The following is a 94,678-nucleotide window of genomic DNA, read 5'->3' on the forward strand; positions in this document are numbered from 1 at the left end:
GAGCAATGGCACGATGAGATGGCGCCGCTGTCTCTCGCCCGGTTGCAATGCACGGAGCTCAGGGCGCGCCTGGTCGAGCGCGTTGCGGACTACATCGCATTTCGCGTGCGCAGCTTTCCCGCACCGGAAGAGAACGGCGCGTCGCTGCGGGTGCTGTGTGAAATGGGGCGGCACAACAGCACCCAGGCGCTTGGCAATGGACTGGCGACCGCATGGGATCGATTCCAAGGCCAGGCCGAGCGACTGGAGGGCCGGGTGCACCGGGTGAAGACGGACAACCGCATGCACGCATGGGAATGGCTGGCGGACGACAACCGCATCCTCAAGACCGACGCGGTGGACCACCACGCGGGCCACGACCTGATCGGCTGCCAGGACGCGGCTTGGGATGTTGCCGGTGCGTGTACCGAGCTCGGGCTGACCGCCGAAGAGCTGGACCGGCTGGTCGACGGCCTCTTGCGGCGCGGCTGCCGGATCGAGGCGGAACTTCTGAGCTTCTACGCGCCGGCTTACCTTGCCTTCCAGCTGGGCCACTACCGCCTGGCGGCACAGGACGCTCGCAGCCACGATGAGCAAAGGCGCCTCGAGTCGCAATGCGAGCGCTACACCCAGGCGCTGCGCGACCAACTCGCAGGCAGCTGAGAAGCTACTCCAGAGCGCTTGCGAACATAAGTCCTCAGGGCATCAGCCTGGGAGGCCCCATATGTAGTCCGCGCTGCCACCCACACGAGAAACGTTCCTACGCGAGGCACCCGAGCCCGCCCCGAATCTGCAACCGGGTGAACACACCGGCTCGACAACCATTTTTCCCGTGGGTGCGAGTTTGGCGGCGGCCATGGTGGTCGCCGCCTTTTTTGCGGGCGTATCGCTTGTTCGAAGATGACCACTCTTGATCTGCTGTTTGCCCGAGGCCCCAGGATGCGACCCGTGCGTCGAGTGCTTGGTTTCTGCATCGTTGCACTGGGCCTGGGCCTCTTGGCCTTCGAGGCGGCCGAGGCGATCTGGCGCGGCGATGCGCGCGTGCGCGGGGCACTTCTGGGCGGGAGCCTGGCGGCGTTGGCTACGGCGCTCGGCACGCTGCCCGTGGCGCTGTCGCAGCAGTTCTCGCAGCGCAGCTGCGACACCATGCTGGGCTTTGGGGCCGGCGTGATGCTCGCCGCCACTTCGTTCTCGCTCGTGATCCCGGGCCTGGAGGCCGCGCGAGCCCAGGGCGCCGGCGCGTGGGCCGCCGGAGGCATTGTGGGCGGGGGCGTGCTGCTCGGCGCGGCGCTGCTGCTGGCCATCGACCGCATGGTTCCCCATGAGCATTTCGTGAAGGGCCTCGAGGGGCCCAAGGCCATGAAGCTGAAGCGGGTGTGGCTCTTCGTGCTGGCCATTGCGCTGCACAACCTGCCCGAGGGCCTGGCGATCGGCGTCGCTTTCGCGGGCTCCGACCCCGTGGCGGCCACCGCGCTGGCCACGGGAATCTCCATCCAGGACGTGCCCGAAGGCATGGTGGTGGCGCTTGCGCTGCGCGGCGTGGGCTACGGGCGTTTCATGTCGGTGGGCCTTGGCGTGGCTTCGGGCCTGGTAGAGCCGGCCATGGCGGTGCTGGGCGCCACGGTGGTCACGCTGACCGCCAGCCTGCTGCCCTGGGGCCTGGCACTGGCGGCGGGCGCCATGCTGTTCGTCATCAGCCACGAGATCATTCCGGAGTCGCACCGCCAGGGACACGAGGCCTTTGCAACGGGAGGCCTGATGGTCGGCTTCGTGCTGATGATGGTGCTGGATACCGCGCTGGGGTAAAGAAAGGGCACGCCATATGACTGCACTCGACCTTTTGAACCTGGACGTGCTCCTTGCGCGCAGCGTGCTTCTGCGCGCCGACTACCTGCAGGCGCAAAGCCGGATCACCGAGTCGCTTGCCAGGTGGAACGGCGATCCGGCCCAGGGGCCGGCCGACAGGGACTTCGAGGAGCTGGCTCTTGCGATGAGCCGCTCGCTCTCGGCCGACGCCCGCTACCTTTGCACCCTTTCGTTCACGGTGCGCGGCATCATCGAACGCGCGAAGGCCATGGCCTGATCAGGCTCCGCCGAACGCGAGCGCGGGCTTGGCGATCATGAGCCAGAAAAGCGCAAGAAAGAGAAAGAACGCCGGCACGCCCAGCGCCACCCACCACTTGAAGAGCAGCCAGTAGCGCGGCGGCAGCGGCGTATTGCCTGCGGCCGCCTGCGCCGCCAGGTCGCGCAACCGCATCTGCAGCCAGACGACCGGCAGCCAGCACGCAATGGCCAATGCATAGCAGACCAGGGAAGCAGCAAGCCATGGCGTGGAAAGCGGCATGCCCATGCGGTGCACCAGCCACAGGCCCGTGACCGGCTGCAGCACGGCCGTGGTCGCGGTAAAGAGCCAGTCGGCACGCACCACCATGCGCGATACGACCGCTATCGCCCGCACGTCGCCGGACAGGGTGGTGGCCAGCAGGTAGAAGGCCGACCCGATGCCGGTACCGAACAGCAGGGTCGACGAGATCACGTGCACGTATTTCAAGACAAGGTATTCCATGGTGCGGCTTTCAAGGCGGCTTGGGTGCTGCGGCATGCATGCGGCAGCGCGAGGGCGGCTCCATGGCCCACAGCAGGCCGATGGCCGCGCACATCGGCAGGTTCTTGGAGAGCGGGCCGAAGGGATGCAGCCAGAACTCCGGCATGGCCCATGTGATGGCCGCGGTGTAGAAGGCAATCAAGGCAAGCTGCAGCGGCCACAGCACGCGGCTGCGCCATGCGGCGGGCAGCGCGAGCGTGCCGATGCCCAGTGCTAGGTCGAACACCGCGGCGCCGTCGAGCAGCAGCTCGGCCCACAGGCCGCTCGCGCCGACGCGGGCCAGCAGCGCAAGGCTCTGGTCGCGCGGGTAGAGCCCGATGGAGACGATAAAGGTCCAGATCCACACCAGCGCGACGGACCAGCGCAGCAGCGGCAGCATCCATTGCAGCCATGCGGCGCGGCGCAGCGCCGGCACGCCGTGGGCCGGAATGAAGGCCCGGTGCGAGCGCGGCGCCCGCCCGAGCCAGCCTTCCAGGTCGGCCGCGGGCGCGGCATTGCCCTGCAGCAGCATGCCCGCGGTTTCGGCGTCCAGGAAGCTGCCCTTCCACCGGCCCGCCAGCATCGCGCCCCACCTGAACAGGCGCTCGGGCAGCGGCAGCACCCACGCCTGGTGCGCATAGCCGAGCTGCCGGCGCAGATCGGCCAGGTAGGTGCGCAAACTCACCGGCTCGGGGCCCACGAAGGCGATGGTGCGGCTGCCCACGGGCCGCGCCTCGGCCAGCGCCAGCACGCCGGCGACCACGTCATGCAGGTGGACGGGTTGCAGCCATTGGCCACCGCCGCCGGGCAGCAGCAGCATCGGCATGACGGCAAGTGAGGCGAACAGGTTCGCGCTCGCGCCCTCGTCGCCCCACACCAGCGAAGGCTGCACGACGGCCGACGCCACCCGGCAGCGCCGCAGGTGCCTGTCTGCGGCTCCCTTGCTGCGGTAATAGCCGCTGGCCGCGGCGGGCGTGGCGCCCAGTGCGGAGATCTGGATCACCAGCGCGACGCCCACCGCGGCGCAGGCGTCGAAGAGCTGCACCGGCCCCAGGTGGTGAATGGCATCGAACTCGCCCGCGCGGCGCTCGCGCAGCACGCCGGCCGCGTTGATGACCACGTCTCCAGGGCGCAGGTGTTCCGTCCAGAAGGAAGCGGGCGGGACCTCGGCCAGGTCTGCCGAAATCCATTGCGCATGGGTTTGCGGCCAGAGGGCCTCTGCGCGTGCCTTGTCCGCGTCGCGCGCGGTGCACAGCAGGTCGGCCCCGCGGTGCGCGAAGGCTTCGGCAAATGCGCGCCCCAGAAAGCCGGATGCGCCAACGATCACTACCCTCACTGCTCGCCTTTCCCCATGCCGCGGCCAGCCGGGCCTCACCGCGTGCGCTCGCGGTTGGCCACCGCGCAGCCCAGCGCCAGGCCGACGGCAAAACTGGCGTACACCGCGGCCATGGCGCCCTTGGACAGGTGATGCTCGAACCCGGGAGTCAGCCGCCGGGGTGTGGCCAGGTAGTCGACCGCGCATGCGGTGGCCGCGGCAATGCCGGCGCCTCCCAGCGCGGCCGGCACCGACCGGGCGGGGCGCCGGTTGGCGTGAAGCCATGCATAGAGAACCGCCCAGAAGGTGGCCGAGCCATGGTGAATGGCATAGCCGAGCACCGTATGCCGCAATGACGGCGACCTGCGGAACAGGGCCTCGCGGTCCCATACCCAGTGGCTGGTGGCGTTGGTGGTCGCCGTGGAACTGCCAGTTTCGAAGCGCCCGCAGATCGCCAGCGCGACGCTCGATGCCACGCTGGCGAACGCGCCCGCGATCAGGCCGGTCTTGAGGGCCGACGCCGCGCGGCTCGCGGGCGGCGCGTCCATGGCGGAAGATTTTTCACTTTCACAGCTTTGCATGCCCGAATCTTTGACGCCTGCGTGCTTTGCGCGAGTGCGGCGCGGAGCATGAACACGTAGGTCGGCGCCGCATTGCTGCGGCGGTACGTGCGTCCAAGCGCTTCCAGGCGCTTGGGGGCGCTTCGGGCGTTTCGCGACAGGGGTGCGCGCCGCTGTCCGACACCCTTGGCCCGCGAGGCGATGCAGCGTTGGCTCACTGCACTGAAAGGTGATCGAGATGAAGGCTCAACAAGCAAGAAGTGACGAGCGCGACAACAAGCGGGTTTTTCGGTGGGGTGTGGGCGCGGCCATCGTCGTGTTCCTGCTGGCGCTGCTCTACAACCTGCTGACGCAGACGCGGGAAGAAGGTCCGGTGAAGCCGGACACCCCGACGCAGAGCGCGCCGCAGACGACGGCGCCGTCGACTGCTGCGCCGGCAGCGCCAGCGGCCCCAACGGCACCATCGAAATAGGCGCGCAGCGGTTGCGCGCCGCGGCCTGCGTCAGGAAGACGCATTCCAGCTGAGAAGCCCCTTCTGCGTGGCCTCGCAGACCGCTTGCGTGCGCGTCTTGACGGCCAGCTTGTAATAGATGCTCTTGAGCTGGGCGCCGATGGTGTGGGCCGAACGCTGGCTTTCCTCGGCAATCTGCCGGTTGGTCTTGCCCTGCGCGATCAACCGCAGCACGTTCAGCTCCCGGGGCGTCAGCAGCCCCTTCGGCGCGATGCCCTCCGCGCGCAGCAATTTGTCAGCGCGCTGCGCGTCGGCAGTAGTCAGCTTGGCCCCAGGTTGCGCGGCAATGCCGTCAAGGATGCGGCGGGCGATCTGCGACGCCGACAGGGAGTCGCCGAGTTCGATCGAATGCATCAGAAAGGCCAGGTCTGTTGCGTTTGCCTGCGCGAAGAGATGCCGCACAACCCCCGCCGCTGCCGTGGCGGCGCTCATCGGCGGGCCGCCGAAAACCGTCGGCTCGAGCGGCTCGTGCAAGCCGGGTTCGGGAACATGGATCTGAAGACCTTCACGTTGCAAGCTCCGCGCGCGTTGATGAAACCCGATGCTATGGAAAACGCCACTTGCGCGCACGCGCTTTTGTAGTGCCGCTGTGTCTCTGTTCACATCTGGCAGAGGGAAACCGGCAACGTATCCGCTGCGGATGGGCTCCAGGCTTCAATCGGCGGGGGATTCAGGGCCCGATGCAGCGGCCGGATTCCCGCTGCCGCTGTGCTCGTCAGGCAGCGGTTCGAAGTCTGTGGCGGCAAAGTCGGAAGACACGTGCAACCCGTGCTCGTCGCGGCGAACGAGCCCGCGGTCTTCCATGTTGCGCATGGCCTTGTTGACCACCTCGCGCGAAAGCCCCGCATACGAGGCGATCACCGCCTGCGTGATGCGCTTGTCGTAGCCGCCGGTGGTGGAAGGCGCCAGCTGGCTCAGCTGATGCAGCACGCGGCCCACCAGGTCTTCGGAGGGCAACGATGAAATCCGCCGGAGCTGGCCGCGCATTGCGCTCAGGCGCTTCATGGCAAGCTCGAGCAGCTTCAATGAAATTTCCGGATGCAACGCGCACAGCCTGCGCATTTCGGAAACCGGAATCAGGTACACCGACGAAGGAAGCGCCGCGACCAGCGACTGCGCGACCTGGTAGCGGTCTTCGCTGAAAGAAGAACCGAAGAAGAAATCGTCCTGCCGTATGAATTCGGTGGTGACATCGTCGCTGCTGCTGCCATGCGCCACCACGCGCAGCAGCCCGCCCGCCACGCAATAGATGCAGTCGGTCCACTCGTCGGCGGCAAGGACGGTTTCATTGCGCCGGTAGGAGCGAAGTTCGGTGGCCTGGACCAATGCCGCGCGCTCCGCCTGCGGCAGACCGGCGACCAGCGTGTGCAGATACATGCCCGGATGGTGCCCGAGAGCGCAACCCGCGCGGTACCCATAAATTGGGGATGCCGGGCGCCTACCGCTCCGGCCTTGCCTTGGCCGCGCGCCGCAGGCATTCGATGAGCTGCTGCGTGCTGGGCGTGCGCCTGCGGGCGCGCATGGTGATGAGGCCGACCGGCGGCAGCTCGATGGGCACCTTGAGCGACAGAACCTGCAGCATGCCCTGCTGCTGGAAATGCCGCGCCACCGAGCGGGCCATGAATGCCACGGCGTCGCGTTTCTGCAGGAAGCTGATCTGCGCCAGGAAAGAAGCGGACTCGATGATGTCGGCTGGCGGATGCACGCCGTCGCGAAAGAACATCTGGTCGAGCTTGACGCGCAGCGACGCCCAGGGTGGAGGCATCACGCACCGCTCCTTCGCCAGGTCGGCCCAGGTCAGCCGGCGCTTCGCGGCCAGCGGATGCCCGGGCCGCACCACCGCGGTCATCGGCTCCGCCAGCAGCGCCTCGGTTTCGAGGTCGGGTGCTGCATAGCCGGGCTCCAGGCGCCCCACGAACAGGTCGAGCTCGCCCAGGCGCAGCTTGGGCAGCAGCCGCGTGAGGTCGCCCTCCTCCACCAGCACCGTGGTTTGCGACGAATGCGTCTTGAGCATTTCGACCGCGCGGGCCACCAGAACCGGCATGGCCACCACCATGGCACCCACGCTGGTGCGGCCCGCGGCGCCGCTGGCCACGGCCGCTATCTCGTCGCGCGTGCGGTCGTAGTCGGCCAGCACCGAGCGTGCAAAGCGCACCACGCTCTCGCCATAAGGCGTGGGCTCGGTGCCGCGCGTGGAGCGCTCGAACAACGCCAGGCCGAACATGCGCTCGATTTCGACCAGCGACTTGGAGACCGCCGGCTGCGTGACCGAAAGGAACTCGGCTGCACGCCCGAGGTGGCGGAACTGGTCGAGCGCCACCAGCATTTGCAGGTGGCGCAGCTTGAGGTTGGAACGCAGGACGCGGTCGATCTGGCTCATCGTGGGTGGTGGCGGGGCTTTTCTTCTACATAACCTCCAGGCTATGAAGAGAGTCCGCTATTTCATTGGATTGCAATGATTGTCTACTGAAGAATGCGCTCTGCTTTCATCGAACTACAAATCGTCGGAGACACACATGACCTTCAATCGCTCCCCACGGCGACGTCAATTGATGCTGGGCGGCCTAGGTGCCGCCGCTCTGGCCGCGGTGCCCGCCCGCGCATTCGCAGCCGACTATCCCGAGCGCCCCATCACCTTCATCTGCCCCTGGCCGGCCGGCGGTACGGCCGACCGCTCGATGCGCGCCATCTGCCAGATTGCGGCGCGAGAACTCGGCCAGCCCATTGCGCTGGAAAACCGCGCCGGCGCTTCGGGAATGATCGGCACCAAGGCCCTGGCCTCCGCCAAGCCTGATGGCTACACCGTCGGACAGATCCCGATCTCGGTCACGCGCTTTGCGCAGATCGGCACTGTGCAAGTCGACCCGCTGAAAGACCTGAGCTACCTGGCCCGCACCTCGGGCCAGACATTCGGCATTGCGGTGCCGGCGAGTTCGCCTTTCAAGTCGCTGCGGGACATGCTGGCGCAGGCCAAGGCCAAGCCGGGCGTGATCAGCTATGCCCACGCCGGCGTAGGCGGCGCCACCCACGTGGGCATGGAGCAGTTCGCGCAGGCGGCGGGTGTCAAGTTCAACGCCATCGCCTACAAGGGCGGCTCCGCGGCGCTGCAGGACGTACTGGGCGAACAGGTCGACATGCTGGCGGACAGCAGCTCCTGGGCGCCGCATGTGGAAAGCGGCAAGCTGCGCCTGCTTGCCACCTGGGGCGAGGCGCGCACGCCGCGCTTCAAGGACACGCCCACGCTCAAGGAGCTGGGCTTCGACGTGGTGGTGGAGGCGCCCAACGGCATTGGCGCGCCGCGCGGGTTGCCCCCGGCCGTGGAAAAGAAGCTGCGCGACGCGTTCCGCGTGGCCGTCAACAGCGAAGAGTTCAAGAAGGTGGCCGACAGCATCGACGCGCCGGTGATGTACCAGGACGGACCCGACTACAAGAAATACGTCGAAGCCGTCTATCGCCAGGAGACCGACCTGATCCGCAAGCTCAATCTCAAGGAACTGATGGAGAAGGGTTGATGAACGACAGCCCCCTGCTCCGCCTGCACCCGAACGACAACGTACTGGTTGCCAAGACACCCATCGCCCTGGGCGAGACGATTGCCGAGTTCGGCGTGCGCGCGCGCGCGCAAATTCCCGCGGGGCACAAGATCGCGTCGCGCGGCATTGCGGCCGGCGAGCAGGTGAAGAAGTACGACACCGTCATCGGCGTGGCGTCGCGCGACCTCGAGGCGGGTGACTACGTGCACAGCCATAACATCACGCTGGTCGATTCGTACCGCGACCCGGGCTTTTGCCAGGACGTGCGGCCGGTGGACTATGTGCCCGAGGCCGAGCGCGCCACGTTCATGGGCTTCGTGCGCGCCGACGGCCGCGTGGGCACGCGCAACTTCATCGGCATCCTGTCGTCAGTCAACTGTTCGGCCACGGTCATCAAGCGCATTGCGGCGCATTTCACGCCCGAGCGGCTGGCGGCGTTTCCCAACGTGGACGGCGTGGCCGCCTTTGCGCAGACCAGCGGCTGCGGCATGTCTTCGCCGAGCGAGCATTTCGACGTGCTGCGCCGCACCCTGGCCGGCTACGCGCGCCACCCCAACCTGGCCGGCGTGCTGATCGTGGGCCTGGGCTGCGAACGCAACCAGGTCGATGCGCTGGTCGACTCGCAGGGGCTCCAGCAGGGCCGGCTGATGCGCACGATGGTGATGCAGGAAGTGGGCGGCACCCGGCAGACCATCGAGGCGGGCATTCGAGCCATCGAGGAAATGCTGCCCGAGGCCGATGCCGCGCGGCGCACCCGTGTGGGCGCCAACCACCTGAAGATCGGGCTGGAGTGCGGCGGGTCTGACGGCTTCTCGGGTATCACCGCCAACCCGGCGTTGGGCGCGGCCATGGACGTGCTGGTGCGCCACGGCGGCACCGCCATCCTTTCTGAAACGCCCGAAATCCACGGTGTGGAGTTCATGCTCACGCGGCGCGCCGCAACGCCTGAGGTCGGACAGAAGCTGCTCGACCGGCTGGCCTGGTGGGAGCGCTACGCGGCCGGCCAGAACGCGCAGTTCAACGGTGTGGTCGGGCATGGCAACCAGGCCGGCGGGCTGGCCAACATCTTCGAAAAATCCCTTGGCTCGGCCATGAAGGGCGGGACCACGCCGCTGCAGGCGGTGTACGAATATGCGGAGCCCATCGACAAGACCGGCTTCGTCTTCATGGATTCGCCGGGCTACGACCCGGTGGCCGTGACCGGGCAGATTGCCAGCGGTGCGCAGCTGATCTGCTTCACCACCGGACGCGGTTCGATGTTCGGCAGCAAGCCGGCACCGACCATCAAGCTGGCCAGCAACACGCCGATGTTCAAGCGCCTGGAAGAAGACATGGACATCAACTGCGGCGTGGTGATCGACGGCGAGCTCTCGGTGCCCGAACTGGGACAACAAATCTTCGAGCAGATATTGCGCCATGCCTCCGGCGAACGCACGCGCAGCGAAGCGCTGGGCCTGGGCGACCACGAGTTTGTGCCGTGGCACCTGGGCATCGTGAGCTGAACTTCTATTCTTCAAATGCCACTTACCCTCTCCCGCCCCCAACTGCAACGCACGGCCAACTTCATCGCGGGCGAATGGTGCGACGCCGCCGGGCGCACGCTCGACGTGACCGACCCCGCCACCGGTGATCTGATTGCGCGCGTGCCCGATTCCGGCGCCGACGCGGCGCGCGCCGCGGTCGATGCCGCGCACGCAGCCTTCCCCGCATGGCGCCGCACGCCGGCCAAGCAGCGCGCGCAAATACTCAAGCGCTGGAACGACCTGGTGCTTGCGCATCAGGACGACCTGGGCCGGCTGATCTCGCGCGAACAAGGCAAGCCGTTGGCCGAAGGCATCGGCGAGGTTGCCTATGCGGCGAGCTACATCGAGTGGTTTGCCGAAGAGGCCACGCGCGCCAACGGCGACGTGATTCCCGCGCCGGTGCCCGGCCGGCGCATGTTCGCCATGAAAGAGCCGGTGGGCGTGGTCGCAGCCATCACACCGTGGAATTTTCCGGCCGCGATGATCGCGCGCAAGATTGCGCCGGCCCTGGCCGCGGGCTGCACCGTGGTGTGCAAGCCGGCGGAGGACACACCGCTCACCTCGCTCGCGCTGGTAGCACTTGCCGCGGAGGCCGGCGTGCCCGCGGGCGTGCTCAACATCGTGACGGCCTCGCGCGAGCGCACACCCGAGGTGGTCGACGTGTGGCTGGACGATGCCCGGGTGCGCAAGATCACCTTCACCGGATCGACGCCCGTCGGCAAGCACCTGGCGCGCCGCTCGGCCGACACGCTGAAGAAGCTGTCTCTTGAACTGGGCGGCAATGCGCCGTTCATCGTGTTCGAAGATGCCGATATCGGCGCCGCGGTCGATGGCCTCATGACGGCCAAGTTCCGCAATGGCGGCCAGACTTGCGTCTGCCCGAACCGCGTATTCGTGCATGAGGCCGTGCATGACAGCTTCGCCGAATTGCTGGCGGCACGTGTCTCGGCCTTGCGGGTGGGTCCGGCCAGCGACCCGGGCTCGCAGATCGGCCCGATGATCAATGCGCGCGCCATCGAGAAGATCGAGCGGCACGTGCAGGACGCCCTCGCCCGCGGTGCGCGCCTGCTCACCGGCGGCACGCGGCTGCCGGCATTGGGACCGAACTACTTTGCGCCCACCGTGCTGGTGAACGCCGACGCAACGATGGCCTGCGCCTGCGAAGAAACCTTTGGCCCGGTCGTTCCCCTGACGCGCTTCACCGACGAAGCCGATGTGGTGGCCCAGGCCAACGACACGCCTTTCGGATTGGCGGCGTACTTCTATTCGCGCGACGTGCGGCGCATCTGGCGGGTGGCCGACGCACTGGAGGCCGGCATCGTCGGCATCAACGAAGGCGCATTGGCCGCGGAGGCGGCGCCCTTCGGCGGCGTGAAGGATTCCGGCTACGGACGCGAAGGCTCCGTGCATGGGCTGGACGACTACATGCACACTAAGTACGTATGCCAGGGCCAGCTGGACTGACCTCCGCTTCACACAGCAATACCTACAAGAGAGACATCACCCATGCCCGCCCACAACTCCTTCAAGACAGCATTGGCCGCACGCCGGCCGCAAACCGGCCTCTGGCTTTCGATGGCCGACCCGTACATGGCGGAGGTGAGTGCCACCGCCGGGTTCGACTGGCTGCTGATCGACGGCGAACACGCGCCGAACGACCTGCGCTCGACCCTTGCAGCACTGCAGGCCGTGGCGCCGCACCCCGCCCAGCCCGTGGTGCGGGCGGTTCAGGGCGACACGGCGCTAATCAAGCAGCTGCTCGACATCGGCGCGAAGAACCTGCTGGTGCCGATGGTCGACACGGCGGAGCAGGCCCGGGCACTGGTGTCGGCCACGCGCTATCCACCGCTGGGTATTCGCGGCGTCGGCAGCGCCGTGGGGCGCGCGTCGCACTGGAGCGGGCGCACCGACTACCTGGACATCGCCGATGAGGAGGTCTGCCTGCTGGTGCAGGCGGAAACCGTGACGGCGCTCTCCAACCTGGCGGAAATCTGCGACGTGGACGGCATCGACGGCGTCTTCATCGGCCCCGCCGATCTGGCCGCGTCGATGGGGCATCGGGGACGGCCCGGGCACCCGGAAGTGCAGGCCGCGATCGAAGCCGCCATGCACACCATCGTGGCGTCGGGCAAAGCTGCGGGCACGCTGACCTCAGACCCGAAGCTGGCGCGCCGCTACCTCGAGCTCGGCTGCACCTTCGTTGCGGTGGGTGTCGACCTGCTGCTGTATGCCGGCGCTGCACGAAAGCTGGCGGCCGACTTCAGCGGCGCGCCAACCGCCACCGAGCCAGCGTCTCGCGCGGCCTACTGAAGCCCATACGTGCTCCACCACGGCGGCATGTCGGATCAGCCTTCCTGAGTCCAGTAGCCGCCGTTCATCAGGCTTTCCCGCACCATCGCGCGGGCGCGATGCAACCGGCTTTTCACGGCCTCGACGCTCACGCCCAGGCGTGCCGCGACTTCGGGGGCGGTCAGCTCTTCGACATCACGCAAGACCAGCGCAACGCGGTAGGCCTCGGGAAGCGCGGCAATGGCCTTCGTCAGGTCGAGCCGCAGGTCGGTGGGAATTTGCGGCGCTGCGGCTTCTGCAGCGGGGGGCTCCGAAAGAGCGCCGCCTGAAGAGCTGCGCCTGAAGATGCGGTAGCACTCACGCTCGACGATGCGGAACAGCCAGGTGGCAAAGGCGGCCACCGTGCCGAGCGCGCCGATCTTTCTGTGCAGCTGCCACAGCGCCACCTGCACGGCATCTTCGGCGTCTTCGCTGTTTGCGCATGTCCGGCGCGCGAATCGCTTCAGATCGGGCTGGCAGACGGAGAGCAACTGGGACAGCGCCCGCTCGTCTCCCGCGCACGCAGCCTCGATGAGCGGTGCGGACGCACGGATCATTTCGCCTCGCCCGGCGCTTTTCGGCCAAGCATCGCGCAGGCCGGGCAGAAGCCGACGATGGCCGTGGCCGCAAGCACCCCGGCCGTGGCAAACCCCAGGAGGCGAAGCGTTCCGGCCGGCAGAAAGTAGAACGCGCCCGCGGCGGCGAAGACCCCCAGGCACAGGCGAATGACTCGCTCCCAGGCGGGCAGATTGCGTTTGAGATGGAACACGTTGAACACTCCGGTTGATGTTGACCCTTGCATAGAGGGCGCATCATGGCCAGAAGGATTCAGGAACTTTAAAAGAAAAAATTCCGGCCCGGGCCGCAAAGCCCCGGGCCTGTTCCACGACGCCGCGGTTTCAGTCGGCGGTGGCGCCCGACTTCTTCACCAGTTCGGCCCAGCGCGGGATCTCGCGGGCCATGTGGTCGCGCAGTTCCTCGGGCGTGCTGGCCGCAATGTCCATGGCCAGCTGGCCCGAGAGCTTGGCCTGCACGTCGGGCTGCTTGAGCGCCTTCACGATCTCGGCGTTCAGGCGCTGGATGATGGGCTTGGGCGTGCCCTTGGGCGCGTACACGGCCTGCCACGACGACATCTCGAAACCCGCCACGCCCGATTCGATCATGGTCGGCAGCTCGGGCACCAGCGCAATGCGCTTGCCGGTGGTCACGGCCAGCAGCTTGAGCTTGCCGCTCTTCACCAGGGGCAGCGCAGCGGTCACCTGGTCGAACATGAAGGGCACCAGGCCCGATGCAACGTCGGTCATGGCGGGCGGCGTGCCTTTGTACGGCACATGCGTGAGCTTCACGCCGATCATGTCCGCGAACATCTCGCCGGCCAGGTGCGTCGATGTTCCCGCGCCCGACGAAGCGAAGGTGCGCTTCGATTCGTCTTTCTTGAGCAGCGCGATCAGCTCGGCCACCGAGTTCACGCCGAGCTGGCTGTTGACGATCAGCACGTTGGGCAGCCGGCCGACCAGCGACACGGGCTCGAAGTCCTTCATCGGGTCATAGGGCAGCTTCTTGTAGAGGCTGGCGTTGATGGCGTGCGTGCTGATGGTGCCGCCGAACAGCGTGTAGCCGTCGGGCGCGGCCTTGGCCACATAGGCGGCGCCGATGCCGCCGGCCTGCCCCGGCTTGTTGTCGACCACCACCGACTGGTGCAGGCTCTCCTGCAGCTTGTTGGCCAGGATGCGGCCCACGATGTCGGTCGAACCGCCGGCCGTGAAGGGCACGACGTAGGTGATGGTCTTGGCGGCGGGCCATTCGGCCTGCGCGAGCGCGAGGGTGGGTGCCAGTGCGAATGCGGATGCAGCGAGCAGCAGCCGCGCGGCGCGATGAATGAAGGGCATGGTCTTGTCTCTCTTTGTTGTCTGACGAATGAAGGTTGGACGGTCAGCGGCCGCGGGCCTGCCGCCACGCGGCGAACTCGGTGCGGCTTTGCTCCTCGGTCGGCGGATAGAGGCCGAGGATCGAGCGCCCTTCGAGCACCTTCTCTTGCACGAAGTCTTCGAAGACGGTCATCTCGGTGGCCTCGGCCGCAACTTCGTCGGCAATGTCCGCCGGAATCACGATGACGCCTTCGGCATCGCCCACCACCACGTCGCCGGGCCACACGGCCACGTCGCCGCAGCCGATGGGCACGTTGATGTCGATGGCCTGGTGCAGCGTGAGATTGGTCGGCGCGCTCGGGCGCTGGTGGTATGCGGGGAAGCCCAGCTTCGCGATGTCGGGGCTGTCGCGAAAGCCGCCGTCGGTGACCACGCCGGCCACGCCGCGCTTCATGAGCCGGCTCACCAGAATGCCGCCGGCCGATGCGGCGCGCGCGTCCTTGCGGCTGTCCATCAGCAGCACCGCGCCTTCGGGGCATTGCTCGACGGCCTGGCGCTGCGGATGGCTGCGGTCGTTGAACACGGTGATGGGGTTCAGGTCTTCGCGCGCGGGCATGTAGCGCAGCGTGAAGGCCTCGCCCACCATGTTGGGCAGCGACGGGTTGAGCGGATGCACGTTCTGGATGAACTGGTTGCGCAGGCCGCGCTTGAACAGGGCCGTGCACAGGGTGGCGGTGCTGACCTGCATCAGCTTCTCGCGGGTTTGGGGATTCACGTCGGGGTCTCCGTTTGCTTGGGCGTTGGGTCGAAAAAGGTCGTCAGAAAATGTCGGGCTCGGGCACCGGCTTGCCGAACGCGGTCTCGAGAAAGTCGAAGTCGCAGCCCTCGTTGGCCTGCAGGATGTGGCGGCCGAACATCCATCCGTAGCCGCGCTCGTATCTCGGCGGCGGCGGTGTCCATTCGGCTTTGCGGCGGGCCAGTTCTTCGTCGCTCACTTCCAGGTGAATGCGCCGCGCGGGCACATCGACGGAGATGCGGTCACCCGTCTTGACCAGCGCCAGCGGTCCGCCGACGGCCGCCTCCGGCGAGCAATGCAGCAGGCAGCCGCCGTAGCTGGTGCCGCTCATGCGCGCGTCCGACAGGCGCAGCATGTCTTTCACCCCCTGCTTCAGCAGCTTGGTCGGTATCGGCAGCATGCCCCACTCTGGCATGCCGGCGCCGCGCGGGCCTGCATTGCGCAGCACGAGGATGTCGTCGCCGGTCACGTCCAGCTCGGGATCGTCCACCGCCTTCTTGAGCGCGGGGTAGTCGTCGAACACCAGCGCGCGGCCGGTGTGCTGCAGCAAGTGCGGCGCGCATGCGCTCGGCTTGATGACCACGCCATCGGGGGCGATGTTGCCGCGCAGCACGGCGAGGGCGCCTTCGGCATAAATGGGGTTGTCGAGCGGTCGGATCACGTCATCGTTGAACACCTCGGCACCTTCGATGTTCTGGCCGATGGTGCGCCCGTTGACCGTGCGCGCCTCGGTGTTCAAGTGGCCGCGAATGCGCTCCAGCATCGCGGGCAGGCCACCGGCATAGAAGAAGTCTTCCATCAGGTAGGTGTCGCCGCTCGGCCGGATGTTGGCGACCACCGGCACCCGGCGGCTTGCGGCATCGAAGTCGTCCAGCGTGACCGGATGGCCGGCGCGTCGCGACATGGCAATCAGGTGCACGATGGCGTTGGTGCTGCACCCCATGGCCATGGCGCAGGCAATGCCATTCTCGAAGTTGGCGCGCGTGAGCATCCTGGCGGGCGTCAGGTCTTCCCACACCATCTCGACGATGCGGCGGCCGCATTCGGCGCTCATGCGCACATGGTTGGCATCGGCCGCCGGAATGCTCGAGGCGCCCGGCAGCGAAAAGCCCACGGCCTCGGCAATGCCCATCATGGTGGCGGCGGTGCCCATGGTCATGCAGGTGCCGTGGCTGCGCGCAATGCCGGCTTCCATCTCTTGCCAGGCCTGGTCGCTCAACTGTCCGGCGCGGCGCTGGTCCCAATACTTGAAGGCGTCCGAGCCCGAGCCCAGCACCTGCCCCCGCCAGTTGCCGCGCAGCATGGGGCCGGCCGGCAGGTAGATGAACGGCAGGCCCATGCTGAGCGCGCCCATCGTGAGACCCGGCGTGGTCTTGTCGCAGCCGCCCATCAGCACGGCGCCGTCGATGGGATGGCTGCGCAGCAGCTCTTCGGTTTCCATCGCCAGGAAGTTGCGGTAGAGCATGGTGGTCGGCTTGACCATGCTCTCGGAAAGCGAGATGGCAGGCAGCTCCAGCGGAAAGCCGCCCGCCTGGAAGATGCCGCGCTTGACGTCGTCCACGCGCTGCTTGAAGTGCGAATGGCACTGGTTGGCATCGCTCCACGTGTTGACGATGGCGATGATCGGTTTGCCGACCCAGTCGGTGGGCGCGTAGCCCATCTGCATCACGCGCGAGCGGTGGCCGAAGGAGCGGAAGTCGTCGGGTGCGAACCAGCGGGCGCTGCGCAGGGTGTCGTAGGAGCGTTGCATCGGAGGGACTGAAGCGGAGGAACTGAACCGGATGGCTGAACCAGTGGCCTTTGTGGAATCAACTACATTAAAACACTAATATATCAGTTCAGCAAAGCGAGAATTCCAGCGAATGACCGCCCTCACCCGGATCCGACTCGACCGCACGCGTCTCGCAGCACCACAGGTACTCGAGAAGCTGCGCGATGCCATTCTTTCGCTTGAACTCGTGCCCGGCACGGTGCTGGTTCGGCAAGAGCTGGCCGACAGGTTCGGCGTGAGCCAGACGCCCGTGCGCGAGGCCTTGCTGCGGCTGGCCGAGGAAGGGCTGGTGGATGTGTTTCCGCAGCACGCAACGCTGGTCAGCCGCATCGACATCGACGCGGCCCGGCAGGCGCACTTTCTGCGCCGCTCGATCGAGCTCGAGATCGTGCATCAGCTGGCCGAACAGGCCACGCCCGAGCTTGTCGCGCAGCTGAAAACGCAAATCGCGCTGCAGGCAACGTTGGCGGCGGAACGGCAATACAGCGACTTCGTCGGCGCCGACCGCAAGTTTCATCACCTGATGTACGAGGCCGCCGGTGTGCCGAGCCTGTGGGACATGGTGAGCCGCGTTTCAGGCCACGTCGACCGGCTGCGGCGCCTGCACCTGCCCACCGCGGGCAAGACCGAGGCAATTCTTCGCGACCACCGCGCCATCGTGCGCGCCATTGCGCAAGGCGACAGTGCCGGCGCGCAGAAGGCGCTGCGCGAGCACCTCTCAGGCACGCTGAGCTCGCTGCCGGAAATCTGCGCGCGGCATCCCAGCTTTATCGTGCCGGAGAGCTGAAGCCGAACTCCGCGGTTCGCCTGCAAAGGCGCGCCGGGCCGGGGCCACTAAGCCGCGCCGGACTCCGGCCACCGGTGCCGCGTGCCGCCCGAGCGGCGGTTGGCCTTTTCCACCACCGCGCCTTGTGCGCTCAGCGCATTCGCGCGCTCTTCGAGGTGCCGCAGGCACTGCAAGAAGATGTCGAGGTGCGCGGGCTCGATGCCCTCGAGCAGATCGGTGTTGAGCCCCGCGATGCGCGGAAACACCTTTTCGTAAAGCTCCCGGCCCGAGGCGCTCAGCCGCACATGTACTTCGCGCCGGTCGTCGGCGTCCTGCCGGCGCGCCACCAGCTTCTTTTCGACCAGGCCTCGCAGGCCGCGCGAGGTGCGCACGCGGTCCAGGTGCAGATGCGCGGCCAGCGCCGAAGACCGCATTTCGCCCTGCTGCGCGAGCGTGGCGATCATTCCCCATTCGCGTCGCGTGATGCCGAAGCCGCCTTCCACCAGGCGCGTGGCCATGCCGCTGCTGGTGCGCACCGCGCGCGAGAGCCGATACAGCAGCAGGTCGTCCAGGGAACTGGGCGCGCGCAAGGCGCCTGCATCGGGAAAAGCTTGCATACCTTGCGTGCCGTGCATGGAAAGGTTCTAACGGGTGTGATGAGGCGACGGCGCAGTGTGACTCGGACGCCTCAGTTGGCAATTGATGGATTAGATCAACTGATTGTTGCCTGCGTATAACCCAGTAACAAATTACACGGGTTGAAACGAAGCGGGCCGGCGATTGTCGCCGTGAAAACCTGCGCGCACCCGTTCGCCAATAACGCAGCAGGAGGACCCATGTCTGTTTTTCTTTCCCGCCGAAAGCTCACGGCATGGTGCCTCGCACTCGGCGCCTGTGCCGCTCCCCTCGCCCATGCCCAGGCACCCGCTCTCGATGGCCCGCTCACGCTCGTGGTCGGCTACACCGCCGGCGGCAGCACCGACCGTGTCGCGCGCCTGGTGGCCGAGCGGCTGGGGCCCAAGCTCGGCGTGGCAGCCACGGTGGAAAACCGCCCTGGCGAAGGCGGCCGGCTGGCGGCCAAGGAGGTCAAGCGCGCACCGGCCGGGCAGAACGTGCTGATGCTAGGCAACCCCGCGGTGATGGTGGTGGCGCCGCTCGTGTTCAAGGACGCCGGCTACGACCCCGACAAGGACTTTGTGCCGGTGTCGCAGGTCAGCAGCTACGACTTTGCGCTGGCCGTGGGCAACAAGCTGCAGCTCGACCGCGCGATGTTCCTGGTGGGGCGGCTCTGGGCGCACCCGGAAGAGGCCGTGTTCGGCGTGCCGGCGACCGGCAGCCTGCCCCACTTCTTCGGCCTGATGGTGGGCGATGCGCTCAGCGTGCAGCCGCAGATCAAGGGCTACGGTGGATCGGCGCCGCTGTCGGCCGACCTGAGCGGCGGCAGCCTGCCGATTGCCATCGACACGCTCGACTCGCTCTATGCCCAGCACCTGGCCGGCAAGATCCGCATCCTGGCCGTGTCGGGCAAGAAGCGCGTGAGCTTCGCGCCGGCCATTCCCACCTTCCGCGAGGCCGGCATGAAGATCGATGCCGACGGATGGAACACCTTCTTCGCGCCCTCCACGATGCCGCCCGCCAAGGTGCAATTGCTGGCTGCGGCAATTCGCGAAGTGATGCAAGACCCGGCGTTGCAGAAGGCCGCCAACGCCGCGTACATCACGCCCGTCGTCAGCACGCAGGCCGAGACCGTGCAAATGCTCAAGGCCTTTCGGCAGCAATGGGAGCCGGTGGTGCGCCGGTCCGGCTTCCAGCCCTGAGCCGCAACGGGCGTGTAAACCTCAGGGCGCCACGGGATCGCCGGGCTGGCCGCCGCCATAGGCGGGCGCCGCCGGCAACGCGTAGGCCAGCGGCGGTTGCGGGTCGTGCAGCACAACGCTGCGGCCGACCCCGACGCCCACCGGTCCCGCGCCCATACCCACGCCCGCACTGCCGACCAGTTGGCCGCGAGGATTCACGCTGATGCCCGCGCCGAGCGGCCCCCAGCCGGTGCTCAGGCCCAGGCTGGGTCCGCCGGGCCCGACGCCGACGCTGAGCGACACCCCCGGCGCAAGCGGAATGCCGAAGCCGACGCCCACTGCGCAGCCCGCCAGCACCGCGGAGGCGCCCAATACAGCCAGGCGACTTGCCAGCCGCCCGCTTCTCCGCGCGATGTGGTGTGTTGATTGTTTCGGCATAGGCCATCCCTGTGGGCGGGCTCCGCGCCCGCGTTGTTCGAAGAGATGCAACACGTTTCCGCGCCGCATGCACGTGCGGCCGGATCATCGGGCAGGTCTTCTTCGGAAAGCACGGCCGGCCGAACAGGTTCCGGGCGAGATTGCCGAAATGTGCCGGATCCCCGGGGTTTCCTGCCGCGCGGCGCTCCGCATCCGATCGGAGCCACGCGTCGTGAAGTCCTACACGGAGAAACCCCTGGCGACCGTTGGAAGGCAGGGCAAGACAGCTAAGCTCGAACTCCAAAAATTCGAAAGGCTCCCCATGAAGAAACTACTCGCTGCACTCTTCGCAACCGCAGTGCTCGGCGGCTGCGCTGTCTACACCGACGGCCCGGGACACGGTGGTGGCGGCTACGGAAAGCAATGCCCGCCAGGACAGGCCAAAAAGGGCAACTGCTGATCCGCTGATTTGGAAAGCGCCGGACGCACGCGCGTCCGGCATTCGGTGGGGGCCGGAGCGCCCTATCGTGTAAAGCGCGTGTCGGACAGTGTCCTGTGATGTATGCCGATGAGTCGAGCAGGCCTGAAAATGTGCGCCATGAGCGCCCATCTTCTCCCTGCCAGCGACACCGGCGCATCTTGCGCCCACCAGGTGCAGTTCTACGACGACGAAAAGATCCTGATCGCGTCGGCAGCCGACTTTCTGGCCGAAGCCCTGGCTGAAGGCGGTTGCGCCCTGATTCTTGCCACCGAGGCGCATCGCCGCAATTTCCGCATGCGCCTGTCCGGGGTTGGCCCCGACGACAACATCGTTTTCGTGGACGCCGCGGAAGCGCTGGGGCAAATCGTGTTGAACGACAAGCCCGACGAACGCCTGTTCAACCAGTTGGTCGGAGGCCTGCTCGATACCCTGCAAGGCCGCGGAAAGCTCCGCATCTACGGCGAGCTGGTCGCTCTGCTTTGCGCCGACGGCAAGCATGAAGATGCGCTCTTGCTGGAGGGCTACTGGAACCGACTTGCCACCCGGCGCGAGTTCGAGCTTTTTTGCGGCTATCCGCTCTCCGTATTCCCGGGCACGGCGCACGCCGCGGTATTCCGCCATGTGTGCCAGGCGCATTCCCGGGTGATTCCCATCGGCGGCACGGCCATCATGGCGCCCGCCGAGATCGCGGTGCTCCAGCAAAAGGTGCTGTCGCTGGACGACGAAGTGCTGCGCCGGCGCCAGGCGGAAGAATCCACGCGTGCGCGCGAGCGCGACCTGGCCGACTTCGCCGAGAACGCCGCGGAAGGCCTGCACCAGGTGGCGGCCGACGGCACGATCCTCTGGGCCAACCGGGCGGAGCTCGAGCTGCTGGGCTACAGCGCCGACGAATACATCGGCCAGCACATTACGCGTTTTCATCTCGACCAGCCGGTGATCCAGGACATTCTCAAGCGGCTCAGCGCGGGGGAAACGCTGCGCAACTATCCGGCCCGCCTCGTCTGCAAGGACGGCGCCATCAAGCACGTTCTCATCCAGTCGAACGGCCGTTTCGAAAACGGGGTGCTGCGCTACACGCGCTGCTTTTCGCGCGACGTTACGGAGCGCGTGGCGCGCGAAGAAGCCGAGAGCGAACGAAACGACCTGCTTCGCCAGGCGCCAGTTGCCGCGGCCTTGCTGGTGGGCGCCGAGCACCGGTTCGAACTGGCCAACGATGTCTACAAGGCGATGGTGGGCAAGTTCGACCTTGAAGGAAAAACCTACGCGCAGGCACTGCCCGAGCTTTGCGCGCGTGACGACACGCTGCGCATCCTGGACGAGGCCTTCGAATCGGGCCGCCCCTACGTGGCCGAAGAGCACCTGACCCTGGTCGAGCGCGCCGGCAGCGGGCGCCTCGATGAACGCTATTTCAAGCTCAGTGTGCAGCCGCTGAAGCGGGTCGACCGCCTGTACGGCCTGATGCTGATTGCCGTGGACGTGACCGACCTCGTCGCCTCACGGCGGGGGCAGGAGCGGGCGAGCGCCGAGCGCGAAGCGCTGCTGCGCGATCTCGAACGCGCCAGCCGCGCGAAGGACGAATTTCTTGCGGTGCTCGGGCACGAACTTCGCAATCCGCTGGCGCCGATCGTCACTGCGCTCGAGTTGATGAAGCGGCGCGGAGACCTCAAGACCTCGAAGGAGCAGGACGCCATCCACCGCCAGGTTCAGCACCTGATCCGGCTGGTCGACGACCTGATGGACGTGTCGCGCGTGACCCGGGGCAAGTTGACGCTGCGCGAAGAAACGGTTCAGCTGGCATCGGTGCTTGCAAAGGCCGTCGAAATGGTGAGCGTGCTGATGGAGCAGCGCCAGCACACGCTGAATGCCGTCTATCCGGACAGCGCGATGCTCTGGCATGGAGACCCGACGCGACTGGCGCAGGTGATCAGCAATCTGCTGACCAATGCCGCGCGCTACACCCCGTTGGGCGGCGTCATTCATCTGGAAACACGGCAGGAAGAAGGAGACGTGGTCATCTCCGTGACCGACAACGGGCGGGGCATCGAAGAAGACGCGCTGCCCAAGGTCTTCGACCTGTTCTACCAGGGGGCGCAAACCATCGAGCGCGCTGCGGGCGGGCTCGGCGTTGGCCTGGCGCTGGTCAAGAGCCTGGTTGCCGCGCACAACGGCACCGTAGAAGCCCACAGTGCCGGGCCGGGGCAAGGCAGCAAATTCACGGTTCGCCTGCCGCTGCCTTCCAGCGACCAGTTGAAGGCCATCGCACCCGAGGCGCTTGCGCTTTCGAGAGGCGCCGTGCTTCGCCGCAAGGTGTTGATCGTCGACGACAACCAGGATGCCGCGGACCTGCTCGGCGCGATATTCCGGGAACACGGGCACGACGCGCGGGTGGCCTACGACCCGGCCGCGGCCTTGGCGCTTGCCTCGTCGTTCAAGCCGGAGGTCGTCTTTCTGGACATCGGCTTGCCCGTGATGGACGGCTACGAGCTGGCCGCGCTGTTGCGAAAAGAACTGGGGGATGCAGCGCCTCTCAAGATTTTTTCGCTGACCGGGTTCGGCCAGCCGGCAGACCGCGAAAAGAGCAGGCGTGCCGGCATGGACGGCCACTTCGTGAAACCGGTGGAAGAGGCCCAGGTGCTGCAAGCCGTGCTGTCGGCCGATATGGCCGAGCGAACCCCGGCTTGATGCCTTTACTTGCCGGCCACCACATGCCGCTTGTTCAGCGAGCTGGGAGCGTTCAAGCTCGCGTCTTCATCGACGCCTATGCCCAGCCGGTCCACCAGCTCGCCGCCTAGCCAGGCGGTGACCATTGCAATGGCCGCACCCGCAAAGGACCACACCATTTGCGCCAGGCCCGGCGCGTAGTCCCTGTCGCGCAGGAAAAAGCTCAGCGCGAACAGCAGCAGCACAAGCACGTTGCCGCCGCCGTGCATCGCGCCGATGCGCTTGGCCCGCGTGCCTGCCGGAATGCCCAGCCAGTCGATGGTTCCGAAAGGCGCGGCAAGAAGCCCGCCGAGAAGGCCTGCCGCGATCATCCAGTAGGACACCGCGGCCATGACCGGGCTGTTTCCGATCAGATAGATGATGTCGAACACCACCGCCGTGGCGAGCAGCCCGAGCGGAAACACCACCAGCATCTGGTGTACCGGATGGCCGAGTAGACGAGCTCTTGCGTGCATGGGTCACCTCCATTGGCTGAAAGCCGCTATGTGAGCCCGTTATGTGAGCCACAACCACCTTCCGCCCGCGCCAGCAACCGCCGCCAGCGCGGGTCGGTACTTTCCTACTGCAACACGCGGGACGCGCCCGCGCAGCACTCCCCGCAAATGGCTGGCCGCTCACATGCTCAAGCGGAATTTTCAACCCCGTTTTATGGGCGATGGATGACGCCCTGCCGCTGCCGATGCAGCACCCTTTGCGCATGGACAAGTTCTTTGCAACCTTTGCGAATGCCACGGCGCGCGCAGCCGGCAGTCCATTCGCCTTTCTGCTTTGCATCGCGCTGGTCGTTGCCTGGGCGGTTTCGGGTCCCTTCTTCCAATTTTCGGAAAACTGGCAGCTGACCATCAATACGGGCACCACCATCATCACGTTCCTCATGGTGTTCCTGATCCAGAACACGCAAAACCGCGATGGCGTCGCGCTTCAGACCAAGCTGGACGAACTGATTCGCTCCTCCGCCGCGGGTGACGAGTTCATCGGCATCGAGAAGCTCACCGACAAGGAACTGGCCGTGCTGCACGAAAAGTGCGAGGCCGCTGCGAAGAAGAGCCATGCGGCCCTGGACAAGACGCGAGGTGAACGTGCGCGGCGCGCCCACAAGGACGCCTCTGAAAAAGCAACCCGAGCGGAAAGCACTACATGAAGAAATCCATCTGGAAACTGTACGGCTATGGGTGGGTCACCCTCGGCTTCTTTCTCTTGTCGCTGATCGGCCACTGGGTCTTCGGCTGGTTTGCCTATGTGGACGAGCAGAAGAATTTCGGTGCGCCGCCGGAGATGTCGGGCTACCTGATCCAGATGTCGAGAGACACGCTGGAAAACTGGCAGTCAGAGTTCCTGCAGCTCATCTGGCAGATCGGCGGGCTGGCGTTTCTTCTGTATGTCGGCTCTCCGCAATCGAAGGAAGGCGACGACCGGATGGAGGCCAAGATCGATGCGATCCTGGCGGCGGTGGACCCGAAGAACGCCGATGCCCTGATCGACGAGATCGACAACGAATACGCGGGCAGGCACACCGACCAGCGCTGGACGCGGATGGCCAAGCAGGGCTCGTCGAAGTAGCGCGGAGAACGGCGAGCCCTTCAAGCCGCGTCAAGGCTTGGCGCGCGCACTCTGCTCCCGGAACGCCGCCTCGCCGGCAGCCGACACCTCGGCCCATTTCTTGTCGGACGCGGCATCGGCGGCATAGCTGTCGTGCCAGTTCCACCACTTGTAGGTGGGCGTCTGCGGATAGCCTGCGGGCGAGTCTTCCCACACCTCCTGCCGGCCCAGCGGCGTGATGTCGAGATAGTTCCAGGTGTTGCCCATCTGCTCGTCGCCGCGGTTGTTGAGGAAGTAGGTTCGGAACACGCGGCCGCCGTCGCGATAGAACACGTTCGTGCCGTGCCATTCGTCCACGCCGAAGTCGGCGTCGAAGCTGTCGGTGAGCGTGAACCACGGTATCTCCCAGCCCATGCGCGCCTGGAGCCGCGCGATTTCTTGCTGGGGCGCGCGCGAGACGAACACGAGCGTGGTGTCGCGCGCGTTCAGGTGGGCCACATGCGCCACCTGGTCGGCCACCATCGAGCAGCCCCGGCAGGCGTGCTCCGGCCAGCCGAACACGCCGGGCTCGAAGAAGGCGCGGTAGACAATCAACTGGCGCCGCCCGTCGAACAGGTCTGCCAGGCTGGCCTTGCCCGCCGGCCCTTCGAAGGCATACGTCTTCTCCACGGCCATCCATGGCATTCGCCGGCGCTCGGCGGCCAGGGCGTCGCGCGCACGGGTGTTCGCCTTTTCCTTGACCAGCAGTTGCTCGTAGGCCGCTTGCCACGCCTTGGGCGACACGACCGGAGGCGTGTTCATGGCGGAACGCGCGTCTTTCTGTCCGTTCTCGGTGGATGCAGTCATTGCTCGAATCTCCTGGGTTGGCGGACTCCCCTGCCCCGTGGCCGAAGCGCGATTCGTCCGCTGTTTGCTCACCGCTCGTCGGCGGCCAGGAGTCAGTTTGGCGCCGTCGGCCGAAGGGCGGGAGTAACAAGATTGGCGGGATTGCGGTTTGCCCGCTCGAACCGCACCGGCACCTCGCCCACGCGCGCCCTCAGCTGGCCGCAGCCGCCGTCGACGTCTTGCCCGGCCGAGTTGCGCAGCTTGGTCAGGATGCCGCGCTGGTGCAGCGTGCGTGCCATCTCCTTGCAGCGCTCCCACGACGGGCGGCTGAAGGCCACGCCGTCCACTGCGTTGAAGGGAATGATGTTCAGCACACCGAACTTGCCGGACAGCAGCCTGACGATGCCTTCGACCTCATCCGGTCCGTCGTTCACGCCTTCGAGCAGCGTCCATTGGTACTGAATCGGATAGCCGGTGGCCCTGGCGTAGCGCTCGCCTGCGTCGACCAGTTCTTCGGGCGTGATGCCGGGTGCACGCGGCAGGAGCTTCTTGCGCAGCCCGGCCTTGGTGGTGTGCAGCGAGAGCGCCAGCGCGGGGCGCACGCGTTCTTGCGGCAGCCGTTCGAACACGCGCGCATCGCCCACGGTGGAGAACACCAGGTTCTTGTGGCCGATGTTGCCCACCGTGCCGAGCAGCTCGATCGCCTCCAGCACGTTGTCCAGGTTGTGGGCCGGTTCGCCCATGCCCATGAACACCACCTTGCGCACCGGCCGGCGCATGCGCGCGAGCGCAACCTGGGCAATGATCTCGGCGCTCCCCACTTGGCGCAGCAAGCCGTCCCGGCCCGTCATGCAGAACTGGCACCCCACGGCGCAGCCGACCTGCGAAGACACGCACAGGCCTTCGCGAGGCAGGAGCACGCTCTCCACGGTCTGGCCATCCGCCAGGGTGACCAGCAGCCGCTCGGAACCGTCCGCGCCGGCGTGCACGGTGTGAATGCGCGCCAGCCCCGCAAGCTCGGCTTCAATGGACGGCAGGGCTTCGAGCAGCGACGACGGAAAGAAGCTCCCAGGCAGGCGCCTGCCGCTGTTGCGCGGCAGCGCGTGCGACCACAGCCGCAAGATGCGCTGCTCGTGGCTGGGGCCCGCGCCGGCTTCCCGCAGCCGTTGTTTCAATTCGTGGATTCGCATTCAGTGAGAGCGGGTCGATATGCGGCCGATTGTGCACGGAGGTCACTCCGGGTGCGGTGTGCGGCTGTATGCGATCAGCACCGCGCCCGCAAGGCAAAGCACCGCCAGCAGGAACAGCGCGCTGCTGGCACCCCGCGTAAAGGCGGCCACGTCCGCAGTCGAAAGCGTCGCGCCGCCGTTGCCCAGGATCGTGCGCTGCGAACCCGGGGAGAGCCCCGCCAGCGCCATGCTCAGCGCGAGCGCGGTTCCCACCATGATGCCGGTGTTCTGCAAGGTCGACCGCACACCGTTTGCGATTCCGCGCCGCACCGGAGCCACGCTCTGGAGGATCGACGCGTTATTCGGCGTGACGAAGCTGCCGATGCCCAGGCCGAGCGCCCACAGGCCGATGGACAACTGCATGCCCCCCATTTCTGGGCGCAGCAGCGCGCCCAGGAACGCCAATGCGCATCCGGCGAGCAGCATGGCGCCCACGCAAAGAGTTTCCGCCCGAAAGCGCCGCAGCAAAATGCCCGCCACCGGCGCGGCCATCAACATGCCCACGGCCACCGGTGCGATGCGCAGACCCGCCTCCGAGGCCGCCAGGCCTGCGCAAGCCTGCAGATACAGCGCCACCAGTAGCAAGGGCGCAGCTTGCGTCATCGAAAGAAGCAGGATGCCCGCGTAGGCCGTCCGCCGGCCCCGGTCGGCGAACAGCGAGGGGGCGACCAACGGGCTGGCCACGCGCACCTGCACGCCGCAGAAAAGCACGACGGCCACAGCGCCTGCGAGCATGAAGGCCCACACCGGCGTGCTCGTCCATCCGTGGGGTCCCGCCATCGAGAGCGCATAGATCACGCAGCCGATGCCGGCGAAGGAAAGCGCCGCGCCCGCGAGGTCGAAACGCTCCGCCTGAACCACCGGGCTTGCCGGCAGCACCTTCCAGGACCACGCCAGCACGCAAAGCCCCAGAGGCACGTTGAGCATGAAAAGAACGCGCCACCCCCACCACGACACCACGAAGCCCCCGGCCAACGGGCCCACGACCTGCGCCAGGGCCGCAACCATGGCAAGCACGCCAAGCGCCAAGCCCATCTTGCGGCGGCCGAACGCATCGCTCACCAATGCGCTGGCATTGGCCATGACGCCGGCCGCTCCCACGGCCTGGCCGATGCGGCTTGCCAGCATGAATCCGGCCGTAGGTGCCAAGGCGCATGCCGCGCAGGCGGCCACGAAAAGCGCGAGGCCGGCAAGAAAGAGCCGGCGGCGCCCCCACAGGTCGGCCAGCCGCCCGAAGCTCAGGATGCAGACCGTGCTGACCAGCATGTAGGACAGCAGGATCCAGCTCGCCTGCGTGGGCGATGCATGAAGGCTGCGTGCCACGGCGGGCAACGCGACATTGAGCGCGCTGAGATTGAGAAAGCACAGCAGCGCGCCCGCACTGGCGGCGGCGAGCACCGGCCAGCCCGCCTTGTCCGCATCGTCGGCCACCACCCCTCAGTCTTCGCTCTTGAACCCCGACGCCTTGACGATGGGACGCCAGTACACGCGGTCCTCGTCCATGATCCGCTTCGTTTCCGCGCCGGAAAGCCCCGTGGGCTCCAGGCCCATGCGATCGACCTGCGCACGCACCTGCGGCTTGCGCATGGCGGCGACGAAGGCGGCCTCCAGCTTTACGACCATCTCCTTGGGCGTGCCGGCCGGCACGAATGCGGCGTAAGAGGCGTTGGCGCGGTCGAACGCGTCGTAGCCCGCTTCCTTGATGGTCGGAACATCGGGCAGCCAGCTCACGCGCTTGGTTCCCGCAACGCCCAGTATCCGCAGCTTGCCCGCGCGGTGGAGCTCGAGCTGGCTGGCCAGCGCATCGGTGCCCACCGGCACGTGAGCGCCGACGATGTCGGTTGCAAGCGGCGCGCCGCCCCTGTAGGTAACCGGTGCGAGCGGCACGCCGATGGCCTTGGACAACTGCAGCACGCTGAAATGCAGCCCGCCTCCGAGGTTCGTCAACCCCACGCTGCCGCCGCCCGGATTCTTCTTGAGCCACGCAACGTATTCGGGAACGGTCTTGAACGGCTGGTTCGCGCCCGCGGAAATGACGCTGGGCACGTACGCCAGGTGCGCAATGGGGATGAAGTCCTTCTCGGCGTCGTAGTTCAGCCGCGAATAGGTCATCGGAAAAAGCACGAAGGGCGGCGTGCTGCCGAGCAGGATGGTGCGGCCGTCGGGCCGCGAGGCCTTGACGGCTTCGATGGAAATCCGGCTCGAGGCGCCGGGCCGGTTCTCCACCAGAATGGACTCACCCAAGGCCGTGCGCAAGTCCTCGGCCAGCGAGCGCGCCAGATTATCGAGCGCGCCGCCCGGCGGAAAGCCGATGACCAGCCGCACGGGCGTGTTGTCGGCATGCGCGCCGGCGCCGGTCAAGGCGATCGACGCACCGAGAAGAAGTGTCTTGAGTAACGAGGCCATGGTGGGAGTACCTGCAGAATTGAAAGACGAACGGAGGGGACGGAGAACTCAGAAGGCCAGCGTGGGCAGCGGGTTTGCCGGCCGGTGCCTGGCCTCGAAGGAAGCGGCGGCTTGCAGCAGCTGCAAGTCCTCGCGAAACCGGCCGACGAGCTGCATGCCGATGGGCAGGCCGTCGCGGCCCGCGCCGCATGGCAGGCTGATGGCGGGATGGCCCGTGAGGTTGAAAGGCATCGTCCAGGGAAACCAGTTCGGCCGCACCTCGGCATAGGCCTTGCCGTCGATCTCGATGGGGTCGAACAGGTCCTGGTCGATCGGCAGGGCCGTTCGCGAGAGGGTCGGCGTGAAGATGAAGTCGTTCGCCTCCAGCTGCGCCTGCACCTTGCGAAAGAGCGCGGTCCTGGCAAACATGGCCTGCTGGAACGCAACCCCGTCGACATGCTCCGCGAGCGCGAGCTGCCGCAGCAGCGACGGACTCAGCTCGCCGGCGTGCGCCTCGGCCAACGGAGCGAAGCGGCCGCGCCAGCTGGTGTGGTTGATCACCCGCCAGACCGGCTCCACGTCGTACCCCTCGCCCGGCATCTCCACGAGTTCGGCGCCCATCGAACGCAGTGTTGAAAGAGCCCCCTCGAATGCGGCCGCGACGTCGGCGGAGATCGGCCGCCCCTCGGGTGCCGCGCAGTAGAGAACCCGCTTGCCGCGAAGATCGCCGCCGGGCTGCAGCGCATCGAAGTAAGGCTGCGCCGGTACGCCCAGCGACCACGGGTCGGAGCCATGGGGGCCCGTCATGGCCTGCAGCATGAGCGCGGTGTCGGCCACATTGCGTGTGGTGGGCGTCACGTAGGTGTAGTTGCCGAATGCGTCCTGTACCTGGCTGTGGGGCACCACGCCCAGGCTCTGCTTGAGGCCCACCACGCCGTTGCACGCCGCGGGAATGCGGGTCGAGCCGCCGCCGTCGGTGGCAATGGCCAGCGGCGCCACACCCGCCGCCATGGATGCGGCGGCGCCCCCGCTGGAGCCGCCGCTCGTGCGCGAGGCATCCCATGCGTTGCGGGTGCTTCCGAAAAGAGGCGCATCGGTCAGGCACTTGGCACCGAACTCCGACGTGGTCGTCTTGCCGATGAGAATGCCGCCCGCCTGGTGCATGCGCGCGACGGCGAGCGCGTCCTGGGTGGGAACATGGTCGCGGTGCAGCAGGGAGCCGTAGGTGGTCCTCACGCCCGCGGTGTCGACGATGTCCTTCACCGTGAACGGCAGACCGTGGAGCAGGCCCGACGCCTCGCCCCGCATCAATGCGCTTTCCGCCTCCCTGGCTTGCGCCATCGCCTGCTCATGGCACAGCGTGATGAAGCAGTTCAGGTGCGGCTGCACCGCATCGGCGCGGCGCAATACCTCTTCGACGATCTCCACCGGCGAGAGCTTTCGCTGCGCGACGAGGGTGCGCAATGCCACGGCGGACATTCCGCAGATTTCGGACTTCGGAAGGTGCGGAAACTCTTTCATGCGCAGATGATTGACGCACCGCACCATCCCGGTCCAATACTGTTTTCTGCAAAACACATACGATCGGCGTATGGCTGCACCAGACTTCAGAACGCTCCGCTACTTCGTGGCCGTTGCCGAGGAGCGCAGCGTCGGCAAGGCGGCGCGCCGGCTCAACATGGCCCAGCCGCCGCTGTCGGTTCACATCAAGAACCTGGAAGCGGCGGTGGGCACGCCCCTGTTTCGCAGGGCCGCGCGCGGCATGGAAATTACCGACGCCGGCAACGCCCTCTTCCAACGGGCGAAAGAGGCGCTGCTCCTTGCCAACGAAGGCTTCGACGCGGCGCGCGCCATCGGCTCGGGCAGCAGGGGCCGGCTCACCGTGGGGACCATGGTCGTGCTTTCCTACCTGGTGCTGCCCCGGCTCGAAAACATGCTGCGGGCAAAGCTGCCGGACGTGGAAATCCAGTACGTGGAGCTGAACGCGGTCAACAACGTCTCGGCCGTCACCGAGTCGGAGGTGTCCGTGGCCATCTGCATTCCGCCCATCGCCCAGCCGGGAATTGCGGTCGAGCGCATCGGCACCCAGCCTTTGATGCTGGCCGTGCGCGCGGATTCCCCCCTGGCCCGCATGTCCAGCATTCCACTGGAGCGGCTCTCGGCGCTGCCCCTCATCGGGCTGCCCCTTCCCCCGGGCGGCATCGACAAGTCCGTTGTCGCATCGATGCTCCGGCGGCACGACATCAGCATGCCGATCGCGCAGCGCGTCGAAACCATGGTGTCTGCCCTGGCGCTTGTGCTTGCCGGCAAGGGGGTGGCGATCCTGCCCGCATGCGCCCGCATCGGGCGGCCGCCCGGCGTGGTGTTCAGGCCTTTGCGCAACGCCGATGCAAAGATGGACATTGCCGCCTGTTGGCGCAGCGATTGGCAGAGCCCGCTGATCGAGCCCTTCCTGGCGTGCGCGCGCGCATCCCTGCGGCAAGCGGCCTAGCCCCGCAATTCCTCGCTGCCCGACAGGTCGGCGTACGCATCTTTGTCAAACAATGTATGATGAACATCATGCGAAATGCAAAGCACGGAACCAGAACCTCTGCCAAGGAAGCCTCGCACGAGCGCATCGTGTCCGCGGCCGCACGCGCCATCCGCCGCAGCGGCTACGGCGGAACCGGCGTCGCGGACATCATGAAGGAAGCCGGGCTGACCCACGGCGCCTTCTATGCCCATTTCGAATCCCGCGAGGCCATGCTGGCTGAAGCGGCAAGCCGTGCGTGTGCCGAGTCGGCCGCGGTGGCCGTCAACGTGGCAGCCAGTGCGCCGCCCGAGCAGGCGCTGGCCGTGATGCTTCGCACCTATCTTTCCCCAGAGCACGTGGCGCAGGTCGAACTCGGCTGTCCCCTTGCCGCGCTGGGTTCTGAAACGCCGCGCCAGGCGCCGGAGGTGCGCCGCGCCACCACTCGCCACGTCAAGGAGATGATCGATCTTGTCGCCCGGCAGTCGCCCGACTGGGGGCAGCCCGGTGCCCATGAGCGGGCCCTTGTGACGGTCGCCACCATGGTGGGCACGCTGCTCCTGGCGCGCGCGGTCGACGAGCCGGCACTGTCGGCCAGCCTGCGCGAAGCCGCACTGAAGCACCTCGGCGCTGCTTGAATCCACCGCCAAACGATGCCTGTTTTTTCGCCTGAAAATATGATGAACATAATGCGAAATGAAGTTGAATATCCCGGCATCGACGCCGTTCGCCAAACCTGGGTCCGCCAGGAAACAAGGAAGACCATGAAAGCTTTTGTTTTTGACCGGTACGGCAAGAAGCGGCCGCTGCGAGCGGCGGAGATGCCAACGCCGGAGCTGCGCGACGACGAGGTCCTGGTCGAGGTTCATGCCGCCGGCGTGAACCTGCTGGACGCCAAGATCCGAAACGGCGAGTTCAAGCTCATCCTGCCCTACCGAGTGCCCTTGGTGCTGGGCCATGACGTGGCGGGCGTGGTCGTGAAGGCCGGTGCGCTCGTGCGGCAGTTCAAGCCGGGCGACGAGGTGTATGCGAGGGTGGATGACTTCCGCATTGGCACCTTCGCCGAGTTCGTTCCGGTCAAGGAGGCATCGCTCGCGCGCAAGCCCAACAACCTGACGATGGAGGAAGCAGCCTCCATTCCGCTGGTGGCGTTGACGGCGTGGCAGGCACTGCTCGAGAAAGCCTCGCTCATGAAGGGTCAGAAGGTCTTCATCCAGGCAGGCTCGGGCGGTGTGGGCACCTTTGCCATCCAGCTGGCCAAGCACCTGGGCGCGACAGTCGCCACGACGACGAGCGCGGCCAATGCGGCCCTCGTCAAGAGCCTGGGCGCGGATGTCGTCGTCGACTACCGGTCGCAAGACTTCGAGGATGTCTTGCGGGACTACGACGTGGTGCTGAACAGCCAGGACGGCAAGACGCTGGAAAAATCGCTCCACGTGCTCAAGCGCGGCGGAAAGCTCATCACCATTTCCGGCCCGCCCGACCCCGAGTTCGGCAAGCAAAGCGGAGCGCCCGGCTTCGTGAAGCTCGTCATGCGGCTCCTGAGCGCGGGCATCCGGCGCAGGGCCAAGGGCCGCGGCGTCGGTTTCTCGTTTCTTTTCATGAGGGCGAACGGGAGCCAGCTGCGCGAGATCACCGGCCTGATCGAGGCTGGCGCCATCCGCCCTGTGATGGACCGCGTGTTCCCGTTCGACTCCACCAATGAAGCCCTGGCCTATGTCGAAGCAGGCCGTGCCAAGGGCAAGGTCGTCATCAAGGTCAAGTGAGCTTCGTTCGTCCCCCCACCCCACCCTGGAGATTCCCATGAAGATCGAAAATTCCGTCGCCCTTGTCACCGGCGCCAATCGCGGCATCGGCCTGGTGTTTGCACGCGAGCTGCTCGCCCGCGGCGCGCGCAAGGTGTATGCCGGCGCACGCGACCCCGTGGCTGTGACCCAGTCGGGCGTTCAGGCGCTGCGGCTGGACGTCAATAACCCGCAAGACGTGGCGGCCGCCGCAGCGCTGGCGTCCGACGTGACGCTGGTGATCAACAACGCGGGCATTGCCCAGGTGGGCGGCTTTCTCGCAGCCGACAGCGAAGAGGTTGCGCGGCGCATCTTCGAGACCAACTTCTTCGCGGTGCTGCGCATGAGCAAGGCCTTCGCGCCGGTTCTCAAGGCCAACGGCGGCGGTGCGCTGCTCAATGTGCTGTCGGTTGCATCGTGGGTGAACGGCGGCGAGCTGGCGGCGTATTCGGCCAGCAAGTCGGCGGCCTGGTCGCTCACCAATGCCTTGCGCAGCGAACTGTCGGCGCAGCAGACCCAGGTGTTGGGGCTGCACATGGCCTATGTCGATACCGGCATGACACAAGGGTTCGACGTTCCCAAGTCCAGCCCTGAAGAAATCGTCAGGCGTGCGCTCGACGGGCTCGAAGCGGGCGACGACGAAGTGCTGGCCGACGAGCTCACCCAGCAGGTCAAGCGCGGCATGACGGCGCCGCGGCCCAGCTACCTTCCGCAGGCCGCCTGAGCCAGGCCGGCCCTAAAGATCGAGCCGCAGCCCTGCGAGCTTGCAGTTCTCGATCTCGATCACGAAGCGCATCTGCGCGCCTTCGATCAGGAGCTGCAGCTTGAGCCGCGCGGTAATCCTCTCGCAGCCCAGCTGAACGCCACGCCACTTCGCGGCCGCATCTCGCGCTGAGAGCGAAGCCAACTCGACGGTCAGGCCCTGGCCGAGCGCATCGGAGCGCATGCCGACGGCGTTGCGCCCCTCGCCGCGGCCCTCCATGTGCGCCTGCGCACCCGGCACGGCAAGAACCCCATCGCCGAGCTGCACCTCGCCCGAAATCGCCGTTCGGCCGAGCAGCAAGCGCGCCTGCTCGGTCAATCCCTGGCCCTGGCCGCCCATGCACTGGCGCAGCATGGCCTCGGCAAACGCCTGCAAGTGCAGCTTGCCGCGCTCGGAAACCCATGGGCTCAGCAAGGCACCACGACGCTCGAACTCCACGCCGGCAAGCGGCGCCGAAGCGAACTGGTACAGGTAGCTGCGCCCGTTCGGCGCATCGACATAGAGCCCGAGCCGGCTCACGCCCATGCGCGAATCCGGGCCCACGTGCTCGACTGTCGCGTCGTTGAAGTCGATCTGGCCATGCTCTATGGGCACCGTCACATCAGCATCGAACAGCAGGTGCGCATCGGTGATCCGCCCGCGAATCGTGCCCTCGGCCTGCCCGAGCGGGCCTAAGCGCCAGGCTTCGGCCGCCGCCTGGGGCGTGGTGGCACCACCGGCAGTGGGCGCCGCGCCGCCGGCGCCCTGCAGGGCATGCAACGCCGTCTGGATTTGCGGCGGCATGACCAAGGGCCCCTGCAACCTGACCCCCGAGAGCTCGGCCTCGGTTGCCTCGACGGCGGAGAGGCTCAGCACGCCGGCCTCGGTGGTGCGCACCTCGCCTGTGATTGCATGCGCGGCGATGCGGCCGATATCGAGCACAAAGGGCCCCGACGCAAACTGCAGCGCGGTCGCTTCCAGTTCCTGGATAGCGACCTCGAGCACGCCTTCCTCGCTGGACTTTTTCCAGGCGAGGCCTTCGAGCGAGCAGCGGTTGCGAGCTGCCCCGCCGGAGGGCCCGAGCGCCAGTCCGAAGAGGAGATCGACGAGGGAAACCGCGAGTGGAACGGTCATCGGCCTTTTGTACCAGACATCGCGGCGGAACAATTCGCAGCGATATATGCAGTAAGTCTTTCTACTACCGCCAGACCGTAGCCATTTGGCGCATAGGTGATAACCCGGGCAGATGCTACAACCAGTAGACCGCGACCGGGGGGCGCGGCTGGGCACATGGTTTGCCCCCGAGGTGTTCCCCCCGAAAGGGTCAACACCTGCATCGGAGAATCGAATGCCGCTTTCGTTCTTGAACAGGCTGCAGCATGTGCAGCTACCGGTTCGTGTCGCCAATCCGGAAGAGATCCGGCACGTCTCGGTGCTCTTGGCCACAGGCTTGATAGAGGCCGAGATCACGACGCTCAAGCCGACCTCGCCCTACGTATCGTCGCGCATGGCCACTGTGATCCGCATCACCGAAGATGGCCGTGCCGAGATCGCGAAGATGGGCAATGTGCCGGCGCCGCTCAAGACCTTGATGCAGTTCAACCGGGGATTGCGATTGATGTGATTGCGCGAACACCCATGCGAATCGGCCCTCTGTATGAACAGGCCGTGGAGTTGACACCAAGGGCCGCACGCATCGCCGCTCTTCTTCTCGTCGAAGACGAGGACATCCCCGCGACCCTGCGGCGTTCCCTTGGCATCGCCCTTTCGTCCTCGCGCGGCGCCGCAGGGGAGCTGCCGGCGCTCGACGGCCCCGACGCCGCTGCTGCGCAGCGCTTTGTGCAAGCCTGCCGCGAAGTGGCTCGCCGCCTGCCCACCGGCGAGCGACGCTGAGCCGGAACGAAGGCGGCGGTCACTGCAGCATGGCGGGTGCCGGCGCAAGGCAGCGCTGCACGAAGGCAGACAAGGCGCCCACATCGGGAATCTGCACGTCGCGGCGGCCTTTTTCAACGAACTCGATCACCTTGTCGCGCGCCAGCCGCGAGAGCGCGCGGCTCACGCTTTCCAGCGTCATGCCCAGGTAGTTGCCGATTTCGGCGCGCGTCATGCGCAGCGTGATCTGGTCGGCGCGCATGCCGCGCTCGGCCAGCGACTCCGCCCAGTAGCGCAGGAAGTCCGCCACGCGCGCATCGGCGGGCAGCGTGCACACGGACATCAGCGAATCGCGGTCATGCGCGATCTCGCGGCTCATTGCCGTGTGGAACACCTGCAGCAAGGCGGGTTCGGCAAGGGCGGCGGCCAGCAGCGACTCGTACGACACCACCCAGACCTCGCCGGTGTCCATGGCGACCGCGTCGCACGAGTAGCAGCCCCCGGCAATGCCGTCGAAGCCCAGCCAGTCGCCGCGAAACTTCAAGCCCACCACCTGCTCGCGGCCGTCGGCCGACAGGTTCACGATCTTGAAGAAACCCGAGTTCAGGATGTAGAGGTTGCCGAAGCGCTCGCCGGCCTGGTAGACCACGTCGCCGGCATGCACCACGCGGCGTTGCGGGTCCAGGCGCTCCTTCAGCAGCTTTTGCGTCTCCATCAACTTGTGGCTGGCCCGCTCGTGGACCGCCACGCCGGTCTTCGGCAATGCGCCTGCGGCAAGAAAGCCGCTCATTGCGGGTACGGCGGCCTGAGTCTGGGACGGGTTGAACATGTGAGCGCTCCTGTTTATTGTGTGCATCGCGGGTCGATGGATGGATGCTATGAAGCGCCCGGCAACACAGTGACAACAGCAGGAGTCGGTGGGTAACGCTCCGTGAATGGTTTGTGTCCGGCGTGTATCAGCGCACCAGCAGCACAGGCACCGTGCAGCGGGCCAGCACCTTCATGGCGACGGAACCCAGCACGAGGTTGGTCAACGCCCCCTCCCCGCGCGAACCCATGACCAGGAGGTCGAACTTGCCGTGCTCCGCAAAAGCGGCGATCTCGTCCGCCGGATGGCCGACCTTGTGTGCGAACGCGGCCTCGATGCCGCGCGCGGCCAGCGCGGCGCGCACCGGCTGCAGCACGACGCGGGCTTCGTCCTCGTAGTAGGTGTGCACGAGGTCGGGCCCCGCGAATGCCGCGGCCCGGTGCGGCACCGGAACCACGGCGTTGAAGACGGTGAACGCATGGCCTGCGTTCGCCCATTCCTTGTGCGCGCCGATGTAGTCGAGCATGCGGGCGGTGTATTCGCTGCCGTCCACGGCGAGAAGAATTTTCATGATGTTCCTTGGTTGGTTTTTCTTGAAGAGGAGCGGATGTCTGCTGCCGCGCTATGCAGACCCCAGGCCGATGGGCGCGGGCACGATGTTCACGATGCGGGTGAAAAGCGCCTCGTATTCCCGCTCCGGCCGGTAGCCGGTGAGCGGATCGCGGTTCCTGCCGAAGGCCTCGTCGAGCTCGCGCCAGTCGTCGGCAGTCAGCACCCGTTCGGCAAGCGGAAGAATCTCGCGCTCTTCCACCGACATATGATCCAGGTAGAACTCGACGTACTGCGCCATGGCCGTTTCGAATGCAGCCCGGCGCGACTCGCCCAGCATCTCGAACGCCAGCAGCGCATGCTCGACGTTGCGCACCTTTCGCTCGCCCCAGGCATGGTCGTTGTCGAGCCGGTCCATCAGTTCGCGCGAGATCGGCGTTCTGGCGCGCAGCTTGGGAAACAGCAGCTCGCTCTCCTTGCGGTGATGGCGCTTCTCGGGAAATTCGTCCACGTAGAACAGCATGGCCCGCAAGGCGGCGAAGTCGGGCCGCGTTCCCTTGCGGCGGTGCTGCTCCAGCAGCATGGTGATGGAGCGCAGCATTGCGGCAAGGGCCGCATGCTCCTGGCGAATGATGCGAATGGTCGCGTGGGTCATGAACGGCTCCTGTGGGACACCCGGCTCAGGCGTAGGAACGAAGGCGCCTGGAGAACTCGGCCAGCGGCGCAATGCCGCTGGCTTCCGCGCGATGGCACCAGTCCTGCAGCTGCTTGACGAGTTGTTCGCCGGTTGCAGCGGAACGGCTCCACAGCGCGGTCAGTTCCCGGCGCATCGAGTACATCGTGGCCAGTGCATGCGATCCGCGCAAAGCCGTTGCAACCCGTGCGCGCCGCGACTCGTCGAGCATGCGTTCGTCCTTGGGCAGCCAGCGCTTCACCGCTTGCAGCGAGCGCGCCTCGCGTGGAGAAAGGCGGCGCAGCCGGCCGAACTCCTCGGCATAGGCCTGCTTCAGCGAGCGGCCGTAGCTCGAAAGCACGTCGTAGTGGCAGCGGATGACTGCCTGCACGGTCTCCAGGTCGACAGTTGGCTTGGGTGCGGCGAGCCGTGCCGTCGGTGCCACATGCTTCACGGTGGCAAGGCCGAGCGCCTGCAGCACGCGAATGTAGAGCCAGCCCACATCGAACTCGTACCACTTGTTGGACAGCTTCGCCGAGCTGGGAAAGGCATGGTGGTTGTTGTGCAGCTCCTCACCGCCGATCAGGATGCCGATCGGCGAAATGTTGGTGCTGGAATCCGGTGCCTGCCAGTTGCGGTAGCCCCAGTAGTGGCCGATGCCGTTGACCACGCCCGCGGCCCAGAACGGAATCCAGGCGATCTGCGTGAGCAGGATCAACCCGCCGGGCACCGCGCCGAAGAGCGCCATGTCCACCACGCCCATCAACACGATGCCGAGGATCTTGTGGCGCGAATACAGCTTGCGCTCGATCCAGTCGTCCGGCGTGCCATGGCCGTAGCGTGCAATGGTCTGCGCCACGTTGCTCTCGCGGATGTAGAGGAACACGCCGCCCCACAGCACGCGGGAAAGCCCGAACACCTGGGGGCTGTGCGGATCTTCGGGCGTGTCGCACTTTGCATGGTGCTTGCGGTGCACCGCCGCCCACTCCTTCGTGACCATGCCGGTGGTCAGCCACAGCCAGAAGCGAAAGAAATGGCTGGCCACCGGATGCAGCTCCAGCGCACGATGGGCCTGGTGGCGGTGCAGGAAGATGGTGACCGAGGCAATGGTGACGTGCGTGAGCGCCAACGCCACCAGCACGGCACCCCACCATGGAAGATCGAAAACTCCGGAGAACAAGACGGATTGCATTGGCACCTCTAGGACAGATGCGGCAATTCTGCGAACGGGTGGCGTGCGGGCCTTTGATACAGGTCAACAAAAGGCGCGCCCCCGGCGCACGGGGTTCAGCGGCACCAGATCTCGATCTGGCGGCCGAGGTCGGACCAGAGCGCCTGCAGCGCCACGGCCGCGAGCAAGATACCGGCAAGGCGTGCACCCCAGGCCTGAGAGCCGCCACCGCTCCACCGCAGCCGCTGCCAGAGCCACGGCGCCAGCACCAGGGAGAGTCCGCTGCCCACGGCGAACAGCATCATCGCCACCCCGCCCTGCACGGGCCCATTGGCCAGGCTGGCAAGCAGCAATGCCGAATAGAGCAGCCCGCAAGGCATGGCCACCCAGAGCGCGCCGGTCGCCAGAACACCCCATGGCGTGCCTCCCGCGTGCGAACGAAGGCGGGCTTCGAGCGTGCGCCCGACGCGCCGTGCCCACGCCGGCTGCCGCCCCGCGATCGCCAGCGTCGCGCCCCAGGCGAAGACGAACACATGCAGCAGCATCCAGAGCGGCTTGAGCGCGGCGACTTGCACACCGGCCAGCGCCAGGCTGTTCACGCTGGCCGCGGCGACGGCGCCCGCCACGGCGTAGCTTGCGATGCGCCCGATGTGAAAGGCCGCTTGCGCAGCCGGTGCGGAGCCACCTGCGGTTGCGGACGAAGCGCCAGCGTGAACCGGCACGATGCGGATCACGGCGGCCGACACCGCACCGCACATGGCCACGCAGTGCGGCCCGGTGGCCAGGCCCATCAGCAAAGCGGCACCGGCAAGCGCGGCCTGCATGTTCAGACCACGCGCGAAAAGCGGGTGCGGTTGTCGCGGCAGTAGCGGTCGAACACCATGGCGATGGCACGCACCACGAACCACCCCTGCGCCGTGACTTCGATGTCGTGGTCGGTCAGGCGGACCATGCCCTGCGCGGCCAGCGGCCCGAGCGCCGCGAACTCGGCCGCGAAGTGGTGCCGGAAATCGATGCGGTGTGCCTCGCCCATGGCATCGAAGCCGACACGGCCCTTGCACATCAGCGCCATGATGACCGCGCGCCGCAACGCGTCGTCGCGCGAGAGCGCAATGCCGCGGACCACCGGAAGACGGCCTTGGTCGAGCAGGTCGTAGTAGGTGTCCACCGTCTTGGCGTTCTGGCTGTAGGTGGCGCCCACGCGGCCAATGGCGGAAACACCCAGCGCCACCAGGTCGCCCTCCGGCTGGGTGCTGTAGCCCTGGAAGTCGCGCTGCAGCCGCCCCTGCCGCTTGGCCACCGCCAGCGGATCGCCGGGAAGTGCGAAATGGTCCATGCCTATGTAGACGTAGCCCGCGGCGGTGAGCGTTGCAATGGCGCTGGAGAGCATGCGCACCCGCGTCTCGGCATCGGGCAGTTCTTCGGCCGCAATGCGCCGCTGCGGCTTGAAGCGCTCGGGCAGATGGGCGTAGGCATAGAGCGCAATCCGGTCGGGCCGAAGCTCGCAGACCTGGTCCATCGTGCGCGCAAAAGACGCATCGTTCTGGCGCGGCAGGCCGTAGATCAGGTCGACGTTGATCGACTCGAAGCCCAGCGCCCGCGCATCGGCCATGAGCCCGAACACCTGGTGCGCCGGCTGGATGCGGTGCACGGCCTTCTGCACGTCGGCATCGAAGTCCTGCACGCCGAAGCTCAGCCGGTTGAAGCCCAGGGCCGCCAGGTTCGCGAGTCGGGCCGCATCGACTGTGCGGGGGTCGATTTCGATGGACTGCTCGCCGCCGGCAGCGAGGTCGAACGATTCGCGCAGCATGGCAAGAAGGCCTGCCAACTGCGCATCGCTCAGGAAAGTGGGCGTGCCGCCGCCCAGGTGCAGCTGGCTCACGGTGGCGCGGCGGCCGAGCTGCGCGGCCTGCAGCCGGGTTTCACGCTCCAGGTAGGCCAGGTACTGCACGGCCCTTTCGGGGTGCCGCGTCACAACCTTGTTGCAGGCGCAGTAGTAGCAAAGCGATTCGCAGAACGGAATATGCACATAGAGCGAAAGCGGCGGCGCGGAGGCACCGGCATCGCGCCGCGCGCGCAACGCCGAGGCGTAGTCGTCCGCGCCGAAGGCCTCCACGAAGCGGTCCGCGGTGGGATAGGAGGTATAGCGCGGGCCGGCAACATCGAACTGCCGCAGCACGGTGGCTGGCAGGGGTGCGGTGTCGGCAACGTCGGCGCAGGCGGTGGAAGGCAATGTCATTGCGCACGTCCTGGAAGGTCGCGGGACGGCGGCTCGGCCAGCAGCGCGGTGAATGCGCTGGAAGCCGCCGCCATGCCCCAGAAAAGAAAGAAAGCCACGGTGTAGACACCCTGGCGCGACATCCGCAGTGCTTCGCCGCCCCAATGCAGATCGGACGGATCGACCAGCGCGAACACCAGGATCTCGATGGCGCAGGCCAGCAGGAACGAAGGCCACAGAATGCCGATCAGCTGGCGCGAGTTGCTCATGGCGCGGCCTCGCGGCGCGGCAAGGGCACGGCTTCGGCCGGGGTTGCCGCATGGTTCCGGCCGGCAAGCGCGGGCATCAGCTTCTTGTCCGCCAGGGTCTTGTTGATCTCGACGCCCCGGCGGTAGTAGTCCGCCGACACCAGCGGGTCGGGGCTGTCCCAGGCGTACCAGAAGGTCACGAAGCTCGCGACCACCACCAGCGCCGGCCCTGCAATCACCATCCACAGCAGCGGGTGCCGCCACCAACGGTCATTCGCCGCCGGTTCGTTGCTTGTTACGTTCATATCGACTCCTTCAGCGCGGCACCAGGAACACCGCTTTTTCGGACACCTGGGCCCCGCCTGCGCCCTCTTCGCGGATGTCGAAGTACACCGCGTGCGATCCGGCGGATGCGGCGCCGTAGGGCACCTGGAGCCGCACCGCGACCCATCGCGATTGCGCCGGCCCGACCGTGACGCGCTCGTCGGGCGAGACGCTGAGCCCTTCGATGCCGTGCGCGGCAATGCGGTAGCCGCGCGGCTCTTCGGTGGCATTCATGATCTGCAGGCGGTAGACGTTCTCGAGCCGGCCGCCCTCGACGATGCGGGCGAGCGATGCACGGTCGCGCACCACGTCGACCTTGAGCGGCGTGCGCGTGACCAGGCTGGCAAGCAGCCCCGCCATCAGCAGCGCCAGCACGGCGGTGTAGACCAGCACGCGGGGGCGCAGCACGCGGCGCATCAGTTGCCGGCGCGACCAGCCGGCCTCCATGCCGTTCTGCGTGTCGTAGCGGATCAGCCGGGGCGCATAGGCCATCTTCTTCATCACCGTGTCGCAGGCGTCCACGCACAGGCCGCAGCCGATGCACTCGTATTGCAGCCCCTCGCGGATGTCGATGCCCGTGGGGCACACCTGCACGCAGAGCCCGCAGTCGATGCAGTCGCCCAGCGCCATGCTGCGCGGATCGGGACCCTTGCGGCGCGGCGCGCGCGGCTCGCCGCGCTTCGGGTCGTAGGTGACGATGAGCGTGTCGCGGTCGAACATGGCGCTCTGGAAGCGCGCGTACGGGCACATGTACTTGCACACCTGCTCGCGCATGAAGCCCGCGTTGCCGTACGTTGCAAAGCCGTAGAAGAACACCCAGAACACCTCCCAAGAGCCCATGCGGGTCTGCAGGAAGGCCATGCCAAGTTCGCGGATGGGCGTGAAGTAGCCCACGAAGGTGAAGCCGGTCCACAGCGCAATGCCGATCCACACCAGGTGCTTGAACCACTTCTTCACCAGCTTCTCGGCCGATATCGGCTCGGCGTCGAGCCGCATGCGTGCGGTGCGGTTGCCTTCTATCTTGTGCTCCACCCACATGAAGATTTCGGTGTACACCGTCTGCGGGCAGGCGTAGCCGCACCACAGCCGCCCGGCCACGGCGGTAAAGAGAAAGAGCGCCAGGGCGCTGACCACCAGCAGGCCCGAGAGGTAGATCAGGTCTTGCGGATACAGCACCCATCCGAAGACATAGAAGCGCCGCGCGGCCAGGTCGAACAGCACCAGCTGCCGCTCGCCCCACTGCGCCCACGGCATGCCGTAGAACACCAGCTGCGTCAAAAAGACCATTGCCCAGCGCCATCGCGCGAACACGCCGCGAACGCTGCGCGGGTAGATCTTCTTCGTGGCCTCGTAAAGCCCCCCCGTTTCAGCGCCGGCCGGAGCAATGGGAATAATCTTGCGCGAGGCGGGGCTCGCGGGTGCGGATGAGTCCATGGTGCGCCGTTGTCAGGGCCCTGCGGCCGGGGCGTTGGAAAAGCCCCATACGTAGGCGGCAAGCAGCTTGATCTGCGCCTCGGTCAGCCGGCCTTCCTGCGCGGGCATGGCGCTGTGCTTGCCGGCGTTGACGAGCTGCACGATGGCCGCCTCTCCATAGCCGTGGAGCCACACCTTGTCGCTGAGGTTGGGCGCGCCCACCGCCTGGTTGCCGACGCCGCCGATGCCGTGGCACGAGGCGCAAGCCGTGAACTTCGACTTGCCGAGGCCCGCGCGCACCGAATCGTGCGGCTCGCCCGAAAGGCTCAGCACGTAGTTCGCCAGGTTCTTCACGTCGTCTTGCGAGCCCACTGCCGCAGCCATGGGGGGCATCACGCCGATGCGGCCTTTGGTGATGCTTTCGGCAATCTTCTCGGGCGTGCCGCCGTGCAGCCAGTCCTTGTCGGTCAGGTTGGGAAAGCCCTTGCTGCCGCGCGCATCGGAGCCGTGGCATTGCGAGCAGTTGTTCATGAACAGGCGCTCGCCGATGGCCATGGCCTTCGGATTGCGGGCAATGTCTTCCGCGGGCATGTTGTCGTATGCGGCATACACGGGCTCCAGCGCCTTGTTGGCCTTGGCCACTTCGGTGCCGTACTCGGACTCGGTGCTCCAGTTCGCCTGGCCGCTGAAGCTGCCCAGGCCCGGAAAGATCACCAGGTAGCCGGCCGAGAAGAAGATGGTCAGCACGAAGAGGCCGACCCACCACATGGGTAGCGGGTTGTTGGCTTCGCGAAGGTCCTCGTCCCACACATGGCCCGTGGTGTTGTCGGCATCCGACGGCACGCGCTTGCGTGCGGTGAGCCACAGCAGCAGCATGCATCCGAGAATGCTCAGCACGGTGCCGGCGGCAATGTAGTTGGACCAGAAGTTGTTGACGAAATCGCTCATCGGGGGCCCCTCTTCTTCAGTCTTGCTCGAACGGCAGCCGGGCGGCTTCCTCGAAGCGGGCCGTGTTGCGGCGGGCATAGGCCCACGCCACGATGCCCACGAAGAGCGCAAAGCACAGAAGGGTCGCGGCAACGCGCAGGGTGGTGATGTCGGTCATGGTTCGGTTGCTCCCTACTTGAGCGTGAGGCCCAGCGATTGCAGGTACGCCACGGTGGCGTCCAGCTCGGTCTTGCCGCGGACTTCTTCGGCGGCGCGGGCAATCTCTTCGTCCGTGTACGGCACGCCGACACGGCGCAGCGCGCGCATGCGGCGCGGAATGGCCTCGGCATCCACCACCGTCTTGCCGAGCCACGGATACGCCGGCATGTTCGACTCGGGCACCAGGTCGCGCGGGTTGTTCAGGTGAATGCGCTGCCACTCGTCGCTGTACTTGCCGCCCACGCGATGCAGGTCGGGGCCGGTGCGCTTGCTGCCCCATTGAAACGGGTGGTCGTAGACGAATTCGCCCGCCACCGAGTAGTGGCCGTAGCGCAGCGTCTCCGAGCGAAACGGCCGGATCATCTGCGAGTGGCAGTTGTAGCAACCCTCGCGCAGGTACACGTCGCGCCCGGCCAACTGCAGCGCGGTGGGCGGCTTCAGTCCCTGGATGGGCTCGGTGGTGGACTTCTGGAAGAACAGCGGCACGATCTCGACCAGCCCGCCGATGGCGACCACCACCAGGATGAGCACGATCATCAGCAGGTTGTTGGTCTCCACCTTCTCGTGGGTGAAGCCGGTCTTGGTTTCGGTTTTCGTATTCATGGCTGATTTCTCAAGCGTGGGCAATGGCGGCGGCCGGAATCACGGCGCGCACCGAGCGCCCGGAGATGACGGTCATCCACACGTTCCATGCCATCACCAGCATTCCGCCGAGGTACAGCAGGCCGCCGACCAGCCGCACCAGGTAGAACGGGAAGGTGGCCTTCACGCTCTCCACGAAGGTGTAGGTGAGCGTGCCGTCGGGGTTGATGGCGCGCCACATCAGGCCCTGCATCACGCCCGCGATCCACATGGCCGCGATGTAGAGCACGATGCCGATGGTGGCCACCCAGAAGTGGGCTTCGATGGCCTTGACGCTGTACATCTCGGTGCGGCCGTACATGCGCGGAATCAGGTAGTAGAGCGAGCCCATGGTGATGAAGCCCACCCAGCCCAATGCGCCGGCATGCACGTGGCCCACGGTCCAGTCGGTGTAGTGGCTCAGGGCGTTGACGGTCTTGATGGACATCATCGGGCCCTCGAAGGTGGCCATGCCGTAGAACGAGAGCGCGACGATCAGGAAGCGCAGGATCGGATCGGTGCGCAGCTTGTGCCAGGCGCCCGAGAGCGTCATCACGCCGTTGATCATTCCGCCCCAGCTGGGCGCCAGGAGGATGAGCGAGAACACCATGCCGAGCGATTGCGTCCAGTCGGGCAGAGCCGTGTAGTGCAGGTGGTGCGGGCCGGCCCACATATAGGTGAAGATCAGCGCCCAGAAGTGGACGATGGAAAGCCGGTACGAATACACCGGGCGCGCAGCCTGCTTGGGGATGTAGTAGTACATCATTCCGAGGAAGCCCGCCGTGAGGAAAAAGCCCACCGCGTTGTGCCCGTACCACCACTGCACCATGGCGTCCTGCACACCGGCATAGGCCGAGTAGCTCTTCATCCAGCCCGCCGGAATTTCAGCGCTGTTGACGATGTGCAGCAGCGCCACCGCAATGATGAAGGCCCCGAAGAACCAGTTGGCAACGTAGATGTGGCGCACCTTGCGAACGCCGATGGTGCCGAAGAACACCACCGCGTAGGCCACCCACACCACTGCAATGAGGATGTCGATGGGCCATTCGAGTTCGGCGTATTCCTTGCCCGTGGTGTAGCCCAGCGGCAGGCTGATGGCGGCCGCGACGATCACCGCCTGCCAGCCCCAGAACACAAAGGATGCGAGCCCCGGCGCGAACAGCCGGACCTGGCAGGTGCGCTGCACCACGTGGAAACTGGTGGCCATGAGCGCACAGCCGCCGAACGCGAAGATCACCGCGTTGGTGTGCAGCGGGCGCAGCCGCCCGTAGCCGAGCCATGGAATGCCGAGGTTGAGCTCGGGCCAGGTCAGCTGCGAGGCGATGATCACGCCGACGAGCATGCCGACCACGCCCCAGACCACGGACATGAGGGCGAACTGCCGCACGACGGTGTCGTCGTAGACCGCTGCGGGAGGATTGGGTTCTTGCATCGTGGTGCCTGTTGGTGGACTGCAGGCAGTGTCTCTTTGCAACCCGACACGGGGTTTGATGCAGATCAATCGCCGCGCAGGATCCGGTCGGCCTCCACGTCGACGTCTTCGAACTGGCCCCGCTCGATGGCCCACCACAGCCCGCCGAGGATGACGAGCACCAGCATGACCGACAGCGGAATGAGCAGGAAGAGGATGTCCATCAGCGCCCCGCTCCACTCGCTGGTGCGTTGCCCGGGGCGGCGAGCCGCGCGGCGTTGAGCACCACCACCAGCGAACTGGCTGCCATGCCGATGCCTGCGAGCCACGCGGGCAGCCATCCCGCCACGGCCAGCGGCACGCACAGGGCGTTGTAGCCGGCAGCCCACGCAAGGTTCTGCCGCACCACGCGCAGCGTTCGGCGCGCCTGCGCAATGGTGCGTGGAATGGCCGCGAGCGCATCGCCGAGCACCACGAAGTCGGCCCGCGCGCGCGAGAGCGGCACCGCGTTTCCGAAGGCGAAGGATGCATTGGCGCGTGCCAGCGAAGGGCCATCGTTGAGGCCGTCGCCCACCATCGCGACTTGCCGGCCCTCGGCCTGCAGCCGCCACAGCGCCTCCAGCTTGTCTTCGGGCTTGCAATCGCCCTGCGCAAACTCGATGCCGGCGCGCGCCGCGATCTCGCGGGCGGCGCTGTCGCGGTCGCCGGAAAGCAGGCGCACCGTGATGCCCTCCGCCTGCAGCGCGGCCACGGCGGCGGCGGCGTCCGCGCGCAGTTCCTCGGCAAGCACGAAGCTCGCGATCCAGCCCTGCTCGTCGCAGAGGTGAACCTGCGGTGCATCGACCTGCAGCGGCGCCACGCCGCAATAGCTTGCGGAGCCGAGCCGCACGCGACGCGCGGCATCTTCGTCGCCGGTGGGTCGGCACAGCAGGCCTTCGAGGCCCAGACCCGCGAGTTCGGCCGGCCGGGTCACGTGCCAAGCAGGCGCAGTACGGAACTGCGCATTCCATGCGTTCACGAGCGCACGTGCCCCCGGATGAAGGGAGTGCGCGCCGAGCGCCGCGCCTATCTCCAACGCATCGCCGGGACGCAGGCCCTGGCGGCAGTACACGCGCTCGAGTCGCGGCGTGTCGCCGGTCAAGGTGCCCGTCTTGTCGAAGACCACCGTGTCGACACTGGCCAGTGCTTCCAGCGCCTGCAGGTTGGCCGTCAGCACGCCGCCGCGGGCCAGCGCGCCTGCGCTGGTGAGCATGGCAGCCGGCGTGGCAAGGGACAGCGCGCACGGGCAGGTCACGATGAGCACGGCCACAGCCACCATCAGGGCCTTGCCGGTGTCCGCATGCCACCAGAACGCAGCGGCGCCCGCCGCCGACAACAGCACCAGCACAAGAAACGGACGCGCGATGCGGTCGGCCAGTTGGGCCAGCCGCGGCTTGCTCGATGCGGCGCTTTCCATCAGCCGGACGATCTGCGCAAAGCGCGTGCCCTCGCCCACCGACTCGATGCGCACCTGCACCGCGGCCGAGAGGTTGTGGCTGCCCGCGAGCACGCGCTCGCCGCAGGCCCGCGGCACCGGGCGCGACTCCCCGGTGAGCAGCGCCTCGCCGGTGCTGGTGCTGCCGTCGATCAGCACGCCGTCCGCGGGAAAGGCCTCGCCCGGCAGCACGCGCACCACGTCACCCACCGCCAGGCGCCCTACGGCCACGCGCCGCCAGCCGCCGCCGGCTTCGAGCCGCTCGATGCTGTCGGGCAGCCGGTTCATCACCGCATCGAGCGAGCCGGCAGTGCGGTCCCGCAGCCGCGCCTCGAGCCACCGGCCGGTGAGCAGGAAGAACACGAACATGGTGAGCGAGTCGAAATACACCTCGCCGCCCAGCACGCCCGCGGTGTCGAAGGTAGCCGCGCTGCTGACGGCAAAAGTGATGGCGATGCCGAAGGCAACCGGCACGTCCATGCCGATGCGCGCATGGCGAAGGTCCCGCCATGCGCTGCGGAAGAACGGCCCGCACGAGAAGAACAGCACCGGAAGCGTCAGCACCCAGGAGGCCCAGCGAAGCAGCTGCGCGGCGTCGGCCGTCATTTCTCCCGGTTGCGCAATGTAGGCCGGGTAGGCATACATCATCACCTGCATCATGCAAAAGCCCGAGACGAGCCAGCGCCAGAGCGCGAGCCGCAGCTCCCTTGCACGACGTTCGCGCGCGGAGCTGTTCGAGGCCGGCAACAGCGGGTATCCGGCGGCGGCCGCCGCCTCGAACCAGCGCGAAGGCCGCGTGGCCGCCGCCGACCACACCACGCGCGCACGATGGCTCGCGGCATTGACCTGCGCTTCGAGCACGCCCGGCACTTGCAGCAACGCCGCCTCAACCGTGAATGCGCAAGCGGCGCAATGCATGCCCTCCACCGCGATCTGCGACTCCCACCGGCCCGTGCCCGCATCGCCTTCCAGCAAGCGGCCGAACACCGGCCATTCGGCGGAATCGTCCAGTACCCGCCATGCCTCGCTGGAGGCCGGCACAGGCGATGAAGGTGGAGAGAACGGGGCGAGCGCAGCTTGCATCGCGCAAGGCTAAGGGCGGCCGCCATGGCGCCGGTTGATCTGCATCAACCCCCGGCGCCGCCGCCTGCCTAAGCTCGCGGCACAGACTTTCGGAGACCCTCATCATGTTCAAACGCATCCTCGTCGCCACGGACGGTTCGACGCTTTCGAAGAAGGCCGTGACGAGCGCCATTGCACTCGCCGCAACGCACGACGCCGACCTGGTGGCGCTCAACGTGGTTCCGCGCTACCCGAAAGGCTACTTCGACGGCGCGATGTCGTTCTCCCCCGAGGACATTGCGCTCATAGAGAAGCAGTGGGCCGACAAGGCCCAGGCCATGCTCGACACCGTCAAGTCGCGCGCCGAGCAGAGCGGCGTGCGAGTCAAGACGGCGACGGCCAATTCCGATCTCGTGGCGGAGTCGATCGTCGCCGCCGCGAAAAAGCACAAGAGCGACCTGATCGTGATGGCTTCGCACGGGCGCAAGGGCATCAAGCGCCTGCTGCTGGGCAGCGAAACGCAGCATGTGCTCGCACAATCGATGCTGCCCGTGCTGGTGCTGCGGTAGGCGCTGAACGCGCCTTGCTGACCTTTACGCCTCCAGCGCTTCGAGCGGCCCGAAGAACTCGTAGCGCAGCTGTTGCCTCGGTACGCCCAGCTCGAGGCTGCTGGCATACACCGCCTTCATGAAGGGCTTGGGGCCGAGAAAGTACAGGTCGACGTCGCGGTCGGCCGGCAGTTGCTGCGCGAGCAACTCGCGCGTGACGAAGCCGGTGGCGTGCGGCCGGTCGGATTCACGCGGCGTGTCGTACACATAGAGCGGCTTCACGTTGGCATGCTGCGCCGCCAGTGCATCGACACGCTCGCGGAATGCATGGGCGCCGCCATGCCGCGCCGCATGAATGAAGTGCACCGGCCGGCCGGTGTGCGCCACGGATTCGAGCATGCTCATGGCTGGCGTGATGCCAACGCCGCCCGTTACCAGCACCAGCGGACGCGACTGCTCGCCCGCGGGCTGCAGCACAAAGTCGCCGCAGGGCGCCTGCGCCTTCAGGACCGTTCCGACGGCCGCGTTCTCATGCAGCCAGTTCGACGCCTTGCCGCCCTCTTCCTGCTTGACGCTGATGCGGTACCAGGGCTTGCCCGGCGCATCGGACAGCGAGTAGTTGCGCCTGAGCGGCTCGCCGTCGATGTTCAGCACCAGCGTGAGGTATTGGCCGGGCGAGAACGCGAGCAGCGGGCCGCCGTCGGTGGGCTCCAGGTAGAAGGAGGTGATGACTTCGCTCTCCTGCTCGCGCCGCGCAACGCGAAACTCGCGCTCGCCGCGCCATCCGCCGGGCTGTGCGGCGTTGTTGCGGTAGACCTCTTCTTCGGCGGCAATCAGGATCGCCGCGAGCGACTCGTAGGCTTCGCCCCATGCGGCAATGATCTCGTCGGTGGCGGCGTCGCCGAGCACGTCCTTGATGGCCTGCAGGAGGCAGCCGCCGACAACCGGGTAGTGCTCCGGCAGCACGCCCAGTGCCGCATGCTTCTGGATGATCCGCGGCAGCGCGCCGGCAATTTCGCCGAGCCGGTCGATGTGCATGGCATAGGCCAGCACGGCGCCCGCGAGTGCGCGCGCCTGGCTGCCGGCGGCCTGGTGCGCCTCGTTGAAGAACGCCTTCACCTCCGGATGGCCTTCGAACATGATCCGGTAGAAGTGACTGGTAATGGCCTCTCCGTGCGCCTGGAGCGCGGGGACGGTGGCCTTGACGATGGCGATGGTTTGCGGGTTCATCTGTGGCTCGGCGATGGCAGTTGAGATGCTTCTTCTCTCTCACGATCCGTGCCAGTCGCAGGCGCTGCGCAAGTGCCCGCCACCATTGGGGATTTTCGATGCGTGGTCAAATTCGCCACAGCAATCATGTTGTATTTATGACCACACAAAGTGTCAATCCGACCACGGCCGAGCCCGACGCCGCTTCCGAAGGCCAGCGTTACCGCTCGCTTCTTGCCGCGGCGCGCGGCCTGGTGCGGTGCGATGCCGCCGCGCTGCTGCGGCTCGATGGCGACGTGCTGCGGCCGCTTGCCGTGGACGGCCTGAGCGACGAGACCCTGGGGCGGCAGTTTCCGGTGGCATCGCACCCGCGCTTTGCGCGCCTGCTCGAGAGCGGGCAAGGCCTGCGCTTTGCGCACGACTGCGGCCTGCCCGACCCTTATGACGGCTTGGTCGCGGGGCAGCCGGGCATCCTGCCGGTGCACGACTGCATGGGGGCGCCGCTTCGCCTGCGCGGCGCCGTGTGGGGCCTGCTGACGCTGGATGCGCTGGAGCCCGGCGCGTTCGAATCGGTAAGCCCGGCACAGCTCGACGCGCTCGTTGCGCTGGTGGAAACCGGCATCGAATCCGCCCACACGATCCAGGAGATGGAAGCGCGCGCCATGCGCGAGCAGGCCGTGGCGCAGGCGTTGCGCTCGGGGCCCGGTGCCACGCGCGAACTGCTCGGGAGCAGCGCCGCCATGAAGAAGCTGTGCAGCGAGATCGATACGGTCGCGGCATCGGACCTCACTGTGCTGGTGCTCGGGGAGACGGGCGTGGGCAAGGACCTGGTGGCGCAGCGCCTTCATGCGCGCTCGCGGCGGCGCGACCAGCCGCTGGTGCAGGTGAACTGCGCGGCATTGCCAGAGACGCTCGCCGACAGCGAACTCTTCGGCCACAAGCGCGGCGCGTTCACCGGCGCGGTGCAGGACCGGAACGGCAAGTTCGAGATTGCCGACGGCGGCACGCTCTTTCTCGATGAAGTGGGCGAACTGCCGCTGACGGTGCAAGCCAAGCTGCTGCGCGTGCTGCAAAGCGGCGAGGTGCAGCGGCCCGGCAGCGACCGGACGCTGAAGGTCGATGTTCGCGTGATTGCGGCCACCAACCGCGACCTGCCCGCCGCCATTGCGCAGGGCCGCTTCCGTGCCGACCTGTACCACCGTCTCTCGGTGTATCCGCTGGTCGTGCCGCCGCTGCGCGAGCGCGGGCGCGACGTGGTGGCGCTGGCTGGCGGCTTTCTCGAAGAAAACCAGCATCGGCTGGGTGCGCGCAACCTGCGGCTTTCACCTGCGTCGAAGGCCGCCCTCCTTGCACATGGCTGGCCGGGCAACGTGCGCGAGCTCGAGCATGTCATCAGCCGCGCATCGCTCAGGGCCTTCACGGAGCAGGGCCGCGGCGCGCGCTGGACGGCGATCGAGCCGCATCACCTGGCGCTGGATGCCGCGGTTGCTGGGAGCCATGCGACGGGGTCCGCACAGACGCCGCTTGCCCAGGCACCGACGGACGGCGGCCACGCCAGCTTTGCTCTCGCCGCCGGCGGCACGTTGCGCGAAGCAACGACCGCTTTCCAGCGTGCATGGCTCGCGGATGCGCTCGCGCGCCACAACGGACATGTGGCCAACGCCGCGCGCGAGGCCGGCATCGACCGCAGCAACTTCCACCGGATGCTGCGCAAGCTCGGCATGCGATCCGCCTCCGCCGACTAGTACCGCGCAGCTCACCGCTGCATTGCGCCGGCGCCGGGAGCGTGCGCAAAAAAAGAAATGTCGTTATAGTCAACCAATTGGTTCACTGTATCCATACTTCTTCCGGAGCAAGACGATGAACATCCGTGCCTCCGCGCGCCCGGCCGACGCGCTCGATTCGAACTGGTCCATTGTTGCCGCCGGCGCGCTGATGACCTGCGTGGCCATTGGCGTGCTGTTCTCGCTGGCAGTCTTCCTGGAGCCGATGAGCGCGGCCACGGGCTGGTCGCGGGCAGGCATTTCAAGCGCCATGACGCTGGCCTTCCTGAGCATGGGCGTGGCCGGCTTCGGCTGGGGCGCGCTGAGCGACCGCTACGGCCCGCGCGTGGTGGTGCTGGCGGGCACGGTGCTGCTGGGGCTCTCGACGGTGCTGGCGAGCCGTGCGTCGACCTTGCTCCAGTTTCAGCTTTTCTACGGAGTGATGATGGGCATTGCCGCCGGCAGCTTCTTCGCGCCGGTGATTGCAACCACCGCATCGTGGTTCGACAGGCATCGCAGCCTGGCGGTGTCGCTCGTCTCGGCCGGCATGGGCGTTGCGCCGATGACCATCTCTCCGCTGGCTGCGTGGCTGGTGACGCACTACGACTGGCGCATGGCGCAGCTGATCATCGGCATCGGCGCGTGGGTCGTGCTGCTGCCTGCGGTCTGGCTCATTCGCGCGGCGCCCGCAGCCGCTTCCGCTTCGCCTGCCGGAGGGGCAGCACCAGCGCCGGAAATGAAGGTGGGGCAGGCGCTTCGCTCGCGCGCATTCCTCGTGCTCGGGATCACGTTCTTTGCCTGCTGCGCGGCGCATTCGGGGCCGATCTTCCACACGGTCAGCTATGCGATCGGCTGCGGCCTTCCCACCTTCGCGGCCGTCACCATCTACAGCATGGAAGGCGCGGCCGGGCTGGGAGGGCGCCTGCTCTTCGGCGTGCTGGCAGACCGGCTGGGCGCCAAGCGGGTGCTCGTTGCCGGGCTGCTGATCCAGGCCTTTGCCGCCGCGAGCTACCTGCTGGTCAACCAGCTGGGCGGCTTTTATGCCGTGGCCATTGTTTTCGGCCTCGCCTATGGCGGCGTGATGCCGCTCTATGCGGTGCTGGCGCGCGACTACTTCGGCGCCAGGATCCTGGGCACCGTGCTGGGCGCGGCGTCGATGCTGTCCAGCCTGGGCATGGCGCTTGGCCCGGTGCTGGGCGGCTGGCTCTTCGACCGCTACGGCAGCTACGCCTGGATGTACATCGGCTCGATGGCCGTGGGACTTGGCGCGGTGCTCATCGCACTCACCTTCCCGCGCACGGACCACGCCGGCAAGCAGCCGCAGCTACAGCCGGCGGGCTAAGCGGGGTAAGAGAGGCAACGGCTCGTCGTCAGCGCTCGACATGGAGCTACACGCTGTTTTCCACCGGCAGGAGCGCCGCCTTGACGTTGTTGCGGCCGGACCTCTTGGCCTGGTAGAGCATCTCGTCCGCGCGCCTGACCAGAGTGGCGGCAGTGGCATCGCCGCCCTGGTAGAACGCCAGCCCGATACTCGCGGTGATGCTGATGGTCAACTGCGACTCCAGGGCAAACGGCGCCTGCATGGTCGCAACAAGCTTCGCGGCAGTGGAAAGGGCGATGTCCGCATTGGGCAGGCCTTCCATGATCACCGTGAACTCGTCGCCGCCGAGGCGCGCGCGAACGTCGCTGGAACGCAGGCCCTGCGACAGCCTGTTCGAGAACCCCTTCAGCAGCTCGTCGCCGGCCTGGTGGCCGAACTGGTCGTTGATCTGCTTGAAACCGTCGATGTCCAGGTACATCAGCGCCATCAGCGCACCGGCGCCGCGGCTGCGGTCCATGGCCTCGGTCAAGCGCGCTTCGAAGCCCGCGCGGTTGGCAAGGCCGGTGAGCGGATCGATCTGCGCCAGGTTGACCAGGCGCTTCTCCTCAAGCTTCTGGCGCGTGATGTCGGTGATGACCGCATGGAAGCCGACGATGGTGTCGGCATTGGCCGCCGGTTGCGGAATGTACTGGGCCTCGTAGCAGTTGTAGCTGTCGCTCTGCGTGTCTTCGCTCTGGAAGGTGACGACCTCCCCCGCCAGCGCGGCGCGGATGTGCGGCTTTACCGATTCGTAGGCCGCACCGCCCAGGAGCTCTTGCACGGTGTGCCCCTGGATCTGGTCCCGCGAGAGCCCGAATTCGCGCTCGTAGGCGAGGTTGTTGAACCGGTAGCGCTCGTCCGCATCGATATAGGCGACGCGCATGGGCAGCGCATCGGCCACCGTGCGAAGGCGGGCTTCGCTCTCCTGGAGGGCTTCTTCCGCCTCGTGGTGCGCGGTGATGTCGCTGTCCAGCGTGTAGAGGCCCATCACCCGGCCCTGTTCGTTGCGCTCCGGAACCAGCGTGGCCTGGATGTCGCGGCGCCCGCCGGGGCCCTCCACCCTCCGCTCGTAGGTCACCTGGCGCCCCGCCAGCGCAGCGCGCAGATGCGGCTCCATCTGGGCCCAGGCCTCGTCGCCGTAGAACTCGCGCATGCTGCGGCCGATCAGCTGTTCGGGCTCGACACCGAACCAGTCCTGGTAGGCCTTGTTGACGAACCGGAAGCGCAGATCCCAGTCGAGGTACGAGATCAGCGCGGGCAGGTGGTCGGTCACCATGCGCAGGCGGTGTTCGCTCTCGCGCAGCGCTTGCTCGGCCGCCTTGGCCGCCGAGATGTCGCGCATCAGGCCCGAGAAGTACTCCACCTTGCCGTGCTTGTCGCGGTGCGCAATCACCATGTGGCTGACCGGAAACTCCTGGCGCTGGTCGTCCCACACCATCGACTCGCCCACCCAGATGCCTTTGCCGACGGCAACAGGCACCACTTCCGACCTGAACCGTTCGATCGTCTTGGGCGGATTGAAGTCGTTCACGCTCAGCTGCTCGATCGGCGCGTCGAGACGCAGGCCGGTGCGGCGGCGGGCGGCCGGGTTCATGTAGATGAGCCGCCCCGCCGCATCCATCTGCACGATGTAGTCGGTCGTCATGTCGAATACGGCGGTGAGCGTGCGAAGGGCCTGCTCGGCCCGGGTGCGCTCGGTGATGTCCGTCACCGTTCCGACGTGCCCGAGTACGCGGCCTCCGACAATCACGGGGCGGCTTCTCAATGCCACCAGCACCCGGGTTCCATCCTTGCGGTGGAGCCGGCGCGTGGCGCTGAACGGTTCGGGCGTATTCACGAGGCGAATCCATTCCTTGAGAACCTTCTCCCGGATGTCTTCGCGCACCAGCGTGAGCCAACCCAGCGCGGCGTCTTTCCGCTCCAGGCCGTGGATCGCAAGGTACTCGTCGTTCACATAAGTCGCGCGGCCTTCGGTGTCGGAGCGGAACAATCCCACCGGCGATGCATCGGTGACCGCGGCCACCTCGAGCCGCTGCTCGCGCAGCTCGGCCATGAGCGCGTCGAACTCACGGGCCAGATCGCCGCGCTCGTCGGTGGCGACGACATCGAGCTTGACCTGGCTGTCCGGCGATTGCCGCAAGGTGCGAATCGCATTGGTGAGCGCATCGAGCGGCCGCATTGCCCACGACGTACCCATCCACACGAGAAACGCGCAGCCCAGGCCCAGCCACAGCAGTTGCAGCAGCAGGCTTCGCTTCGCCTGCTCCAGCGGTGCGTAGGCAATTTCCGCCGGCACGACGAGGCGCAGGTCCCAGTCGGCACTGCGCACAATGGCACGCGTCGCCAGGTCGTTGCGGGTGTCGTCGGCGGATGCGACCACCATCGCGCTCGCGGGCTTGAGCAGCAGGCTCGCATCGTGATGCATGACCACGCGCGGAGACGCATCGCGTGTGACGATCACGTAGTAGCCGCCGCGGCCGATGGTGGCTCGGCTCATGTCGCCGAGCACGTTGGCGCGCTGCAGATTGAGCGCCGCTCCCAGCACGCCGATGAGCCGGCCGTCGGGTGCGTCGACGGGAACGGCCATGACCACGGCAGGCTGTTTGCTGTCCTTGGTGAGCAGCGGCGCCGAAATGGTGGGCTGCCTCAGGTCGCGCACCTGCCGGAAGTAATCGCGGTCGGCAATGTTCGGAGGGTGGTCGGCAGGCGGGTTGATGGCGACGATGGCGCCGTCCGGGCCGGCGAGCGCGGCATTGTCGAACATCGCGAGCAAGTCGCGGTCCTTGAGAAAGCGCTGCCGCGCTTCAGGGTCGTCGAAGCCGCGCGCGCCGATCTCCCGGGCCGCGCGCTCCAGGGCGGCGAGGTGAACGCCCAGCTTGTAGTCGAGATCGGCCGCGGCGCTATCGGTCAGGGCCTGCTGCTGGTCGCGCATCAGGTTGAGATATTCGCCGGACAGGTTGCGGTACTGCCACCACTCCGTTGCGCCAACAAGCGCGAGCACCAGCGAGGTGACCAGCAGTGCCGTCTTGGTTCTCAGCTTGAGCCGCACATGGTTTCCTTCGCGAGGGCGGTTGTTCCGGGCCGCATTTTTCGATGATAGCAATGGCTTTTTCCTCGCGACGCCAGCAGCCATCCAGCGTGCGTCACTCAAAGCGGCCAACAGTTGCGCCGCTCGCAATCGGATCTGTACTTGCGTATGGTCCGGTGCCTACCGCCGATGCGACGAAGACCGTCTCGCATCGATCTTTCCCCCAACCCAGGAGAACCAAGATGGTCAGCAAAAACACGATTTGCCTCTGGTATGACGGCACCGCGCTGGACGCCGCCAAGTTCTATGCCGAGACCTTTCCGGACAGTGCGGTGGGCACGGTCCTCCGGGCTCCCGGTGACAACCCCTCGGGCAAGCAAGGCGATATCCTGACGGTCGAATTCACCGTGATGGGCATTCCTTGCCTCGGACTGAACGGCGGACCTGCGTTCAAGCACAACGAGGCCTTTTCATTTCAGGTGGCGACCGACGACCAGGCCGAGACCGACCGGCTGTGGAATGCGATTGTCGGAAACGGCGGGCAGGAAAGCGCGTGCGGATGGTGCAAGGACAAGTGGGGACTGTCATGGCAGATCACGCCCCGCGTCCTGATTGCCGCTATTGCCGACCCCGATCCCGCGGCAGCCAAGCGCGCGTTCGACGCGATGATGGAGATGAAAAAGATCGACATCGCCGCGATCGAGGCGGCCCGGCGCGGCTGACAACACCGGACCAGAGCAAACAGTGAAAACGGGTTGGAGCGTGCGGCGCCAACCCGTTGATCTATCTGGAAATTGTGGCCCGCGCGAAGCCCCGGCGCTTCGCGGCAGCAGCTTGCGTCATCGTTGAGCCAACTCGTGCTGCGGCTCGACCGAAGCTCCGACCTGTTGTTGCGCCGTTCCTCCAACCACGAAATCTTCCGCAGCACCATCCGAGCGAAAGATGCGGAGCGCCACGCAGTTCAGCGAACCGAATTCCGCTTCATGCAGGAGCTCCCGGAACATCGCTACAGCCGCCTCTTTGCCCAGCAAGTGGTTCATTCATGACCTCGAGTGTGATGCTTCTCACAGCAGGATCGTACTTGCATTGGCATCAGATGTGATGCATTTCGTATCAAGCGAGGGCAAATTTATAGCTTTGGTGGTATTTACAACAGGCTGAAATCCCTGCCCCAGCTGAACTAAAATGTAATTCCTTTGTTCTAATTTTACTGATCACCGGTTGCCCGATCTGCGCCAAAAGCGACAACAGACCAGCGCCGGTTCACACGCATCAGGGCCGCGAACGGTGGCATCAACATGACCCTAGAAGATCAATGGATCGCTTCTGAGGCGGCAGGGCGCATCGGCGAATCCGAAGTATTTGACGCGCGGATCAGCGCGATCGTGTCGATGCTGCGCGCGATGTACATGGCACACCCCGCCCCGGAAAGGGTCAGGCATCACTTCGATCAACTGATGGCTCAACTGCTTTCAAGCCCATATGCGAGCGATGACCCGGATCGGCAGCTGGTTCTTCAAGAGACTGCCGCAAGTTTGACGCGCCACGCGCGGCCAGCAGAAGCGGGCTGAGGGCGAAGAGCTTCGGGCGCGGCTGCCGACGCCAGATCCTGCCCGAGGGGGATGTCACGCTTTCCCCGCGTTGCACGGCCGCCCCCTGTTTTCCCCAATGAAAAAGGGCGTCCGGTGATGAAACCGGACGCCCTTTGACGTTTTATTGGTCGGTGTGAAAGGATTCGAACCTTCGACCCCTTGCACCCCATGCAAGTGCGCTACCAGGCTGCGCCACACACCGAAGCTCTCGATTATAGCCGGCTGAAATCACCGTCCGACGGTCAGCAGCTCACGAATTTCAAAGAGTTCGCGTCGCAGGTGCAGCAACTGCGACGGATCGATCGTGCGAACGGCACTTTCGGATGCGGGATCGTCCTCGTGAACGGCCGCATCGAACTCTTCCTGATCGATTTCGACGGCCTCCATGCCCTCGAGCGGCACCATGCCCGCCTTGCGGCGGTCGCGCTCGCCCTGCACCAGCTCTTGCAGCTTGTTGCGCGCACCGCTGATGGTGAAGCCCTGGTCGTAGAGCAGATCGCGGATGCGGCGGATCATGAGCACCTCATGGTGCTGGTAGTAGCGCCGATTGCCGCGCCGCTTCATGGGGCGCAGTTGCGTGAATTCCTGCTCCCAGTAGCGCAGCACGTGCGGCTTGACGCCGCAAAGTTCGCCGACCTCACCGATGGTGAAGTAGCGTTTGACGGGAATCGGCGGGAGCGCTTTCTCCATTATTTCCATTGAAATCAAGACCGTGCGCGGGAAACCTTAGAGATTACTCTACGCACCCGCGCAGCACCAAGCACTATTCGGCGCCCAGGCTCCACTCGACTTCGGAAGTGCCGCTCTGCTCGATGCTTCCGTGAATCTGTTCCTTCAGCTTGGCGCTTGCGTGAAAGGTGGCCACGCGGCGCTCGCCGATCGGAATGGCTTCGCCGGTACGCGGGTTGCGGCCCGGCCGGGGCGCCTTCACACGGATCTGGAAGTTGCCGAAGCCGGAGATCTTCACGTCCGTGCCTTCGATCAGGCTGTTGGCGATGAGGTCGAAAAACGCCTCGACCATGTCCTTGGATTCGCGCTTGTTCAGGCCGATCTGCTCGAACAGCAGGTCGGCCAGGTGCGCCTTCGTGAGTGCGGGCGTTTCGAGGGCTTCGAGCGTGAATTCCGCGGCGTTCATTCTCATCAACCCCTCAGGCGTGCGCCGAGCTTGGCGCTCAATTGTTCGACGATGGCGCGCACGGCGGGCTCCACCTGCTCGTCCGTCAGCGTGGCGTTGTCGTCCTGGAAGCTCAGGCGCACCGCCATGCTCTTCTCCCCTTGCGCCAGGGCGCCCGATGCCGGCACGGCACCGTCGCGCGCAGGTTGCGGGCGATAGATGTCGAACAGCGTGGCGTCCCGCAGCAGCCCCTGGGCTGCCGCAGCCGAATGGATGGTCTGCATCAACGCATTGTGCGTGACGGCCTCGGCCACCACCACGGCGATGTCGCGTTCGACGGCCTGGTGCTTGGGCACAGGCTTTGCCACGGGCACGGGGCGCGCGGCAACGGCGTCGAGGTCAAGTTCGAAAACCACCGGGGCCAGCGCAAAGTCCCACTTCTGGCGCCAGCGCGGATGCAGTTCGCCGACAAAGCCGATGGCCTTGCCGTCGATCAGCACGCGCGCGGAACGGCCAGGGTGCAGGGCCGGATGTTCGGCCGCCTCGAAGCTCGGCACCAGCGGCGCGAGCAATGCTTCGACGTCGCCTTTGGCATCGTAGAAGTCGACACGGTGCGGCTTGCCGTCCCAGCGTGCTTCTTCGGCATCGCCCCAGGCAAGGCCGGCCACCCGCATCGGCTGGTGTACGCCGCGCACGGTGCTGTCGGTGGTGGTCACGCTGTCGTCGCGCATGAACACGCGGCCCAGCTCGAACACGCGCACGCGCGGCGCCTTGCGGTCCAGATTGAACTTGAGCACCTGCAGCAGCGAGCCGAGCAAGGACGAGCGCATCACGCTCATCTGGCTGGCAATGGGGTTCAGCAGCTTCACCGGATTGGCGTTGCCCGCCAGGTCCTGCTCCCAGTGCGCCTCGACAAAGCTGAAGTTGATGGTTTCCTGGTAGCCGAGCGCCGCCAGGCTGCGACGCACCGCGAAGCGGCTGCGCCGGGCTTCAGGCCGCACGCGCGCCGTGATGGGTGCAAGCGGCGCAGTGGTCGGCAGGTTGTTGAAGCCGATCAGGCGTGCAACCTCTTCGATCAGGTCTTCCTCGATCAGCAGGTCGAAGCGGTGCGGCGGCGGGGTCACGGTCAATGTGCCCTCGCCTTCGCTGAGCGCAAAGCCGAGGCGGCGCAGCGCGTCGGCGCACTGCGCTTGCGAGAGCGGCATGCCGATGACGCGCGCTGCGCGTGCCACGCGCAGCGTGACGGGCATGGCTTCGGGCACATTCAGGATCTTGTCGTCCATGGCGCCGGCCTGGCCGCCGCAGATCTCGATGATGAGCTGCGTGATGCGCTCGATGATCTCGACCGTGCGGCTCGGATCGACACCACGTTCGTAGCGATGCCCCGCGTCGGTCGAAAAGTTGAAGCGGCGCGAGCGGCCCTGAACGGCTTCGGGCCACCAGAAGGCGGCCTCGACGTAGATGTTGCGGGTGTCGTCGGACACCGAGGTCGCGTCGCCGCCCATGATGCCGGCGAGCGACTCGACGGCCTCGTTGTCGGCAATCACGCCCACCTTGTCGTCGACGCTGATGGTGTTGCCGTTCAGCAGCTTGAGCTGTTCGCCCGCCTTGCCCCAGCGCACCGTGAGGCCGCCATGGATCTTGTCGAGGTCGAAGATGTGGCTGGGCTGGCCGTATTCGAACATCACGTAATTCGAGATGTCGACCAGCGGCGTCACGCTGCGTTGGCCGCAGCGCGCAAGCCGCTCGACCATCCATGCCGGCGTGGCCACCTTGGTGTTCACACCGCGCACAATGCGGCCCGAAAAACGGCCGCAGAGTTCGGGCGCTTCCACCTTCACCGGCAACACGTCGGCAAACGATGCGGCCACCGGCGGGATGGCGGGCGTCTTGAGCGGCGCGCCGGTGAGCGCTGCGAGCTCGCGCGCAACACCGTAGACGCTCAGGCCGTGGGCAAGGTTGGGCGTGAGCTTGAGGGTGAGCAGCGCGTCGTCAAGCTTGAGCACGTCGCGCACATCGGCGCCAATGGGTGCATCGGCATCGAGCTCGAGCAGGCCGCCGTGGTCTTCGCTGAGCTTCAGTTCGCGAGCCGAACACAGCATGCCCTGGCTCTCGACGCCGCGCAGCTTGCCGAGCTTGATGAGAAAGGGCTTGCCGTCTTCGCCCGGCGGCAGTTCAGCGCCGACCAGCGCGCAGGGCACCTTGATGCCGACACGCGCATTGGGTGCACCGCACACGATGTTGAGCAAAGCGCCCTGCCCCACATCAACCTGGCACACGCGCAGGCGGTCGGCATTGGGATGCTGCACGGCTTCCTTGATTTCGCCGACCACGATGCGGCTGAAGGGCGGCGCGACGGGGCGGCGCTCTTCGACCTCGAAGCCGCCCATGGTGAGCGTTTCGGCCAGTTCGGCGCTGCCGAGGGGCGGATTGCAGAACTCGCGCAGCCAGGATTCCGGGAATTGCATCTCTTCGATCTCGTATTCGGTTTTTCTATGGATGGGTGCTTACTGGAACTGCGAGAGAAAGCGCAAGTCGCCGTCGAAGAACAGCCGCAAATCGTTCACGCCGTAGCGCAGCATCGTGAGCCGGTCGGGCCCCATGCCAAAGGCAAAGCCGATGTAGCGCTCCGGGTCGAGGCCCATGTTGCGCACCACGTTCGGATGCACCTGGCCCGAACCCGCGACTTCGAGCCAGCGGCCGGCCAGCGGGCCGCTCGCAAACTGGATGTCGATTTCGGCGCTGGGCTCGGTAAACGGAAAGAAGCTCGGGCGAAAGCGCAGCACGAGGTCGTCGCTCTCGAAGAAGGTACGGCAGAAGTCCGTGAAGATGACCTTCAGGTCCTTGAAGCTCACGTTCTCGCCGAGCCACAAGCCTTCGCACTGGTGGAACATGGGCGAGTGCGTGGCGTCGCTGTCGACGCGGTAGGTGCGGCCCGGCGCAATCACCCGGATCTCGGGCGCCTTGACGATGCCGGTGGCGTCGGCTGCCGCGGCGGCAAACTCAGCCGCGTACTTCTTGATGTGTTGATGCGCATAACGCACCTGCATCGGGCTGGTGTGCGGACGCAGGTTGTACGGAATGCCGTCGTCGCCGTTCAGGTCGACATAAAAGGTGTCCTGCATCGAACGCGCCGGGTGGTTCGGCGGGTTGTTGAGCGAGGTGAAGCTGTGCCAGTCGCTCTCGATCTCCGGGCCGTCGGCCACGTCGAAGCCCATGCTCGAGAAGATCTCCTCGATGCGCTCCAGGGTGCGGCTCACCGGGTGCAGGCCGCCCGGAATGCGGCGGCGGCCAGGCAGGCTCACGTCGAGGGCTTCTGCGCGCAGCTGTTGCGAAAGCTCTTCGTCCGCCAGCTGCTGGCGGCGCTCGGTCAGTGCGGACTCGATGGCCTGCTTGGCGACGTTGATTGCGGCGCCGCGCGACTTCTTCTCGTCGACGCTGAGCGCGGCCATGCCCTTCATCAGCTCGGTGATGCGGCCCGACTTGCCAAGGAACTGCGCCTTGGCGTTCTCGAGCTCGGCGGGCGTTTTCGCTTCGGCGAAGGCAACGCGTGCGGTGTCGACCAGGGAGTCCAACTCGTTCATAGCAACAAAAAATAGGCGGGGGAAATAAAAAAAGAGCTGGAGCCTTTTCAAGCGCCAGCCCTTGTGTCGTGGGCGCAGGAGGCTGCCACGAAGACAGCCGCCCTGCTGTACAGGATCAAGCAGCCAGCTTGGCCTTGACCTGCTCCACGATGCCGGCAAAAGCGGCCTTGTCGTGCACTGCGATGTCCGCAAGCATCTTGCGGTCGATCTCGATTCCGGCCTTGCGGATGCCGTTTGCGAACTGGCTGTAGGTCAGGCCCAGTTCACGCGAGGCGGCGTTGATACGCGCGATCCACAGTTGACGGAAAACGCGCTTCTTGGTGCGGCGGTCACGGTAGGCATATTGCCCAGCCTTCATTACCGCCTGTTTGGCGATGCGGAAGACATTACCGCGGCGACCACGGAAACCCTTGGCGAGTGCGAGAACTTTCTTGTGGCGGGCGCGAGCCGTTACACCACGTTTGACGCGAGGCATGTGTGTACTCCTTGTTCGTCTGAGTTAAATGCCACGGCCGGGCAGCATGGCGGCGACGGAAACCATGTTGGTCTCATGCACTGCCACGGCACCACGGAGGTGACGCTTGTTCTTGGTGGTCTTCTTGGTCAAGATGTGACGCTTGAAGGCTTGACCGCGCTTGACGGTGCCACCGGGACGAACGCGGAAACGTTTTTTCGCGCTGCTCTTGGTCTTCATTTTGGGCATATGAATGCTCCTTTAGTTTGTGCTCGTGAGGCGCCGCGGATACTCCACGGACTTGTTGGCCCCGAGACACTTCTTTACTCCGCCCCTGCCGGCCCTTCTTTCGAAGCGCCTGCAGGGGCGAAATTCTTCAAACCCTGCTATCTCTCTGTCGCTCAACCAGCCTTTTCAGGCTGCTGCAGGCGCCGACGTTTCCGACGACGCCGGCTTGGCGGTACCGCCGCCCGGCTTCTTGCGGCCCGGAGCGATCATCATGATCATCTGCCGGCCTTCGAGCTTCGGAAACTGCTCGACGACGATCAGGTCGCCAAGCTCATCGCGAATGCGCTGCAGCAAAGCCAAACCGAGCTCCTGGTGCGTGATCTCGCGGCCGCGAAAGCGCAGCGTGATCTTGCATTTGTCACCCTCTTCAAGAAAGCGCTTGATGTTGCGCATCTTGATGTTGTAGTCACCATCGTCGGTACCGGGCCGGAACTTGATTTCCTTGACCTCGATGACCTTCTGCTTCGACTTCGCCTCGGCTGCCTTCTTCTGCTCGTGGTACTTGAACTTGCCGTACTCGATCAGACGGCAGACAGGCGGGTTGGCCGCGGCAACGACCTCGACCAGATCCACGTCAGCCTCACCGGCGAGGCGCAACGCCTCGGAGAGACTCATAACACCCAATGGCTCGTTTTCCGGGCCTACAAGGCGGACTTCCGGGGCCATGATTTCCCGGTTCAGGCGGTGTTGGCGTTCCTCGCGGTGGCGGCGGTCGCGAAATGCAGTAGCGATGGTCAGAATCCTTCAAAAGTTGCTACAAAATCTGTAGCGGACGCCGGTCAGTTCTCGCGAACAAGCGGCATGATTGGGTCAGGCAACACATGTGAGGGTGCTTCCGGGACAAATCAACGCTTGTCAGCAATATCCTGAACGAGCCGTAGTACGAACGATTCGAGGGACATTGCACCGAGGTCTTGATTGCCCCGGGCGCGCACTGCGACGGCACCGGCTTCCTTTTCCTTGTCGCCTACGACGAGGATATAGGGAAGCTTTTGCAACGAATGCTTGCGTATTTTATACGTAATCTTCTCGTTGTGCAGGTCCAACTGAACCCTAAGCCCTTGATTCTGCAGCGTTTTCGCCACTGAAGCGGCGTAATCCGCCTGCCCTTCGCTGATATTGAGCACCGCCACCTGCACCGGAGCGAGCCATGCGGGCAGTGCGCCGGCATGGTGTTCGATCAGCATGCCGATGAAGCGCTCCAGGCTGCCCACGATGGCGCGGTGCAGCATGACGGGGTGGGCGCGGCCGCTCGATTCCGTCACGTATTCGCCGCCCAGGCGCTCGGCCGTGTTGAAGTCGACCTGCATCGTGCCGCACTGCCACTGGCGGCCCAGCGCATCCTTCAGCGTGTATTCGATCTTCGGGCCGTAGAAGGCGCCGTCGCCGGGCGAGATGATGAAGTCGACGCCCGAGCGGCGCAGCGCCTCCATCACCGCATGCTCGGCCTTGTCCCACAGCTCGTCGGAGCCCACGCGGTTGTCGGGCCGCGTGGCCACCTTGTAGAGGATGTCCGTGAAGCCGAAGTCGGCATACACCTTCTGCAACTGTTCCGTGTACGCAATGCACTCGTCGAGGATCTGGTCTTCCGTGCAGAAGATATGGCCGTCGTCCTGCGTGAAGCCGCGCACGCGCATGATGCCGTGCAGCGCGCCGCTGGGTTCGTTGCGGTGGCACTGGCCGAATTCGCCGTAGCGCAGCGGCAGGTCGCGGTAGCTGCGCAGGTCGCTCTTGAAGATGAGCACATGGCCAGGGCAGTTCATCGGCTTGAGCGCGTATTCGCGCTTTTCCGATTCCGTCGTGAACATGTTGTCGCGGTAGTTCTGCCAGTGGCCCGTTTTCTCCCACAGGCTCTTGTCCAGGATCTGCGGGCCCTTCACTTCCCAGTAGCCCGTGTCGCGGTAGATGCCGCGCATGTACTGCTCCACCGCCTGCCACACGGCCCAGCCCTTGGGGTGCCAGAACACCACGCCCGGCGCCACTTCGTCGATGTGGAACAGCTCGAGTTCCTTGCCCAGCTTGCGGTGGTCGCGCTTCTCGGCCTCTTCGATGCGCTGGATGTACTGGTCGAGCTGCTTCTTGTCGGCCCAGGCCGTGCCGTAGATGCGCTGAAGCTGCTCGTTCTTGGCGTCGCCGCGCCAGTAGGCACCGGCTAGCTTCGTCAGCTTGAAGACCTTCAGGAAGCGCGTGTTCGGCACGTGCGGGCCGCGGCACATGTCCACGTATTCCTGGTGGTAGTACAGGCCCATGGCCTGCTCGTCGGGCATGTCCTCGACCAAGCGAAGCTTGTAGTCTTCGCCGCGTGACTTGAACACCTCGATGACTTCGGCGCGGGGCGTCATCTTCTTGACCACGTCGTAGTCCTGCGCGATCAGCTCGCGCATGCGCGCCTCGATGGCCGCCATGTCTTCGGGCGTGAACGGGCGCTCGTACGAAATGTCGTAATAAAAACCCTCTTCGATCACCGGGCCGATCACCATCTTGGCCGTCGGATACAGCTGCTTCACCGCATGGCCGACCAGGTGGGCCGTCGAGTGGCGGATGATCTCCAGGCCCTCGTCGTCCTTGGGCGTGATGATCTGCAGCTTGGCGTCGCGGTCGATGACGTCGCTGGCGTCGACCAGTTTGCCGTCGACCTTGCCGGCCACCGTCATCTTGGCGAGCCCCGGTCCGATGGACTGGGCAACTTCGGCCACCGAAACCGGGCCGGGGAACTCGCGGCGCGAGTTGTCGGGAAGCGTGATCTGGATCATGGAAAAAACCTCGGGCGGAAAAACAAAAAAGCGCGGTGATTGCCGCGCTTTGCCTGGTGTGAGAGCTGGAAGAAACCAGCGAGCGCGGTCTACCGGCCTTTTCCTTCGAAGAAGAAAAAGCCGCTGAATCCTTGCGGAGTAGTTCGCGGTGTCATAACCAGGGTGCCTTTCTCGCTCTTGTTGGTGCAGAGACCGCGATTCTATCCGCTGCCGGTTCAGGCCGTCGGCATCGGGTCTTGCATGCCCAGACGAAAAAGCCCGGCGCGGGGCCGGGCTCGTAGGTGGCCGCGAACCGCCTATTCAGGCAGTTCGAGTAACGGCCGATCAGTGGAACTGTTCTTCTTCGGTCGAGCCCGTCAGCGCCGTGACGCTGGACTTGCCGCCCTGGATGACCGTGGTCACCTCGTCGAAGTAGCCGGTGCCCACTTCCTGCTGGTGCGACACGAAGGTGTAGCCGCGGTCGCGTGCTGCGAACTCGGGTTCTTGCACCTTCTCGACATAGGCCGACATGCCGCGCTGCACGTAGTCTTGCGCCAGGTCGAACATGTTGAACCACATCGAGTGGATGCCGGCCAGCGTGATGAACTGGTACTTGTAGCCCATGGCGCCCAGTTCCTTCTGGAACTTGGCAATGGTCGCGTCGTCGAGGTTCTTCTTCCAGTTGAACGACGGCGAGCAGTTGTAGGCCAGCATCTTGCCGGGATGCACCTTGTGCACCGCTTCAGCGAACTTGCGGGCGAACTCGAGGTCGGGCGTGCCGGTTTCGCACCACACCAGATCGGCGTAATACGCGTAGGCAACGGCGCGGCTGATGGCCTGGTCCATGCCCTTCTTCGTCTTGTAGAAGCCCTCCGCGGTGCGCTCACCGGTCAGGAAGGGCTTGTCGTTCTCGTCGTAGTCGCTCGTGATGAGGTCGGCCGCTTCCGCATCGGTGCGGGCGATCACGAGCGTCGGCGTGCCGCAAACGTCAGCCGCCATGCGCGCGGCGATGAGCTTCTGCACGGCCTCGGTGGTGGGCACGAGCACCTTGCCGCCCATGTGGCCGCACTTCTTGACCGAGGCGAGCTGGTCTTCGAAGTGCACGCCGCCGGCGCCGGCCTTGATCATGGCCTTCATCAGTTCGAAGCCGTTCAGCACGCCGCCAAAGCCTGCTTCGGCATCGGCAACGATGGGGGCGAAATAATCGACATAGCCCTTGTCGCCCGGGTTCACGTTCTTCGACCACTGGATTTCGTCCGCGCGGCGGAAGGTGTTGTTGATGCGCTCGACCACGTTGGGCACCGAATCCACCGGATACAGCGACTGGTCGGGGTACATCGACGAATAACTGTTGGCATCTGCCGCAACCTGCCAGCCCGACAGGTAGATGGCCTTCACGCCGGCCTTCACCTGCTGCATGGCCTGGCCGCCCGTGAGCGCGCCGAGGCAGTTGACGTAGGGCTCGTTGTTCACCAGCTCCCAGAGCTTCTCGGCGCCGCGGCGGGCCAGCGTGTGCTCGATGGGGAACGAGCCGCGAAGGCGCACCACGTCGGCCGCGCTGTAGCCGCGCTTGATGCCCTTCCAGCGGGGATTGGTGGCCCAGTCTTTCTCGAGGGCGGCAATTTGCTGTTCGCGGCTCAGTTGTTCGGTAAGGGTCTGGGGCATGGTCACTCCGTGAGGTTGATTGAAGGTTGGGCGCTGCGGCCGTGGAGTTACTTTAAGCGCAAGCAACACTCTTATGTCTTATAGAAGACATATTTTTAGCCTATCAAAATCAACAACTTACGGCAGTATTTCTCCATGCAAAATTATTTTTCTCATATCGAGAAAAAATATTGCAATGCAGCAGCCTCTCATTTCGCAATGTGCAATCCCTGCTTCGGTTGTGAAAAGCCATCGCGGCAGCCCACTCATTTCACTCACTGGCAGCGGCATGCGCAATCCAGTCCCCGCTGCCAATCACCGCTCGCCCATTGATCCGATTTGGATGGATTTCGTAGACCAGGCATTCGAACTGCCCGGTTCCGGCATCCACCGTCACACGTCGCTTGATGTATTCGCCGGAGTCGTCGTCCGCAACTTCCTCGAGCACGTCGAGCGCCGCCTCCACCTCGGGCTCGATGCGGTAGATCTCGCCCAGCACGCGTCCTTTTCCGTTCAGCACCAAACCGGGATATGCGCCCAGGTCGTACAAGGTGCCGGGGATGGCGGCGTCGGCCACATGGATCGGTTCAGGCCGAAAGCGCGCGATGTCGTTGCGCCCGCCGCGGCGCAGCGTGCCGTAGACGAAGACATGGCCTGGTGTGCGCACGGCCGGTGCGCCATCGAATTCCAGCGATTGCGGCATCATTGAATCCATCGTTCCCAACAAGCCGTCCAGTCTATTGAACACCGCCGCTCCCGCCTCCAGCCGTCTTGTGGCCTATGGCTGCCTGGCGTTGAGCATGTCGCTCGTCGGCGGCTACGTCGCCCTTTCCAAACCGCTGGTGGCGGCCTTTCCGGTGCTGCTGCTCGCATGGCTGCGGTTCGGCATCGCAGCACTGGCCATGCCGCATTGGCTTCGACGCGCGCCAGACGAAGCGCCCATGAGCGCGCGCACGCGCGGCCTCGTCTTCCTGGAATCGTTCCTTGGCAATTTCCTGTTCTCGATCTTCATGCTGTTCGGCGTGAGCCTCACCAGCGCGGTGTCCGCGGGCGTGATCATGGCGTCCATTCCTGCGGCCGTGGCGGTGGCGAGTTGGCTCTTCCTGCGCGAACGCATCACGGTGCGCATCGGCCTTGCCATCGGTTGCGCCGCGCTCGGCATTGGCTTGCTGGCCCTCACGCCGGCGCATGCACCGGCAACTACAGACAGCGCGGCGTCCTCATCGATGCCATGGCTCGGCAACCTGCTCGTGTTCTGCGCGGTGCTTTGCGAGACAGCCTATGCGGTAATCGGGAAGTCGCTCACCGGCCACCTGGGGCCCAAGCGGATTTCGTCGCTCATCAACCTCTGGGGCTTCGTGCTGTCGATGCCCTTCGGCATCTGGTTCGCACTGCAGTTCGACTTCTCGGCCGTGCGCATCGGCACCTGGGCCTTGCTCGTGGTCTACGCACTCGCAGCGAGCATCTGGACCGTGTGGCTCTGGATGACGGGCCTGCGCCATGTGCCCGCTGCGCAAGCCGGTGTTTTCGCGGTGATGCTGCCCGTGAGCGCGGCCCTCGTGGGCGTGCTGGTGCTCGGCGAAAGCCTCTCCGCAGCACAGCTCTTTGCATTCGCGCTCGCGCTCATTGGTGTGGTGCTGGCGACCTGGCCTGAACGCCGGAGGTGAAAACCTCGGGTTCTCCCCTCTGAAAAAACAACAACTCCCAATGAAAAAAGCTCTTTTTCCCTTGGAAACGCGTTTTTTCTCCTTTAGCATCCGCAATGCCACTGGAGACGCAAGTTTTTCATTGGTGACTGTTCAACCAAAAAAGGAAATCAACCATGGCAACTGCAAAGAAGGCTCCGGCCAAGAAAGCTCCGGCAAAGAAGGCCGCTCCCGCCAAGAAGGCTGCGGCTCCTGCAAAGAAGGCCGCACCGGCCAAGAAGGCAGCTCCCGCAAAGAAGGCTGCTCCTGCGAAGAAGGCTGCACCGGCGAAGAAGGCTCCTGCAAAGAAGGCCACTCCCGCCAAGAAGCGCACGCCCAACGCCGCGTTCATGAAGGCCCTGACCCCCAGCCCGGCACTCGCCGCTGTGGTCGGTTCGACGCCTCTGCCGCGCACCGCAGTCGTGAGCAAGCTGTGGGACTACATCAAGAAGAACAACCTTCAAGACAAGGCCAACAAGCGCAACATCAACGCCGACGCCAAGCTGAAGGAAATCTTCGGCAAGCCGCAAGTGTCGATGTTCGAACTGGCCGCGCTGATCGGCAAGCACGTCAAGTAAGCGCTCGGGTACTGCGCGTTCATCGCGCTCCCGAATCAAAAAGCCGGCACATGCCGGCTTTTTTTTCGCCGCGCGCGACGCTCGGCGCGCCCTGCTCGTTCAGCCCCGCGCCTGCGCCGCACGCGTGATCGACGCCAGCGTGCCGCGCGTCGTGATCACCTCGGGGTCCAGCGGAATCTCGATCAGCGTGCCCGTATCGGCCGCCAGTGCGCGCAGCAGCGCGGCTTCGAACTGTGCGGTTTCCGTCACGCGTTCGGCGGCATAGCCATAGGCCCGCGCCAGGCCGCAGAAGTCGGGGTTGCGGAGGGCAGTGCCGCTCGTGCGTTCCGGATATTCGCGCTCCTGGTGCATGCGGATGGTGCCGAACATGCCGTTGTTCAGCAGCACGATGATGCTCTTGCCGCCATGCTGCGAGGCCGTCGCGAGCTCTTGCCCTGTCATCAGAAAATCGCCGTCGCCCGCAATCGTGAAGGCCACCCGGCCGGTCGCAAGGTTGGCCGCAATACCCGCTGGCACGCCATAGCCCATGGCGCCGCTGGTGGGCGCCAGCTGCGTCTTGCTGCCCTTGGCAAGCCCGTGATATCGGAAATAGCGGTGCACCCAGCTCGCAAAGTTGCCGGCCCCGTTGGTGATGGCCGCATCCGGCGGCAGGTGCTTTTGCAGCAGCGCGACCACCTCCGCCATGTCGACCGGGCCGCGCGGCGTTTCAGCCGGCATGCCCGCGAGCGCCTGCGGCTCCAGGTTCGCTTCGTAGTCCGCATGCGCCTGCGCGGCCCACTCCTCCCACGGCAAGGTATTGGGCGCACTCAGCACCTCGAGGCCGCGCGCGGCGGCGCTCATGCCGGCGTTGATGGCCAGGTCTGCCTGGTAGACGCGGTTGAGTTCTTCCGCGCTCGCGTGGATGTGCACCAGCTTCTGCCTGGCCTTTGGCGCTTCCAGCAGGGTGTAGCCGCCGGTCGTCATCTCACCCAGCCGCGGGCCGATGGCGATGATGAGATCACTGTCTTTCACGCGCTGCGCGAGCTTGGGATTGATGGCAATGCCAACGTCGCCCGCGTAGAGCGGATGATGGTTGTCGAAGGTGTCCTGAAAGCGGAACGCATTGGCAACGGGTAGCCGCCAGTTCTCGGCAAAGCGCTGCAGCGCCTGCGCGGCCTGCGTCGTCCAGCCGCCGCCGCCCGCAATAACCAGCGGCCGCTGCGACTGAAGCAGCAGCTCGCGCAAGGTGCGCAGCGAGCCGGGGTCGCTCCAGGGCTGAACGGCGTCCACGCGCGGCAGCGGGCGCGACGCGGTCTGCGTGCGCAGCATGTCTTCAGGCAGCACCAGCACCACCGGTCCGGGCCTTCCGTTCATCGCTGTAGAAAACGCGCGCGCCACGTACTCAGGGATGCGGTCCGCGTCGTCGATGCGCTCCACGCGCTTGGCAAAGCCCTTGGTGCTCGGCCCGAAGAAGCTGCCGTAGTCCACTTCCTGGAAGGCCTCGCGGTCGCGAAAGTCGCTGCCCACGTCGCCGACGAACAGCACCATAGGCGTGGAATCCTGGAAAGCGTTGTGCACGCCGATCGATGCGTTGGTGGCGCCCGGCCCGCGGGTGACGAAGCACACGCCCGGCCGCCCCGTGAGCTTGCCGTGCGCCTCCGCCATGAAGGCGGCGCCGCCCTCCTGGCGATTGACGATGAACCGCGCGCGATCGCGGTAGGCATGAAAGCCGTCGAGCACGGCAAGAAAGCTTTCGCCTGGAACGCCGAACGCGATCTCCATGCCCTGCTCGACCAGGCATTCGACGATCAGGTGGCCGGCGGGTTGTGATGTACTCATGAGAAGTCGAACCTCAGCTGCAAATGTCTTCGGAATTATGTGCGCCCGCTCCCAACGCCTTGCGTTAATTCACCAAATGGTTAAATTCGCGCGATGAAAGCCGCGAAAGATTCCCCACCCGAAGCCATCGAGCCGCGCTCCCGCGACGCCGATCGCTCGCAGCTGGCCATTCTTGCGTCGGCACGCGACGAGTTTGCGCAGCGGGGCCTGGCCGGCGCCCGCATGGACAGCATCGCCGCGCGCGCGGGGCTGAACAAGCGCCTCATCTACTATTACTTCGGCAGCAAGGACGACCTGTTCCTGGCAGTGCTCGAGCGCACCTATGCCGACATCCGCGAGGCCGAGCAGCAGCTGCACCTGGACGAGATCGATCCGGTCGAGGCCATCCGCCAACTGGTCTCGTTCACCTGGCACTACTATCTCGAGCATCCCGAGTTCATCACGCTGCTCAACAGCGAGAACCTGCACTGCGCCGCGCACCTCAAGCGCTCCGAGCGTATCCAGGAGATGAACTCGCCGCTGGTGCAGCTGCTCGACACGGTGCTCGAGCGCGGCAAGCGCGACAAGCTGTTTCGCGCCGGCGTCGATCCGGTGCAGCTCTACATCTCGATCGCCTCGCTCTGCTATTTCTACCTGTCGAACAACCACACGCTCTCGGCCGTCTTCGGCCGTGACCTGCGCGCGCCAAAGGCCATGGCGCAGCGCCTCTCGCACATGACCGACCTCGTGCTGGGCTACGTGCTGCACTGAGCCTTCGGGCGCCCTTTCTCCATCTCCGGGTATTTACCAATCAGCGGCGGTTGCGCCGCGGCGCCAGCCTTCCTAGAATTGTCTAATTCACTTATTGGTGAATTAATCGATCAAGACAAGGCGGCCCGACCGCACGGAGACAACCATGAAGCAACTTGCACGCACCACTGCACTCGCCACGCTCACCTGCCTCGCCGCCTTGATGCCCGGTCTGGCATCGGCGCAGAACGGGTACCCCAACAAGCCTATTCGCGTGGTCGTGCCGTTCGCGGCCGGCAGCACCACCGACATCATTGCGCGTGCCATTGCCGACAAGATGGGCCAGAGCATGGGCCAGACGCTGGTCGTGGACAACCGCGGCGGCGCCAGCGGCACCATCGGCCAACAGGCGGTGGCCACGGCCGCGCCGGACGGCTACACGATCATGATTCACTCGTCGTCGCACACGGTGAGCCCTTCCACCTTTGCGAAGCTGCCGTTCGACACGGTGAACGACTTTGCCGCCGTCACGCCCATCTCGTCGCTGCCCAACGCGCTGGTGATCTCTCCGTCGAAGAACATCAAGACGCTGCAGGAGCTGGTCGCCGCGGCCAAGGCCAAGCCCGGCACCATCAACTTCGCATCGGCGGGCCAGGGCAGCGCCACCCACCTCAACGCCGAGAAGTTCAAGATGGCCGCGAAGATCGACGCCACCAACATCCCGTTCAAGGGCTCGGCAGAGGCCGTGACCGAAGTGCTGTCGGGCCGGGTCGACTACTACTTCTCGCCCATCGCGCCGGTCATCGGCCAGATCAAGGATGGCCAGTTGCTGGCGCTGGCGGTTGGCTCGCCCAAGCGCGCGGCCGCGCTGCCTGACGTGCCCACTACCGCTGAAGCCGGTGTGCCGGGCTCCGAGTTCAACTTCTGGATCGGCATGATGGCGCCGGCCAAGACGCCGCGCGACATCGTCAACCGGCTGCACGACGAAGTGGCGAAGGCGCTTGCTTCGCCCGAGGTCAAGGAACGCTTCCTGAAGCTGGGCGCCGATGCGTGGACGCTCAAGCCCGAGCAGTTCGACGCCTACATCAAGGACGAAATCAAGACCAACGCGGCGTTGGTCAAGGCTGCCGGCCTGACGCCCGCGCAGTAATCCGCCCTCTTCTTTCTCCCTTTTCTCCCTTTTCTCCCTTTTCTCCCTTTTCTCCCTTTTCTCCCCAACTCTTTTTCGGCTAAAGACATGGCTACACAACGACTCGGAATCATCATGCACGGCGTCACCGGACGCATGGGCATGAACCAGCATCTGATCCGCTCGATCTGCGCGATCCGCGCACAAGGCGGCGTCACGCTGTCGAACGGCGACAAGGTCATGCCCGACCCGATCCTCATCGGCCGTAACGCCGAGAAGATGGAAGCGCTCGCCAAGACGCACAACATCGCGCGCTGGGGCACCGACCTGGACGCGGCGCTGGCCAACAAGGAAGACACCATCTTCTTCGACGCCGGCACCACGCAGATGCGCCCCACGCTGCTGGCCAAGGCCATCCGCGCCGGCAAGCACGTGTACTGCGAGAAGCCGATTGCCACCAACCTGAACGAAGCGGTCGAAATCGCTCGCCTGGCCGAAGGCTCGGGCCTGAAGCACGGCGCGGTGCAGGACAAACTTTTCCTGCCAGGCCTGCGCAAGCTCGACATGCTGCGCCGCGCGGGCTTCTTCGGTCGCATGCTCAGCGTGCGCCTGGAGTTCGGCTACTGGGTGTTCGAGGGCGACCTGCAGCCCATTCAGCGCCCGAGCTGGAACTACCGCAAGGAAGACGGCGGCGGCATGATCCTGGACATGATGTGCCACTGGCGCTATGTGCTGGACAACTTGTTCGGCGAGGTCAAGTCGGTGTCGTGCCTGGGCGCCACCCACATTCCCAAGCGCTGGGACGAAGCCGGCAAGCCTTATGAGGCCACCGCCGACGACGCCGCCTACGCCACCTGCGAGCTCACCGGCCACAACGGCGAGCCGGTCATTGCGCAGATCAATATGAGCTGGGTCACGCGCGTGCGCCGCGACGACCTCGTGACCTTCCACGTCGACGGCACCGACGGCTCGGCCGTTGCGGGCCTCTCGAGTTGCCGGGCTCAATCGCGCGTGGCCACGCCGCGCCCGGTATGGAATCCGGACGAGAAGCAGATGATGAATTTCTTCGACCAGTGGCAGGAGATTCCGGATTCGCAGGTTTACGACAACGGCTTCAAGATCCAGTGGGAACACTTCATTCGCCATGTGGTCGAGAACGAGCCCTACAAGTGGACGCTGCCCGAAGGCGCCAAGGGCGTGCAGCTGGTCGAGGCCGCGCTCGAGTCGTGGAAGAAACGCCGCTGGATCGACGTGCCTGCGCTGAAGGTCTGAGGCAGGCAGCATGGCACTTTCGCTGACCCTTCCCACCGCGAGCGGCTCGCTCGCGCCCTACGCCCTGCGCGGCACCGCGCCGGTCAAGCCCGAAGCGGGCGTCAAGTTCAACCGCATCGCCTATTCGGCCGCACACGTGGTGGCCGATCCGCTGGCCGCGGTGGACCCGTGGCTGCACGCTGCAGTCGACTGGGACACCACCATCGCCTACCGCCGCCATTTGTTCTCGCTGGGCTTGGGCGTGGCAGAAGCCATGGACACCGCGCAGCGCGGCATGGGCCTGGACTGGCCGACCTCGCTGGAGCTCATCCGCCGTTCGCTCGACGCGGCGAAGGACGTGCCCGGCGCGCTGGTGGCCTCGGGCTGCGGCACCGACCACCTGAACATCGACGACGTGAAGAGCGTCGACGACGTGATCCGCGGCTACGAAGAGCAGATGGCCGCCATAGAGGCGCTTGGCGGCAAGCTGATCGTCATGGCCAGCCGCGCCCTCGCCCGCGTGGCGAAGAGCCCGGCCGACTACGAGCGCGTGTACGACCGCATCCTGAGCCAGGCCAAACAGCCGGTGGTGTTGCACTGGCTCGGCGACATGTTCGACCCGGCCCTTGCGGGCTACTGGGGCAGCAAGAATGTGGACGCCGCAATGGACACGGCGCTCGCCGTGATTGCCGCGCATCCACACAAGGTGGACGGCATCAAGATTTCGCTGCTCGACAAGGACAAGGAAATCGCCATGCGCCGCCGCCTGCCAGCAGGTGTTCGCATGTATACCGGCGACGACTTCAATTACGCCGAGCTGATTGCCGGCGACGGCTTCGGCAGCGAGCCAACGCACGGCAAGAGCGATGCGCTGCTGGGTATCTTCGACGCCATCGCGCCCGCAGCAAGTGCGGCGCTGGGCGCGCTGGCGCAAGGCAACACCGAGAAGTTCCACGCGATTCTCGGCCCCACGGTGCCGCTGTCGCGCCACATCTTTGCGGCGCCCACGCGCTTCTACAAGACCGGCGTGGTGTTCATGGCCTGGCTCAACGGCCACCAGAAGCACTTCGCGATGGTGGGCGGCCAGCAGAGCACGCGGTCGCTGCAGCACTTTGCCGAGTTGTTCCGGCTGGCCGATGCGGCCAACCTGCTGGAGCAGCCGGAACTGGCGGTGCGGCGCATGAAGACGCTGCTGGCACTGCACGGCGTGGAAGGCTGAGCAAGCTCATGCGCGATTTCTCGCAGAACCACGACTGGCTGTCGATCAATACGGCGACCATCCGCAAGCAGTCGGGCGCCGAGGTGCCGCTGGACCGCATCATCGACCAGTGCGCCGAACGCGGCATCCGTGCGATCAGCCCCTGGCGCGACCAGGTGGCCGCCGTCGGGCTCGACAAGGTCGCGAAGCAATTGAAGGCGCACGGCATTGGCCTCTCGGGCTACTGCCGCGGCGGCTTCTTCCCCGCGCCCGATGCGGCGGGTTTGAAGGCCGCACTGGACGACAACCGCCGCGCCATCGACGAGGCCAAGACGCTGAATGCGCCCTGCCTGGTCTTGGTGGTCGGCGCGCTGCCCGGCGCGCTCGACGGCAAAGCGGCCTACAAGGACATCGGCCGTGCGCGCGGCGAAGTGCGCGACGGCATCGCCGCCTCGCTGGAGTACGCCCGCGAAGTCGGCATGCCTCTGGCCATCGAACCCTTGCACCCCATGCAAGCAGCCGACCGCGCCTGCATCAACACGCTCGAACATGCACTGGACATTTGCGACGAGCTCGATGCAGGCAAGAGCGGCATGCTGGGCGTGGCGCTGGACATCTATCACGTGTGGTGGGACCCGAAGCTGCAGCAGCAGATCGCCCGCGCCGGCCGCGAGCGCCTGCTGGCGTACCACGTCTGCGACTGGCTCACGCCGACACGCGACTTGCTGTCTGACCGCGGAATGATGGGCGACGGCGTCGTGGAACTCAAGAAAATCCGCGGCTGGGTCGAAGAGGCGGGCTTTGCGGGGTTCAGCGAAGTCGAGATCTTTTCGAACCTCGACTGGTGGCAGCGGAGCGGTGACGAGACGCTCGATGTGTGTATTGAACGGCATAAGAAGGCTGTTTGAATTTTTTTGCCTGTGGGCGCATTCGGGGTCGTGTTCAGGGCTTGTGCAAAGGCCACCGGGTACTCCCCTCCGCGAATGTCCCCCGGGGCTGCGCCCCTCCTCCTTTATTTCGCTGCGCGGAGCACCCGATGCCCTGTGCACCTGGGCACGCTGCTGGTGTTCCGCTGATCAACCACCGTTCTGTCCAACGCACCCGCTGGCGGGGTGCCTTGCGCAGCGAAATAAAGGAGGAGGCCGCAGGCCGGGGGACATTCGCGGAGTAAGGTACCCCGTAGGCGGGTGCGCGCCCCGAAACAGCAGCGCTACGAAAAACAGCCACTTGTGCTGCAATTCGCCCATGGCTACCCTGACCCTCGACGACCTGCGTCGCTATGCAATTGCCCGCACGCTCTTCAAGCCCACCACCCTCCCCGGCGCGATCCGCCAACTCGGCTTTGTTCAGGCAGACCCGATCCGCGCCCCCGCGCGGGCGCAAGACCTGACGCTGCGCCACCGCGTAAAAGACTACCGCGCGGGCGATCTTGAGAGCCGCTACACACGCCTGGCCATCGAGGAAGACTGCCTCGTCAACTACGGCTTTCTTCCGCGCGAGCACCTGGCGTTGATGCATCCTCGCGAACCCAGGCAGCAATGGGACGCGGATACCCGCCGCAAGGCAGCCGATGTGCTGGCCTTCGTGCGCGAGCGCGGGCCGGTGCATCCGCGTGAAGTCGAACAGCACTTTGCACATGGCAGCGTCAAGAACTACTGGGGCGGCTCCAGCAATGCGACGACGCGGCTGCTGGACGGGCTGCACTATCGCGGCATGCTGCGCGTGGTGCGGCGCGACAGCGGCACGCGTGTTTACGAAGCCGTCACGCATGCGCCCGCCGACGAAAGCCCCGCCGGCCGTGCCCAACGCGCCGCCGCGCTCATCGACTTGGTGGTGCGCAAATACGCACCGCTGCCGGCTGCGAGCCTGACGTATCTCGTGCGGCTGCTCGGCTACGGCGCCCCGCATCTGTCGGCGCAGACGCAGGCGGCGCTGCGCCTTGCGCGTGAAGAGCTTGCAAGCTGCCGCATCGACGGCACCACCTGGTACTGGCCGGCCGGCGAGAACCCGGCCTCGCGCCGCCACGCGCCTGATGATGAAGTGCGCCTGCTCGCACCGTTCGACCCCGTGGTGTGGGACCGCCGCCGCTTCGAGCTGCTGTGGGGTTGGACATACAAGTTCGAGGCCTACACGCCGGCGCCCCAGCGGCGATTCGGCTACTACGCACTGCCGCTGCTTTGGCACGACCGAGTCATAGGCTGGGCCAACGTCACTGCACCCGAAGGCCGGCTGCAGCCTTCGTTCGGCTATGTCGGCCGCAAGCCGCGCGATGCGGCCTTCAGTGCGGCGCTGGACGACGAGCTGCAGCGCATGACGCAGTTCCTCGCCAAGCGCTGAAACGCGGTCGCCTGCACAGAAAATCCCCGCGTCGCGGAAGGTCTGGCGCACCGGCGACAACCCACGCTGCCGCTCGCTCCTAGAATCGCGCCGTCGCCCGGCATGCCGGACGGCAAGCGTTCTCAGGGCGGGGTGAAACTCCCCACCGGCGGTAATGGCGGCTTCTTCGAGAGATGAACCGCACGAGCCCGCGAGCGCCCGCGGCCTGCAACAAACAGGCTGCGGGGTCAGCAGATTTCGGTGCAATTCCGAAGCCGACGGTCACAGTCCGGATGAAAGAGAGCGCGAAAATGCGGGCTGGCCCGCGCGCTTTGCCGTCTCCGGTGCAATGGCGCGTGGTCTGGCGTGCGGTTTCGTGCGCCCTGATTCAGGAAACCTGCTTTCAAGAGGCACACCATGAGTCAGATCAACGACCTTCCCCTTTCCGCCATCAACGCGTCGGGCAATCCGCGCGGCGAGCGCATCGCCTTTGTCGAGGCGCAGTGGCATTCCGACATCGTCCACCAGGCGCGGGACGCCTTTCTTGCCGAAATGGAACGGCTCGGCGTGGCGCGCGACCTCATCGACGTGTTCGATGTACCCGGCGCCTTCGAGATTCCGCTGCACGCCAAACGACTAGCCAACTCGGGCAAGTACGCCGCCATCGTGGGTTGCGCGCTGGTGGTGGACGGCGGCATCTACCGCCACGAGTTCGTGGCCAGCACCGTGGTCAGCACGCTGATGTCGCTGCAGCTCGAAACCGACGTGCCGATTTTCTCGGCCGTGCTCACGCCGCACCATTTCCATGAGCATGTGGAGCATCGCAAGTACTTCCACCGCCACTTTGCCGTCAAGGGCACCGAAGTGGCCGAGGCTTGCGTGAAGACGCTCGAAGGCCTGAAGAAGGTCGACGCGCTGCTGGCCACCGCGTGACAAGCGGCAGGCTGCTGCAGTAATCTGGGCGGATGACTTTTTCATCCGCTCCTTCGAACGACCGCTACACCCTCTACGGTGCGCCCGGTTCCGGCGCCACGCCCGTTCATGCGGCGTTGACGCTGATCGGTGCGCAGGTCGACACCGTCGACGTCTCTCCGTGGGAGGGCGAATCCGAGCGCGAGCGCGTGTCGGGCATCAACCCGATGCGCCAGGTACCCGCGCTGGTGCTGCCTTCGGGCGAGGTCATGACCGAGAGCGCGGCCATCCTGATCTGGCTTGGCGATCGTTATCCGGAGGCGGGGCTTTGCCCCGCGCCCAACGATCCGCTGCGTGCGCGTTATCTGCGCTGGATGGTCTACCTGCCGGCGGCCATCTATTCGCTGTACTGGGTGCGCGACGATCCGGCGCGGCTCACGCCCGCCCCTGCAGCCCAGCCCGCGATGCTCGAACGTTCGGCCGAGCGCATTGCGCACTGCTGGCACCTGATGGACACGCAGATCGACGAACCCGCGCCCTACCTGCTCGGCGAGAAGATCAGCATGCTCGACCTCTACGTGACCGTGCTGTCGCGCTGGACGCCGCATCGAAAGCGCTTCTACCGCGTGGCGCCGCGCATGGCCCAGGTGGTGCGGCGCGTGGACGCCGATCCCCGGCTGGCCGATTTCTGGGCGGAGCGCTTTCCTTTTTCGCTGGACCCGCAGGTGCAGAAAGACTGACGACGACGTATGACCGCACGCACCCCGACCACTGCGTATCCGATGACCATCTTCCACAAGCCCAACTGCAGCACGTCGCGCAACGTGCTGGGCTTGATCCGCGAGAGCGGCGTGGAACCCGAGATCGTTCTCTACCTGGAAACACCGCCATCGAAGAGGAAGCTGCGCGATTTGGCAAAGGCCATGGGCATGGGCGTGCGCGACCTGTTGCGCACGAAGGAAGCGCCTTATGAAGAGCTGAAGCTGGCCGACCCGAAATGGACCGACGACCAGTTGTTCGACTTCATCGTCGCCCACCCCATCTTGCTGCAGCGGCCCATCGTGGTCTCACCGCGCGGCACGCTGATGTGCCGGCCATGGGCGCGCGTGCGCGAGATTTTGCCGACTGCGTAGAGACGCAAGCCCGCGGTTCAGCCGCGCTGCAGCAGTGCAGGCACGCCCGAGGCCAGCATCGCCACGCCAGAGGCTGTCAGCAGCCCCAGCACCAGCTTGCGGAACGCCGCCTCGCTGATGCCGATGTAGAGCCGCGCGCCCAAGAGCACCGGCACCGCGACGGCGAGCGCCACCACGCCCAGCAGCGGCACCATCGAACGGCCGATGCTGCCGGTCGCCAGGTGGATTGCAAACGCCACCAGCAGCATCGAGAGATTGAAGTTCTGGATCACCGCGCGCTGCGTGTCGCGCTGGAAGCCGCGCAAGGTGCACCAGAGCGTGGGAATGGTGCCCGAGAAGCCGCCGATGCCCGCCATGGCGCCGCCGATGGTTCCCGCGATGCCGTCGGCGATTCGTCCGCCGAAGGTCACCTTTGGCAGGTGCTGCGACATCAGCATGGCAGGACACCACAGCACCAGCAGCACGCCGAGGCAAACCTTGAAGAGCACCAGATCGAGGTGCGGCAGCAGCCACACGCCGAAAGGCACGCCGACCAGCCCGCCGAGCACGAAGGGCCACAGCACATGCCTGTCGAAAGCGCGGCGCACCGTGACCGCCGCAATCACCTGGCCGGTGAGCGCGCCGAACAGCGAAAGCACGGCGGCCAGTTGCGGCTCCAGGGTCCAGGCCCAGACCGACATGGCCACCAGGCCGAACGCAAAACCGGACAGGCCCTGCACAAAGCCCGCCAGCACGGCGCCGGCGATCACATACACATACAAGGCCTGCATGCGGCCGATGATATCGACCGCATGCTTACCGCCATGTTGGCGGCGCCCGACGCGTCAGGCCGAGGCCGGCACCAGTGCCGTGCGGCGCACCTTCGTCACATTGAAGGCACTGGCAATCAGCACGCCCTGCACCAGCGCCAGGCCGACGATCACGCTCGTGTACTGGGCATGGTCCATGAGCCGCCCGAACACCAGCGGCGCCAGCGCCTGGCCGATATCGAGGCCCGCATACACCACGCCGTAGACGCGCCCCGTGGCGTTGGGCGGCGTCGATCGCTTGACCAGCAGGTCGCGCGAAGGCCCGGCCACGCCGGACACGAAACCCATCACGCCGAACAGCACCGGCACCAGCACCGGCGGAAACTGCGCAAAGGCCAGCACCAGCGCCACGGCCGCCGCAATGCCGAAGCCCGTTCCCACGATGCGCTCGCAGCGCGACGGATCGGAAGCGAGAAAGCCGCCCGCCACCATGCCGGCCGCGCTGGCCACCATGTACACCGTCAGGCAAACCGCCACCAGCGCCACCGGCACCGCGTGCAGATGGCCCGCCGCCACCGGCGCGAAGGTCTGCACCACGCTGATCACGACGGCATACAAAAAGAAGAAGCCGAAGCACATCCACACGGCCGGAATGCGCAGAAAGTCGAACTCGCCGCCGATGGGCGCGGGCTCGCCGTGGCCGGTGGCTTTTTGCACCGCCTTCACATCGAGCGACAGCACGCTGCGGTAAACCCAGAGCACCAGCAGCACCACGATGGCCAGCGCACCTGCCGATGCCAGCGCCACGCGCCAAGAAAAGGCGATGGCAATCGGCACCACGAAAGCCGGTGCCAGCGCCCAGCCCAAGCTGCCGGTGATGCCGTGCACGCTATACGCATGGCCGAGCCGCGTCGGCGCGACCTTGCGGTTGAAGAGCGTGTAGTCGACCGGGTGGAACACGCCGTTGCCAATGCCGCCCACGATCGCGCACGCCAGCAGCATCCAGTAGCTCTGGGCCATGGCATAGCCGAAAGCCGCCAGCGCCAGCGCCCCAAGCCCCACGAAGAGCACCGGTCGCGGACCGAGCTTGTCGACGATGAAGCCCGAGGCCGCCTGCACGACGCACGAAACCACGAAGAACACCGTCAGCACCGCGCCAAGCTCGGTGTAGCTCACGTTGAACGCGTCCTTCAGCCAGGGGAACAGCGGCGCCAGGATCAGCTGGCTGAAGTGGCTGATGGCATGGGCCAGGCCGACGAGGCCGATCAGCTGGGCATCGCTGCGCAGGTTGGTGGAAGGGGCGGCTGTCGGGGAGGAAGTTGAAGACATGGATTGCTACAAAAAACCGGGCAGGCACCGATGCTATGCCCGCAGGTCGCGGCAGAATGGCGATACAGCGACAACATTTGTCGAAACCATGCCAAGCGCCGTTTCCACCTCTTTTTCAACCGATTCCACAAGCCCGCGCGCCGCTAAGCCACGCGGCCCGAACGTGGCACCGGTCACCAGCGTCGCCTCGCTCACGCCGCACCTCTACGCACCCGACGCGGTGCGTCCGCTGCGCGCCAAGGAACATTTCCTGAGCGCAGACACCTTCGTCGAACTGCATCAGCACCCCTGGCCGCAGCTCACTTTTTCGACCCGCGGCGTGATCCGGCTCAGCACGCAGGACGGCAGCTACATCGTGCCGCCCTCTCGCGCAGTCTGGGTGCCGGCCAACATGCCGCACAGCATCATGCTGATCGAAGATGCCGAGCTGCGCACCGTTTATCTGCATGCCTGGCTCGGCCCGCCGTGGGAAAAGTGCGAGGTGCTCGAAATCAGTCCCTTGCTGCGCGCGCTGATGCTCGCGCTCGACACCACGCCCGATGGCCTGCCGCCTGCCGATCCGCATGCGCCCCAGCGCGAACGCATGATCGCCCCGCTGCTCGTCGACGAGCTGGAGCGTGCCACCCAGATACGCATCGACGTGCCGCTGCCCACCGACAAGCGGCTGCGCCAGCTCTGCGAAGCGCTGCTGCGCAACCCCGCCGACCGGGCCACGCTGGCCGAGCGCGCCGCCGCCATTGGCGCCAGCGAGCGCACGGTGGCGCGGCTCTTTCGCAACCAGCTCGGCATGAGCTGGCAGCAATGGCGGCAGCAGGCCGTGATGGCGCATGCGCTGCCGCTGCTGGCGCGCGGCATGGCCGTGAGCCAGGTGGCCGCGGCCAGCGGCTATGCGACCGACAGCGCGTTCTGCGCCATGTTCAAGGCAGCGACGGGGCGCTCGCCAACCTCGTTCCAGCACCGGAAGCGATCGGCCGCGCTCGCCTGACCCGCTGCAATCGCTTCAGCCGCATGGCGCCGTCATGGCGCTCTGGCAAGATCGGCGGGCCCAAGAAACCACGGACCCGACCGACCTGCCCCATGGCGCCCATTTCCCGATCGCACCGCCCCCTGACCTGGACCGCAGACATCGGCGAGCGCATCCGCTCCCTCTTCTGGCTCAAGGCGATCGGCACCACGGCCTTCACCTGGCTCTTCTTCATCGGCTATTTCCACCTGCTGCGCAACCCGGCGTACCCGGTCACGGTGATGCCGCTCACGGCGCTGGACCACCTGATACCGTTCCAGCCCTACACGCTGGGCGCCTACCTCTCGCTCTGGTTCTACGTTGGCATTGCGCCTGGACTGCAACTGGGCTTTCGGGAACTGGTGGTCTACGGACTGTGGATCGGCGCGCTGTGCCTCACGGGCTTGGGCCTCTTCTACTTCTGGCCCACGCAAATACCGCCGCTCACCATCGACGTGTCGGGCTACCCGGGCTTTGCGATGCTGCAGGGTGTGGATGCCGCGGGCAACGCCTGCCCCTCGATGCACGTGGCCGTGGCCATCTTCACGGCCATACGCCTGGACCACGTGCTGCGCGAGGCGCGCACGCCAGTCTTTCTGCGTGTGGTCAACTGGATCTGGTTTGCCGCCATTGCCTACTCGACACTGGCCGTGAAGCAGCACGTGGTGCTCGACGCAGTGGCCGGCGCGCTGCTGGGAACGGCCTTTGCGCTCCCCTCCCTGCGATGGCGGCCGGCCTACCGGAACCGGCCGACTACTTTGGTGGGAGCGGATATCATTGGCCATCACTGACCCACACGCCGAGCGAGGAAGGGGTCGATCCCATGGAGCACCCTGAGGGGTGGCGATCGATCAGCGGCCGGCACACGACAACAGGCATCGCACGATGAGTTCGCTGAAGGAATTGCAGGACCTGATCCACGAGAAGTACGGTATCGAACCGTCGAAGCTCGATCCCAACGCATCGATGCGCGAAACCGGCGGACTCGACTCGCTCGCACTGGCCGAGTTCCTGTTTGCCATCGAAGACCACTTCGGCATCACCATGCCCGACGACGACGCGAACATCGACACGCTGGGCGAACTGGCGCTGCTCGTCGACAAGGTCAGGGCCGCGAAGGCAGCGTGAACCACGAGGTCTGCGTTACCGGCCTGGGCGTCATGGCGCCGCACGGCGGCGAGCCCGATGCGCTGTTCCAGGCGCTGCAGGATGGCCAGTCGGCCATTCGCCCGATCTTTCCCGACCTGCCCAAGCCGGCCGCCGCGGCCACCGTGGCTTTCGACGAAACACGCTGGTTCACCAAGCTGCAGCTCGCCGGCGTCGACCGCGTCAGCCAGCTCGCGGTAGCGGCCGCCGACCTCGCGCTGCAGGATGCGGGCTTCGACCGTGCAGACGCCGACCCGGAGCGCATCGGCGTCTACGCCGGCTGCGGCATGGGCGGCGCCGCGGCGCTCGAGGCGGCCTACCGCGGTGGCATGCGCGTGCCGCCGCTCACCATTCCGGCCTTCATGCCCAACGCTCCCGCGGCGCACGTGGCCATGCGCAACGGCGTGCAGGGGCCGGTGCTCACCTATTCGGTCGCCTGCGCCTCGTCGTCGGTGGCCATTGCCGAAGCCGCCAAGGCCATTCAACGCGGCGAAGTCGACCTGGCGATTGCCGGCGGCAGCGAGGCACTCATCGTGCCGGGCGTCGTGCTGGCATGGCAGGCCATGCAGACGCTGGCCACCTTCCAGCCCGGCGAAGCAGCCGGCGCCGTACGCCCCTTCGCGGCCGACCGCAACGGGTTTGCGCTCGGCGAGGGCGCGGCGTTCGTCGTGCTCGAATCGGCCGAGCGCGCCCGCCGCCGCGGCGCCCGCAGCTACGCCACGCTCGCGGGCTGGGGCCTCAGCAGCGACGCGACGCACCTCACCAAGCCCGACGCCCCCGGGCAGGCCCGTGCATTGCGCGCCGCCCTGCGCCAAGCCGGCCTGCAGCCGCGCGACGTGGGCTACTGCAACGCCCACGGCACGGCCACGCGCATCGGCGACGTGGTCGAGCGCAATGCGCTCGCGGAGGTCTGGGGCGACGACCTCGAACATCTGCGCGTCAGCTCCACCAAGGCGCTGCACGGGCACATGCTCGGCGCCGCCGGTGCGGTCGAGGCCGTCATCACCGTGCTTGCGCTGCATCGAGGCCAGCTGCCGCCCAACGCGCACTGCAGCGAGATCGATCCCGCTTGCAGCCTGAACCTGGTCAAGCCCGGCGAAACCGCCGCGCCTGAACTCCAGGCCGCCGTCAGCAACTCGTTCGCTTTCGGCGGGACCAACTCGGTGCTGCTCTTTCGCAGGGCGTAGCGCGAGCGGCTGCAGCGCACGGCGCCGGGGGTAAGCTGACGCCGGAACAGAGTGCCCCTCCTTATTCATGAATCCGGCAGCCTCCCCCTCTTCTTCTTCTTCCCTGCGCCAACGCCTCTCGCGCTGGGTTCCCTGCCTCGCCTGGCCGCGCCCCTCGGCTGCGCTGCTGCGCAACGAGGCCATGGCGGGCATTACCGTGGCGCTGATGGTCATTCCCCAAGGCGTGGCTTACGCCGCCCTGGCGGGCATGCCGCTGGTCACCGGTGTTTACGCGGCGCTCTTCCCGGCGCTTGTCGCGGTGATCTTCAGTTCGTCGCAGCGGCTGTCGGTCGGGCCCACGGCGCTCACGAGCCTGCTGGTGGGCGCATCGCTTGCGCCGCTGGCGGTGCCCGGCAGTTCCGAATGGGTGGCGATGGCGGTGTGGCTCACATTGATTTCGGGTGCCATCCAGGTCGTGCTGGGCGCCGGGCGTTTCGGCTGGCTGCTGCGGCTGGTGAATTCGCCGGTGCTCATCGGCTTTACGCAAGGTGCCGCGGTGCTCATCGCCATTTCGCAATTGCCGGCGCTGCTGGGCTTCACCGGGCGCACCATTCCGCAGGTGCTGCAGGGCGGCCCGCCGCCCGACCTGGTGGCCGTTGCCTTCGGGCTCGGCAGCATTGCAGTGCTGTGGCTCGGCAAGCGCCTGGCGCCGCGCTTCCCCACCACCATGGCGCTGGTGGCTGGAGCCGCGGCCATCAGCTGGGCGCTCAACTACGCATTGCGTGGCGGCGCGGTGGTGGGCAGCCTGCCCTCGGGCCTGCCTTCGTTCTATTGGCCGGGAGTTCTGCCGCCAGCAACGCTCGGCGCACTCGTGCTGCCGGCGCTGATGATCACGCTGGTGAGCTTTCTCGAGACCGCATCGAGCGCCAAGGTCGACAACGCGCGCGCCGGCACGCTCTGGAACGAGAACCAGGATCTCATCGGCCAAGGCTTGGCCAAGCTGGCCTCGGGCTTCTCCGGCGCCTTTCCCACCAGCTCGTCGTTCTCGCGCTCGGCCATCACGCTGTATGCGGGCGCGCAGACCGGGTGGGCGACGCTGTTCAGCGTGGCGGTGGTGGCCGGCGCCTTGCTGTGGCTGATGCCGCTGCTCTATCACGTGCCGCAGGCGGTGCTGGCGGCGGTGGTGGTCACGGCCATTCTCGGGCTGGTCAAGCCGGCGAGCTTTGCCGCGCTCTGGCGCGTGTCGCGCATCGAGGCGGGCATTGCGTTCGGTACCTTCGTGCTGACGATTGCCACGGCGCCCAGCATCTACTGGGGCGTGCTCGGCGGGCTGCTCGCGAGCCTGGCGCACTACATGTACCGCCACCTGCATCCGCGCATCATCGAAGTGGGCCTGCACCCCGACGGCAGCCTGCGCGACCGCAATCTCTGGAAACTGCCGCCCCTGGCGCCGCATCTGTACGCGCTGCGCATGGATGCCGAGCTCGACTTCGCATCGGCCTCCACGCTCGAGCGCGCGCTCACGGTCGCGCTGGCCGAGCGGCCTGACCTGACGGACGTGTGCCTCTTCGCCCAGCCCATCAATCGCATAGACATTACGGGGGCCGAAGTGTTCGGCTCCATCCGGCGAATGATGGAAGCCAAGGGCGTGCGGCTGCATCTGAGCGGGCTGAAGCTGCCCGCGATGCAGGTGCTGGAGCGTGCTGGACTGCTCGCGCCCGGGCCGATGCTCTTCAGCTACCGCACCGATTCAGAGGCACTGGCGGCGCTGACGCAGGCCGCCGAAGCTGTGCCTCCCGCGCCGGTACAGGGCGAGGCCGTCGCCTGACAGGCGGCACTTCTTGCAATGAAAACCGCCATCGAAGAACTGATCGCGTTTCGCGCCGTGGTGGACACCGGCTCCATCACCGCGGCCGCGGAACAGCTCTCGCAGACGGTGTCGGGCATCAGCCGCGCGCTGAGCCGGCTCGAGCAGAAGCTGGAAACCACGCTGCTGCGGCGAACCACGCGGCGGCTTGAACTCACGGAAGAAGGCGCCGCCTTCCTGCTGCACACGCGCGCCATCCTCGACGCCATCGACGAAGCGGAAGAGCAGCTTGCCGCGCGCCGCCAGCAGCCCGCCGGACGCTTGCGGGTGAACGCGGCCTCACCCTTCATGCTGCACGCCATCGTGCCGCTGGTGCCGGAGTTCCGGCGGCTGTTTCCGCAGATCAGCCTGGAGCTCGACACCGACGACCTGCCCATCGACCTGCTGGAGCGCCGCACCGACATCGCGATCCGCATCGGGCCGCTGCGCGACTCCACGCTGCACGCCCGCCCGCTCGGCACGCACAGGCTGCGCGTGCTCGCAAGCCCGGCCTACCTGGAAGCGCACGGAAAGCCGCGCAAGGTGGCAGACCTGGGCGGCCACGCACTGCTGGGTTTTACGCAGCCCGAATCGCTCAACCGCTGGCCGCTGCGCAGCGTGCATGGCGACGAGTGGACCATCACGCCCACGCTCGCCGCATCGAGCGGTGAAACGCTGCGGCAGTTGGCCCTGGCGGGCACGGGCATCGTCTGCCTGTCGGACTTCATGACCGGCGCCGACCGCGCGAGCGGCGCGCTGGTGCAGGTGCTGGCCAAGGAAACGGTCGACGTGCGCCAACCGGTCAATGCGGTGTACTACCGCAACACGCAGCTGTCGGCGCGGATCACTTCGTTCCTGGATTTTCTTTCGCAGCGCATGGGCTGACGAGGCTCAGCGCGCCGCGACAAAGGGCTCGACCGAGGCCGACTTGATCTCGTAGCCGCTCACGCCCATGTCCGCCGAGGAATAACGCGCCGCCTTCAGCAGCCCGCTGACGCGCACTGTGTCCATCGCATGCAGGCCCTTCACCGTATCGGACGCGATCACGTGCACGATCTGGTTGGCGGGCGGCGGCGGGGTGTGGATGCAGGCACCGAAATACGGCACCAGCAAGAACTCGCGAATACCGCCCTGCGTGTTGTCCAGCGGCACCACAAAGCCCGAGAGCCGCGCGGCGGTGCCGTCGAGCGCCACGTTGACCGGCGCGTTGTCCCAGACGGCCCGCATCTCGTCGAGCATCTGCACCGCGCGCGGATCGTTGTCGCGCAGCGATTCCAGGCTGATGTTGCGGTAGCGCTTTGTCGGGTCCCAGTCCTTGGGAACGAGCTCTTCCCACTTGAGCTCCTGCACCGCGCCGATTGCAGCCGGGCTGCCCTCGGAAGCCGGCCCGCACCCCGTCAGGGCCAATGCGGCCAGGGCAAGCAGCAAAGCCGGCAAGGCGCGGCAAAAGAGGGCTCTCATGGCGCCTATTGTGCTTGCGGCCCGTGTCAGGCAGCTTAGCGGGGCCTTAATGAAGGAGACAAATTGCCCACCGGCCGGCAGAATCTCGCGACCACGACTCCGAGGAGATCCGGCATGGCAGCGACAGGATGGCTGGGACTCACGTCCCTTGGCATTGTTCATACCGCGATCAGCCTGATCGCCGTGATCGCGGGGCTGATCGCCCTGTTCCGCTACAAGGAAATCACGCTGCGCACCGGCTGGGGCCGGATCTTCGTGTGGACCACCGTGCTGACTTGCCTGACGGGCTTCGGCATCTTCCAGCACGGCGGCTTCGGCAAGCCGCATGCACTTGGCATCCTCACGCTCGCAGCGCTCGCCCTAGGGGCGGCCGCCGGGCGCGGCGCCTTCTTCGGCCAGGCGTCTCGCTACATCGAAGCCGCGGCCTTTTCGGCAAGCTTCCTGTTCCACTGGATTCCGGCTTTTACCGAAACCCTGACGCGCCTGCCGCTGGGCGCCCCGCTGTTGCCGAACGCCGATGCGCCTGAGCTCAAGGCGATCACCGCGGTGCTCGGCGCGCTGTACCTGATCGGCGTGACGCTGCAGGTCAAGCGGCTGCGCGGCGGCAAGCCGGTCAGTCCCGCACCGGCCCGCGCAGGTTCTTGATCTGCGAGCGCTGGCTCTTGCCTTCGAGCCGGCGCTGCTTCGAGCCGTAGGTGGGCTTGGTGGGGCGCCGCACGCGCGGCGGCGTGGCCACGCTATCGACCACGGCCTGCAGGCGCGCCAGAGCGTCGGCGCGGTTCATCTCCTGTGTGCGGTGCTGCTGCGCCTTCAGCACGAAAACGCCCTCCTGCGTGATGCGGCTGTCGCGCAGCGCGAGCAGCCTCTCCTTCACGTCGGCGGGCAGCGAACTCGCGTGGATGTCGTAGCGCAGGTGCACCGCGCTCGACACCTTGTTGACGTTCTGCCCACCCGCGCCCTGCGCCCGGATGGCGCTGATCTCGACCTCGTCGGGGTCGATCAGGATGGGTGGGCGGAGCATGCCCGCAAGTGTGCCTTCAAACCCGTTCGAATATGGCCGCGATGCCTTGGCCGCCGCCGATGCACATCGTCACCAGCGCGTAGCGGCCGCCCGTGCGGTGCAGCTCGGCAATCGCCTTGGTGGTGATGATCGCGCCGGTCGCGCCCACCGGATGCCCGAGCGAAATGCCCGAGCCGTTGGGGTTGACCTTGGCCGGATCGAAGCCCAGCTCCTTGATGACCGCGCAGGCCTGCGCCGCAAAGGCCTCGTTCGACTCGATCACGTCGAAATCGCCCACCTTCAGCCCGGTGCGCTCCAGCACCTTGCGCGTGGCGGGCACCGGACCGATGCCCATGTACGCGGGCTCCACGCCGGCGTGCGCGTAGCCGACCAGGCGCGCCAGCGGCTTGAGGCCCAGCGCCTTCACGCGGCCGCCTTCGGCCAGCACCACGGCGGCGGCGCCGTCGTTGATGCCCGAGGCATTGCCGGCGGTCACGAGGCCGTCCTTCTTGAAGGCGGGCTTCATCTTCGAGAGCGTATCGACGCTGGTGTCGGCGCGCACGTGCTCGTCGGTGTCGAACAGCACGACGCCCTTACGCGTCTTGACCTCCACCGGAACGATCTGTTCCTTGAAGCGGCCCGCGGCAATGGCGGCGGCGGCGCGCTGCTGGCTGGCCACGGCCAGCTCGTCCATCTGCTCGCGCGTGATGCCGTAGCGCGCGGCCACGTTCTCGGCGGTGATGCCCATGTGGATCTTCTCCCACGGGTCATGCAGGATGCCGAGCATGTAGTCGACCAGCACTGCGTCGCCCATGCGCGCGCCGTAGCGGGCCGAGGTGTCGAAGTACGGGCCACGGCTCATCGACTCCGAGCCGCCGCCAATGGCGATGTCGCAGTCGCCCAGCGCAATGGCCTGCGCCGCCGACACGATGGCCTGCAGGCCCGAGCCGCAAAGGCGGTTGACGTTGAAGGCCGGAGTCTCGATGGGGCAGCCCGCGTCGATGGCTGCCACGCGGCTCAGGTAGGCGTCCTTCACGTCGGTGGGAATCACATTGCCCATCACCACGTGGCCGATGGCATCGGCCGCGACGCCGCTGCGCTCGATGGCCGCCTTGACGGCAGTGGTGGCCAGCTGGGTGTTGGGCACATCCTTCAGCGAGCCGCCGAAGGTGCCGATGGCGGTGCGGGCGGTGCCGACCACGAAGATGTCGCGTTGGGTCATGGGATGGGTCTCCTGGATTGGAAAAGATTCGTTTGGGCGGGCGCTCACCGGGTCTTTACCGCGGCGGGCTTTCGGCGCGCGCCGGCGGCCGGGCGATGCAGTACGCCATTCAACAGCAGTTCGATGCCCTGGTCGGCAATCTGGTCGGGCGTGAGGTCGCCGTCGGAGCGGTACCAGCGGCCGATCCAGCTGAGCGCGCCGGCCAGCATGAAAGCCGCCATCTTCGGATCGCAGGGAGCGAGCGAGCCCTCGGCCACGCCTTCCGCGATGAGCCGGCGAAACTGCCCGTCGATACCGGCCTTGAGGCCGCGCAGCTCCTTTTTCAGCGGATCTGGCAGCGGGTCTTCGCCGATGCGGATCACACACATGCCGAAGTCCTGCGTCACCACGCTCGAGTAGATGCGCATGCAGGCCTTGAGCTGGTCGATGGCGCTGCCGCCCGCGGCGCGCACCTCGTCGATGCCGGCCTGCATGAGGTCGAGCGCAATCTTCACGCACTCCAGCAGGATCTGGTCCTTGCTCTCGACGTAGTAGTAGACGGTGGGCTTGCTGACATTGAGCCGCTCGGCAATGTCGTCGAGCGAGGTGGCATGGAAGCCGCGCTCGTTGAAGAGCTGCGCGGCCGTCTGCAGCACGGCGTTGCGTTTGAGCTCGCGCTGCTGCGCGCGCTTGTCCGCGGGCTCCCAGGGAGAAGCCGTGGAGGATGCGATGAGGGCTGGGCGGGGCATGGGGTTTGTGCGGGCGGGGAAAGTCCTGATGCCGCGCGATGCGGCGAACTGTGACATTACCCGCCAGTAGGAATTTTACGGGCCAGTAGCTTTTCTGCCCCTGGACACAAACCCTGACCCTATCCCAACGCTGCGAGCCATGCCTGACGAGCCCTCACGGGACGCCTCTCCCGCCTCTGCCTCCACCGTGCTGCAGGTCGAGGCGTTGACGCTCTCGTTCGGCGGCGTGAAGGCGCTGACGAACGTGGGCTTCGGCGTGGCCGCGGGCTCGATCACCGCGGTGATCGGCCCCAATGGCGCGGGCAAGACATCGCTCTTCAACACCATATCGGGCTTCTACAAGCCCGCGCAGGGCCGCGTGCTGTTCGAGGGCGAGGACATCACCCGCCTGCCCGCACCCAAGCGGGCGGCGCTCGGGCTGGCGCGCAGCTTCCAGAACATTGCGCTCTTCCGCGGCATGACGGTGCTCGACAACATCAAGCTCGGCCGGCATGCACACCTGAAGACCAATGTGTTCGACGCCCTCTGCTACCTGGGCCGGGCGCGGCGCGAAGAGGCCGAGCTGCGCCGCGACGTGGAAGAACGGATCATCGACTTCCTCGAGATCGACCACATCCGCCACGCCTCCGTGGCCGCCCTGCCCTACGGTTTGCAAAAGCGCGTGGAAATGGCGCGCGCACTGGCAATGCAGCCCAAGGTGCTGATGCTCGACGAGCCGGTGGCCGGCATGAACCGCGAAGAGACGGAAGACATGGCGCGCTTCATCCTCGACGTGCGTCGTGAGTGGGGCGTCACGGTGCTGATGGTCGAGCACGACATGGGCATGGTGATGGACCTGTCGGACCACGTGGTGGTGCTCAACTTCGGCCAGGTCATCGCGCAGGGCACGCCGGCGCAGGTGCAGGCCGACCCCGAAGTGATTCGCGCCTACCTGGGCGCGGGCGATGTCGGCGAGCTGCGGCGCAAGCTGCGCGGCGAGTCCATGGCGCAGGCGGCCGCATGATGGATTGGGCCTATCTCTTCGAAATCGCGCTCACGGGCATCGCGGGCGGCGGCCTCTATGCATTGGCCGCGCTGGCCTTCGTGCTGGTCTACAAGGCCACGCGCGTGGTCAACATCGCCATCGGCGAGATGCTGATGGTCGGCGCGTACCTGTTCTTTGCTTTCGCCGCGAGCTTCTCGCTGCCGATCTGGCTCGCGGTGCTTGGCTCGGTGATCGGCACAGGGCTGCTGGGCGCGGTGATCGAACGCACCATGATCCGGCCGCTCCTGGGCGAGCCGCCGATTTCGGTGTTCATGGTCACGGTCGGGCTCGCGTCCATCCTGGTGGGGCTGGTGGAGATCATCTGGACCGCCGACCAGCGCCGGCTGCCGGAGTTCCTGCCCAACGCACCGGTGATGATCGGCGACGCGTTCCTCGCCCCCAAGATTGCCTATGGCGCTCTGATTGCCGTGGTGCTGATCGGGCTGGTGCTGCTGCTGTTCCGCTTCTGGCGCGGGGGCGTGGCGCTGCGAGCCACGGCATCGGACCAGGCCGCGGCGTACTCGATGGGCATCAACGTACCTCGCGTGTTCTCGCTCGCATGGGTGTCCTCGGCCATGATCGCCGCAGTGGCCGGCATCATCGTCGGCGCCATCGGCGGCATCTCCTCGTCGATGGGCGTGTTCGGGTTGTCGGTGCTGGTGGTGGTGATCGTAGGCGGGCTCGACAGCGTGCTGGGCGCGCTGGTCGGCGGCCTGTTCATCGGATTGGTGGAGGCGCTCGCGGGCTCGTATCTCGGCGGCGAGTACAAGCTTCTCGCAACCTTCATCGTGCTGGTGCTCGTGCTGATGGTGCGGCCCTATGGGCTGTTCGGCACGCATGAGATCGAGAGGCTTTGAGATGGCTCTCTCTTTTGCACGCTGGAACGTGGTTAGGGCTTGTTGTTCAGGGTGCGCCCCCGCCGACGGGGTACCTTTCTCCGCGAATGTCCCCCGGCCTGCGGCCTCCTCCTTTATTTCGCTGCGCAAG

Annotated in this window: 100 protein-coding genes, 1 tRNA gene and 1 riboswitch (1 of these 102 only partly in view); of the genes, 45 read left to right on the forward strand and 56 right to left on the reverse strand. The window is 66.3% G+C overall.

Going from position 1 to position 94,678, the window contains the following annotated elements; translation table 11 throughout:
- From V9K97_RS14360 to V9K97_RS14370, 3 genes are all read left to right on the forward strand, one after another.
- On the forward strand, nucleotides 1–642 hold the 3' portion of the coding sequence (locus V9K97_RS14360) for a hypothetical protein (RefSeq protein WP_337318812.1). 1,119 nt of this gene lie to the left of the window's left edge; the window shows 642 of its 1,761 coding nt (coding positions 1,120–1,761); its start codon lies beyond the left edge, outside the window; its stop codon occupies nucleotides 640–642.
- A gap of 276 nt (nucleotides 643–918) precedes the next feature.
- On the forward strand, nucleotides 919–1,785 hold the full coding sequence (locus V9K97_RS14365) for a ZIP family metal transporter (RefSeq protein WP_337318814.1): 867 nt from the start codon (nucleotides 919–921) through the stop codon (nucleotides 1,783–1,785).
- A gap of 16 nt (nucleotides 1,786–1,801) precedes the next feature.
- Complete coding sequence (locus V9K97_RS14370) at nucleotides 1,802–2,062, forward strand: hypothetical protein (RefSeq protein WP_337318816.1); 261 nt, start codon at nucleotides 1,802–1,804, stop codon at nucleotides 2,060–2,062.
- Here the strand turns inward: V9K97_RS14370 and V9K97_RS14375 are convergent, their stop codons facing one another.
- Genes V9K97_RS14375 through V9K97_RS14385 form a run of 3 tightly spaced genes read right to left on the reverse strand, consistent with a single transcriptional unit; the run spans nucleotide 2,063 to nucleotide 4,426 of the window.
- Nucleotides 2,063–2,545 carry a DUF2269 family protein gene (locus V9K97_RS14375; RefSeq protein ID WP_337318818.1) on the reverse strand — a complete coding sequence of 161 codons (483 nt, stop codon included), beginning with the start codon at nucleotides 2,543–2,545 and terminating at the stop codon, nucleotides 2,063–2,065. It abuts the gene before it with no gap.
- Between the two features lie 10 nt (nucleotides 2,546–2,555).
- Complete coding sequence (locus V9K97_RS14380; RefSeq protein WP_337318819.1) at nucleotides 2,556–3,899, reverse strand: SDR family oxidoreductase; 1,344 nt, start codon at nucleotides 3,897–3,899, stop codon at nucleotides 2,556–2,558.
- A gap of 35 nt (nucleotides 3,900–3,934) precedes the next feature.
- On the reverse strand, nucleotides 3,935–4,426 hold the full coding sequence (locus tag V9K97_RS14385) for a hypothetical protein (RefSeq protein ID WP_337295119.1): 492 nt from the start codon (nucleotides 4,424–4,426) through the stop codon (nucleotides 3,935–3,937).
- 250 nt (nucleotides 4,427–4,676) lie between these two features.
- On the opposite strand from V9K97_RS14385, the gene V9K97_RS14390 reads away from it, so the two are divergent.
- Nucleotides 4,677–4,910, forward strand: coding sequence for a hypothetical protein (locus tag V9K97_RS14390; protein ID WP_258505548.1), 234 nt, complete (start codon nucleotides 4,677–4,679; stop codon nucleotides 4,908–4,910).
- A gap of 30 nt (nucleotides 4,911–4,940) precedes the next feature.
- Here the strand turns inward: V9K97_RS14390 and V9K97_RS14395 are convergent, their stop codons facing one another.
- The 3 genes from V9K97_RS14395 to V9K97_RS14405 all read right to left on the reverse strand — a co-directional run bounded on the left by V9K97_RS14395 (nucleotide 4,941) and on the right by V9K97_RS14405 (nucleotide 7,329).
- Entirely contained in the window at nucleotides 4,941–5,423 is a 483-nt protein-coding gene (locus tag V9K97_RS14395) for a helix-turn-helix transcriptional regulator (protein WP_337318821.1), read from the reverse strand.
- Nucleotides 5,424–5,603: 180 nt separating this feature from the next.
- On the reverse strand, nucleotides 5,604–6,326 hold the full coding sequence (locus V9K97_RS14400) for a Crp/Fnr family transcriptional regulator (protein WP_337318822.1): 723 nt from the start codon (nucleotides 6,324–6,326) through the stop codon (nucleotides 5,604–5,606).
- Nucleotides 6,327–6,387: 61 nt separating this feature from the next.
- Nucleotides 6,388–7,329, reverse strand: coding sequence for a LysR substrate-binding domain-containing protein (locus tag V9K97_RS14405; protein ID WP_337295121.1), 942 nt, complete (start codon nucleotides 7,327–7,329; stop codon nucleotides 6,388–6,390).
- 136 nt (nucleotides 7,330–7,465) lie between these two features.
- On the opposite strand from V9K97_RS14405, the gene V9K97_RS14410 reads away from it, so the two are divergent.
- The 4 genes from V9K97_RS14410 to hpaI are packed head-to-tail and all read left to right on the forward strand — an operon-like array spanning nucleotide 7,466 to nucleotide 12,315.
- Nucleotides 7,466–8,461: a tripartite tricarboxylate transporter substrate binding protein gene (locus tag V9K97_RS14410; RefSeq protein WP_337318823.1), complete on the forward strand. Its 996-nt coding sequence runs from the start codon at nucleotides 7,466–7,468 to the stop codon at nucleotides 8,459–8,461.
- A complete protein-coding gene (locus V9K97_RS14415) occupies nucleotides 8,461–9,984 on the forward strand; it encodes a UxaA family hydrolase (protein WP_337318825.1) in 1,524 nt (507 codons plus the stop codon). Before V9K97_RS14410 ends, V9K97_RS14415 begins: the two co-directional genes overlap by 1 nt.
- A 15-nt stretch (nucleotides 9,985–9,999) precedes the next feature.
- Entirely contained in the window at nucleotides 10,000–11,469 is a 1,470-nt protein-coding gene (locus V9K97_RS14420; protein WP_337318826.1) for an NAD-dependent succinate-semialdehyde dehydrogenase, read from the forward strand.
- A gap of 42 nt (nucleotides 11,470–11,511) precedes the next feature.
- The gene (hpaI, locus tag V9K97_RS14425) at nucleotides 11,512–12,315 is read left to right on the forward strand and encodes a 4-hydroxy-2-oxoheptanedioate aldolase (protein ID WP_337318828.1); all 804 of its coding nucleotides are present in this window, start codon (nucleotides 11,512–11,514) and stop codon (nucleotides 12,313–12,315) included.
- Between the two features lie 35 nt (nucleotides 12,316–12,350).
- Here hpaI and V9K97_RS14430 read toward each other — a convergent pair whose 3' ends face one another.
- The 5 genes from V9K97_RS14430 to araD form a co-directional block, all read right to left on the reverse strand.
- Nucleotides 12,351–12,890 (reverse strand): RNA polymerase sigma factor, encoded by a 540-nt coding sequence (locus V9K97_RS14430; protein WP_337318829.1) that lies wholly within the window; start codon nucleotides 12,888–12,890, stop codon nucleotides 12,351–12,353.
- Nucleotides 12,887–13,111: a YgaP family membrane protein gene (locus V9K97_RS14435; protein WP_337318830.1), complete on the reverse strand. Its 225-nt coding sequence runs from the start codon at nucleotides 13,109–13,111 to the stop codon at nucleotides 12,887–12,889. Before V9K97_RS14435 ends, V9K97_RS14430 begins: the two co-directional genes overlap by 4 nt.
- A 121-nt stretch (nucleotides 13,112–13,232) precedes the next feature.
- Nucleotides 13,233–14,222: a Bug family tripartite tricarboxylate transporter substrate binding protein gene (locus V9K97_RS14440; RefSeq protein WP_126748940.1), complete on the reverse strand. Its 990-nt coding sequence runs from the start codon at nucleotides 14,220–14,222 to the stop codon at nucleotides 13,233–13,235.
- Between the two features lie 43 nt (nucleotides 14,223–14,265).
- Nucleotides 14,266–14,976 carry a ribonuclease activity regulator RraA gene (locus V9K97_RS14445; RefSeq protein WP_337318834.1) on the reverse strand — a complete coding sequence of 237 codons (711 nt, stop codon included), beginning with the start codon at nucleotides 14,974–14,976 and terminating at the stop codon, nucleotides 14,266–14,268.
- 43 nt (nucleotides 14,977–15,019) lie between these two features.
- Nucleotides 15,020–16,747: an L-arabinonate dehydratase gene (araD, locus tag V9K97_RS14450; RefSeq protein WP_337318836.1), complete on the reverse strand. Its 1,728-nt coding sequence runs from the start codon at nucleotides 16,745–16,747 to the stop codon at nucleotides 15,020–15,022.
- Nucleotides 16,748–16,859: 112 nt separating this feature from the next.
- Between araD and V9K97_RS14455 the strand changes: the two genes are divergently transcribed.
- The gene (locus tag V9K97_RS14455; protein ID WP_258505536.1) at nucleotides 16,860–17,555 is read left to right on the forward strand and encodes a GntR family transcriptional regulator; all 696 of its coding nucleotides are present in this window, start codon (nucleotides 16,860–16,862) and stop codon (nucleotides 17,553–17,555) included.
- A gap of 47 nt (nucleotides 17,556–17,602) precedes the next feature.
- Here the strand turns inward: V9K97_RS14455 and V9K97_RS14460 are convergent, their stop codons facing one another.
- A complete protein-coding gene (locus V9K97_RS14460; RefSeq protein WP_337318838.1) occupies nucleotides 17,603–18,151 on the reverse strand; it encodes a MarR family winged helix-turn-helix transcriptional regulator in 549 nt (182 codons plus the stop codon).
- A 219-nt stretch (nucleotides 18,152–18,370) separates the two neighbouring features.
- Here V9K97_RS14460 and V9K97_RS14465 point away from each other — a divergent pair, with 219 nt between their 5' ends.
- The gene (locus V9K97_RS14465; RefSeq protein WP_337318840.1) at nucleotides 18,371–19,351 is read left to right on the forward strand and encodes a tripartite tricarboxylate transporter substrate-binding protein; all 981 of its coding nucleotides are present in this window, start codon (nucleotides 18,371–18,373) and stop codon (nucleotides 19,349–19,351) included.
- Between the two features lie 21 nt (nucleotides 19,352–19,372).
- On the opposite strand, the gene V9K97_RS14470 is transcribed toward V9K97_RS14465, so the two are convergent.
- Nucleotides 19,373–19,768 (reverse strand): hypothetical protein, encoded by a 396-nt coding sequence (locus tag V9K97_RS14470; protein WP_337318842.1) that lies wholly within the window; start codon nucleotides 19,766–19,768, stop codon nucleotides 19,373–19,375.
- Nucleotides 19,769–20,069: 301 nt separating this feature from the next.
- Here V9K97_RS14470 and V9K97_RS14475 point away from each other — a divergent pair, with 301 nt between their 5' ends.
- Together V9K97_RS14475 and V9K97_RS14480 are read left to right on the forward strand one after the other, a co-directional pair.
- On the forward strand, nucleotides 20,070–20,207 hold the full coding sequence (locus V9K97_RS14475) for a hypothetical protein (protein ID WP_337318844.1): 138 nt from the start codon (nucleotides 20,070–20,072) through the stop codon (nucleotides 20,205–20,207).
- 138 nt (nucleotides 20,208–20,345) lie between these two features.
- A complete protein-coding gene (locus tag V9K97_RS14480) occupies nucleotides 20,346–22,910 on the forward strand; it encodes an ATP-binding protein (RefSeq protein ID WP_337318846.1) in 2,565 nt (854 codons plus the stop codon).
- A 5-nt stretch (nucleotides 22,911–22,915) separates the two neighbouring features.
- Here the strand turns inward: V9K97_RS14480 and V9K97_RS14485 are convergent, their stop codons facing one another.
- Entirely contained in the window at nucleotides 22,916–23,404 is a 489-nt protein-coding gene (locus tag V9K97_RS14485) for a DUF2231 domain-containing protein (protein WP_258505532.1), read from the reverse strand.
- 242 nt (nucleotides 23,405–23,646) lie between these two features.
- On the opposite strand from V9K97_RS14485, the gene V9K97_RS14490 reads away from it, so the two are divergent.
- Nucleotides 23,647–24,090, forward strand: a complete 444-nt coding sequence (locus tag V9K97_RS14490) for a low affinity iron permease family protein (RefSeq protein WP_258508342.1) — start codon at nucleotides 23,647–23,649, stop codon at nucleotides 24,088–24,090.
- Nucleotides 24,087–24,509: a DUF6766 family protein gene (locus V9K97_RS14495; protein WP_258505531.1), complete on the forward strand. Its 423-nt coding sequence runs from the start codon at nucleotides 24,087–24,089 to the stop codon at nucleotides 24,507–24,509. Before V9K97_RS14490 ends, V9K97_RS14495 begins: the two co-directional genes overlap by 4 nt.
- Nucleotides 24,510–24,539: 30 nt before the next feature.
- On the opposite strand, the gene V9K97_RS14500 is transcribed toward V9K97_RS14495, so the two are convergent.
- The 5 genes from V9K97_RS14500 to V9K97_RS14520 all read right to left on the reverse strand — a co-directional run bounded on the left by V9K97_RS14500 (nucleotide 24,540) and on the right by V9K97_RS14520 (nucleotide 30,406).
- Nucleotides 24,540–25,334 carry a DUF899 domain-containing protein gene (locus tag V9K97_RS14500; protein ID WP_337318849.1) on the reverse strand — a complete coding sequence of 265 codons (795 nt, stop codon included), beginning with the start codon at nucleotides 25,332–25,334 and terminating at the stop codon, nucleotides 24,540–24,542.
- A 92-nt stretch (nucleotides 25,335–25,426) separates the two neighbouring features.
- Nucleotides 25,427–26,503: an RNA methyltransferase gene (locus V9K97_RS14505; protein ID WP_337318851.1), complete on the reverse strand. Its 1,077-nt coding sequence runs from the start codon at nucleotides 26,501–26,503 to the stop codon at nucleotides 25,427–25,429.
- A gap of 42 nt (nucleotides 26,504–26,545) precedes the next feature.
- Nucleotides 26,546–27,973: an MFS transporter gene (locus tag V9K97_RS14510; RefSeq protein WP_337318853.1), complete on the reverse strand. Its 1,428-nt coding sequence runs from the start codon at nucleotides 27,971–27,973 to the stop codon at nucleotides 26,546–26,548.
- Nucleotides 27,974–27,979: 6 nt separating this feature from the next.
- Nucleotides 27,980–28,948, reverse strand: a complete 969-nt coding sequence (locus V9K97_RS14515; protein ID WP_337318856.1) for a Bug family tripartite tricarboxylate transporter substrate binding protein — start codon at nucleotides 28,946–28,948, stop codon at nucleotides 27,980–27,982.
- A 48-nt stretch (nucleotides 28,949–28,996) separates the two neighbouring features.
- The gene (locus V9K97_RS14520) at nucleotides 28,997–30,406 is read right to left on the reverse strand and encodes an amidase (RefSeq protein ID WP_337318858.1); all 1,410 of its coding nucleotides are present in this window, start codon (nucleotides 30,404–30,406) and stop codon (nucleotides 28,997–28,999) included.
- 112 nt (nucleotides 30,407–30,518) lie between these two features.
- Here V9K97_RS14520 and V9K97_RS14525 point away from each other — a divergent pair, with 112 nt between their 5' ends.
- The 4 genes from V9K97_RS14525 (at nucleotide 30,519) to V9K97_RS14540 (ending at nucleotide 33,944) form a co-directional block, all read left to right on the forward strand.
- Nucleotides 30,519–31,418, forward strand: a complete 900-nt coding sequence (locus V9K97_RS14525; RefSeq protein ID WP_337318860.1) for a LysR family transcriptional regulator — start codon at nucleotides 30,519–30,521, stop codon at nucleotides 31,416–31,418.
- Nucleotides 31,419–31,474: 56 nt separating this feature from the next.
- Nucleotides 31,475–32,074, forward strand: a complete 600-nt coding sequence (locus V9K97_RS14530; protein ID WP_337318863.1) for a TetR/AcrR family transcriptional regulator — start codon at nucleotides 31,475–31,477, stop codon at nucleotides 32,072–32,074.
- A gap of 126 nt (nucleotides 32,075–32,200) precedes the next feature.
- A complete protein-coding gene (locus V9K97_RS14535; protein ID WP_337318864.1) occupies nucleotides 32,201–33,202 on the forward strand; it encodes an NADP-dependent oxidoreductase in 1,002 nt (333 codons plus the stop codon).
- Between the two features lie 37 nt (nucleotides 33,203–33,239).
- Entirely contained in the window at nucleotides 33,240–33,944 is a 705-nt protein-coding gene (locus tag V9K97_RS14540) for an SDR family oxidoreductase (protein WP_337318866.1), read from the forward strand.
- 12 nt (nucleotides 33,945–33,956) lie between these two features.
- Here the strand turns inward: V9K97_RS14540 and V9K97_RS14545 are convergent, their stop codons facing one another.
- A complete protein-coding gene (locus V9K97_RS14545; RefSeq protein ID WP_337318868.1) occupies nucleotides 33,957–35,096 on the reverse strand; it encodes a hypothetical protein in 1,140 nt (379 codons plus the stop codon).
- Between the two features lie 214 nt (nucleotides 35,097–35,310).
- On the opposite strand from V9K97_RS14545, the gene V9K97_RS14550 reads away from it, so the two are divergent.
- Both V9K97_RS14550 and V9K97_RS14555 read left to right on the forward strand, forming a co-directional pair.
- Nucleotides 35,311–35,586, forward strand: a complete 276-nt coding sequence (locus tag V9K97_RS14550; RefSeq protein WP_337318870.1) for a hypothetical protein — start codon at nucleotides 35,311–35,313, stop codon at nucleotides 35,584–35,586.
- A gap of 14 nt (nucleotides 35,587–35,600) precedes the next feature.
- Entirely contained in the window at nucleotides 35,601–35,855 is a 255-nt protein-coding gene (locus tag V9K97_RS14555) for a hypothetical protein (RefSeq protein ID WP_337318872.1), read from the forward strand.
- A gap of 19 nt (nucleotides 35,856–35,874) precedes the next feature.
- On the opposite strand, the gene V9K97_RS14560 is transcribed toward V9K97_RS14555, so the two are convergent.
- The 15 genes from V9K97_RS14560 to V9K97_RS14630 all read right to left on the reverse strand — a co-directional run bounded on the left by V9K97_RS14560 (nucleotide 35,875) and on the right by V9K97_RS14630 (nucleotide 48,973).
- A complete protein-coding gene (locus V9K97_RS14560) occupies nucleotides 35,875–36,663 on the reverse strand; it encodes a Crp/Fnr family transcriptional regulator (protein ID WP_258505525.1) in 789 nt (262 codons plus the stop codon).
- Between the two features lie 127 nt (nucleotides 36,664–36,790).
- Entirely contained in the window at nucleotides 36,791–37,213 is a 423-nt protein-coding gene (locus V9K97_RS14565; RefSeq protein WP_258505523.1) for a universal stress protein, read from the reverse strand.
- A gap of 51 nt (nucleotides 37,214–37,264) precedes the next feature.
- Complete coding sequence (locus V9K97_RS14570) at nucleotides 37,265–37,846, reverse strand: hemerythrin domain-containing protein (protein WP_337318874.1); 582 nt, start codon at nucleotides 37,844–37,846, stop codon at nucleotides 37,265–37,267.
- A gap of 25 nt (nucleotides 37,847–37,871) precedes the next feature.
- A complete protein-coding gene (locus V9K97_RS14575; RefSeq protein WP_337318876.1) occupies nucleotides 37,872–39,056 on the reverse strand; it encodes a DesA family fatty acid desaturase in 1,185 nt (394 codons plus the stop codon).
- Between the two features lie 95 nt (nucleotides 39,057–39,151).
- The gene (locus tag V9K97_RS14580) at nucleotides 39,152–39,859 is read right to left on the reverse strand and encodes a sulfite exporter TauE/SafE family protein (protein WP_337318878.1); all 708 of its coding nucleotides are present in this window, start codon (nucleotides 39,857–39,859) and stop codon (nucleotides 39,152–39,154) included.
- A 2-nt stretch (nucleotides 39,860–39,861) separates the two neighbouring features.
- Nucleotides 39,862–41,274 (reverse strand): oxygen-independent coproporphyrinogen III oxidase, encoded by a 1,413-nt coding sequence (hemN, locus tag V9K97_RS14585; protein ID WP_337318880.1) that lies wholly within the window; start codon nucleotides 41,272–41,274, stop codon nucleotides 39,862–39,864.
- On the reverse strand, nucleotides 41,271–41,522 hold the full coding sequence (locus V9K97_RS14590) for a hypothetical protein (protein ID WP_337318882.1): 252 nt from the start codon (nucleotides 41,520–41,522) through the stop codon (nucleotides 41,271–41,273). Before V9K97_RS14590 ends, hemN begins: the two co-directional genes overlap by 4 nt.
- Nucleotides 41,519–41,806: a FixH family protein gene (locus tag V9K97_RS14595; protein WP_337318884.1), complete on the reverse strand. Its 288-nt coding sequence runs from the start codon at nucleotides 41,804–41,806 to the stop codon at nucleotides 41,519–41,521. Before V9K97_RS14595 ends, V9K97_RS14590 begins: the two co-directional genes overlap by 4 nt.
- Before the next feature lie 10 nt (nucleotides 41,807–41,816).
- Nucleotides 41,817–43,259 carry a cytochrome c oxidase accessory protein CcoG gene (ccoG, locus tag V9K97_RS14600; RefSeq protein WP_337318886.1) on the reverse strand — a complete coding sequence of 481 codons (1,443 nt, stop codon included), beginning with the start codon at nucleotides 43,257–43,259 and terminating at the stop codon, nucleotides 41,817–41,819.
- 12 nt (nucleotides 43,260–43,271) lie between these two features.
- Complete coding sequence (gene ccoP / locus V9K97_RS14605; RefSeq protein ID WP_337318888.1) at nucleotides 43,272–44,186, reverse strand: cytochrome-c oxidase, cbb3-type subunit III; 915 nt, start codon at nucleotides 44,184–44,186, stop codon at nucleotides 43,272–43,274.
- A gap of 16 nt (nucleotides 44,187–44,202) precedes the next feature.
- The gene (locus V9K97_RS14610) at nucleotides 44,203–44,343 is read right to left on the reverse strand and encodes a cbb3-type cytochrome oxidase subunit 3 (protein WP_258505517.1); all 141 of its coding nucleotides are present in this window, start codon (nucleotides 44,341–44,343) and stop codon (nucleotides 44,203–44,205) included.
- A gap of 14 nt (nucleotides 44,344–44,357) precedes the next feature.
- The gene (ccoO, locus tag V9K97_RS14615; protein WP_337318891.1) at nucleotides 44,358–44,987 is read right to left on the reverse strand and encodes a cytochrome-c oxidase, cbb3-type subunit II; all 630 of its coding nucleotides are present in this window, start codon (nucleotides 44,985–44,987) and stop codon (nucleotides 44,358–44,360) included.
- Nucleotides 44,988–44,997: 10 nt separating this feature from the next.
- Nucleotides 44,998–46,437 (reverse strand): cytochrome-c oxidase, cbb3-type subunit I, encoded by a 1,440-nt coding sequence (ccoN, locus tag V9K97_RS14620; RefSeq protein WP_281150186.1) that lies wholly within the window; start codon nucleotides 46,435–46,437, stop codon nucleotides 44,998–45,000.
- Nucleotides 46,438–46,502: 65 nt separating this feature from the next.
- The gene (gene ccoS / locus V9K97_RS14625; protein WP_258505513.1) at nucleotides 46,503–46,640 is read right to left on the reverse strand and encodes a cbb3-type cytochrome oxidase assembly protein CcoS; all 138 of its coding nucleotides are present in this window, start codon (nucleotides 46,638–46,640) and stop codon (nucleotides 46,503–46,505) included.
- Nucleotides 46,640–48,973: a heavy metal translocating P-type ATPase gene (locus V9K97_RS14630; protein WP_337318893.1), complete on the reverse strand. Its 2,334-nt coding sequence runs from the start codon at nucleotides 48,971–48,973 to the stop codon at nucleotides 46,640–46,642. The genes ccoS and V9K97_RS14630 overlap by 1 nt, the downstream gene beginning before the upstream one ends.
- A 104-nt stretch (nucleotides 48,974–49,077) precedes the next feature.
- Here V9K97_RS14630 and V9K97_RS14635 point away from each other — a divergent pair, with 104 nt between their 5' ends.
- Nucleotides 49,078–49,521: a universal stress protein gene (locus tag V9K97_RS14635; RefSeq protein WP_337295158.1), complete on the forward strand. Its 444-nt coding sequence runs from the start codon at nucleotides 49,078–49,080 to the stop codon at nucleotides 49,519–49,521.
- Between the two features lie 24 nt (nucleotides 49,522–49,545).
- Here V9K97_RS14635 and hmpA read toward each other — a convergent pair whose 3' ends face one another.
- The gene (hmpA, locus tag V9K97_RS14640) at nucleotides 49,546–50,730 is read right to left on the reverse strand and encodes an NO-inducible flavohemoprotein (RefSeq protein WP_337295159.1); all 1,185 of its coding nucleotides are present in this window, start codon (nucleotides 50,728–50,730) and stop codon (nucleotides 49,546–49,548) included.
- Between the two features lie 137 nt (nucleotides 50,731–50,867).
- Between hmpA and norR the strand changes: the two genes are divergently transcribed.
- Nucleotides 50,868–52,454 carry a nitric oxide reductase transcriptional regulator NorR gene (norR, locus tag V9K97_RS14645; RefSeq protein ID WP_337318896.1) on the forward strand — a complete coding sequence of 529 codons (1,587 nt, stop codon included), beginning with the start codon at nucleotides 50,868–50,870 and terminating at the stop codon, nucleotides 52,452–52,454.
- A gap of 115 nt (nucleotides 52,455–52,569) precedes the next feature.
- Nucleotides 52,570–53,814 carry an MFS transporter gene (locus V9K97_RS14650; RefSeq protein WP_337318898.1) on the forward strand — a complete coding sequence of 415 codons (1,245 nt, stop codon included), beginning with the start codon at nucleotides 52,570–52,572 and terminating at the stop codon, nucleotides 53,812–53,814.
- 46 nt (nucleotides 53,815–53,860) lie between these two features.
- On the opposite strand, the gene V9K97_RS14655 is transcribed toward V9K97_RS14650, so the two are convergent.
- Nucleotides 53,861–56,881, reverse strand: a complete 3,021-nt coding sequence (locus tag V9K97_RS14655) for a PAS domain-containing protein (RefSeq protein ID WP_337318900.1) — start codon at nucleotides 56,879–56,881, stop codon at nucleotides 53,861–53,863.
- A 221-nt stretch (nucleotides 56,882–57,102) separates the two neighbouring features.
- On the opposite strand from V9K97_RS14655, the gene V9K97_RS14660 reads away from it, so the two are divergent.
- Complete coding sequence (locus V9K97_RS14660) at nucleotides 57,103–57,582, forward strand: VOC family protein (RefSeq protein WP_258505506.1); 480 nt, start codon at nucleotides 57,103–57,105, stop codon at nucleotides 57,580–57,582.
- 117 nt (nucleotides 57,583–57,699) lie between these two features.
- Here V9K97_RS14660 and V9K97_RS14665 read toward each other — a convergent pair whose 3' ends face one another.
- Nucleotides 57,700–57,900: a hypothetical protein gene (locus V9K97_RS14665; RefSeq protein WP_337318902.1), complete on the reverse strand. Its 201-nt coding sequence runs from the start codon at nucleotides 57,898–57,900 to the stop codon at nucleotides 57,700–57,702.
- 258 nt (nucleotides 57,901–58,158) lie between these two features.
- On the opposite strand from V9K97_RS14665, the gene V9K97_RS14670 reads away from it, so the two are divergent.
- Nucleotides 58,159–58,431, forward strand: a complete 273-nt coding sequence (locus tag V9K97_RS14670; protein ID WP_258505504.1) for a hypothetical protein — start codon at nucleotides 58,159–58,161, stop codon at nucleotides 58,429–58,431.
- A gap of 146 nt (nucleotides 58,432–58,577) precedes the next feature.
- Here V9K97_RS14670 and V9K97_RS14675 read toward each other — a convergent pair.
- From V9K97_RS14675 to V9K97_RS14725, 11 genes are all read right to left on the reverse strand, one after another.
- Nucleotides 58,578–58,654, reverse strand: a tRNA-Pro gene (locus V9K97_RS14675).
- A 26-nt stretch (nucleotides 58,655–58,680) separates the two neighbouring features.
- Nucleotides 58,681–59,142 carry a MerR family transcriptional regulator gene (locus tag V9K97_RS14680; protein ID WP_337295181.1) on the reverse strand — a complete coding sequence of 154 codons (462 nt, stop codon included), beginning with the start codon at nucleotides 59,140–59,142 and terminating at the stop codon, nucleotides 58,681–58,683.
- 73 nt (nucleotides 59,143–59,215) lie between these two features.
- Nucleotides 59,216–59,587 (reverse strand): integration host factor subunit alpha, encoded by a 372-nt coding sequence (locus V9K97_RS14685; protein ID WP_012747012.1) that lies wholly within the window; start codon nucleotides 59,585–59,587, stop codon nucleotides 59,216–59,218.
- A gap of 5 nt (nucleotides 59,588–59,592) precedes the next feature.
- Nucleotides 59,593–62,034: a phenylalanine--tRNA ligase subunit beta gene (gene pheT / locus V9K97_RS14690; RefSeq protein ID WP_337295182.1), complete on the reverse strand. Its 2,442-nt coding sequence runs from the start codon at nucleotides 62,032–62,034 to the stop codon at nucleotides 59,593–59,595.
- A gap of 39 nt (nucleotides 62,035–62,073) precedes the next feature.
- Nucleotides 62,074–63,150 (reverse strand): phenylalanine--tRNA ligase subunit alpha, encoded by a 1,077-nt coding sequence (gene pheS / locus V9K97_RS14695; protein WP_258505355.1) that lies wholly within the window; start codon nucleotides 63,148–63,150, stop codon nucleotides 62,074–62,076.
- 115 nt (nucleotides 63,151–63,265) lie between these two features.
- Entirely contained in the window at nucleotides 63,266–63,625 is a 360-nt protein-coding gene (gene rplT, locus V9K97_RS14700) for a 50S ribosomal protein L20 (protein ID WP_012747009.1), read from the reverse strand.
- Nucleotides 63,626–63,649: 24 nt separating this feature from the next.
- Complete coding sequence (gene rpmI, locus V9K97_RS14705; RefSeq protein ID WP_007832497.1) at nucleotides 63,650–63,853, reverse strand: 50S ribosomal protein L35; 204 nt, start codon at nucleotides 63,851–63,853, stop codon at nucleotides 63,650–63,652.
- 165 nt (nucleotides 63,854–64,018) lie between these two features.
- The gene (gene infC / locus V9K97_RS14710) at nucleotides 64,019–64,633 is read right to left on the reverse strand and encodes a translation initiation factor IF-3 (RefSeq protein ID WP_157616638.1); all 615 of its coding nucleotides are present in this window, start codon (nucleotides 64,631–64,633) and stop codon (nucleotides 64,019–64,021) included.
- 104 nt (nucleotides 64,634–64,737) lie between these two features.
- Entirely contained in the window at nucleotides 64,738–66,645 is a 1,908-nt protein-coding gene (gene thrS, locus V9K97_RS14715) for a threonine--tRNA ligase (RefSeq protein ID WP_337318904.1), read from the reverse strand.
- Between the two features lie 324 nt (nucleotides 66,646–66,969).
- Nucleotides 66,970–68,289 (reverse strand): isocitrate lyase, encoded by a 1,320-nt coding sequence (gene aceA / locus V9K97_RS14720; protein ID WP_337295184.1) that lies wholly within the window; start codon nucleotides 68,287–68,289, stop codon nucleotides 66,970–66,972.
- A 250-nt stretch (nucleotides 68,290–68,539) separates the two neighbouring features.
- Nucleotides 68,540–68,971, reverse strand: a complete 432-nt coding sequence (locus V9K97_RS14725; RefSeq protein WP_443303403.1) for a gamma-glutamylcyclotransferase family protein — start codon at nucleotides 68,969–68,971, stop codon at nucleotides 68,540–68,542.
- A gap of 37 nt (nucleotides 68,972–69,008) precedes the next feature.
- Between V9K97_RS14725 and V9K97_RS14730 the strand changes: the two genes are divergently transcribed.
- Both V9K97_RS14730 and V9K97_RS14735 read left to right on the forward strand, forming a co-directional pair.
- Nucleotides 69,009–69,935, forward strand: a complete 927-nt coding sequence (locus tag V9K97_RS14730; RefSeq protein ID WP_337318908.1) for a DMT family transporter — start codon at nucleotides 69,009–69,011, stop codon at nucleotides 69,933–69,935.
- A 155-nt stretch (nucleotides 69,936–70,090) separates the two neighbouring features.
- Nucleotides 70,091–70,531 carry an SWIB/MDM2 domain-containing protein gene (locus V9K97_RS14735; protein ID WP_337318910.1) on the forward strand — a complete coding sequence of 147 codons (441 nt, stop codon included), beginning with the start codon at nucleotides 70,091–70,093 and terminating at the stop codon, nucleotides 70,529–70,531.
- A 99-nt stretch (nucleotides 70,532–70,630) separates the two neighbouring features.
- Here V9K97_RS14735 and V9K97_RS14740 read toward each other — a convergent pair whose 3' ends face one another.
- Nucleotides 70,631–72,349 (reverse strand): thiamine pyrophosphate-binding protein, encoded by a 1,719-nt coding sequence (locus V9K97_RS14740; protein ID WP_337318912.1) that lies wholly within the window; start codon nucleotides 72,347–72,349, stop codon nucleotides 70,631–70,633.
- A 93-nt stretch (nucleotides 72,350–72,442) separates the two neighbouring features.
- Here V9K97_RS14740 and V9K97_RS14745 point away from each other — a divergent pair, with 93 nt between their 5' ends.
- From V9K97_RS14745 to arsC, 9 genes are all read left to right on the forward strand, one after another.
- Nucleotides 72,443–73,099, forward strand: coding sequence for a TetR/AcrR family transcriptional regulator (locus V9K97_RS14745; protein WP_126748897.1), 657 nt, complete (start codon nucleotides 72,443–72,445; stop codon nucleotides 73,097–73,099).
- Nucleotides 73,100–73,244: 145 nt separating this feature from the next.
- Complete coding sequence (locus V9K97_RS14750) at nucleotides 73,245–74,228, forward strand: tripartite tricarboxylate transporter substrate binding protein (protein ID WP_337318915.1); 984 nt, start codon at nucleotides 73,245–73,247, stop codon at nucleotides 74,226–74,228.
- Nucleotides 74,229–74,315: 87 nt separating this feature from the next.
- Nucleotides 74,316–75,479, forward strand: a complete 1,164-nt coding sequence (locus V9K97_RS14755) for a Gfo/Idh/MocA family protein (protein ID WP_337318917.1) — start codon at nucleotides 74,316–74,318, stop codon at nucleotides 75,477–75,479.
- Nucleotides 75,480–75,489: 10 nt separating this feature from the next.
- Nucleotides 75,490–76,677 carry a dihydrodipicolinate synthase family protein gene (locus V9K97_RS14760; protein WP_337318919.1) on the forward strand — a complete coding sequence of 396 codons (1,188 nt, stop codon included), beginning with the start codon at nucleotides 75,490–75,492 and terminating at the stop codon, nucleotides 76,675–76,677.
- An 8-nt stretch (nucleotides 76,678–76,685) separates the two neighbouring features.
- Nucleotides 76,686–77,564 carry a sugar phosphate isomerase/epimerase family protein gene (locus V9K97_RS14765; protein WP_337318921.1) on the forward strand — a complete coding sequence of 293 codons (879 nt, stop codon included), beginning with the start codon at nucleotides 76,686–76,688 and terminating at the stop codon, nucleotides 77,562–77,564.
- A gap of 337 nt (nucleotides 77,565–77,901) precedes the next feature.
- Nucleotides 77,902–78,993 carry a DNA glycosylase AlkZ-like family protein gene (locus tag V9K97_RS14770; protein ID WP_337318923.1) on the forward strand — a complete coding sequence of 364 codons (1,092 nt, stop codon included), beginning with the start codon at nucleotides 77,902–77,904 and terminating at the stop codon, nucleotides 78,991–78,993.
- A 114-nt stretch (nucleotides 78,994–79,107) separates the two neighbouring features.
- A riboswitch (FMN riboswitch) is annotated at nucleotides 79,108–79,281 on the forward strand.
- A gap of 108 nt (nucleotides 79,282–79,389) precedes the next feature.
- The gene (locus tag V9K97_RS14775) at nucleotides 79,390–79,905 is read left to right on the forward strand and encodes a 6,7-dimethyl-8-ribityllumazine synthase (protein WP_258505341.1); all 516 of its coding nucleotides are present in this window, start codon (nucleotides 79,390–79,392) and stop codon (nucleotides 79,903–79,905) included.
- Between the two features lie 32 nt (nucleotides 79,906–79,937).
- On the forward strand, nucleotides 79,938–80,624 hold the full coding sequence (locus tag V9K97_RS14780) for a glutathione S-transferase family protein (RefSeq protein WP_337318925.1): 687 nt from the start codon (nucleotides 79,938–79,940) through the stop codon (nucleotides 80,622–80,624).
- A gap of 9 nt (nucleotides 80,625–80,633) precedes the next feature.
- Complete coding sequence (gene arsC / locus V9K97_RS14785) at nucleotides 80,634–81,017, forward strand: arsenate reductase (glutaredoxin) (protein WP_337295194.1); 384 nt, start codon at nucleotides 80,634–80,636, stop codon at nucleotides 81,015–81,017.
- A gap of 17 nt (nucleotides 81,018–81,034) precedes the next feature.
- Here arsC and V9K97_RS14790 read toward each other — a convergent pair whose 3' ends face one another.
- Together V9K97_RS14790 and V9K97_RS14795 are read right to left on the reverse strand one after the other, a co-directional pair.
- Entirely contained in the window at nucleotides 81,035–81,787 is a 753-nt protein-coding gene (locus tag V9K97_RS14790; RefSeq protein ID WP_337295195.1) for a sulfite exporter TauE/SafE family protein, read from the reverse strand.
- Between the two features lie 54 nt (nucleotides 81,788–81,841).
- Nucleotides 81,842–83,095: an MFS transporter gene (locus V9K97_RS14795; RefSeq protein WP_337318927.1), complete on the reverse strand. Its 1,254-nt coding sequence runs from the start codon at nucleotides 83,093–83,095 to the stop codon at nucleotides 81,842–81,844.
- Nucleotides 83,096–83,183: 88 nt separating this feature from the next.
- On the opposite strand from V9K97_RS14795, the gene V9K97_RS14800 reads away from it, so the two are divergent.
- The 6 genes from V9K97_RS14800 (at nucleotide 83,184) to V9K97_RS14825 (ending at nucleotide 89,141) form a co-directional block, all read left to right on the forward strand.
- Entirely contained in the window at nucleotides 83,184–84,080 is an 897-nt protein-coding gene (locus V9K97_RS14800) for an AraC family transcriptional regulator (RefSeq protein WP_260590770.1), read from the forward strand.
- Between the two features lie 92 nt (nucleotides 84,081–84,172).
- Complete coding sequence (locus tag V9K97_RS14805) at nucleotides 84,173–84,889, forward strand: phosphatase PAP2 family protein (protein WP_337295196.1); 717 nt, start codon at nucleotides 84,173–84,175, stop codon at nucleotides 84,887–84,889.
- 94 nt (nucleotides 84,890–84,983) lie between these two features.
- Nucleotides 84,984–85,226, forward strand: a complete 243-nt coding sequence (locus V9K97_RS14810) for an acyl carrier protein (RefSeq protein ID WP_126748885.1) — start codon at nucleotides 84,984–84,986, stop codon at nucleotides 85,224–85,226.
- Nucleotides 85,223–86,431, forward strand: a complete 1,209-nt coding sequence (locus V9K97_RS14815) for a beta-ketoacyl-[acyl-carrier-protein] synthase family protein (protein ID WP_337318929.1) — start codon at nucleotides 85,223–85,225, stop codon at nucleotides 86,429–86,431. Before V9K97_RS14810 ends, V9K97_RS14815 begins: the two co-directional genes overlap by 4 nt.
- A gap of 67 nt (nucleotides 86,432–86,498) precedes the next feature.
- Entirely contained in the window at nucleotides 86,499–88,238 is a 1,740-nt protein-coding gene (locus tag V9K97_RS14820; RefSeq protein ID WP_337318932.1) for a SulP family inorganic anion transporter, read from the forward strand.
- Nucleotides 88,239–88,256: 18 nt separating this feature from the next.
- Entirely contained in the window at nucleotides 88,257–89,141 is an 885-nt protein-coding gene (locus tag V9K97_RS14825) for a LysR family transcriptional regulator (RefSeq protein WP_337318933.1), read from the forward strand.
- 6 nt (nucleotides 89,142–89,147) lie between these two features.
- On the opposite strand, the gene V9K97_RS14830 is transcribed toward V9K97_RS14825, so the two are convergent.
- The gene (locus V9K97_RS14830; protein ID WP_337318935.1) at nucleotides 89,148–89,717 is read right to left on the reverse strand and encodes a DUF3299 domain-containing protein; all 570 of its coding nucleotides are present in this window, start codon (nucleotides 89,715–89,717) and stop codon (nucleotides 89,148–89,150) included.
- Between the two features lie 114 nt (nucleotides 89,718–89,831).
- Between V9K97_RS14830 and V9K97_RS14835 the strand changes: the two genes are divergently transcribed.
- Nucleotides 89,832–90,362 carry a hypothetical protein gene (locus V9K97_RS14835; protein WP_337318937.1) on the forward strand — a complete coding sequence of 177 codons (531 nt, stop codon included), beginning with the start codon at nucleotides 89,832–89,834 and terminating at the stop codon, nucleotides 90,360–90,362.
- On the opposite strand, the gene arfB is transcribed toward V9K97_RS14835, so the two are convergent.
- From arfB to V9K97_RS14850, 3 genes are read right to left on the reverse strand one after another with little or no spacing between them, the layout of a single operon-like run.
- Nucleotides 90,331–90,738, reverse strand: coding sequence for an alternative ribosome rescue aminoacyl-tRNA hydrolase ArfB (gene arfB, locus V9K97_RS14840; RefSeq protein WP_157613180.1), 408 nt, complete (start codon nucleotides 90,736–90,738; stop codon nucleotides 90,331–90,333). The genes V9K97_RS14835 and arfB overlap by 32 nt on opposite strands.
- Before the next feature lie 16 nt (nucleotides 90,739–90,754).
- Nucleotides 90,755–91,939, reverse strand: a complete 1,185-nt coding sequence (locus V9K97_RS14845) for an acetyl-CoA C-acyltransferase family protein (RefSeq protein ID WP_337318938.1) — start codon at nucleotides 91,937–91,939, stop codon at nucleotides 90,755–90,757.
- A 44-nt stretch (nucleotides 91,940–91,983) separates the two neighbouring features.
- Nucleotides 91,984–92,667 (reverse strand): TetR/AcrR family transcriptional regulator, encoded by a 684-nt coding sequence (locus tag V9K97_RS14850; protein ID WP_337318940.1) that lies wholly within the window; start codon nucleotides 92,665–92,667, stop codon nucleotides 91,984–91,986.
- A gap of 139 nt (nucleotides 92,668–92,806) precedes the next feature.
- Between V9K97_RS14850 and V9K97_RS14855 the strand changes: the two genes are divergently transcribed.
- Complete coding sequence (locus tag V9K97_RS14855) at nucleotides 92,807–93,670, forward strand: ABC transporter ATP-binding protein (protein ID WP_258505326.1); 864 nt, start codon at nucleotides 92,807–92,809, stop codon at nucleotides 93,668–93,670.
- The gene (locus V9K97_RS14860) at nucleotides 93,667–94,548 is read left to right on the forward strand and encodes a branched-chain amino acid ABC transporter permease (RefSeq protein ID WP_337318944.1); all 882 of its coding nucleotides are present in this window, start codon (nucleotides 93,667–93,669) and stop codon (nucleotides 94,546–94,548) included. The genes V9K97_RS14855 and V9K97_RS14860 overlap by 4 nt, the downstream gene beginning before the upstream one ends.
- Nucleotides 94,549–94,678 lie beyond the last annotated feature (130 nt).

The sequence above is a fragment of the Variovorax sp. CCNWLW186 genome (genome assembly GCF_037203865.1).
In the GTDB taxonomy this organism is placed as follows: domain Bacteria; phylum Pseudomonadota; class Gammaproteobacteria; order Burkholderiales; family Burkholderiaceae_C; genus Variovorax.

Coding starts and splice junctions, on each gene's coding strand:
- V9K97_RS14365 (WP_337318814.1), top strand. CDS start 919: ATGCGACCCGTGCGTCGAGTGCTTGGTTTCTGCATCGTTGCACTGGGC.
- V9K97_RS14370 (WP_337318816.1), top strand. CDS start 1,802: ATGACTGCACTCGACCTTTTGAACCTGGACGTGCTCCTTGCGCGCAGC.
- V9K97_RS14375 (WP_337318818.1), bottom strand. CDS start 2,545: ATGGAATACCTTGTCTTGAAATACGTGCACGTGATCTCGTCGACCCTG.
- V9K97_RS14385 (WP_337295119.1), bottom strand. CDS start 4,426: ATGGACGCGCCGCCCGCGAGCCGCGCGGCGTCGGCCCTCAAGACCGGC.
- V9K97_RS14390 (WP_258505548.1), top strand. CDS start 4,677: ATGAAGGCTCAACAAGCAAGAAGTGACGAGCGCGACAACAAGCGGGTT.
- V9K97_RS14400 (WP_337318822.1), bottom strand. CDS start 6,326: ATGTATCTGCACACGCTGGTCGCCGGTCTGCCGCAGGCGGAGCGCGCG.
- V9K97_RS14405 (WP_337295121.1), bottom strand. CDS start 7,329: ATGAGCCAGATCGACCGCGTCCTGCGTTCCAACCTCAAGCTGCGCCAC.
- V9K97_RS14410 (WP_337318823.1), top strand. CDS start 7,466: ATGACCTTCAATCGCTCCCCACGGCGACGTCAATTGATGCTGGGCGGC.
- V9K97_RS14415 (WP_337318825.1), top strand. CDS start 8,461: ATGAACGACAGCCCCCTGCTCCGCCTGCACCCGAACGACAACGTACTG.
- V9K97_RS14420 (WP_337318826.1), top strand. CDS start 10,000: ATGCCACTTACCCTCTCCCGCCCCCAACTGCAACGCACGGCCAACTTC.
- hpaI (WP_337318828.1), top strand. CDS start 11,512: ATGCCCGCCCACAACTCCTTCAAGACAGCATTGGCCGCACGCCGGCCG.
- V9K97_RS14430 (WP_337318829.1), bottom strand. CDS start 12,890: ATGATCCGTGCGTCCGCACCGCTCATCGAGGCTGCGTGCGCGGGAGAC.
- V9K97_RS14440 (WP_126748940.1), bottom strand. CDS start 14,222: ATGCCCTTCATTCATCGCGCCGCGCGGCTGCTGCTCGCTGCATCCGCA.
- araD (WP_337318836.1), bottom strand. CDS start 16,747: ATGCAACGCTCCTACGACACCCTGCGCAGCGCCCGCTGGTTCGCACCC.
- V9K97_RS14455 (WP_258505536.1), top strand. CDS start 16,860: ATGACCGCCCTCACCCGGATCCGACTCGACCGCACGCGTCTCGCAGCA.
- V9K97_RS14460 (WP_337318838.1), bottom strand. CDS start 18,151: ATGCAAGCTTTTCCCGATGCAGGCGCCTTGCGCGCGCCCAGTTCCCTG.
- V9K97_RS14465 (WP_337318840.1), top strand. CDS start 18,371: ATGTCTGTTTTTCTTTCCCGCCGAAAGCTCACGGCATGGTGCCTCGCA.
- V9K97_RS14470 (WP_337318842.1), bottom strand. CDS start 19,768: ATGCCGAAACAATCAACACACCACATCGCGCGGAGAAGCGGGCGGCTG.
- V9K97_RS14475 (WP_337318844.1), top strand. CDS start 20,070: ATGAAGAAACTACTCGCTGCACTCTTCGCAACCGCAGTGCTCGGCGGC.
- V9K97_RS14480 (WP_337318846.1), top strand. CDS start 20,346: ATGAGCGCCCATCTTCTCCCTGCCAGCGACACCGGCGCATCTTGCGCC.
- V9K97_RS14485 (WP_258505532.1), bottom strand. CDS start 23,404: ATGCACGCAAGAGCTCGTCTACTCGGCCATCCGGTACACCAGATGCTG.
- V9K97_RS14490 (WP_258508342.1), top strand. CDS start 23,647: ATGGACAAGTTCTTTGCAACCTTTGCGAATGCCACGGCGCGCGCAGCC.
- V9K97_RS14495 (WP_258505531.1), top strand. CDS start 24,087: ATGAAGAAATCCATCTGGAAACTGTACGGCTATGGGTGGGTCACCCTC.
- V9K97_RS14500 (WP_337318849.1), bottom strand. CDS start 25,334: ATGACTGCATCCACCGAGAACGGACAGAAAGACGCGCGTTCCGCCATG.
- V9K97_RS14505 (WP_337318851.1), bottom strand. CDS start 26,503: ATGCGAATCCACGAATTGAAACAACGGCTGCGGGAAGCCGGCGCGGGC.
- V9K97_RS14515 (WP_337318856.1), bottom strand. CDS start 28,948: ATGGCCTCGTTACTCAAGACACTTCTTCTCGGTGCGTCGATCGCCTTG.
- V9K97_RS14520 (WP_337318858.1), bottom strand. CDS start 30,406: ATGTCCGCCGTGGCATTGCGCACCCTCGTCGCGCAGCGAAAGCTCTCG.
- V9K97_RS14525 (WP_337318860.1), top strand. CDS start 30,519: ATGGCTGCACCAGACTTCAGAACGCTCCGCTACTTCGTGGCCGTTGCC.
- V9K97_RS14530 (WP_337318863.1), top strand. CDS start 31,475: ATGATGAACATCATGCGAAATGCAAAGCACGGAACCAGAACCTCTGCC.
- V9K97_RS14535 (WP_337318864.1), top strand. CDS start 32,201: ATGAAAGCTTTTGTTTTTGACCGGTACGGCAAGAAGCGGCCGCTGCGA.
- V9K97_RS14540 (WP_337318866.1), top strand. CDS start 33,240: ATGAAGATCGAAAATTCCGTCGCCCTTGTCACCGGCGCCAATCGCGGC.
- V9K97_RS14545 (WP_337318868.1), bottom strand. CDS start 35,096: ATGACCGTTCCACTCGCGGTTTCCCTCGTCGATCTCCTCTTCGGACTG.
- V9K97_RS14550 (WP_337318870.1), top strand. CDS start 35,311: ATGCCGCTTTCGTTCTTGAACAGGCTGCAGCATGTGCAGCTACCGGTT.
- V9K97_RS14555 (WP_337318872.1), top strand. CDS start 35,601: ATGCGAATCGGCCCTCTGTATGAACAGGCCGTGGAGTTGACACCAAGG.
- V9K97_RS14560 (WP_258505525.1), bottom strand. CDS start 36,663: ATGTTCAACCCGTCCCAGACTCAGGCCGCCGTACCCGCAATGAGCGGC.
- V9K97_RS14565 (WP_258505523.1), bottom strand. CDS start 37,213: ATGAAAATTCTTCTCGCCGTGGACGGCAGCGAATACACCGCCCGCATG.
- V9K97_RS14570 (WP_337318874.1), bottom strand. CDS start 37,846: ATGACCCACGCGACCATTCGCATCATTCGCCAGGAGCATGCGGCCCTT.
- V9K97_RS14575 (WP_337318876.1), bottom strand. CDS start 39,056: ATGCAATCCGTCTTGTTCTCCGGAGTTTTCGATCTTCCATGGTGGGGT.
- V9K97_RS14580 (WP_337318878.1), bottom strand. CDS start 39,859: ATGCAGGCCGCGCTTGCCGGTGCCGCTTTGCTGATGGGCCTGGCCACC.
- hemN (WP_337318880.1), bottom strand. CDS start 41,274: ATGACATTGCCTTCCACCGCCTGCGCCGACGTTGCCGACACCGCACCC.
- V9K97_RS14590 (WP_337318882.1), bottom strand. CDS start 41,522: ATGAGCAACTCGCGCCAGCTGATCGGCATTCTGTGGCCTTCGTTCCTG.
- V9K97_RS14595 (WP_337318884.1), bottom strand. CDS start 41,806: ATGAACGTAACAAGCAACGAACCGGCGGCGAATGACCGTTGGTGGCGG.
- ccoG (WP_337318886.1), bottom strand. CDS start 43,259: ATGGACTCATCCGCACCCGCGAGCCCCGCCTCGCGCAAGATTATTCCC.
- ccoP (WP_337318888.1), bottom strand. CDS start 44,186: ATGAGCGATTTCGTCAACAACTTCTGGTCCAACTACATTGCCGCCGGC.
- V9K97_RS14610 (WP_258505517.1), bottom strand. CDS start 44,343: ATGACCGACATCACCACCCTGCGCGTTGCCGCGACCCTTCTGTGCTTT.
- ccoO (WP_337318891.1), bottom strand. CDS start 44,987: ATGAATACGAAAACCGAAACCAAGACCGGCTTCACCCACGAGAAGGTG.
- ccoN (WP_281150186.1), bottom strand. CDS start 46,437: ATGCAAGAACCCAATCCTCCCGCAGCGGTCTACGACGACACCGTCGTG.
- ccoS (WP_258505513.1), bottom strand. CDS start 46,640: ATGGACATCCTCTTCCTGCTCATTCCGCTGTCGGTCATGCTGGTGCTC.
- V9K97_RS14630 (WP_337318893.1), bottom strand. CDS start 48,973: ATGCAAGCTGCGCTCGCCCCGTTCTCTCCACCTTCATCGCCTGTGCCG.
- V9K97_RS14635 (WP_337295158.1), top strand. CDS start 49,078: ATGTTCAAACGCATCCTCGTCGCCACGGACGGTTCGACGCTTTCGAAG.
- hmpA (WP_337295159.1), bottom strand. CDS start 50,730: ATGAACCCGCAAACCATCGCCATCGTCAAGGCCACCGTCCCCGCGCTC.
- norR (WP_337318896.1), top strand. CDS start 50,868: ATGACCACACAAAGTGTCAATCCGACCACGGCCGAGCCCGACGCCGCT.
- V9K97_RS14650 (WP_337318898.1), top strand. CDS start 52,570: ATGAACATCCGTGCCTCCGCGCGCCCGGCCGACGCGCTCGATTCGAAC.
- V9K97_RS14660 (WP_258505506.1), top strand. CDS start 57,103: ATGGTCAGCAAAAACACGATTTGCCTCTGGTATGACGGCACCGCGCTG.
- V9K97_RS14665 (WP_337318902.1), bottom strand. CDS start 57,900: ATGAACCACTTGCTGGGCAAAGAGGCGGCTGTAGCGATGTTCCGGGAG.
- V9K97_RS14670 (WP_258505504.1), top strand. CDS start 58,159: ATGACCCTAGAAGATCAATGGATCGCTTCTGAGGCGGCAGGGCGCATC.
- V9K97_RS14680 (WP_337295181.1), bottom strand. CDS start 59,142: ATGGAGAAAGCGCTCCCGCCGATTCCCGTCAAACGCTACTTCACCATC.
- V9K97_RS14685 (WP_012747012.1), bottom strand. CDS start 59,587: ATGAACGCCGCGGAATTCACGCTCGAAGCCCTCGAAACGCCCGCACTC.
- pheT (WP_337295182.1), bottom strand. CDS start 62,034: ATGCAATTCCCGGAATCCTGGCTGCGCGAGTTCTGCAATCCGCCCCTC.
- pheS (WP_258505355.1), bottom strand. CDS start 63,150: ATGAACGAGTTGGACTCCCTGGTCGACACCGCACGCGTTGCCTTCGCC.
- rplT (WP_012747009.1), bottom strand. CDS start 63,625: ATGCCTCGCGTCAAACGTGGTGTAACGGCTCGCGCCCGCCACAAGAAA.
- rpmI (WP_007832497.1), bottom strand. CDS start 63,853: ATGCCCAAAATGAAGACCAAGAGCAGCGCGAAAAAACGTTTCCGCGTT.
- thrS (WP_337318904.1), bottom strand. CDS start 66,645: ATGATCCAGATCACGCTTCCCGACAACTCGCGCCGCGAGTTCCCCGGC.
- aceA (WP_337295184.1), bottom strand. CDS start 68,289: ATGCCCCAGACCCTTACCGAACAACTGAGCCGCGAACAGCAAATTGCC.
- V9K97_RS14725 (WP_443303403.1), bottom strand. CDS start 68,971: ATGCCGCAATCGCTGGAATTCGATGGCGCACCGGCCGTGCGCACACCA.
- V9K97_RS14735 (WP_337318910.1), top strand. CDS start 70,091: ATGGCAACTGCAAAGAAGGCTCCGGCCAAGAAAGCTCCGGCAAAGAAG.
- V9K97_RS14740 (WP_337318912.1), bottom strand. CDS start 72,349: ATGAGTACATCACAACCCGCCGGCCACCTGATCGTCGAATGCCTGGTC.
- V9K97_RS14745 (WP_126748897.1), top strand. CDS start 72,443: ATGAAAGCCGCGAAAGATTCCCCACCCGAAGCCATCGAGCCGCGCTCC.
- V9K97_RS14750 (WP_337318915.1), top strand. CDS start 73,245: ATGAAGCAACTTGCACGCACCACTGCACTCGCCACGCTCACCTGCCTC.
- V9K97_RS14755 (WP_337318917.1), top strand. CDS start 74,316: ATGGCTACACAACGACTCGGAATCATCATGCACGGCGTCACCGGACGC.
- V9K97_RS14760 (WP_337318919.1), top strand. CDS start 75,490: ATGGCACTTTCGCTGACCCTTCCCACCGCGAGCGGCTCGCTCGCGCCC.
- V9K97_RS14765 (WP_337318921.1), top strand. CDS start 76,686: ATGCGCGATTTCTCGCAGAACCACGACTGGCTGTCGATCAATACGGCG.
- V9K97_RS14770 (WP_337318923.1), top strand. CDS start 77,902: ATGGCTACCCTGACCCTCGACGACCTGCGTCGCTATGCAATTGCCCGC.
- V9K97_RS14775 (WP_258505341.1), top strand. CDS start 79,390: ATGAGTCAGATCAACGACCTTCCCCTTTCCGCCATCAACGCGTCGGGC.
- V9K97_RS14780 (WP_337318925.1), top strand. CDS start 79,938: ATGACTTTTTCATCCGCTCCTTCGAACGACCGCTACACCCTCTACGGT.
- arsC (WP_337295194.1), top strand. CDS start 80,634: ATGACCGCACGCACCCCGACCACTGCGTATCCGATGACCATCTTCCAC.
- V9K97_RS14790 (WP_337295195.1), bottom strand. CDS start 81,787: ATGCAGGCCTTGTATGTGTATGTGATCGCCGGCGCCGTGCTGGCGGGC.
- V9K97_RS14795 (WP_337318927.1), bottom strand. CDS start 83,095: ATGTCTTCAACTTCCTCCCCGACAGCCGCCCCTTCCACCAACCTGCGC.
- V9K97_RS14800 (WP_260590770.1), top strand. CDS start 83,184: ATGCCAAGCGCCGTTTCCACCTCTTTTTCAACCGATTCCACAAGCCCG.
- V9K97_RS14805 (WP_337295196.1), top strand. CDS start 84,173: ATGGCGCCCATTTCCCGATCGCACCGCCCCCTGACCTGGACCGCAGAC.
- V9K97_RS14810 (WP_126748885.1), top strand. CDS start 84,984: ATGAGTTCGCTGAAGGAATTGCAGGACCTGATCCACGAGAAGTACGGT.
- V9K97_RS14820 (WP_337318932.1), top strand. CDS start 86,499: ATGAATCCGGCAGCCTCCCCCTCTTCTTCTTCTTCCCTGCGCCAACGC.
- V9K97_RS14825 (WP_337318933.1), top strand. CDS start 88,257: ATGAAAACCGCCATCGAAGAACTGATCGCGTTTCGCGCCGTGGTGGAC.
- V9K97_RS14830 (WP_337318935.1), bottom strand. CDS start 89,717: ATGAGAGCCCTCTTTTGCCGCGCCTTGCCGGCTTTGCTGCTTGCCCTG.
- V9K97_RS14835 (WP_337318937.1), top strand. CDS start 89,832: ATGGCAGCGACAGGATGGCTGGGACTCACGTCCCTTGGCATTGTTCAT.
- arfB (WP_157613180.1), bottom strand. CDS start 90,738: ATGCTCCGCCCACCCATCCTGATCGACCCCGACGAGGTCGAGATCAGC.
- V9K97_RS14845 (WP_337318938.1), bottom strand. CDS start 91,939: ATGACCCAACGCGACATCTTCGTGGTCGGCACCGCCCGCACCGCCATC.
- V9K97_RS14850 (WP_337318940.1), bottom strand. CDS start 92,667: ATGCCCCGCCCAGCCCTCATCGCATCCTCCACGGCTTCTCCCTGGGAG.
- V9K97_RS14855 (WP_258505326.1), top strand. CDS start 92,807: ATGCCTGACGAGCCCTCACGGGACGCCTCTCCCGCCTCTGCCTCCACC.
- V9K97_RS14860 (WP_337318944.1), top strand. CDS start 93,667: ATGATGGATTGGGCCTATCTCTTCGAAATCGCGCTCACGGGCATCGCG.